Below are 115,343 nucleotides of genomic sequence, written 5' to 3'. Positions count from 1 at the left end.
GCTTGTTGGGGCGGTGTAGCGTTTAATCTCAGCGCCAAAGCTGTCGTATTGAATCGCAAGAAGTTGGCCTTGCTCGACAAAATTCATCAAACTGACATGAGGCAGTACAAAGCCGCCGTGTGTCGCTTTTACACTGACGATTTCGTTTCCTTCCAAGCATGACGTAATAGGGTCCATATCACCTTCAACAATGTTATGCTTTTTCAGCACATTAAAAATGCCTGTTACAGTTCGACTGATAAGTTCTTGCTCGGTGTATCGCCCCATACCTACTTCAACTGTAATGCTTGGGACACCATGGTTATTCCAAACCGTTTCAAGGACGCCAGCATCTCCAGGATCATTTAAAATCGCATCAGGATTAATGAGACGAGCCATTTCTAATGATTGCTCGATTCGGAAATCTGCAAACACGTAAAGTGGATAGGCCGCACCACTGGTTTGAGTGTGAAGGTCAATGGCTAAATCAGCATTTGGCTTGAGCAAATCATTCCACAATGCATATAAGTAACGTTGGGCCTCATTGCCGTTTTGGTCACCAGGAAAAAAGCGGTTTAAGTTTGCAGGAGACGCGTCAGGGTCTGCGGAATAGAAATCGCGGCTGTGGTTTAGCATACCTGGCATGTTAATGGTTGGAACAATAGTGACAGTACCAGCGACTTCAGTGCCGATGAGCTCTCGAGCAGTTTTCTGCGCTGCTAACACACCATTGTACTCATCACCATGAACCCCTGCGGTAATCATGATCTTCTTGCCAGGTTTTTCACCTTTGAACACTAGCACAGGTAGGTGTTGCCACTGAGAGAGAGCATTCGTTGCGATGCGAAACCAAAACTTATGCTCGCCCGAATTTAGGTCTGCTACATTGAGAGACTGAATCACTTGATGACCTTGAATCACGTCATCGAGAAATTGTGTTGCCATTAAAGTTACCACTCCAAAACCATAAGCTAATCTAAAACCTTAGCGTCGTCATACCATGAATATTAATAAGGCGAGAACATGTCTCGCCTTAATTACCAATTGGTTTCGTTTTACGCAAAACCCATAATATGAGCTGCGATAACGACGATACTTGATAGGGTAAAGAGTAATAGAATAAATCGCCAGCAGAATTTTGCCCAGTCACCCCAGTCGATACGGCAGACACCAAGCGTTGCCATGAGAGATGCCGAAGTAGGGACGATAACGTTAGTAAAGCCATCGCCAAGTTGGAATGACAAAACTGCCACTTGGCGCGTAACTCCTGCAATGTCTGCCAGAGGGGCCAGTAGAGGCATCGTTAGTGCCGCTTGTCCAGAGCCCGAAGTGACGAAGAAGTTGAAGATAGATTGGAATACATACATTAACCATGCCGCAGCTACGTCAGGAAGCCCGCTAATCACGCCGCCAGCACTGTTTAGAATTGAATTCAGTACACTCGCTTCATCAGATGTACCACCACCAAGTATAAGCAATACACCTTTCGCACAACCCACTAATAGGGCAGGTGCAAGCATAATAGCTGCACCTTCTTTAAATGCATCAGCTGCGCAGTTTAGCGTCATACCGTTCAGGCGGAAAATCGTACCGATGATCGCGACAACAAAGCCCATAGTGAAAAATTGAGAAGCGATTTCTGGGATGTACCATGCGTTAGCGACTACGCCCCAAACGACCCACACCGTGGTCGCAATAACCGTAAGGATAACGAGTGTGTCACCTAGGTTCCAACGAGAATCTTGATTGCCAAGCTCTTGCTGACGGAAATACTGGTCTGTGCGGTGGCTGTAAGAAAGTTTAGGATTTGACTTCACACGAGCGGCGTAGATCATTGTGAAAGCGATACCGATTAACGTAAAGCCAGCCCATAACCCCATGCGCACTGTCATGCCGGATAAAACAGGTACACCCGCAATGCCTTGCGCAATAGCGACGGAGAAAGGGTTCATCCAAGAAGTAGCAAAGCCAATTTGAGTCGCAACATAGGTAACCATTACCGTAGTGATACCATCATAACCAAGGCGAACCATAAGCGGCGCGATAATAATCGCAAATGCTACGGCTTCTTCACCCATACCAAATACCGCACCGCCTAGCGAGAACAGCAAAAATAGCACTGGAATGAATAGCGCTTCGTTACCTTTGGTCTTATCGATAAGGCGCAGGATACCGTTATCGATTGTGCCTGTGCGCATTACAACGCCGAAAGCACCGCCGATAACCAACATGAACATAATCACGCCGATTGCGCTGCCCCATTTAGAGCCAGAAACTAGCCCTTCGAAAGGGAAGTTCATCAGACCAATGCCACCACCAGAAGCAAACAGGCCAACCTTGTTGTAAACCAATTCACCGTTTTCGTCGGTTGCATAAGAGAAAGAAGAAGGATCGATAACTGTGCGAGTTTTTTCTGCACCGTCGACCATGTAGGTCACCTGTTGGCTATCAAAATGACCAGCAGGAATTAAGTAGGTAAGAATCGCAGCAAGAATACCAACAATGAAGATCAAAATGAGGGTATCTGGCATCTGCCACGACTTAGGGGTAGCAACCGAGTCTGCTGGTTGCGCATGTGTGTGAGACATAACTTACTTCACGTCAAATTCAATAAAGCATGAAATATCGATAAAATAGAATAAAAAGTCAATATTAATGCTTATGTTGAACTATAAATTCATCAAATATTTGAAGTGAAGTTAATTTGATTGTTTTGTGGTCAAATGTTGGGTTAATGTTTCAATATGCGTTGAGTTTGGATGATTCACGAGCTTTCATAGTACATCTACAGGTGATCTAATCACTTGATTTCTGTCTGTTCTGCATAAAAAGCAGCGACATCACGAAGGTCTTCATCATTTAACATTTTTAACTGTGCTGCCATCATTTCTGCAAGTGGCCCTTTACGCTCACCGGCTTGATAAGATTTCATGGCATTGTAAAGGTACTGAGCATTTTGACCAGCAAGGCTTGGATAGGTGTTGTTCGTTGCGATGCCTGTAACACCGTGACAATAGACACAGCTAGGTGATTTGATTTTACCTTTATCAGCATCACCAAACGGTTCGGCATAGATAGCGGAAGAGAAAATAAAAGAGATTAAAAGTACAAATCTGAGCATGGAAGTTATCTATTCGCTAGAAATCATGCCGATACAATAAAGCTTCCCCTTAGGGGAAGCTCAATGATCAAAATCAAATTAAAGTAGAGATTTTATACTTGATAAGAAAGTGTCGATGTCTTTCGCTGAAATATCTTTATGAGTTACAAAACGAATTGGATTTCCAGGGGTTATCGTGATGTTTTGTTCCTTTAGTTTCGCAGCGATACTTACTATGTCCACTTGAGGATCAAGCTTCGCGAACACGATGTTCGTTTGAACAAATTCAGGGTTGACTGAAAAACCAGGCAGTTCTGCTAAGCCTTCCGCTAAGGTTTTTGCGTTGATGTGATCTTGTTTTAGCTGTTCCACTTGTTCGGTAAGGGCAAGTTTGCCTGCTGCAGCAAGAATACCCGCTTGACGCATACCACCGCCGACCATCTTTCTTAAGCGACGTGCTTTTGCGATGTAGTCTTTGCTACCAAGCAGTAGCGAGCCAACAGGGGCAGCCAGACCTTTCGACAGACAGATCGTCATTGAATCAAAGTACTGACCGATCTCTTTTACCGGAACATCAAGTGCAACGGCTGCGTTAAAAACGCGAGCGCCATCTAGATGCATCTGCAAGTTATGTTTATTCACGAAGTCACGTGCTTCTGCTAAGTAAGACAGAGGCAGTACTTTACCATTAATTGTGTTTTCTAAGCTGAGAAGCTTAGTGCGAGCAAAGTGACAATCATCTGGTTTAATCGCAGCAGCCAGTTTATCAAATGGTAGCGTGCCATCTGGGTTATTTTCGACTGGTTGAGGTTGAATTGATCCCAAAACCGCCGCGCCACCAGCTTCGTATTTGTAGTTATGTGCTTGTTGCCCACATAGATATTCATCGCCCCGCTCGCAATGCGCCATTAAACCGAGCAGATTGGCTTGAGTGCCTGAAGTGGTAAACAAAGCTGCTTCGAAACCAGCAAGCTGCGCAGCAAATTTTTCAAGCTCATTGACCGTAGGGTCATCACCATAAACATCATCCCCAACGGGGGCCTTAAACATGGCTTCTCGCATGGCTTGGGTGGGCTGTGTAACGGTATCTGATCGAAAATCCATGAATGTCTCCTTGGTCAAAGTCCTAAATATATCCGCAAAGGCGCGCTTTGCTTAAGCAAGCGATCGTTTTGGCATCGGTGATCGTGCCATCGACAATCTTTTCTTCGAGTTGCTTGATTGACAAGGTGACGACCTCAATCACTTCGTCTTCATCGCACTCGTAACGGTTCGTTTTGTTAAGCTTTTCGGCAACAAATAGATACTGTATCTCATCACAAAATCCGGCAAGAGGGGTGACTTGGCCGAGAGACGTGAATTTCTCTGCACTAAACCCAGTTTCTTCCTCTAACTCTCTTTTGGCGCAGCAGAGTGGCTCTTCGTTGCCTTCTCTGGTACCAGCAGGAAGTTCCAATAGCCATTTATTAAGTGAAGGCCGAAATTGGTGGACAAGGACAATCTCACCCTCCGCTGTAATAGGGAGAATCACCGCAGCACCCGGATGATGGATTGTGGTGTGCGTAATTGCCTGTCCTGTAGGAAGCATAACGTCTTCTTCAATCAGAGAAATTTGCTTCCATTTATAAATTATCTTGCTCATGCAGTTATGAACCCTAGCTGTTACCGCATTTTTGACGTTTTTCGACATTAACCACAAATGGTGGGAAACAAAAGCAAAAAATACTGCAACACGACGAAAGCGTTTGCACTTTAAGTGAGCAATGTCTCATAAATGGAAACTTTGATTGCTTCGTCAAGAAGCGGAAAAGCATCTGCTATAAGGGGAATTCGACAAAATACATTTGTAACAAAGTTATAACAAGTGTATAAAAATGTTAACGCAATACCACTTCAGTAGCCGGAGAACGTATGACACAAACCTTATTTGCCTCAAATGCCGAAAAAGCGCTTCTCTCAGAACGCATCAATAAATTGGCGAAAGCGTTAACGGATGGCGTTTATGAGCGTGAACATACGATCAAGCTCTGCCTTCTTGCTGCACTTGCTGGTGAAAGTGTTTTTCTTTTAGGTCCCCCTGGTATTGCAAAAAGCTTAATTGCCAAACGACTCATCCAAGCGTTCGATAACAGCAGTTACTTCGAATACCTGATGACGCGCTTCTCAACCCCTGAAGAGGTGTTTGGGCCACTGAGTATCCAAGAGCTAAAAGACAACGGCCGTTATGTTCGCTTAACTAAAGGGTATTTGCCAACTGCACAAGTCGTATTTTTGGATGAAATCTGGAAGGCGGGCCCTGCAATTCTTAATACATTGCTGACAGTGGTTAATGAGAAAACATTCAAAAATGGCAGCGATATCGAGCGTGTGCCAATGCGCTTGTTGGTATCGGCTTCCAATGAATTACCCGATGAAGATAGTGGATTGGATGCGCTCTACGACCGCATGTTGGTGCGTGTGTTTGTGAATCGAATTCAGAATAAACAAAACTTTAAGTCGATGTTGACTGTGGGCACATCGCAAGAGGCACAAGTACCAGAAGGCCTAGCGATAACTGATGAAGAATATCATCAATGGCAACAACAGCTCGACAAATTGACGTTAACCGACAATGCATTCGAAAAGCTTTTCCAGCTTAAAACGATGTTAGAAGCCAAAGTTGAAGCTCAGTTTGGTGATGTGGCCAATACCGATATGTATGTCTCTGACCGCCGCTGGAAGAAAGCCGTGAAGTTGTTAAAAGCGAGCGCGTTTTTTAATGGTCGCGATGAAATCAATCCGCTTGACCTTCTACTGTTGCAAGATTGTTTATGGAACAGTCCTGAATCGCGAGATGTGGTACGTGAAGTGGTTCAAGAGTTCGCCTTAAAACATGCATTTGATCAACAAGACGCGGAGCAGGAAATTGAGTACTGCCGAGAGTCTTTGGTTGATGTTCAACATGAACTTGAAGATGCCTACCGCATGACGTTAACGTCTGAAGCGGCAACGGGTATTTTGCGTAAAGAAACCATGCGCTTTGATACCTCTAAAGCCAAGATGTACAACGTTGGCGCAGCCGTTAACTTAGTTAAATTGGTGGTCTTGCAAAGCAACATGTCGGTTTCAGAATCAGAAAAAGGTGATAGCCGCTGGGTTTATGTACCCAAAGATGAGTTAGATCGAGTCATTAAAGAGGGAAGCGGTGATGTGTATGGTTACGTCAATCAAAACACCAACATGTGCCGTTTACGATTTGACGTTGACGCGGCGAATAACCTAGTTATCCGTGATATCGCGAACCGAGGCATTCTGGTTAGCCTAGTGACTCAAGAGGGCTTGGATGTAGAGCTTTACCAAAAGTGGTTAACGCAGAGCGAAAAAGCCGTAAATCAGCTTAGTGAGGCAGAACACCATATGCGCAAGGTGAAAGCGAACTTTCATGATGCGCTTCCGCATAGCTTTGTTGATCCTGAATTACCCCGCCTAATGGAGTCGAGTCTGCAACAGGTAAGTCAGAGACTTGAATCAATCCAAGCAGAAAGTGAAAAAGTTATCCAACGCTTTAAAAACTTACATCAGTTTTTCTCATAAGGAGACGACATGCTAGGTGCAGACGGACTTAACCTCGCGCTGATGGTGGCCGACTCCGGCATCATCGATAGCGCAGTTAATGATTTGATGGCTCGTTCACAAGTCATGATGATGGCAGAAAACCGAGGTGTTAAATCTTCGGTCAAAGGTCACTTGTTAAAGTGGCGAGGCAGCGTCAAAAAACGGATCACCAAGGTATGTGAGACAGAGCGTTTCCAACAAGAGCTGTCTTTATATCAAGAGGTTATTCATTGGGATGAAGAGGCGTTTTTTGAAAACATCGAAGATGTGATTAAAAAGCTGGAATGGCACTCTGCGTTTTACATGCAAGCTCGCCGAATGATGGAAAAGAACAAAGGGATGAATAACCCTATGTTCCCACATTACTTTTGTGATCAATGGTACCAAAGCCTCACCGATGCAATAAAACAAGCGCAAGTAAGCGAGCTTGAAGCCAATAAAGAAAAGGTGCTGAATGACCTGTATCAACGTATGGAAACCATGCGTAATATGGATAAAGTTACGGAGTCGGGTGACGCTGAAAGTGTAGGGCGCCTGTGGGATATGGCATCTGCCAAGTTGAGTAAAACAGACTTAACGGTGATGAAACGCCATGCTGAGTTTCTGAAGAAGCACCAAGGCTTGCAAGAAATTGCGGAGCAACTCGGTCGTATGGCGGGGCAAGTAAATGATCCTGAACTAAATCGTGCGCCCACTGAAGAACTTCAATTGGTCGAAGAGAAAAGTGATGAGGCGACGGATGATATTGTCGGTATTCACGAAAGCGATGATCTAAATAAGCTACTTCCCAACGAAACGATGTTTTTGGCGTATCCTGAACTTGAAGTTGTGTTCTATAAACACTTAGTTGATAAACGGCTCATGAACTATCGTACACAAGGCAAATCGCGCACGTTACGTAAAGTTAAAGCTCACCGACCTGACCATAAAGCGGTAGATATCGAAAAAGGCCCCTTCATTGTTTGTGTGGACGCGTCCGGTTCCATGAGTGGCTTTCCTGAGCAATGCGCCAAAGCCATGGCTTATGCTCTGATGCAAATCGCACTAGCGGAGCAACGTGATTGCTATGTCATAATTTTTTCTACGGAACACATTACCTACGAACTAACCAAACAAGATGGTCTGCGCGAGGCGGCGGACTTTCTAACTTATAGCTTCCATGGTGGTACAGACTTAGAGCCAACTTTGATTAAATCTATCGACTTGATGAGCGGTGATAAATATAAAAACGCAGACATGGTAGTCATTTCCGACTTTATCGCGCCAAAACAACAAGACGAGTTACTGGCCAAAGTGGATGCGCTCAAAGCGAAGAAAAACCGTTTTCACGCGATTAGCTTATCGAAATACGGAAATCCTGCATTAATGTCGATGTTTGATCACACTTGGTCTTATCACCCTAATGTTGTGGGAAGATTGCTAAAAAGGGTCAGCAACTATTAAACGCCTTAATGTTTCATGGGACAAAACGAACTGAAAGCGAGATTTATATTGCTTCGTTTTAAGCCAATAAGATCGAACTTTGGTCGAATTGACTTAAAAGAAATCAAACGAACAGAAAATGAAATGTTTTTGTTTGACTATCTTCTCTCAATCCGTAAAGTAGCCACCAACGCAACGGGGTAGAGCCCTGAAGCGTAATAAAAAGGCGCCTTGGCAGAGTGGCTATGCAGCGGATTGCAAATCCGTGGACCTCGGTTCGACTCCGGGAGGCGCCTCCATTATTTTTTTGAGAGCGAATGGCTTTCGAGAATAAATGCGACACTAGCTCAGTTGGTAGAGCGCAACCTTGCCAAGGTTGAGGTCACGAGTTCGAACCTCGTGTGTCGCTCCAAATTATTCAGATATGGCCATGGCGGTATCTCGATGCCAAGTGCATCAACTTAAAACCAGCGAAAGCTGGTTTTTTTGTATCTGAAGACTGATAAATTCACACCATCTCTTTTTCATTACCTGTGAGCTTAGCAACCCCATCTCTGTCACGAGTTTTTGATATTAAGTGTGACCCGATGTTTCGCACCTCAGCCAATTTCAGTTTACAATACGGGCTTCCAAAGGATTTGACGAAGACGCATGAGAAATACCGACGATTACATCATTTTTTATCACTTGATCGAGCAAGGTTCATTCAGTGCTGCCGCTAGACATATGTCACTGACCAAATCGGTCGTCAGTAAACGGATTGCCAAGCTTGAACAAGAGCTTGGTGTACAGCTTCTCTACCGAACAACGCGAACGCTAACGTTGACTGAAGCAGGACGAGCGTTTTTTACTCATGCAAAAGCGGTTTATCAAGCGGTGGCAACGGCGGAAGAATCCATTGTGGGTTTAGGTAAAAACTTATCTGGAAACATTAAAATTTCGGTGCCTACTATCTCTGGTGAATTAATTCTTCCTCAAGTGATTAATGAATTTAATCAGAAATACCCAGACATCAATATCGATATGGATCTAGATAATCGTTTCGTCGATATCGTGAATGAACGTTTTGATTTGGCAATTAGAACGGGTGTGTTGCCAGATTCTAGTCTGATTGCAAGAAAGCTGGTGGATGCAAATTGGATCATTTGCGCGTCACCCCAATACCTAGCTAAACATGGCATACCTAAACAACCTCAAGCCTTGGCTAAACACAATTGTTTAGTCTATTCCTACCAAGAAACCGGAGCGCATGAGTGGGCGTTTAAAGATGGAGACGAGGTATATCAAATCACCGTCGACGGTAACCTCTGTACTAACAATTCTTCTGTATTGAGAAATGTGGCGCTGTTAGGGCAGGGAATCATCTATGTGCCGCGTGTATTGGTTTATGAAGACTTAAAACAAGGCAGTCTGATTCAGTTATTTAAAGACGAAACAGCCAAATGTTTGGGTATTTATGCGGTGTACCCGTACACTCGTCAGCAACCAGAAAAAATTAAGATCTTTATCGATCATCTATACACAAGCTTTCAAAGTCAAAACCATCGATTTTAAGCCAATAACTCAACACCGATCGTTATGTTGGTGTTGAGCTTATGTTTCCATCTTCATTTCTAAGAGTCCTCTTAAATTTAGGAGCTTACGCTTCTCCTCGTTTTCTTCACTAATATTGATAACAAGATACCCCGCACAACTGTTAACAAATGGTTTTGCTATTGTTTCTTTTAAGAAACGGTCTGTTTCTTACGTTAAATTTCTCAAATGTGAAAGATAAGTAACAGAAAAATAAAGAATTATTTTGTTTGTTGTTTATTGATTACGTATTGTTCGTCCGCCTGACATAGACGCAGAGAAATGGACTGCTTATAGTGGCTCAAACGCCATGCCTGCCGCTAAGCGGTGTTGTGAGCGAAGTACAATAACTAGAGATACGGATATGAAACAAAAGCAGCTGATTGAAGAATTTAAAGCCATCGTTGGGGAAGAAAATGTTCTAACCGACGAGGTTAAAACGAAATATTACCGCTCGGGGTTTCGTTCGGGTAGTGGTAATGCGCTTGCTATCGTGTTTCCTAACACTCTTCTAGAACAATGGAAGATTATTAAACAGTGTGTTGAAGCAAACTGCATCATTATCATGCAGGCGGCTAAAACAGGTTTAACAGAGGGCTCGGCTCCGAGTGGTAATGATTATGATCGCGATGTGGTTGTGATCAATATTACCAAAATCAAGAAGATTCACTTATTAGATGGCGGTAAGCAGGCGGTTTGCTTGCCTGGTGCGAGCTTACACTCTTTGGAGAAAGAGTTGAAGGCAGTGAACCGAGCACCGCATTCTATCATCGGCTCTTCATCGCTAGGTGCCACTGTGGTCGGTGGTATCGCCAATAACTCAGGCGGTGCGCTAGTTAAGCGTGGTCCTGCTTATACGGAACTGGCGATCTACGCGCAGGTCGATAAGCAAGGCCAGTTACATTTGGTGAACCACCTTGGTATTGAAGGATTAGGTGAAACGCCAGAAGAAATTCTAACAAACCTGCAAGAAGGGAACTTTGACCCAGCGAAGATCATTCATGATGAGCGAATGGCATCAGACAGAGAATACGATGAACGTGTTCGAGACGTGACTTCTGACATTCCTTCTCGCTTTAATGCCGATGAACGCCGATTATTTGAAGCCAGTGGCTGTGCTGGCAAGTTGGGTGTTTTTGCCGTTCGGGTTGACAGCTACCCAGTACCCGAAAAAGAGCAGGTTTTTTACCTTGGCACCAATGACCCTGCGAAACTAACGAAGTTGCGAAAAGACTTCTTATCTACGTTTGATAACTTGCCTGAGATGGGAGAATACTTGCATCGAGATATCTTCAACATGGCAGAGAAGTACGGCAAGGATGTGTTCTTATCCATCGACTTGTTAGGCACAGATAAGCTGCCAAAAATGTTCGCACTTAAAGCTAAGGTAGAAAACTTCTTAGAGCGCATCCCGTTTGTCAGTAAATATCTGCCAGACACCATTCTGTACTACGCGAGCAAGTTGTTCCCACAACATTTACCAGAGCGAATGCTGGATTTCCGTGACAAGTATGAGCATCACCTGGTATTGAAAATGAGTGATGGTGGTATTGCTGAAGCACAAAAATACCTCAAAGAAGTTTGGGCTGTTGAAGACGACTGTGATTTCTTCGAGTGTACGCCGGAAGAGGGTAAAAAAGCTTATTTACATCGCTTTGCAGCAGCAGGTGCAGCAATTCGTTACGAGACGATTCACCGAAAAGACGTAGAAGACATCGTTGCACTTGATATCGCTTTGCGACGTAATGATGAAGAGTGGCTAGAAACTTTGCCTGAAGAGGTAAGTAAGAACCTTGTTCAAGCGCTCTATTATGGTCACTTTATGTGTTACGTCTTCCATCAAGATTACATTTTCAAAAAAGGGACTGACACGAAGTTGATGAAAAAGCTGATGCTTGAGCACCTCAATAGCCGTGGTGCCAAATACCCAGCAGAACATAACGTGGGTCACTTGTATGAAGCCGAAAACTCGTTGCAGAAGTTTTACCACGAATTAGACCCAACCAATACCTTTAACCCTGGTATTGGTAAAATGGACAAATATAAGCGCAATTGTAACTGCTGTGCGTAATGTGCTGTCTCACCATGATTAATAATCGTTGTTCATCGTTAAAATGATGAGCATAAGATAAGCCCTGATGACACTTGTGACATCAGGGCTTTGTGTTTTGGGTCTTTTATTGATGACTGGTATCGGCTTTGAAACAACGACTAAAGAGCACGTACTGCAGCGGCGGCGATGATGCCTGCTGCGATTGCGGGTAGAGGCTTTTTCACGATGAACATGACAACGGCAGTAGAAAACAGTGCTGCTCTAGCACCGTTATCACCCTCTACTGCTAGCGGAGCTAAAAGGGCAACCAATACGGAGCCTGACATCGCAGTAATGAAACGTTGAACCCGTTCGCTAATTGGAATGAATGACATAACATACACTCCGCCCCAGCGGGTTATGAGCGTGACTAACGCCATAGCGATAATGATAAGCAGTGTGCCACCTAAGGTTGTTTCGATGTTCATGCTTTCTTCTCCTTCCAACAAGCACCCAAGACTCCGCCAGTAATGGCGCCAACCACTACGTGGCTATTCTCTGGCAAATACCAATACGCCAACATAGAAGAGGCTGCTGCTATGGCCCAAATAGCAAAGATTCTTAAGTCTTTCGGCCCGGCCACCACCATAGACAGCAGGAAGCATCCCATAACCATATCGAGCCCTAGGCCCACCGGATCTTTGATTGCGCTACCAAAATAAATGCCGATCCAGGTGCCCACAATCCAAAAAGACCACATCGCTAAGCCGCCACCAACAAGCAAGCCAAAGCCTGGTTCTTTTCTACCAAATGCATTGAGTGCCATTGCCCAGTTAGCGTCTGATGCTACCAGCATTACACCGTAACGTTTTGTTGGTGGGAGTTGTCGTAACCATGGATAAAGTGTGGCTCCCATCAAGAGGTGACGAGCATTAATAGCAAATACAGTAATAAGAACTGGAATGAGAGGGACTTCTGCTCCCCACATTTCTAACGTGGCAAATTGTGAAGCACCGGCGAAGACCAGTGTGCTCATCAACATAGTGGGAAATACATCTAGTCCAGTCTGTACCGCAGCAACACCGAAAGCGAGGCCAAATATGACCACGAACATAGAGAGGGGTAAAAGTTGGGTGAATCCGTTCCAGACGTCAAGCCGATTAAATTCGTGCAACTCAGCGGAGGAGCGTTGAAGATGTTGAGTATTTTCTGTCATAGAGATACCTAGCTAGCAGGCAAAGGGGCAGTGCCATACGAGTGTGTTTGTTATTCTTTTGTAAACTTCATGTTTAACATCAATTAGAGGGGCTTTCAAACACTAAGTGCTATATAAAATTGAGCCATCCAAGCGGCTTTAAGAAATAGAGTGTAGAGAGTCGCACTTGGTAGTGCTAAAGGAGATTAAAACAACAGAAATAGTAAGCTCTGTTTAAGTGATAGAATCACGAGCTAGTACAGATTAGTAAATAAGAAAGAAAGCGAGCACGAGGCTCGCTTTTTCGCTCTGTTACGAATAACTGAATAGGTTTATTTTACGTAGACACGAGGGTTCGCGCTTCCCCAAACCGTGTATAGTTCAGGGAAGATGACTTCTGCGTGTTTTTCCATCTCAGCAGATGAAATCGTTTTGCCTTGTTGGGAGCCAAACAAAACAACTTCAGAACCAGGCTCAACATCTTTGATACCTGTAACATCTACCATTGTAGTGTTCATTGAAGCAACGCCCGCAACTTTTGCACGTTGGCCATTGATCAGAACTTCTGCCGCATTCCCCATTTTTCGTGGGTAACCATCAGAGTAACCAACAGGAATGTTCGCCATTAAGCTTTCTTTGCTTGTTGTGTAGCTACTGTCGTAACCGACTGTGCTATTTTTTGGCAGGTGGTGAACGGATGCCACGCGTGTTTTGAAAGACACGATAGAAGGGTACTCAGGGTTAGTCGGTAGGTCTCCGTATAAAACGCCACCAGGACGAACCATATCAAGCTGCGCCTCAGGAACATTAAGCGCGGTGTAAGAGTTTGCTACGTGCAGTAAAATGTTGTCGCGTTTTAGATTCGCCTCTTTAATCAGCCATGTAGAACTGTCTTTGAATGAAGCTAACTTTTGGCGCACGTCGTCTGCATTGTAGTTAGGGAAATGAGTCATGATGCCAACAATATTAACGCCAGCTTGTTGAGCGATTTCTAGCGCTTCTTTCTTGCCCGCTTCTGTCGTCATATCAACACCATTACGTCCCATACCACCGTCGTTCAGAGCAAGGTGAACTTTGATTTCTTTACCAGCTTTCTCGGCTAGTTTAGACAGTGCTTTAGCTTGCTCTGCTGTGCCTATCAACTCTTCGACATTTAGGTCGATTGCGGCTTCAATCTCGCCAATATCCGCTGAGCGTACACGCATAATTTGGCCTTTAAAGCCACTGTCGCGAACAGTTTGTGCTTCGGCGTTACTTGCAACGGCAACGCAAGGAATTTGTTGTTCGATAATAGTCGGCATCAGGCCTGCGATACCATTGCCGTATGCGTCGGCTTTCATCACGGCGCAGATTTTCGTTTTGCCATCCATGTGCGATTTAAACTGCTCAATATTATCGCGGAACTGACCTAAGTTTATTTCTAGCCAAGCGTTAGCACCTTGAACTTGCTCTGCTTTTGCTGCTGTATTGCTAATTTGAAGAGGAGCAGCAGTGGCTTGAATTACAGGAACCGCGATTGCAGCAGCGATAGTCAGTGATAGTAAGGTTTTATTTAAGCGCATAAAGTCTCCGTACGCGTTTTTTGTATTGGTTATGTTATTGAGTACTTGGGGAAAGTACCTGACGAAGTAAAACGCTCCAAGTGGTGCTTTGGAGCGTTTATTAAGATAGTGATTTAATATATACCTAAATATACCTCAGTGATGACATTCAATTTAAGCAAATCGGGATTGATTTGATATCTACTAAGGTATCCACTGAGTTTAACTCAGTTTAAAGCGGCTCATTACATCTTTAAGAGAAATGGATAGCTGGCTTAGTTCGCGGCACGCCTGTGCGGTTTGCTCCGAACCTTGCGAGACCTCTTGAGATGCCAAATGTATGTTTTCAATGCTGCGGTTAAGCTCTTCCGCAACAGAGTCTTGCTGGTTACAAGCCGTGGCGATTTGGGTACCCATGTCTGAGATGTCCGAAATCGAATGCTCAATGTCGCTCATCAGCTGTTTTGATTGAATGCCTTGTTCTGCACATTCTGAGATACTGGTTCTAGAAAGTTCAGTGGCTGATTTTGCGTCTTTTGCAAGTGATTGTAGCTGCTCAATGATCGAAGTGATTTCACTCGTTGAATCTTGCGTACGGCCGGCAAGAGTTCGAACTTCGTCTGCAACGACGGCAAAGCCACGACCAGACTCACCAGCACGCGCCGCTTCAATGGCTGCATTAAGTGCAAGTAGGTTGGTTTGATCGGCGATGTCGCGGATAACATCCACGATCACGTTAATTTTATTCGATTGCTGTTCAAGCTCTGCTACGGTATCGCCTGCAGCGCCAATTACGTTTGAAACTTCTTGAATCGCGTCAACCATACCTTGGGTTTCACGAACACCGTGTTGTGTGCGGCGGTTTGCTTCGTTAGCTTGGTTCGCTGAGTCTTCAGTGTTACGAGCAACATCGGCTACGGCCGCTTTCATTTCTGTCATTGCTGTTGCGATGTGCGTAATTTGCAGCTGTTGATCTTTCATACCAGACGCAGAAATATCGGAGATTTGGTTCATCTCTTCGACAGCGCTGCTTAACTGAGTAACTGCAGCAATCACGTTATCGATAACTTGGCGTAAGTCATCTTGCATCTTAGTGGTCGCGTCTGCCAGTTCACCAAGCTCGTCATTGCCGATTGCTTTACGGTCAATGTCACTTGATAGATCACCTGTCGCGATGGCATTTGCTTGCTCAACAACAAGTTTAAGTGGGCCACAAATTAGGCGAGTCAGCACGTATGTCATGCCTACCATGATCAGTAGAATAATCACGTTACTTGCAATTGAAGAATTACTCAATCCATTTACAGAGGACAGGATATGAGTTTTGTTGCTGTCCATAGCTTCTTTGAGGAGACGGATTAGTTCGCCTAACTCTGAGTCAACCGCTTCGAAAGCAGACAAAGAGTTCGCCAAAATAGGGTGGGCCTTGCTTTTGTCGTTAGCTAGCATCGCTTCATTGTACTGGTCCATAGTATCCAAATACTTTTTCCACTGACGCATAAGACGCTGGTAAGTTTGCTGCTCTTCGCCAGGCCAGATAGTTTCACCGTAAGCGTTGAGCTCTCTAGTGATCTTTTCGCGTTCTCTAATATTGTTAGAAATTTTAGTTTTGACTTGGTCTGCGTCTTCATAAGTGTACGCAGCAAATTGAGCTCGGCGCCAGCGAGACAAGTGATCTCGAATCGAATCGACCCTTTCCATTGCAGGAAGCGTATCGTCGGTATAGTTTAAAAGCTCAGATTTGATGCTTTTGAGCTCTGTAGATAAAAACACGCCAAATGCAATGTTGACGATGGCAATGAGTAAAAACGATAGCGATATCTTTTTCGCTATAGAAAGATTCTTGATAGACATTAGTGATATACCTTGTTTTTCTTATGTTGTGTCGCCAAAGTAAACCACATCCTTATATGTGATATATGTCCATTAAATTACTGCAACTCGTGTAACGTACCATTATTTATTGATATTTTCGATAATGAATTGAGCTTTGTTTGAAAATAAAAAAAGTCAATGATTTTATAAAGGTACGACCACATTCGATATAAAGTTATCGGTAACAAAATATGATGTTCTGTACGCAGTCGTGCCAAGAGCAGGGAATCAAATTGTTACAGATGTTACAGCGGTGAAAAGATCAGCGTTCATAACGTGATAGTCGCGTGTTTACCTCGAAGCAGTTACGGGCACTAGTATGCGTATGACTTAATAGCCAATGAAAGGGAACGGGTGCTTATTGGTCTAATTGAATGCCAAATGTACTAGGCAGATCGCTTTTTAAGCACTTAAATCAAAAAGATAAAATTTATTGTTGACCAGATAAATTAATCCGTTAAAGTACGCCTCGTTCTCACGGCAAAGGTCGCTGAGACAGATGGTGTCTAACCCATCGCATGATTGCGTTGCCCTGGTGGTGGAATTGGTAGACACAAGGGATTTAAAATCCCTCGGCGTTCGCGCTGTGCCGGTTCAAGTCCGGCCCGGGGCACCATCAAAATCTTTGGTGACAGAGATACAAAATCAGAAAGGCGCCTTGGCAGAGTGGCTATGCAGCGGATTGCAAATCCGTGGACCTCGGTTCGACTCCGGGAGGCGCCTCCACTATTTCGAAAGCCAGTCTTAAATGACTGGCTTTTTTCGTTTTTAGTCCGCCTTTTCGTAACCCTCGCGCTTTCCTAAAGCCTCCCATGTTTTGATCACCATTCAATATTTTTAATGCGCTAATCATTGACTTTATAAATGTTAGACAACTCAATAATTGTATAGTGTGATTGGTGATAGTTTCTCTTCGATTGTAATCCGAACTTTTTGTATTACAGGCAGCAACCTAGCTAGCGTCATAGTTAGTATCGCTTGGTGCGTATATGCAGAAAGGAGGATTCTAGTCCTTAACGTGAGAGAAAAATAATGAAAACATTCAACCTTAAACCTACACTTTTACCCTTAACTTTGCTGCTCAGTTCGCCTGTAATGGCGGCACAAAATGGCACCATGATGCAGTATTTCCATTGGTATGTGCCAAATGACGGTGCGCTCTGGACACAAGTTGAAAACAACGCTTCGGCACTATCTGGCAACGGCTTTACTGCGTTATGGTTACCGCCCGCCTATAAAGGTGCTGGTGGTAGCAACGACGTCGGTTATGGCGTTTATGATATGTATGATTTGGGAGAGTTTGATCAAAAAGGTTCGGTGCGCACCAAGTATGGCACCAAAGATCAGTACCTAAGCGCCATCAATACTGCCCATAAAAACAATATCCAGATTTATGGCGATGTGGTGTTCAACCATCGCGGCGGTGCGGATGGTAAATCCTGGGTCGACACCAAGCGAGTCGATTGGAACAACCGAAATATTGAACTTGGTGATAAATGGATTGAAGCGTGGGTAGAGTTTGATTTCCCTGGGCGCAACGATAAGTACTCAAACTTTCATTGGACGTGGTACCACTTTGATGGCGTGGACTGGGACGATGCTGGCGAAGAAAAAGCTATCTTCAAATTCAAAGGTGAGGGTAAGGCATGGGATTGGGAAGTGAGCTCGGAAAAAGGCAACTACGATTACCTTATGTACGCTGATCTAGACATGGATCACCCTGAAGTTAAGAAAGAACTTAAAGACTGGGGTGAGTGGTATATCAACATGACTGGTGTTGATGGGTTTAGAATGGACGCGGTGAAGCACATCAAATATCAATACCTGCAAGAATGGATTGATCACCTACGTTGGAAAACAGGGAAAGAACTATTCACGGTCGGAGAGTACTGGAACTACGATGTGAATCAGCTGCATAACTTTATCACCAAAACCTCTGGCAGCATGTCTTTGTTTGATGCACCGTTACATATGAACTTTTATAATGCGTCTAAATCGGGTGGTAGCTACGATATGCGTCAAATCATGGATGGTACGCTGATGAAGGACAATCCAGTCAAAGCGGTTACCTTAGTAGAAAACCATGACACTCAGCCTTTGCAGGCGTTGGAATCAACCGTTGATTGGTGGTTCAAGCCGCTCGCTTACGCGTTTATCTTATTGCGTGAAGAAGGTTATCCATCCGTGTTTTATGCAGATTACTACGGCGCGCAGTACAGTGATAAAGGGCATGACATCAATATGGTCAAAGTGCCTTACATTAAAGAGCTAGTAACACTGCGTAAAGATTATGCCTATGGCAAACAACATTCTTATCTCGACCACTGGGACGTAATTGGTTGGACTCGAGAAGGTGATGCAAATCATCCACATTCAATGGCCGTGATCATGAGTGATGGACCTGGCGGCTCGAAGTGGATGTATACGGGTAAACCAAGTGCTCGCTACGTAGACAAGTTGGGTATCCGAACTGAAGAAGTTTGGACTGATGCGAATGGTTGGGCCGAGTTCCCAGTAAACGGCGGATCTGTCTCGGTTTGGGTTGGCGTTGAATAATCCATTCCTGTGATTTTGATACAGAGTAGGCAATTCTTAATAAAACTTTTCAATGAATCAATGTGTTATTTGATATTCATTCGACAAATGAGTAACTTATATTTGAGCATAATCTAGAGGAAGATAAAGAATGGAATCTATTGCTGATGTATTGGTTGTGGCTATTGTGTTCGGTGCCATATTTGGGGGCGGGATAATAAAGTTAATCTTGAACCATCGTAAAGAAGTAAGAGCGTTGGAGATATCTGAACGTAATACGATGAGCCGAGAAGAACAAGATAACCTTAACAAGCAAATTGGTGACTTGAAGCGACGTGTTGAAGTGTTAGAGCGAATTGTCACAGATAACAAATATCAACTTGAAAAAGAAATTGCCTCTCTGTAGATCACCACTTAATCGTAAAGCCGGCGAAGTCCGGCTTTTTCGTGTCTATACTTCATACCTTTCGGATGTTTAACTCAGCGTTCATCAAAAAAGTCTTTGTCGCGAATGTATTTACTCATAAAGTGATAAGAGAACGGTCGCATTAACCAACTAAATAAGGAGCGCCCAAGCCGTATGAGCGTTGGGGTGTTCTCGTATATTCTTCCGTTATATAACCATAGCATTTTGCCTACATGCCAATACAAAAAAGGTACGGGCGGCATAAAGGTCACGATGTCGATGTCGCAACAAATCCTGTATGTTTTGTGCCCCAAACGGTAGCGTTTCTTAAACGTCCAATCCCCGACAGCGGGCTGTCCGAAAGTGACCACGCGTTTAATGCTTTTTGGGTATTTTTTCTCAATATAGTCAGCAAAAACACTGCCAATCGCGCCACCTGAAGAGTGGCCAGTAATAGTGATTCTTTTCCCCCTGAGAATAAGTGGTACAACGATACCTTCGAGGCGTTCGATCACGGTCAACCCTAACCGATCTTCATTTCGGCTCGGTAAACTTTCTTGGAACAACAGATGATAGAAACCCGCGTGAATGCGATAGTTTAGTCCCAACCTTCGACAGCTTCTCGTCCACATCGCGAAGTTCAACAACCAATCACTGATACTGTGTGAGCCTTTAATCACTACGACCACTTCACTCTGTTTTTTACTCCAGAGCACGCGAATCATAATCTTACCGTGTTCATTTCTAATGACTCGTTGCCCATTAGGATCGAACCCGTATTGAGTTTGCCTGAAGACGCGAGGGTAGGCGAGATTACAAAGCACCGCATAGCGCTCGTATTGGTATCGTTTTAATGGTTTCACGTTAACTTTCTTAGTGGAGCCTAACGTTTGACTGTAATTAATGAATATTAAAAATACGTGAACCTTGATTTAGGGTCGGTAGAGATTCTGTGTATTGGTATCGCGAATGAAAGACTCAAACTGGCTTAAATGCGTCAAGATGGTTTGGCGAGAGAGTGCATGATGTTCGCTAAGCACGTTAATTAGCTTTTTCAAAGCCTTACGATCTTGTTTATCAAGATTTGCTGTTTCTTTGAGTTGTGCGAAAAATTCAATTTGACTTGAAGTGTCGTTAAAGTCACCGAGCTTGTCTTGCAATAGTTTTAGTTGTTTCACGTTGTTTTTGTGCTGTTGGGAAGGATAGAGCGTGGAAAATCCTTCTAACAGATAACGCAGCGCTTTGCACTTTATCCGCATCGAATGAATCACGCTGTCACGACTTTTGTCCGAGATCTTGCGTCGTGCTTTATCAACTTTTTTAAATTGATCGGAGATTTTTTGGCTTGCGAAGAGTAACGCAGGTACGTTGCTATCCACTCGTTCGTGTTGCGTACTTCGCAGCAGACTATTCCTGACCAAAGTGCAGTGCGTTGTGTATTCTTTTGTAGCTAGCCAACGCGTAACTCTTGCCTGTTCGTAAGCACGTTCGGCTTCGATAAAGCCAAAAAGCTGCTCAAGAGACGATTTGTGATTTGGGAGCATTTCAATGTATTGGTTTTTGTCCAAGATAAATACGTCCAAATCACGCAGCTTATTTGTTTTCTTCATCATTATTCTTAAATGAGGTTTCAAAATACGCTGTTCAAAAGGAGGGATCAGTTCGCGAAGTAGTGAGCATAGTGAGCGTATGCGCCTTAGTGTGACGCGATACTGGTGTGTATATTCAGGGTCCAAGTCATGGACGATCCCCTGTTCCAGAGAGCGTGCATAATCAAATTCAGTAAGTAAGAAGTGGGACACTACGAAGTCGAGTTCGGAATCAGTATGTAGCGGTAATTGAAATGATGACTTTCGAAACATGATGAGCGCTTATTTGTCCCCTGCAGTACGAGTTAAGTTTATACCCATACTGCCAATTTGTGTGACTTGTCGATTCCTCATTGACATGAAGTGATGAAGCAAAGTAAACGAGAGCAAAGCATGCTGATGTTCTTGTGAGCAAAATGATCGCCCTTTGTTCGTTTGAGTTGGCTTTTTAACCATTTGAATAAAAGAGACTAATTTTTTGTTGACCAGATAAATTAATCCGTTAAAGTACGCCTCGTTCTCACGGCAAAGGCCGCAGAGACAGATGGTGTCTAACCCATCGCATGATTGCGTTGCCCTGGTGGTGGAATTGGTAGACACAAGGGATTTAAAATCCCTCGGCGTTCGCGCTGTGCCGGTTCAAGTCCGGCCCGGGGCACCATCAAAATCTTTGGTGACAGAGATACAAAATCAGAAAGGCGCCTTGGCAGAGTGGCTATGCAGCGGATTGCAAATCCGTGGACCTCGGTTCGACTCCGGGAGGCGCCTCCATTCTTTTACTTGTCCATGAGTTCCGATAGTAACCTGTAGGATCTCAACTTCTCAGATTGTTCAAACACCATCGTGTTTACCATAATTTCATCTGCCCCAGTGCGTTCCAAAAGTTTCTCAATTTTCTGTCTTACATATGTTTGATCACCATGGATAGATTCACGTAATTGAGTTTCAACGTGAAGCTTTTCCTGTGCTGACCATAGTGGTGCCATACTTTTCACTGGTGCGCGAAGTTTTTCGCGATTGCCGCGAATCATTTTTAAGAATTTTTGCTTCTCTGTTGTCGCGAGAAAATCTGCATGTGACTGAGTATCCGCTACGATAACGTTGGCACAAATCATCACATAGGGTTGAGCTAAATGCTCGGATGGGACAAACTCATCTCGATAAAAGTTTAGAGCACGAGACATTGCATCTGGAGCAAAGTGTGCAGCAAATGCGAAAGGTAAGCCTCTCTTAGCTGCTAAACGTGCGCTGTATGTACTCGACCCCAGAAGCCAAATCGGCAGAGATGTGTTGTTACCTGGATAAGCCGCGACTGGTTGATTTCGAGATACGGGACCAAGAAAGAAATTAAGTTCCTCCAACAGCTCTTCAAAGTCAGGATCCATATGCTCTGGTTCCCGCCTTAATGCATGCATTGTTTGGTAGTCGGTGCCTGGTGCGCGTCCTAATCCGAGGTCAATACGACCAGGGTATAATGCCTCTAACGTTCCGAATTGCTCTGCAATAACTAGTGGTGCATGGTTAGGTAACATGATTCCACCAGATCCTAAACGGATCGAGTTCGTGTGCGCTCCAATATGACTGAGTAATACACTGGTTGCGGCACTGGCGATGTCGGGCATGTTATGGTGTTCAGCCATCCAAAACCGATGATAGCCCCAGGACTCGATTGATTGAGCTAATTCAACGGAGCGCTCGAACGTTTCGGTGAAGTTTGTTCCGTCGGACACGGGTGCCAAATCCAGAACAGATAAACGAGGAAAAGACATAGGATAGTTATAGCCTGTTAATGAATCTTAACTATCATATGGTGGTGAAAGTTGACGTTTAAAAGGGGAGGATTAACCATTCACAATGGATTATTTTTCTTCAATGCCTGGAGAGCGTTTAGCTTACGAGTTTAGCTTTTGCTATGTGATAAAAGCGGCTTTATTACTGTAAGTGGCCACAGTGGTCGATGTCGTTGAATATTCGCATGTAGAACGTTTCCACAGCTACTTTAGATTAAAACATAGGCCTCTTTAACAGCGAACTGCTGTTGTCGACAATAGTGAACGAGCTAGCTTTAGAGCGTTTTGACTGATACATAGACTTGTCTGCCGCTGTTAATAATTCATGTACATTCGACCCATGCTCAGGATAGAGTGCAATACCAATGCTAGCTCCGACGCATAACTCTTTACCTTTAAAATGAATTACTTTTTCTATTTCTTGGATATAACGTAGTGCACATGCAGACAGAGACGTACCTGTTGTGTGTGAACGATGAATAATAATAAATTCATCTCCACCAAAGCGGCCTACCATGTCTGATTCGTCGATAATACTTGATAATCTACTAGCTACAGATTTTAACACTGCATCACCTGCCTCATGGCCATGGCTATCGTTAATATCCTTAAATAAATTTAAATCTATAAAAAACAAACTAAAACTATTCTCACTGCCTCTGAAATTACGCGTAAGCTGGATCAAATGTTTTTCTATTGCTCGACGATTGTAGATATTAGTTAAGGAGTCGTGCTCAGACAAAAATACCAAACTTTCTTTTTGACGATTTAGAACTGAAGTTTGATTCTCTACTTCTTCTTTAAGTTTTGATTTTGATATTGTTGTGTGGTTTAACAATGCCGCCATTTTATTGAAGTAACAAGACAGATTTTCAAATTCCGTGAATTGATTTTCTGAAGGGATTTTATAGTCAAAATTTGACCTGCTTAATTGTTTTATTCCATTTATAAACCTTTGAAAGCTTCTCTTGAACTTTATTTTTATATAAAAGCACAATAGCATAACAACCAGAGAGATAAAAATAATACCTGCTTGAGTGTAATAATTTAAATTTTGTAGTTTTGTAGACTTATTATTAAGTATTTTTTTATAAATATATATTATTTCATTATTCATATCCTGGGATACAATGTTTATTCTGGATTGTATGACAGGATTTGATTTATTATAATTTACGACTGAATCATAATGGCGATCTTTGTCTAGTAAATGATTATTTTCGTATTGAACTAAAAAATACAGTTCGAGATTCATTTTTTTTAGGTCTTTAGTAAGGTATAAAACATCCTCATTTTGAGATAATAATTCGTTTAATTTGTTATGAGAAATCATGAATTGTGTGAAATTGTTTTTTCCCCTATTTTGAGTGTAAGCCCAAAGATAACTACTTAATGACTCTAATGATATTTGTATGTCCATTATTTGGTTTAATTGTTTCTTGGCTTTATAATCTTCTATTTTTATGAAGCTTATGTATACTATAACGCTGATACATAGTATTACGCTTAGACTGAATAGTGATGCTAAATAGTGGTTTAACGAACGATGCATTTTAATCTAGACCATCAAAATATGAATTGATATAGTTTTCTTTAAATATTTTTCTGTAATTTGGAATCTGTCCTTCTACATAGTTTTGTTTTAATGCCCAATTAGCTTCTGATTGTAATGTAAATAATAAAGAATTCGTTAAATTTAATCGAAAGTTATAATCATCCCAGCTCCAAGATATTTCTTCAACTGTTGTGTTAAGTTTTTGTGATAGTATTTTCATTGTTAAATGAGGGTTTTTATCCATCCAGTTAATTGAGTGATGAAGTGACTTTATTATTTTCATTACTTCTTGATCTGATTTTTCAATGTGTATTTCTTTTGATACAAGCAAAAAGTAAAGTTTATACACGCCAATAATTCCTATGTTCTTTACTTCTTCATTTATTCTATTCTTGGCCATAAATCCGTATGGCTCCCAAGTAGATATTGCATCGACGTTTCCTTGTATTAAATGATTTATAATAACCTGCGTTGTTGATGATATTTTTTCTACTTTTTCTAAATCAATGTCATTTACCTGTAGCAACAAGTCTAAGTAATATTCGCTAGCGCTCTTTTTTATTACACCAACCTTTTTTCCTGGTAATTTATCTATACTTTCTATACCAGACCGCTTTTTAGTTAGCAGCTTAATATCCTTCGTAGAAGATGCAAAAGAAGTGATTAATGCTAAATCTTTGTATTCAAAGCTTTTAAACATCAGTACGCTTTCAGAAAAAGTGGCGTAATTAACATGGTTTTCTAGAAGTAGGTTTGAACATTCGACCCCTCCAAAGCACATGATAAGTTCGACGTTTAAATCGTTTTCTTCAAACGCACCTATGTGCTCTGCAATGATAAAAGGGGCTGACAGAGGCGTCTTAGATATACCGATTGTTGTAGGTTTGTGGATAGCATTTGATACCGTTGTTAACTTTAAATAAGCAACTGCTAATGCAGAAAGAACTAAAATTATGATAACTGTAGAAATCTGTTTTGTATCCATCAAAAACAACTCCCTTCATAATAGTAGTAATTAATCTATCAGTTAAATGAGTGTAGTTGCTTATTGGGTTGATGCTAGGAGAGGAGGGGATTTATTTGTATCGTGCCAAATTTATGAGTACCTAGGGGTAATTTCGGTAACTGGCTTAGATATAAAGAATTTATCTTTAGTTAGTTCAAGTTGTAGCAAATGACTGATTTCATAACATGATGATTTATGGAGAGATATCAACTTTTTAAGTTGAAAAATTGTACTCCATTTTTGCCATTTTTCTTTATCTCATACATTGCGTGATCGGCTTTTTGATACACTTCATTAAACGGTTGCTTTCCTTTGTTAAAGAGACAAACACCGATACTCATTCCTATCGTTACTTTATGTAAGTCTTGATTTATCGCTGGAATGATTGAATCTAAGAGTTGATTGCAAAGTTGGGATATTTCCTCTCGACTTGAATGCCAGTTTAAGATAACAAATTCATCGCCTCCTATGCGTCCAACTTGAGACTTGCTTGACGCAAGCTCTGTTAAGCTATTGGCGATATTGATGAGGAGGGTGTCGCCAGTATGATGACCTAGCTGGTCGTTAACTGCTTTAAAATTATCTATATCAACAAACACTAAGGCAGACTGCTGAGACGGCTTGGTTTGAGGTTGATGATTAAAGTTTTCCTCAATTGCTTTTCTATTTAACAGTCCGGTCAATGGATCACTCGAAGCTAACTTAGCCAGTTGCTGCTCATATCGCTTTTCTTTTGTAATATCGATATGAGTGCCCATCATGCGCAGTGGTTCGCCATCAGAACCATACTCGACGATGCGCCCTCGATCGTAGACCCAACTATCACTGCCGTCTTTATGAATCATGCGATGCACTACCTCATAAAGGTCGGTTTTGCCAGCTAGGTGATCTTCAAATGCACCCACCGCAAGTTCATAATCTTCAGGGTGGAGATTGTTTTTCCACGTTTCAACCGTCGCGGTTAACTCATGGGGCTGATAACCTAGCATTTTTCCCCACTGCATATTGAATATCGTCAAAGTACCTGAAGGAATATGCTGCTCCCACAAACACAGTCCATTACTGTCGAGTGCAGCATTCAACTTTTCTTGTAGTCGCGCATTCTTCCGCTTCAGCTCTTCATTTTCTTTTTCTAAGCAGGCAATTCGAGTTAGATATTCTTCCATTTTGCGCATAATTTACGTCGTTTTCGGAGCGACAATATACGAAAAATACTTTGCAATTTCTATGATTGAGCTTGGAGATATAAATATTGAATATGCGGTAAATAATAAAAAATCGGTGATGTTACTTAAGAGCAGCAAAGTAAATGCTTGGAAAACAAAGAAGGAAATAGGGGGTAAGCGAGGGGCTCTCCTGGTGCAAAGTCTTAAATGGAGGCCTTTGCACCGGGACTACTGAGGATTAGCGGTTTAGTGCACCACAACGCTCAGGTTGGTATGTGATATCGACAATTTCGATTGTCTTCACTTGATTATTTGGCATTGGCCAGTCAAGTTTTTGGCCGACAGACAAACCGATCAGTGCGCTGCCTACGGGTGCAAAAATAGAGATATCATCACTGCTTTTCAGTTCAGAAGGGTAAACCAGTGTCTTTGTCATGGTTCTATCTTCACCTGAAAATTTAAACTCTACAGTCGAGTTCATCGTGACCACATTATCTGGCATTTGTTCTGGCTCAAGAACTGTTGCTCGGTCGAGCTCTGCTTCTAATTCCACAAGCTCCGCTGCGATGTTTGGCATTTTATCCAACAAAGCCGTGATTCGGTTCATATCTAAGCTTGAGATGTAGATAGAATTGTTTTCTGACATTTTATGACTCCCAAATAAAAGGCCGCCTCACAAAAATGGGACGGCACTCTATATGTCAATTACGGTATCAATCATATGGACGCTATTCCATATGAACTAAACCCGATTTTAGTCTTTATAGTGCGACTTAGCTAGTAAAAAATTTTTGTTGTGAAGCTTGATTTTTCTAAATCTTTCAATCACTTCAGATATTGTTCTCTGATCACCTTGAAACGGTGAAGTCAAGTGAGTGCGTCGTTTAGAAGCAAAACAGGATTTATCGTAGGTGTGCTCGGTTTCGATGGTCAGCCTTACTTCATAAAGCAAAACGGTATAGTCCGTTGCTAGCATGGCTTCGGTTATCTCAGTTTGTTAAAACTACCAATATCCGTTAATAAATTACTTTTTATTTCGCAATAGTCAGATAAATACGTTCATCTACCCCTTTAGGGTAGTTTGAAATTGTAATTGATTTACATCATGTATTAATTTTCTTTCACAATTAACAATGAGCTCAGTGATAAGAACCTAACCCTTAGGAATTATAATGAGCAAGTTGAAGCTAGTAGTCATCGGTAACGGTATGGTAGGGCACCGTTATATTGAAGACTTAGTCGAGAAAGCTGATATGTCTAATATAGACATTACGGTTTTCTGTGAAGAACCTCGTGTCGCATACGACCGTGTGCACCTTTCCTCTTACTTTTCTCACCATACTGCAGATGAACTTTCTTTAGTAAAAGAAGGCTTCTACGAGAAACACGGTATTAACATGCTGATCGGCGAACGCGCGATTAACATCAACCGTGAAAACCGCATTGTTTACTCAAGCACTGGCCGTGAAGTTCAATACGACAAGCTGATTCTTGCTACTGGCTCATTCCCATTTGTTCCACCTATCAAAGGTCACGAAAGCAAAGACTGTTTTGTTTACCGTACTATCGAAGATCTTAAAGCGATCGAAGCGTGTGCGAAGAAGAGCAAATCAGGCGTTGTTGTCGGTGGTGGTCTGCTAGGTCTTGAAGCAGCTGGTGCATTGAAAGCACTGGGTGTAGAAACGCACGTTGTTGAGTTCGCACCGAAGCTAATGGCTGAGCAACTTGACCTTGCTGGTGGTAACCAACTTCGTCAAAAGATCGAGCGTATGGGCGTGAACGTTCACACCAGCAAAAATACGCTTGAGATTGCGGCAGAAGGCACAAATGCACGCAATGTTATGCGTTTTGCTGACGGTTCAGAGCTAGAAACAGACTTCATCGTATTCTCTGCAGGTATTCGTCCACAAGACAAACTAGCACGCCAAATGGAGCTGGAAGTGGCACCTCGTGGCGGTGTTGCTATCAACGATCATTGTCAGACTTCTGATGAGAACATCTACGCGATTGGTGAGTGTGCGTCTTGGAACGAAATGTTCTACGGCCTTGTTGCTCCTGGCTACAAGATGGCGACAGTTGCCGTTGATCACCTACTAGGTAACACAGAAAGCAAATTCGAAGGCGCTGACATGTCTGCGAAGCTGAAACTTCTAGGTGTAAAAGTAGGTTCAATCGGTGACGCGAACGGTCGTACTGAAGGTTGTAAGAGTTACGTTTACCAGAACGAAGAACAAGAAGTCTACAAACGTCTTATCGTTTCTAAAGACAACAAGAAACTGCTTGGCGCGGTTATGGTTGGCGATACGTCTGACTACGGCGACCTGCTTCAACTTATGTTGAACGACATCGACCTACCAGAACACCCAGATGCGTTGATCCTTCCTGCACACGCAGGCGCTGAGAAACCAGCACTAGGTGCAGATGCTCTACCAGAAAGTGCAGTGATCTGCTCTTGTTTCGACGTAACCAAAGGCAAGATCGCACAAGCGGTTGCTGATGGTCACCACACATTGGGCGACATCAAAGCCGTGACGGGCGCGGGTACAGGCTGTGGTGGTTGTATTCCTCTAGTGACGTCTGTTCTAAATGCTGAGCTTGCTAAATCTGGTATCGAAGTGAAGAACGACGTGTGTGAGCACTTTGCATACTCACGCCAAGAGCTGTTCCACCTAATCCGTATTGAAGAGATCAAAACGTTTGATGAGCTTCTAGAGAAATACGGTAAAGGTTACGGCTGTGAAGTTTGTAAACCACTGGCTGGTTCTATCTTGGCTTCTTGCTGGGGTGAGCACATCCTTAAGCCACAACTGGTTAAGCTGCACGACACGAACGATAACTTCCTAGGTAACATCCAAAAAGACGGTACTTACTCTGTTATCCCACGTATGGCGGGTGGTGAAGTAACACCTCAAGCACTGAGTGCACTAGCGAACGTTGCAGCAGAATACAACCTATACACCAAAGTAACCGGTGCTCAACGTATTGGTCTGTTTGGTGCTCAAAAAGACGATCTTCTAGAGATCTGGCGCAAGCTTATCGACGCTGGTTTCGAAACAGGTCAAGCGTACGCAAAAGCACTTCGTATGGCGAAGACATGTGTGGGCTCTACTTGGTGTCGTTACGGTGTTCAAGACTCTGTTGGTCTAGGTTCTTACATCGAGAACCGTTACAAAGGCATTCGTACACCTCATAAGATGAAGTTCGGTGTTTCTGGCTGTACTCGTGAGTGTGCGGAAGCACAAGGTAAAGACCTTGGTATTATCGCGACTGACGCAGGTTGGAACATGTACGTATGTGGTAACGGTGGTATGAAACCTCGTCACGCAGACCTACTTGCAAGTGACCTAGATAAAGAAACGCTAATCAAGTACATCGACCGCTTCATGATGTTCTACATCCGTACTGCTGCGCCACTACAACGCACATCAGTTTGGATGGAAAACATGGAAGGTGGCGTTGACTACCTACGCGAAGTGATTGTTAACGACAAGCTTGGTATCAACTCTCAACTAGAGGCAGACGTAGCGAAGCTTGTAGACGAGTACGAGTGTGAGTGGACTGCGACCATCAACGACGAATCACAACTGACTCGTTTCGCGCACTTCATCAACTCTGACAAGCGCGATGACAATGTTGTGTTTGTACAAGAGCGTGAACAGCACCGCCCAGCAACCTTCACGGAAAAGCACCCTGAAGCGAAAGGCGACATCCTACACGTAGCGATCACTGAAGCATAAGGGAAGGTTGATTATGTCATTTGAAAAGATTTGCCAAATCAGCGACATCGTACCGGGCACAGGTGTTTGTGCACTGGTTGATGGTCAGCAAGTTGCGGTATTCCGCCCAACACAAGCAGAAGAAGTGCTGGCGATCAGCAACACAGACCCGTTCTTCCAATCAAACGTGCTTTCTCGCGGTTTGATCTGTGAGCACCAAGGCGAGCTTTGGGTGGCTAGCCCACTTAAGAAGCAACGCTTTAACCTGACAACAGGTGCGTGCATGGAAGACGAGCGTTTTAGCGTGAAAGCGTACAAAACCCGCGTAACCAACGGCGAAGTAGAAATCTTTGCGTAAGCTTGGTTTTCATTCCCTCCTCTTAGGGGGAGGGAATGAACTGAAACCTAGATTTAATAGACAAAGGCTTTCCAAGCATCAACTCAGGGGAACAGGGAAGCGAGGTGTTGTAGACAGCGTTCAGGTGTCAACGGGAAGCCTTTCTCTATTCAATCTTTAACTTTTTAACTTTCAATTTTGGATAAGGACACATTCATGTCTACTGATTTTAAGCCTGCAGAATTCGTGCAAACCATGATCAATGTTGGTGAAGCGAAAACCAATACAAGCACGCGAGATCTTCTGCTTCGCGGTACGATGGCTGGCGTTATTCTTTCGCTTGCGGTGGTGGTTGCTATTACCGCGATTGTACAAACGGGTATCGGCCTTGTAGGAGCACTTGTTTTCCCCGTTGGTTTCGTAATTCTAAGTGTGATGGGGTATGACCTAGTAACCGGTGTTTTTGGTCTAGCGCCTCTGGCTAAGTTTGCGAACCGTCCGGGCATCACTTGGGGTCGTATCTTCCGTTGTTGGGGTCTTGTAGGCTTGGGTAACCTTATCGGTTCTCTGATCGTTGCTTACCTAGTGGCTATCTCTCTAACAGGTAACTTTTCTCTAGAACTGAACGCAGTAGCGAAGAAATTTGTCGCTGTTTCTACCGCGCGTAGCCTTGGTTTTGAAAACATGGGTATGGATGGATGGATCACATGTTTCGTACGCGGCATCTTCTGTAACCTAATGGTGTGTCTAGGCGTTATCGGCAACATGACGGCACGTTCGGTGTCTGGTCGCGTAGCAATGATGTGGTTCCCAATCTTCATCTTCTTTGCGCTAGTATTTGAACACACCGTAGTAAACATGTTCCTATTCCCACTAGGTATGATTCTAGGTGCGGATTTTGGTATCGCGACTTGGTTGAACTTCAACCTTATTCCAACCATTCTAGGTAATATTGTCGGTGGTCTCGTAATGACTTGTATTCCACTGTACCTAACTCACGCAAAAACAGCGCCTTCTATCAACGTAGTTGAAGAAGAAGTAAAAACAGAGCCTGCAATCGCAAAATAAACCGCTTTTATCTGGCCCTACCTATGGTAGGTAGGGCTGTTCAACTCATTTAACTTTCGATAAGTATTGTATTGATTTAGCTATAAAAAGTAATAACTCCTTGGGGTGATTTTAACCTTGAGTTAATGACTTGAGTGTTACTTTTTATGTCCAAATTTTCGATAGGCGTTGATATGACAACTGTTAACTCATCTTTAAACAGCGGCTTTGTTTCTCTTGTTGGTGCAGGTCCTGGTGACCCTGATTTACTCACAGTAAAAGGCTTAAAAGCCATTCAAGCGGCTGAAGTTGTTGTGTACGACCGATTGGTATCAAAAGAGATTCTTGAGTTGGCCCATGCATCTGCAGAGATGATTTACGTAGGAAAAAAATTGGACTTTCACTGTGTGCCTCAAGATCAAATCAACCAAATCTTGGTGCAGAAAGCGCAAGAAGGTAAGCGTGTTGTGCGTCTGAAGGGCGGTGACTCATTTATCTTTGGCCGTGGTGGTGAGGAGCTAGAAGAACTAGCGGAATTTGGTATTAAATACGAAGTGGTTCCGGGGATCACAGCAGCAGCGGGTGCAACGGCTTACGCTGGTATTCCATTAACACACCGCGACCATGCGCAAAGCGTTCAATTCATCACTGGTCACGTACAAAAAGATGGTCGTGAGATTGAATGGCATTCACTGGCACAATCCAACAACACGCTTGTGTTCTACATGGGTTTAAAGCAAAGCGGCCATATTATGGATAAGCTGATCACTCACGGCTTAGACCCTGAGATGTCATGCGCCATTATTGAAAACGGTACGCGCCCAGAGCAGCGTGTGTTCCAAGGAAAGTTGAACGAGCTATCGAGCATGGCAGAGCAAGCCGTGAGCCCAGCATTGATTGTGGTTGGCAGCGTGACTCAACTTCACAACAAGTTGGATTGGTTCGCAAAGTAATACTGCCCAGAAGTGACTATATTTTACAGGGACTTTGCTGCCTCTGCATTTCTTGCTTACGCATAGGCATTTGATCAATGAGGTTGTTGATAAACGGCCAGTCTGTTTCTGCGCCCCAACGGTGCTTTTCTAGACCATCTTTACCAAGCAAAATAGCAGTATGAGAACCTTTTTCGACCGCATAAAGACGAGCTAGCATTTTTAGGTCGAACTCTTCTTTAAGCCAAGCAGGAAAAGTATAACCTTGTTCTGTAATGACCAGTGTGACGACATCTCTGTCTTCCAACTCACACTCATTCATAAGTGTTTCTAGCAAGAATTGTTTGACGTATTCATCATTTTCCGGCGCAAAGTAGAGCACACTTCTATGTGGCCAGTATTTGGAGTGCGCTGGATAACCAAATGCTGTCGATGACAAGATACAAGAAAGCAGTATCACTAGTAACTTTCCGCCCATGACAGTTCCCCTAGAAACCCAAATAACTTTTTATACGTTAAGTTTAGTGGAATTGGCTCATTGTGCTTTTTCCAAAACTGGCATAGGGTAGGCAGCAAATAAATTGAGCGTAGAAATAGATGAGTTCGGAAAGCAAACAAAAAATCGCCATTTTGGTTGATGTACAGAATGTGTATTACACCTGTCGCGAAGCGTATCGAAGCAATTTTGATTACAACCAGTTTTGGTATGTCGCCACACAAGGGAAAGAGGTGGTAAGTGCTCGTGCTTATGCCATCGCGAGTAACGATCCAAAACAACGTCAGTTTCATCACATTTTACGCGGTGTTGGATTTGAGGTGATGCTTAAACCCTACATCCAGCGTCGTGATGGCAGCTCGAAAGGCGATTGGGATGTGGGTATTACTCTCGATGCAATTGAAATTGCTCCCGAAGTTGAGGAAGTGATTCTAGTTTCGGGAGATGGAGACTTTAGTCTGCTAGTAGAGAGAATTCAGCAGCGCTTCAATAAAACGGTGACCGTTTATGGTGTACCTAAACTTACATCTCAAACTCTGATTGATTGTGCCGACAATTTTGTCGCGATTGATGACGATTTCTTGCTGTAGTTAATAGTGCAATAAAGAAAGGCGAGTCACTCAGGCTGTACGAAAACGTACAATGACTCGCCTCTAATTTATCGTTGATTTGGCTAGTTACGAAGGAATGATCATTTGCCCTAGCAAGTAACCCAAGCAACACGCACCAATCACGCCGATTAAGCCCACAGACATGAATGAGTGGTTGAAGTACCACTTACCAATCTTAGTTGTGCCCGAGGTATCGAAGTTCACAGTCGCGATATCTGAAGGGTAGTTGGGAATAAAGAAGTAGCCATATACCGCTGGCATCAAGCCGATAAGCAGCGCAGGTTCCAAACCTAAGCCGAGACCAACAGGTAGCATCATGCGAGCCGTTGCAGCTTGAGAGTTCACCACAACCGACACAATGAATAACGCAAGCGCGAATGTCCAAGGGTAGTTGGTTACCATCTCTACGATGCCGGATTTAAATTGAGGCATAGCGTACTGGAAGTAGGTATCTGACATCCATGCAATACCGAAGATAGCAATCGCCGCCACCATACCAGATTTAAATACCACCCCATTTGGTACGTCACGCGGGTCAGTTTTGGTCGCAAGCAAAATGATACCGCCGAAGCAGAGCATCATCATTTGAATCACAACCGCCATGCTGATTGGCTTCGAGCCATCTACGATGGTACGAATGTCTGGCCACATCGCGATAACGACGATAACCAAGATCGATGCAATGAACAGCAATACAGAGTTACGAGCACTTGTTGGTAGTACTTCATCAAGAGACGTTGCAGTTGTGTTGAGGATTTTTTCTCTCCACACAGGATCTTTCAAACGCTCTTGGTATTCTTCATCGTCGTCTAGCTCTTTACCACGCTTTAGGCTGTAAAGTGACATCAACAACGTACCGAATAGCGTTGCAGGTACAGTAACGAGCAGAATTGAGAGCAGAGTGATCTCGTGTTGAATGTCGGAGAGTTGCGCCAAGTAGTAAACCACTGCTGCTGAAATTGGCGAGGCTGTGATTGCGATTTGAGAGGCGACAGAAGCGGCAGCCATAGGACGCTCTGGACGAATGCCGTTTTTAAGCGCAACGTCGCCAATGATTGGCATGATAGAGTAAACCGCGTGGCCAGTACCAAGCAGGAAGGTCATAAAGTAAGTCACGAAAGGAGCAATAAGGGTGACGCGTTTTGGGTTCTTACGAAGCACACGCTCGGCAACTTGCAGCATGTATTTCAAACCGCCAGCGGCTTCAAGAATGGAAGCACATGTTACCACCGCTAAAATGATCAACATAACGGTGACAGGAGGAGAGGTTGGAGGCATCTTAAAGATGAAGACTTCAATCACCAAGCCAATTCCGGATACGACACCAAGGCCTATACCACCATAACGTGAGCCGATATACAGCATCACGAGCAAAAATAGAAACTCAAGATACAACATGTGGATTTCCTTATTCAAAACAGAGGGCTACATAGCCAAATTACCTCTTTGTATTGTCTCGATATTCAGAAAGAAAATACTTCATGTTGTTCACAATCCGCTGGATAAGAAACAGCAATATTCAATTATTGGCAATAACTCACGCTACACAGGGAAACTGTTAACACAGTTTTATCAGGGTGTTTTTATGCTGTGTATTTTTGCGGTCATGTCAGCGCTAAATGCGAAGAGGTTTAAGAGTTTGTTGCTATTCATCGCATACTTAACCAGACCTTACAGCTTCACAGAACTCGGAAATACAGTCATAACTAACCCTAAGAGTGTTTCTTTGTCATGAAAACGCAAAGGATAATAGTTTGCATTGCGATTGGTGCTTGGGTATAAAGGTGTCAGAATGACTACACCAACAATAAGCCATCATGTCTGAGCAATTTTTCCCGCAACTGTTTCAAACTTCGAGTGAGATTACACCTTACCTACACGGTGATATCGGCGAGATAGGGCAAGAAGCTATCCATATCGAGAATGATATCAACCCGATCATCCAAGGCCTTTACCAGCAAATCTCGGAGGCTCATCCGGAAGCGGGAAAAGCATATTGGTTGACAAGAACGTGGGATTTACTTTGTTGGCAGCCAGTTTATGTCGCATTCATCTCTATTTACGGTTACCACACGTTGCCAAACATTCGCGAGATAGCGCAGCACCTCAAACCTTGTTTTGTTTCTGGGTACCGATTCGCCGACGAAGCGCATATACATGGCGAGCCAGAAGCGTTGATAAAAGAGGCGGGGCGTCAAATCCGAGAACTGTTCGACTTCTATCAACAAGAGATGAGTCAATGGACACGCATTCGTCCTGGCTTCACCCATCAATTGATGTCGGACGGAATCATGGCTTGTTTAATTCGTCTCCAACAGCGCTTTCCGCAAATGACTAACTCGACACTTCAGGAGCATGCGGTCTTGTGGCTAAGCGCAATGGGTTTGGATGTTGATAATAGCCGCTCACTTCATGAGACGGAATCTGATCAGCCGCTAAAGTTAGTAAGAAAAAGTTGTTGTTTAGTCTATAAGTGTGAAGGCAGAAAGCTTTGTGCAGATTGTCCTCGTTTAGAGGAAAATCGACAGCTTATGAGCAAGAAGGTTCTTAATTAACATTTATTTAACTTGTGTAACAGTGCTCGATTTGAGAGTGAGAATAAGTATCATTGCACGCTCTTGTTGACAACAAAAAGATAAATACAATGATGAAAAGGACGTTTTCTTTCAATCTCATCGTACTTGCGATGAGCAGTGGATACGCAGTTAGCTCAATAGCAGCAGAAGATCTTCAACAAACATCGACTCCGAGCGATGAGCAATTGGTTGTTGTAGGCAGTGTGATGCCGAAATCGATCTCCGATATTCCAGGAACGGTTTGGTTTGTTGGCCAAGAAGAGATTGCTCAGCAATATCGTGCGGGCAAGACACTGGGTGATATTCTTTCTGCAACCATCCCTTCTTTAGACGTCGGCACCGGTGGTCGAACTAACTATGGTCAGAACCTTCGCGGTAGAGCAATGTTGGTAATGATTGATGGTGTCTCGTTACAGTCTTCTCGCCCGATTAGTCGTCAGTTAGATGCAATAGACCCATTCAACATCGAGCGAATTGAAGTACTATCTGGTGCAACCTCCATTTATGGTGCAGGCGCTACTGGTGGTGTTATTAACATTATCACCAAGAAAGCGTACTCGGATGACTTGTCGTTTGAATCCTACGTGAGTGGCACTACAGGCTTTAATAGCAGCGATGACTTTGATTACAAACTCGCTCAGTCTATCTCGGGTGGTAATGAGCGAATTACCGCTAGAGGTTCGGTTGTGTACACCGAGACACAAGGTGCATTTGACGCAAATGGCGACATTGTCACCCCAGACATTTCACAGGGCTCTTTGCAGTATAATTCAACGCTCGATGTTATGGGATCGACCGAGATTCAAATCTCCGATGCCAGCAAGTTAAACCTTGTCGCACAATACTATGACAGCCAGCAAGACTCGCCATACGGTTTGTACATTGTTAACAATAAATTTGTTGATGTACGAGAGGGGTTCGATTCCGACCGTGAACATGGTACAGAGCGAGTTCTCTTAAGTGCGAACTACGCTCACGACAGCGTATTCGGTCATCAACTGATAGGCGAGTTATCTTACCGTAGTGAAGACCAAACCTTTACTCCTTATTACCAAAGTGCCTCTCAACAAAAAACAGAAGTTTTTGCTGGGCGCTTAGCGTTAGCTAAAAGCTGGGAGTCATTCAAACTTGTTTATGGTGTCGATGCGTACTTAGACCGTTTTGAAAGTAACCAGGCTCTGTTCGATCCAACCATTGCGAACAGCTCTGGGAACTTAATTAATCGAACCTATGCCGAAGTGGGGCGTTACCCAGATGTTGATGTGGCGTCTTACGCAATATTTGTCCAAGGGGATTACCACATCAATCAAGATTGGTCAGTACAAGCAGGCTACCGCTACCAATACATGGACAATAAGATTGATGATTTTGTTGCCTATAGTATACAAAAGAAGATCGCATCGGGTAATGGTGTATCAGCGGATGCGGTACCAGGTGGCAGCACTGACTACTCTGTGAGCTTATTTAATTTGGGCACCATTTATCAGCTTAACGATGAATCTCAGCTTTGGGCGAACTTCTCTCAAGGTTTCGAACTCGCTGATCCTGCAAAGTACTACGGCCAAGGTAGCTACGATGCCGCGGATGCAAATGGTCACTACGCGTTGAACAATAGCATTAATGTATCTGACTCAAAAATGTCGGGCATCAAAACGGACAGCTATGAAATTGGTTACCGATTAGATACGGATACTGTCGCACTGCAAGCGGCGGGTTACTACTCGGTGTCGGATAACTCAATCAAGTATGACAAGAAGACGCTCCTAATCACCAATGTTGATGACGAGCAACGTGTATACGGTGCCGAAGCAAACATTAACTACTGGGTAAACCGTGATATTTTGTTAGGTGCATCAGGTCACTATGTGGTTTCTGAGCTGAAAACCAACGGTAAGTGGGAAGATCTAAGCGCGGGTAAAGCAAGTACATCAAAAGCGAACGCGTGGGCGGCTTACTATCAGGATGGCTATTCAGTACGTTTACAAAGCCAGACGATGTTTGATTACGAAGATGACGCAAACAATAAACTAGATGGATACACTACGTTTGATCTTCTTGGTAACGTAACACTACCTATCGGGCAGTTAGGTTTTGGTATTCAAAACCTATTTGACGAAGACTACACAACCGCTTGGGGACAACGTGCGCAGATTCTTTATGCAGCACACTACGATGCTGCAGCGTACGACTACAAAGGAAGAGGTCGCACATTCACACTGAACTACAGTGTCGAATACTAAAGCTAACTCTCTCCGAATATCAAAAAAGCCGCTTGAAGCGGCTTTTCTTTTAGGCTTGATCTGTCTGCGCTGTGTCTACAACGTTTTCCGTGTGTTCTGAAGCTTGGTTTTGTTCTTCAGCTTCCATTTTCGCGCGTTCAGCTTTGGAGATATAACGCGGCTTATTGCTCTTATGTAGCTTAGCGTTATGCTTCTTCTGCTTCGCTTTCAAGATCTGATTGATTTTCTTCTTGCGGTTCATGGTGGTGGTCCTTTAATTTAGCGAGGCAGGATAGTTACTTTTTTATCAAGTTACAACTAAATAAGCGCCGGTATCGGTCGCAAAATTCAAGTACGTTCCTATGTCCAATCATCTATCGCGTTTTAATGGAGCCCAAATGAAAACACTGTACACCGAACGTTTGATACTGCGTCTTGTGAGTGTAGATGATGCACCATTTATACTAGAACTTTATAACCACCCAGACTTCTACCGTTTTGTCGGAGACAAACAAATTCGTACCGAATATGAAGCGGCGCGTTACATAAAAGAAAACATGCTACGCATGCAACAAATTAAAGGCGTGAGTTTACTCGTTGTAGAGAAGAAAGAAGATGGGCAACCCATCGGGATTTGTGGGTTGGTTAAACGTGACACATTACAACACTATGATCTCGGATATGGATTTTTACCTTCCGCTTATGGCTTCGGCTACGGAACGGAGTCTGCAACCGCAGTGCTGGAATACGCTAGAGAGGAAATGAAACTCGATAATTTGGTTGCCATCACCAACAATGACAATATTCGTAGTATAAGTTTGCTCAAAAAACTGGGCTTTGAGTTTGAACGAGTTGAGCAGCAATATGATAATGGCCGCACGTTAGAACTTTACACAATGATGTTGTGATTTTTGGATAGCGCATGAGCGATATTTTACTTGGCAAACTCGCCACTGAATTTAAGACAGTAAAAGCCATGGTAGAGGTTTACTGTCATGACCATCATGGAACAAAACGTGACTTATGCTCAGAATGTCGTGAGCTGCTTGAATACGCAGAAGTGCGCCTCGACCGCTGTCCTTATGGAGAGAATAAACCGACGTGTAACAAATGTCCGATTCACTGCTACAAACCAGAGCCGAAAGAACAAATGCGTTTGGTCATGCGTTACTCTGGCCCCAGAATGTTACTGAAACATCCCATCTTGGCGGTTCGTCATTTGCTTCATGAAAAGCGCATGGTACCGGAAAAGCCTGCAGCGAACGCGTCAAACCGTCACAAGCGTTTATCTAAACAAAAATGCGAAGAATAAAAAAACGAGGGCGACATGCCCTCGTTTTCGTTGAGTAGAAGCGACGTGGTTAGAGGCCAGCGGCCATACGCTGCTTGGTTTTGCTCGCAGCAAGTAGCATGTATACGCCAGTCGCAACCAAAGCGGCAAACACGTAGCCTAGCAAGCCGTGTTCTTGGCCCATGAATTTATCAGCGACAACAGGACCAGCAACAGAGCCGATGCTGTAGCTAAACAGCATGACTTGTGTCGCAGAGACAATAAAGCGTTCATCAAGACCTTCGCAACCTAAGTTGATTGCAATCGGGTACAAAGCAAAAGTAGCTGCACCTAAAAAGAATAATGCAGCAGCCAATACCACGGCTGACGAGGAAATAAACGTCATACCGATCGAAAAAATACCCAAAATACAGAAAAACGCCATTAGCACTGTGCGGCTCATGTATTTGTTTAACGCGGTCACCATTGGTTGAACTAGCATGCCACCTAGAATCACTAGCGCCATCAATGTACCAATGTCTTGATGGCTAATTTTACGGTTAGTTAACTCAACTGGCATTAATCCGTAGATCGCGCCTAAGGTCAAACCTGAAACAACACAACCAATAATTGCTGCATGGTTTAGTTTGGCAATTTGCTTAAATGATAAAGCGGTTGATTCATGGCTGTTTGGCTGCTCACACTCAATGAACATTAGCACCAGCATCGCCATTAGGATCAACGTCGTGATCGCAATAAACGGAACGCCGCCACTTACGCCAAGCACGCCAATACCAAACTGGCCTAATGCTGAACCACCATAAAGCGATAGCATGTACAAGCTTAAACGTTTCGCACGCGATGCTTCGTCTCCAGACATTAGCCAAGACTCAACAATGACAAAAACACCAGCAACCGCGATACCCGCAATAAAGCGAGCGGCAAGCCACATCAATCCGTTAGCAAACACGGGTAGTGTGACGATAGTTAGCGAAAATACGGCCAAGCAACCAATAAACGCGTTACGGTGACCAACTTGACGTACGATACGTTCAATAAAAATAGCACCGGTTAATAAGCCGCCATAAAACACACTCGCCAACCAACTCGCGTAATCTGCTGAGATGTTGTATTCACCGAGCATGAGAGGGATCAAGCTCATTAAATAGCCCGAAGCCACCGCATAAAGAGACAGTGCGACGACTGGAACTGTAACTCGTGGTGATGCTGCAGGAACGACTGTGTTTTCCACTGTTTTGCGCCTATAAGTTAAATGAAATCTAAGGGTTATTCGGCGCGAATATGAGGCTAATAGTTAGGCAAGTAAAATGATAAATTTAAGTCGTTTCGACAAATAATATTTATTAACTAGATAGGTTGATAAGTTGCATAAAAACGCCAACCTACAAACAAGGTTGGCGTGGAAGGTTATTTAGTAAGTGCTTGATTTAACCATTGATCAAATTGAGTTTTAGGTAACGCACCATTGATCATATCAACACGTTGACCATTTTTGAAAACCATAATGGTAGGAATGCTGCGAATACCAAATTGCGCCGCAAGTTGTTGTTGAGCTTCGGTATCAATCTTAACAAAACGAGCCGTTCCGGCTTGCTCATGAGCAACATCAGAGAAAACAGGAGCAAAACCAACGCACGGGTTGCACCATGGGGCCCAAAAATCTACTACAACAGGCATATCACTTTGTAATAGAGCAGAAAAGTTATCTTGTGTACCTTCGATAGGCGAGCCGTCTAAAAGTGCACTTTTACATTTACCGCAAGTTGCAGATTCGGCAACGCGCTCATTAGGGACACGATTTAGACCGCCGCACGAAGGGCAGCGAGTTTTAAACGATGACATGACTTCTTCCTTTATTACGTATTGATGAAAACATGACTTACCAGTCAGCCTCATTATTTGTATACTTATTTTTTAACCTGCCGAAATAACGCAGCGCAGGTTTGTATTTGAGCCTAAGGTTCTAAGAAATTTTATTAAAATACAACAATAAATAGGTCTGCGATGACAAATTACTACGCTGAAATTACAGGTTGGGGGAAATGTGTTCCGCCAGCCGTGCTCTCTAACGATGATCTTAGCACTTTTCTCGATACTTCCGATGAGTGGATTCGTACCCGCACTGGTATCGAAAACCGCCGTATTAGTCATGTAAACACGTCAGACATGGCGACCGTTGCTGCTAAACATGCATTAGCTCGAGCAGGCGTCGATGCAACAGACGTGGATTTAATCATTGTGGCGACTTGTTCACCAGATTCATTGATTCCAAATATCGCGTCTAAGGTACAGCAGAACCTAGGTATTCGTGCAGCCGCTGCCTTTGACTTAAATGCCGCATGTACGGGATTTGTCTATGGCCTAGAAACGGGCACACGTTTGATTCAATCAGGTAACTATCGTAACGCGATCATTATTGGTGCGGAAAGATTGTCTTTCTACATCGATTGGGCAATGCGAGATACCGCTGTTCTATTTGGTGATGGTGCGGGCGCCGTTGTGTTATCAAGAACGGAAAAAGAAACGGGTTTACTACAGTCTCAAATCGGTTGTGACGCAAAAGGCCGCGATATTCTGTCCGTACCAAAGTTTGGTACTTGTATGGATCGCTTTGCGGAAGACAACGGTTACTGGGATTTCAACTTTGTAGGACAAGAAATTTTCAAACGTGCAGTAAAAGGCATGGGGCTAGCTGCGAAAACCGTACTGAAAGCATCACAGTTAACGACGGAACAAATCGATGTTGTGATTCCGCATCAAGCGAATATTCGTATTATTCAAACCTTGTGTGACTTGTCTGGAATTCCACACGACAAAGCGTTTGTTAACATTCAAAACTATGGCAATACTTCAGCTGCGACGGTGCCAATTGCATTGTGTGAAGCGGTAGAGCAAGGTCGAGTTAACCCAGGTGATAATATGCTTCTTGCTGCATTTGGTGCAGGTTTGACATGGGGTGCGGCAGTATTGAAATGGGGTGACCGCGTAACGCCAATTGGCGAAAGTGATGCGGTTCTGCCTGAATGTGAGCAATCCGCGTTAGAATTACTTGAGCGTGCCATTAAGCTGTGTAACGAACGCCGTCGCGACGAGGTGTAACGGACACTTTGCAAACATAAGATGAGTAAGGGAGCGCGAGGCTCCCTTATTTGATGATGTGTTCTACAGCTACCTGTAAAATATCTTACGACATAAAACCCAGGTTTGAATGAGTAAAATTACGGATGTTCGGGAACACGTATTCCAGTGCAGCGTTATCACTCACGCCCATCCACTGTGCTAGTGTTGAACCAACTTGATCAGCGGCAATTTTGGGTATGAGTCGGCCTTGAGAGTAATCATCGTTTCCGCCCAGTATTAGTTCCGGCCATGTACCGATAGGTTGTTTCCCATTTACCGCGCCTCCAATTAATAGTTGATGGCCACCCCAGCCATGATCGGTACCATTTCCGTTGCTCATCATCCGTCGACCGAAGTCAGACATAGTGAAAGAGGTGACTTGCTTGTTTAGCCCTAACCGTTCGACCGCACGATACATTGCTAAAAGGTTTGTCGCGAGATCCTCAAGTAACACTGGATGACGTGCCAATTGCGAATCGTGCAGGTCATACCCAGAGTGTTTAACGAAAAAGACTTGTCGTTGCTGCTTCAGGACATCTTGGCTTGCTATCAATTTGTACACGGTTTGCATTTGCTTGCCGAGCGTCGATGACGTAAACAGCGGCTCGTCAGCAATGTGGTTGAGTTGCTCGCTCAGTACACTGCTCATTACCATCGACTCATCAACCATCAAATTAAAATGACCATTAAATGGATTGTCAGTTTGATGAGAGAGAAGGCGATCGTAGATCCCCTTGTATAGCGGGTTATCAATCGCGGTAAGCTGAACTGCGCGATCTTTTTTCAGGACGGTTTGGCGGTGTTCCATTGCCCGTAACCAAAGCGAATTGCCATGCACACTGTATAGCGGTGTTATTTCTGATTCAGAGTTTAATACATCCAACATTCTGCCAGCCCAACCAAGATTTTTAGACTCGCTCATTCCACCAAGTAACCAAGCGTCTGTTTGAGAATTATGAGAAAACAGTTGCTCGGGTAGTGATGCTTCACCTTGCTCAATAGCTTGTTTGGTGATGGGATGGTTGAGAATGCCACTATTGAGCACGATGCTGGCATCGCCTTGTTCGAAAACGGAAGTTAACGCATTTAACTTGGGGTGTAAGCCGAGCTTCACTGGGTGATTTGAGCTATCGACAGCACTCAAATTGATAGGGAGTATGTCTTCTTTGGCGACAGAGAGTGGCCCTCTGACTTTGGAATATTGATGATAGTGCGTCTCCGATAATGGTAGTACGGTGTTGAACGCATCGTTTCCGCCTGCTAAATACACACATATTAATGCTCGAAAGTCATTGGATGGCGCTGCGAGAGAGTAACCTGGCAGACTAAGAGAGGCTAGTGCGCCCATCGATAGCGTGCTTTGTATAAAATGTCGTCGTGAAATATCCATAATTCACTCCTAATCCTGAATATAGAATTCGTCGCCAGAAATGGCGGTAAATATCACTAGAGCGAGTTTTGTTGTTGGCACATAGTCCCCACGATAATCATTCAGGGCGGTGAGCATGAGCTCTTTCAATTCAGCAGAAGCCGTTCCAGCAAAGAAACGCTCGTTAACCAATTCGACTAAGGCACGGTGATCGTCCAGAAGAAGATAAAACTCGTTAAGATCGAAGTGGTAGGAATCACCACCTCCTCTACGAGTGCTGGTTAACATATAGTTGACCAAATCGGTATAAACAGACCAATTGAGAAGTTCATACTCTGGAGAGTTAATACCAGACTCCGCAAACTCGTTAGACGGCTGATAGTCTGGAGAGTAAAAATTAAACACGGAAGGAGAACGAAGCGGCCCTTGATTAGCGATGTTCATCATCGTTGTTGCGTCTTCGTAACGTGATCCTTTAACCGTAAAACCTGATGCTCGATGAAAATTAGTCAGGACCAGTATCGGTTCTTTCACTTTTATAGGCGGGGTATCCGTCATCCCTAATGCTTCAGGGTCGAGCAATATGGCTCGAACAACGGCGGTTAGATCGCCTTTTTCTCCTTCCCCATTGTTGTTAAATATCGTAGCAACACGCGCGACGTACTCTGGGCTTGGATTTGAACTGACCAAACGTTGGATAAGTAACTTTGAAACAAATGGAGCAACATTTGGGTGAGACATCAACACATCAATCACTTTTGAAAGCTCTTCTTGTGCGGTTAGACCCGATGGGATCACGTTCCCTAGAAATCGCTTCTCGCCGGTGTCGTGTCTTTGACTGATAACTCGCATCGGTTTCACGAATGCGATGTCGGAATTTTTCCATCCAGTTAATGCTCGCGCGAGCTCTTGAATATCAGTTTGATTGTACGTGGGGATAGGTTTGCCTGTTGCGTGGTTTAGCTTTTTACTGCCATCTAAATTGAGTTCATACAAACCGATAGTGAATAACTGCATTAACTCTCGAGCAAAGTTCTCATCGGGAAGCGTTCCTGTCGCACTATTTTCTTTTGCACTACCGAGCATAGACAAATAGCTCCCCATGACTGGATGGATGGAAACGTCATACAACAGGTCTCGGTAGTTGCCAAACGCATGCTCAACCAACAGATCGTAGTAATTCACTAACCCTGTAGGTTTGCTGGAAAGAACGCCGCCATAACGAGAAACGACTAGGATCTGACTCAATGCATAAGCCGTTCGCTGCCTAAGCTGATCCTCAGCAGTAACAACAATTTGATACCAAGCATTTTCTCGGTTTGACTGTAGACCTTTAGAAAAAGGCGTTTGATAAAGTGGTTGATGGTAGGTTGCTGGCAGGTTGATTTGTTTCTGTATCCAGTCCTCTAACCCGTTTTCCCTAACCTCATTAATTAATGCAGGTGTTGGTCCAAAAGAGGTTTGATAGAGAAAACGCGCAACGGTTTGATCGGATGGGGATTGCTGTATTTGTGCTGATACATTAGGCACATGGCTCAGCAATAAGATAGCCAATCCTAGTACCCAAGCAGAGATTTTATTTAGCTTCTGACGTCTCATAGTTAACTCGCTTACCCGAAGTAACGATTTAAGTCCATTTAACGGGAGTTATTAAGCTCTTTTGAGCTGTTTAGTAAATTTATGAAAATCAAGCAGCTGCATAGGCGAGTATAGTAGCTATAAGTGGTGAACAAAAAACTCAAACGATGAATTTGGTACTATAGTGCTAGAAGTTTTTGATGCTATTTTTTCTAAGATACTGATATTAAATATGGCCAATGAAGAGTAACAAGCAGAGATATCGCAATGGATATAGAAGGGGGACAGCTAAAGTACTGTTAACAAGAGATTGGTATGTTTGTTAAGGCTTAAGTTAGTTTCAAGAAATTATTGAGCCAATAAATAAAGTCCATTGGTTTGCACAAGAGAAAACCACACGGATGTTCTCTTGTACAAAGCAACAAAGGTTATTTTCGGGCAAGCTTATGGTGAGCACGAGAAAAGTGATCGGCACAAAATGCGCCAACAATCGAGAGTTCGCCAGCCAGACAAAGCGCAGCTGCGACTTCGGCTAACGCTTTCGCTTTGCCGTTGCCGTGCAAACCCAAAATATCCAAACATGCTTTTTGCGTTGGAAGGCCAGTACCACCGCCAACCGTTCCCACCATGATGTTTGGCAAGGTCACGCACGCGTACAAGTTGCCTTGAGCGTCCACATCCATACGAGTGATTCCAATGGCAGACTCTGCAACGCAAGCGGCATCTTGACCACAAGCAATGTAAAGCGCGGCAAGGGCATTTGCGTAATGCGCGTTGACGCCAATTGTCCCGCTGAGTAAACCACCCACCGTGGTCATTTTGCCAAATTGAACCATAGACTCCGGCGTCGTATGCAGATATTTTTCCACCAACTCAGCAGAAATGGTCACTTCGGCGGATACTTTCTTACCGCGTACCGAGCGCAGTGTGTGTGCGTTTGGTTTTTTGTCGCCTGATAAGTTGCCATCCAAGAATGCTTGAGTTGGTTTGATTGGGCTGGTCGCCAAAATATGATGGAACACTTCGTTTGTTGCGATGGTCACCATGTTTTGTCCGGAAGCGTCACCAGTCACGTATTCAAAGACCAAATAAACATGGTTTCCTTCGATATTTACATTGATGTCTTTGAGTTTGCCATGTGAGGTGGTGGATTCCGCAATTTGACGAAATACGTCAAACTGGGTCACAACCCAACTGACGAACTGGCCGGCGTCAGCAAGGTGATTAAAGGCGAATACTGGTGTTCGGCTCACCCCTTCACTTAGTAACAATGCGCTCGCGCCACCAGCGGCGGTGATAAGATTTGCGCCACGGTTGTAGGAAGCGACTAACGCGGCTTCTGTCGTTGCGAGCGGAACCAAAAAGTCATCGTTCGCATACAAGCCGTTGACGCGCAAAGGGCCTGCAATGCCGACCGGCACATTAACAGTACCAATGAAGTGCTCGATGTTGTTGGAGTAAGCATCGCGATGTGACTGCGTGAAAGGATCAAGGAGATGATCTTTATTGGTCACGTGTTCCAATACTTGCCAACGGCGCGCCAAATGCTTATCCGATAGGCCAGGGCTTAAGCAGAGACGTTTCTCTGGCTTGTGAAACTTCGGTTCTAATGCCGATTGAATCTTACTGCTGGTTTCGATATCGGAAAGGGCGGAGCTTTGAACAGGGTTATCTTGGTTTAACTTCGGCATACAAACGTTAACTGAAAAATCGAACCAGAGATTGTAGTGATTGAGGCTTTGATTACAACGTTGATTATACGTTTTGCAACAAATACCACTGTGCAAGCGCCTTTATTATCCAAGTGATTTGATATTGGAGCGACGAATTTATCGGACATAAATGGGTTTTGACAATGAATGTTGAGTAAATGGTAGATCCGGGAGGTTATGGCTTTTAGAGAAACTGGCCTGTAGGTGTTTTGATTCGACAAGGTGTAAGCATGAGTGCCTTAAGAGCGGAATGGTTCAATCTATGAAAGGAATAAATTGTCTAACCCAGTCCCTTGGGTCAGACGTTAGTTTGAATCGGTTGTTCAAAAACTAGTTGAAGGCGCGAGCCACACGTCCCGCACTTTGAATACGGTAATGGCCAACGTAAGCAGGAACAAATACAGATTGTCCCTTCGCGGCGGTTAATGTCTCACCGTTATCACTGATGAGTGTCAGGTCGGCATCAATCGCCATCAAAATCTCTGCGCTATTGGCATCAACCACTTCATTGTTCGGTTGGTTAAGAATGCTGAAACTAAAGTCTGCCACTGGGACCGGATAAAGGCTTTGGCAACCATCGGCATTGGGTTCTAGAACAAGGCTGTTAAACGGCTTAGGCACAAAGTCTGTGCATTTAACCAGTTCTTCAACATCCATGTGTTTCGGCGTGAGTCCTGCACGCAAAACGTTATCTGAGTTCGCCATGATCTCTAATCCCGTACCTTTAATGTAAGCGTGTGGCGTTCTTGCGCTCAGGAACATCGCTTCGCCAGGTTGCAGCGTGATGACATTCAACAGTAATGGCGCAAACAAGCCGACATCGCCAGGGTATTGAGTGGATAGATCCAAGATGAGCTGGAAAACGTCGCTGTCAGTGCCTTGCTTCGATTGATGTGAAGCGTGGGCAAGAAGCTGTTTCAGTGCTCGCTCTTTTGTTTCTCCTTCCATGGTAAGAATGTGCACAAAGAAATCGCGTAAACCTTGTGAGTTGATTTCGCGTTTGAATGTGTCAAGAGGCGCGCGTAGCTCATCGATATCGCAAAGGCTAAATGCCTCAATAATCTCGGCATACGAGCGAAAACCGTTCATGGCTTGGTAACTTGTCAGCGCGTACACCAACTCAGGTTTGTGGTTTGGATCTTTGTAGTTACGATGGCTTGCGTTTAGTGGGATCCCGGCACTTTGTTCTTTTTCGAAGCCTATTTCGGCATCTTGTTTGCTTGGGTGAACTTGAATCGACAGTGCATGTTCGGCCGCTAAGATCTTAAACAGAAAGGGCAGGTCGCCAAATTTTGCTGCGGTTTCTGCTGATAAGTAAGCGCGTTGGTTTTGTTTGATCAGTTCAGACAAAGGCAGCGTGTTTTGCTCAACCTGAACTTCAGAGCAGCCGTTTGGGTGAGTACCCATCCATACTTCTGCTTGAGGCTCATTCGTTTCGTTAGAAAAGCCAAACAAATCGTGAATAGAAGAGGTGCTTCCCCAAGCGTAGTTTTGGATTTTGTTGTTCATTTGAAAGAAGCTATGCGATGAAATAGTGTTCAAATTCATGAATTTTTCCCATAGTTAACCCTCCGAACTGAATCGGAAGAAAAATTGAGCAGAGATACGTTAAATAAGGAGGGCGAGCGCGGTTAGGTCACTCGCCAATTTGCCCTAAGGGCGATAAGTCGATTTACAACCGAGGTTTTGGTTCGAGTGGTTTTCGTGATGGTTGCGCTTGCAAAAATGGCAGTAACAAAAGGCCAATGACGGCTGCACAAACTGAAATGGTGATGAAGAAACCCGTCCAATGATATTCTTCAAGAATTAACGCCAGTGGATAACCAGACAATGCTGCGCCCATGTAGGCGAACAAGCCCACGAATCCTGTTGCCGCGCCGGCAGAATCTTTGTGAGAGCACTCCGCCGCCGCCATACCGATCAGCATTTGTGGTCCAAAGACAAAGAAGCCGATGGAGAATAATCCCGCCGCTTGGAATGCAAAGTTGGTAAGAGGCATTAGCCAAAGCGCGGAGACAGATAAGAAAATCCCAATCGCGAACAGCAAGTTCATTGGCCCACGGTTACCGCCGAAGAGTTTGTCTGAGCCCCAACCCGCAACCAATGAACCAACAAAACCGCCGATTTCAAACATAGACAGAGCAGCGTTGGCGTTAATCAGGCTATAGTGATGCTGCTCGGTCAAGTATAGGTTTCCCCAGTCATTGATTGCGGTACGAACGATGTAAACCAACACATAACTGAACGCGAGCAGCCAGATGTATTTGTTGTTAAATACGTACGATTTCAGAATTTCGCGGTAGGTGAGGCCACGTCCGTAATTTTCTTGCGCAAGTTCTAGCGCGTCGTTGCGCCATTGTCCGACACTTGGTAAACCCATTGTTGTGGGTTTATCGCGCAATCGCCAACAAACGAATAGACCGAGCAATACCCCGATGATGCCGGGTAGAATAAAGCCTTCACGCCAGCTGTAGTGCAACGTTAAATAGCCCACCCAAATAGGGATCAGCGCGCCACCAACGTTGTGTGCGGTGTTCCAAATGGCCCATAAGAAGCCACGCTCGGAGCGTGAATACCAAGTGGTTAACAGCTTGGAGCATGAAGGCCAGCCCCAGCCTTGGAACCACGCGTTTAAGATCCACAGAGTAATGAAAGCCGCGAGTGAGCTAGAAAAACCGAACGCGATATTGACCAGACCTGTCGCAATCAATCCTAATCCCATGAAATAACGAGGATTAGAGCGATCCGAAATCGTGCCAGAAATAAACTTCGAACAGCCGTAAGTAATGTAGAAAAGTGTACCGATAAGACCCAAATCGCCTTTATCTAAGCCAAGATCGGTAATCATCGCTGGTGCGGCGTAGTTAAAGGTCTTACGGGTAAAGTAGAAACCTGCGTAGCCGATGTACATCCCCAACATAATGTGCAAACGCCAATGGTGGTAACGCTGGTCGATTTGCTCGTTGCTCAGGCTCGGTTGAGTAAATTTAGGTGAACGTAAAAATCCAAACATCTTGAGTTACACCTTAGGTAAAGTAATGCTGATTTGTGTGCCGATCACTTGATCGCTGGTGGAGTAGATAACCATTTTTCCACCTAACGCGTGCACACGTTCTTGCATGCCGCGAACGCCCATGCCTTTCATGCTGTCCTGAACTTTGAATCCGACACCATCATCGTGAATCATCAGTGACACCGCAGCTTCTCCAATTGTCAGTTCAATATTGATCAACTGCGCTTCTGCGTACTTGGCAGCGTTATTTAATGACTCTTGGCATAAACGGAATAGGGTTACTTTGAGTGTGTCACTCAGGCTGGTGTAATCGCCTTGCCAGTTCAGTTGAACAGTTGTTCCGTGATTGGCGAATTCCATCTCTCGCGTCAGTTGCTCGACGGATTCTTTCAAGTCCAAATCATCCAGCATTTTGGGTCTTAGCTTGCTCAACAGTCGCTTAGTGGTGTCGTACACGTTGAGCGAAAGTCCTTCAATCATGTCTGCGCAACCTACTCGTGTTTCTGTGTTATTTACCCGCTTAATGATGTTGGCTTGTGTGCGGATTGCCGTGATGTTCTGGCCGATTTCGTCATGTAGCTCGCGCGCAATATCGCGTCTTACCGATTCTTCCGCTTTGATAAGCTGGCGAGACAAATTCTGATTGCGTGCAAGTTCGCCGCGCAGTTTGTGATTGAGGTCTTTTTGTTTCTGAACCCCTAAGCCGAGCATAATGCCGGTGATGGTTTGCGCCGAGAGAGATAATAACAAATCGGTGATTTCTAGATTTGATACGCCGCTGCGAGCCGCAATCAGCGCAATGCTGTTGAGCATGGTGGCGAGCAGGGCTCCTTGCCAGCCGTAACGAAGTGCCAACACGATAATTGGGATAGCCATACAAAATGGCGCAAATCGTTTTAGCTCTTCAGGTAAACTGGTTTGCACCAAAATACTGCCGATCAAAAGCAGCGCATAAAGCACGATATGACGCACCTGAAATACGACGGCATTACTAAGTAGGAGAGAGCTAAGCGGAGACCAACGACTTTGGAACAAATAGCTCCACAACAGGTAGCACATAGGCACCACGAGCAAGCCTCCAGAAATGCTAGCCAGCCATACCATGTAAACAGAAGGCACGTGAAATCCAACGGCCATCACATTAATAAACGCGCTAATGATAATGACTGCGCTCATCACGGCTAAATGGCGGTTTTGGTCTCCGTAGTAGTATTTTTTCGCAATCAGTGTGACCGGGATACTGGCAATGCTCGCAATCAGCACGGTAAGCCACTGCGGTTGACCCAGTGACATCGCAAGTGCGATGGAAAGTCCCCACTCCGAAAGGTAAATCGTCGGCCAATAAGCGGTGCGAGTGTGAAGGGCGACACCTAATCGTAAAGCGAAAGGAAACAATAAGATCGCCAACTCGGGATCATTGACAAAGTAGTAGGCGATCACCCACAAACAGAACCAGGCGCAGGCCATAACAAAAAGTCCGCAAATGGTGGTAACAGCATAAGCTCGCATTAAAAGGACTCTTGAGAAAATAGTTTGGCGAGCTCAACGTTGTTTTTCACGCCGAGTTTGTCGATGGCATTAGCACGATGAACATGAACAGTCTTGTGGCTCAAGCCAAGCTCTGCCGCGACAGACTTTACATCCAACCCAGTGGCAAGTAGCTGACATACCTCGTTTTCACGTTTTGTTAGTTGGCATAGAGAGGTGGTGTTGTCGCTAGGCGTTGCAAGTTTAAGTGCAATATCTGATGTGAGGTAACAGCCGCCAGAAGCACTGGTTCTTACGGCTTGAATAAGTTCGTCTGGGCTACAGCGTTTACTAAGATAGCCTTTTGCACCTAGCTTTAGTGATTTTTCCACCATCGCAGGGGAGTCATGCACGCTAAGCATCACGCAGGCAATGCCAGTTGGTATTTCGCTGAGAAAGTTTAAGCCGCTTTCATCTGGCATGGAGATATCTAGGATGACGACATGTGGGTGTACCGCAGGCAACCCTTTTCGCGCTTCGGCGACAGAGCCGAATTCACCAACAACGGTAATATCACTTTCTAAATTTAATAATTGTGCGAAACCCGAACGCACGATGACGTGATCATCAACTAGAGCAACATGAATCATTATTACAACCAAATAGAGCAGACGACTAACAACAATAAGCTCCAACAGGAGCCAATAGAAAAATCTTTAATGATACTGAATTGAGCCATGCTTTTTAATGATCTTGCGCGCTTTACCGAAGTAAAGCGCGCAGAGAAGTTAGGCTTGGTTTTGTGCAAGTTGAAGCTTCTTCGCGTGTCGAATCTTCTTCTCTTCCGCGATAGCGACGAAAGCAAGCAAAACAATACAAATCATGGCGGAGGTATCTAGAGCTGCGAAGGTACCTTTCCAACCTGTTAAGCCGAAGATAGGTGTACCGTCTGCAATCATACCCAAGCCTAGTTTTGCAAAGCTATCGCCGATTAGGTAAGCGAAAGTACCTTTTACGCCGTCAGCCACACTGATTGCTTTTTTAGGGACAAAACCAACCGCGGCAACACCGATAAGAAGTTGCGGACCAAACACCAAGAAGCCCAATACAAATAGAGAGGCCAAGTACATGAACTCGCTAGTGGCGTGCTGGTAGAACTCAAGCGATACGATGATCAAACCAAGAGACACACAAGCAACCAATGCGCGGCGACCGTTTGCTAGGTCAGATAAGTAACCCCACATCAAAGTACCCACAAGCGCACCGACTTCGAACAGAGTAAAGCCAGAGATTGCCGTTTCTTTTGACAGACCAAGCTCTTGGTACGCGTATACCGTTGACCATTGGTCGATACCGATACGAACGATGTAAAGGAAGATGTTGGCAAAGCAAAGTAGCCAGATAACTTTGTTTTTAAGAACGTATTCAACAAAGATTTCTTTTTTGGTCATCTGGTTTTCTTCAGCGGCGGTGTCTTCTTCACTCACTGCTTCATCGAAAAGTTCTTCTACTTTACCTAGACCGTAAGCTTCTGGAGAGTCGCTACCAAAGCGCATACCGATAAAACCAACGATGATCGCGATGATAGAAGGGAACACGAACATGCCGATTACGTGGCCGTCGAATAGGTAGTTGGCACCGAAAAGAGCAACACCCGCTGCGCCCGCACCACCAACGTTGTGTGACATGTTCCACAAGCCTAGGTAAGAGCCGCGTTTGTTACGAGGTGTCCATTTTGTAATGGTTGAGTAACTAGAAGGGCCACCAGTACTTTGGAAGAAACCACTCAGAGCGTAGAAAGCCACCATCAAGAACAGGCTTGCACTACCGCCGCCCATGCTGAAGCTGAAACCAAGCATTGCAAGACCAGAAAGGATCAGCATAAAAGGGAGGAATTGCTTGGTGTTCTTACCGTCAGCGTAGTAAGACACAACGGTTTTACCGATGCCGTATGTGATGGAGAAGCCAAGGCCAATAAGACCTAGGTCTGTCATGCTCAAACCGTAAGTTGAGATCATGTCGTTTTGCGCAACATTGAAGTTCTTACGAATCAAGTACATGGTTAGGTAGCCGATAAATACGACCAAGTAAGATTGGATGAACGGTTTAAACCACATCTTTCTTCTAACTTCGACAGGAAGATCGAGGGTCGGCTTCCGCACCTGTTCGAGGAATTTTAACATGATGAACTCTCTTGTAATTGTTTTAGAAACACAACGGAGACCGTTATGCGCTCTTGTTACCTTTGACTGAGCGGAATTCTAGAGAGTGGTTTTGTGAGGCACATGAGATGGTTGCCTAGATCGGCTAGGAAAAATTCCTAGAAATGCCTAGGAAGGAGGAAAAGCGTGAAAAGAGTCACACAAAATCCTTACTAATCTATGGGTTTTTGACTGGGTTCTTATCGGATTGGAAAGCGTTCAAATGCAAGCGGGTTAATATGCGTAAGCTTAGTGCAGACAAGGGGTGAGCACGTTTGGTTGGAGAGAATAGTGGCTTGTCGCTAAGTATCAATTGGGAACGAGAAGCAAACAACAGAAACCCGGAGGTCTCTGTTAGAAATATTAGGAATTCGGCGAGGTTGACGTGTTAAGGCGCAGGGCTGTATAGACGCGGCGAGCCGTGTTTTGGTAAGTGAATTAGGTTCAAATGGTTTCTTCTTGCCCATTCGACGGTTAACGCTGTCGGTGCAGATAAGCAAACCAGAGTGGGGATACGCGCGCGAACGGCTTTGTGGATCAACTCCAAGCTGCAACGGCTTGTCATGATAGCGAAGCCACTTTGAGGCTCGATGTGATTGTTGGCTAATGCGCCAATCAACTTATCTAGCGCGTTGTGGCGGCCGATATCCTCTCGGCACAACTTGATGTTGCCTTGTAAATCTGCAAATAAGGCGGCGTGTAACGCGCCAGATTCACGTGCGGCTTCTTGATGCAGTGCGACTTTGTCTCGCAGCCCTTCGAATACATCGGAGCGCGGAGGAAGAGACGGTGTTAGCGGTGCTAAATCAGGCAAAGCTTGTTCCAGAGCCTCGACACCACAAATGCCGCATCCGGTTGTGCCGGCAAGATTTCGGCGCTGTGTTTTTAACGCCCAGAAAGCGCGGTTGCTGATTTCCACTTCCGCATAGTGAGATTCGTGATCGCCACCAATTTCAATGTCTTTGATCTCTTTGAAGTCGTGGACGATGCCTGTGCTTAGGCTAAATCCTTTCACGAAGTCTTCCAGATGGCCTGGCGTCACCATCATGACCGCTTGGCTAATGCCGTTGTAGCTGATAGCTAAGGCGGATTCACTCGCCAGCGACATTTGTTGCACTGGGCGGCCATCAATCAATTCTCGGTAATTGAACGCACTTGGTTGAGGTGGTGCTTGATTGAAATCGGACAGTTCAAAATAAGATTGAGTAGTACATCTCATGAAATCACCTCATAAGCCGTTGTGTATGCCAAAAGTTGACGTGTGGATTCTTGTTATCGATTGAATATGTTTTTTGCTTCTGCGAAGCACTGATCGGTTAGCGCGGAGAAGGGTTCTTGTTTTCGCTTTAACAAACCTAGCGGTGCGTGAACGGCGGCTTCTTCGATAGGGATAATGCGAAGCGTATCGTTCAACTCTTCCAATCCACAGTTCAGCGGCATAATGGCGCAACAAAGGCCACTGGTTACTGCTTGGATCAAGTGAAAGGTGGAGTTACTTTCAATGACGGTTTGCGGAACCAGCCCTTTACTCACAAAGCTAAGATCAATTGAGTGGCGATAGTGCATACCCTTCGAAAGCAGCCCTAGCGGAATGTTATTGAGTGACTCCCACAACACTTCAGATTCGCCAAAATCAAAATGACGCTCATCGAATAAAACGCCAAGTTTGGTCGAGTCGAGCTCGATAACATCGAAGTAAGCGGTGTTGACTTGATCGACATAACACATTCCCAAATCTAGTTGATTGCGATTGAGTTGGTCTATGATCTGTTCGGTCGTCATGGAGAGTATTTGAAAGCGTAACTCAGGGAACTGGTGAGCTAATGGTTTGAGCAATTGCATCGGGTTTTGGCTGGCGAGTGGCACCATTCCAAGCCGAAGAGAGCCGACCAACTGACCACGGCAGTTAGCAGCCTCGGCTTGCAATCCATCATGAGCGGCTAAGACGGTTTTTGCCCAAGCTAAAATGCGTTCTCCGGCTTCAGTAAACCCTTCAAATCTTTGACTTCTTTGGATTAATTCGAGATCGAGTTCTTCCTCTAAGCTTCGGATTCTCATGGACAAGGTAGGCTGCGTAATGTGGCATAATGCGGCGGCTTGACCAAAGTGTTTGGTCTGTTCAAGTGCGATGAGATATTTAAGTTGTTTGATATCCATAATGGCTTGTTAACCTTGCGTTGTGAGTCACATGTACGGGGGAACTCCCTAAAAAGGGCACAGCACTACCGTACTTTTTAAGCGCTGGAGCGTTTTAACTGGGGAATGGAAAACCAAAACCAAGTCAAGAATAAAACCACACTCAAAATTGATCTGAATCAAGGCTATTCCTGATATTAATTAGGGTCAAATTTAAAGTATCTATAGTGTGATAGATATTATCTATTATCAAGAGTGCCGATTTTATTGAGTTTGTTAAGCGAACTAGGTGGAATCGGATGGGAAAACGATTAACCTCATAAATTGTATTGATTAAGAATGTGATGACCGTCAGTGGAAAAATTCGTCATAGATTTTGTTTATCACTCGGTCAGGATTATCAATTGGACGCATATTGAATAACGACTTAATCTTTGATTTAGATCAAGACGCAACAATGCGAATTGAATCTGCCAGTCTTAGAAACAGTAGGCGGGTATCCGATATCAAGAATCTAGATAAGTAAACGCTCGGACAAGCGAGAGCATGTTGAGTGGTTACTTATTTGGATTAAAAAATACATGGATTAGAAACTAAGCCCTTCAATACTTCCGCATTATCTCAATAAATAACGCGCTTGTTTTCACGGGCACCCTGCTTGCTGGTATATCTGCGAGGAGTAAAGTCGTGAGCCAAAAAGAACAAATAAAAGCATACAAAGGTCCAGCTGGTGGTTGGGGTGCACTGAAAGCCGTAACCAGAAGTTGGTGGGGCAGTGAAAATGCAGTTAAAAACATTCGCACTATGCTCAAAACCAACCAAAATGGCGGTTTCGACTGTCCGGGATGTGCATGGGGTGAGTCGCCAGATAGTGGTAAAGTCAATTTCTGTGAGAATGGCGCGAAAGCGGTAAACTGGGAGGCGACCAATCGTCTGGTTGACCCTGAGTTTTTTGCCAATCACAGCGTTTCATCTCTCTCAACGCAAACCGATTACTGGTTGGAATACCAAGGCCGTATCACGCACCCAATGCGATACGATGCTGAATCCGATCACTATGTGCCAGTCTCTTGGGATGAGGCTTTTGCACTTGTCGCGAAACATCTCAATCAATTGGATTCACCACACCAAGCGGAGTTTTATACCTCTGGTCGTGCAAGCAACGAAGCGGCGTTTTTGTATCAGCTATTTGTGCGCGCATTCGGTACCAATAACTTTCCAGATTGTTCCAACATGTGTCACGAAGCCAGTGCAATAGGGATGAAAGACACCATTGGCGTTGGTAAAGGCACAGTGATCTTTGATGATTTTGAAGAAGCTGATGCGATTTTCGTGATTGGTCAAAACCCGGGCACGAACCACCCACGAATGCTTGAACCTCTGCGCGAAGCGGTAAAACGTGGTGCACAGGTTATCTGTCTAAACCCGCTCAAAGAGCGCGGATTAGAGCGTTTCCAAAACCCACAAATGCCGATTGAGATGTTGAGTAACGGCTCAGAGCCTACAAACACGGCGTACCTGCGTCCTGCTTTAGGTGGAGACATGGCAGTGTTTCGTGGCATCGCGAAATTCTTGTTGCAATGGGAGCGCGAGGCATTGCAAAACGGTGGCAAAGCGGTATTTGACCGCGAATTCATCAAACAACACACGATAGGTATTGATAAGTATTTGGCTGAAGTGGATGCAACCGCTTGGGAACACATCGCTGAACAATCGGGTCTTGATTTAAGTGAAATCGAGATGGTGGCGAGCATGTATCGACGTGCAGAACGTGTGATCATGTGTTGGGCGATGGGGTTGACTCAGCATCGTCACTCTGTGCCAACCATTAAAGAAGTCGCAAACGTGCAAATGTTACGAGGTAACGTTGGTAAGCCGGGCGCGGGTCTTTCACCAGTGCGTGGTCACAGTAACGTTCAGGGCGACCGTACGATGGGCATTGATGAAAAACCTTCAGAGCTGTTGTTGGATCGCATTGAAAGTCGATTTAACTTTGCCGTCCCGCGTGGTGAAGGCCACAACACTGTGCAAGCCATTAAAGCGATGGAAGAAGGACAAGCGAAAGTATTTATCGGTTTGGGCGGTAACTTTGCACAAGCAACGCCAGACACAGAACGTACGCACAACGCGATGCGAAACTGTAATTTAACCGTACACATTTCGACGAAGTTAAATCGTTCTCACCTTGTCACAGGTAAAGATGCGCTTATTCTTCCGTGCTTAGGCCGTACCGAGATTGATCAGCAAGCGACGGGCCCACAAGGTGTGACGGTTGAAGATACTTTCAGCATGGTGCATATCTCATTTGGTCAGCTAAAACCGCGTTCGGAGCATTTGCGTTCAGAACCAGCGATTATTGCTGGTATTGCCAATGCGACACTCGGGGCAAAACCAATTGATTGGTTGTGGGCAATTGAAGATTACGACCGTATTCGCGATTTGATTGCCGACACGATTCCGGGTTTTACCGACTTTAACCATAAGCTTAAACACCCAGGTGGATTCCACTTGGTAAACCCAGCTGCCGAGCGTCGATGGAATACACCAAGCGGCAAAGCACAGTTCAGCTCTAGCGAGTTGCCGAAGCAGTTGATCAGCGAAGCGATACTCGAAAAAGGCCAAAAGCCAGATTTGATTTTGCAAACCATGCGCTCACACGACCAATACAATACGACACTTTACGGCTTAAATGATCGTTATCGTGGTGTATTTGGCATGCGCGAAGTGCTGTTCATCAATGAAGCGGATATTCGTAAACTCGGTTTTGAACCGGGCGACAAAGTGGACATGGTGTCATTATGGGAAGATGGCGTAGAGCGTCGCGTAAGCGGATTTACGCTTGTTGCCTATGATGTGCCAGCAGGTCAGGCGGCGGCTTACTATCCAGAAACGAACCCATTGGTTCCTTTGGACAGTTATGGGGATAGAACGTTTACGCCAACCTCTAAGTTTATTGCGATCAAATTGGAAAAATCGACATCCGATAAGATCGCTTTGGTGGAAGCGGAATAGTGACCAAACCGGCACAACGACATTTCCGATAAGCAAACGGCTGATATTAATTATCAGCCGTTTTTAATTGCGCTCAGTCTGCATTTAGTGCGCATAGCTTGTGTATAATGTTAATGACATTATGCTGCTCGATAATAGACAGATAAGGCCGATTTGAATCTAATTTCAAGTAGTAAAACTAATAAGAAGATGCTTATGACCTTGAAAAATATAATTAAATTAACAATCAGTCACTTAGTGGCAGTTTCTATTGGCATTGCGATAGGTATCTATACTTTACCGATCCTTATTGCACCACCTGCGCCGACCGATGAACAAGTTGCTAAGAGCAAGCAAGGTGCAGAATACAGCGCAGTGTTTAAGAGGGAACTCAAAGGTAGCGATGCTTTTCATTGGGGAGAGGGAGAAATTCATTTGAGTTCTGAAGTCATTACGTTGGTAGGAAAACTCGCTCCCGGACCAGACTATAAACTCTATCTATCTCCTAAGTTTGTCGAAACGGAACAAGAGTTTAATGACCTTAAATCTGAGATGAGCTTAATTGGTGATGTCAAAACGTTCGATAACTTCGTTGTTGAGGTTCCTCAAAGCACTTCAATTTCTGAATACAATACGGTTGTTGTATGGTGCGAGACATTCGGTGAGTTCATTACTTCGGCAAAGTATCAATAAACCTTAGCAGTAGAGTGAAAGGCTTTTCTTTTCACTTTACGCTAGGATGTTGTTTCGCATAATTAAGAGGCAAAGACTCTTAAACATTCTAAATTTAAGAGCCTTTGTTTAGAGTTATTGACAGAACCATTCGACTTGTAAGTCGTTTGCACCTTTCAGGCTACGTTCTGGAAAAACAAGATTTCGAACTATTTAGAGTTATTCTCTGTTTGGCTTGTTTCGTTCGATGACGCTAATCGCAATGGCTAAAAATAGAATATCTTTTACTAAAAAGAAGTTTGTCACCAAAACCCCATCAGACACTTTCCATGTATTCGGTGTCGTAATTAGAAAGCTGAGTGTCGCAAGAAAAATAATTGCGGCGGCTATGCCAGAAAAATAAGCGACTCGTGTGTTTTTAAGGCCAACGATTAATCCAATAGCGACAATGATTTCTGTTGCGCCAATGATGTTTGATACGGCTTGAACTGACATCACATCATACAACCAACTCATCAGAAAATGATTTTCAACGAGCGGTTGTATAAGCTTGGCCTCTGTAGGTGTGAATTTATAAATACCAATCCATATTAGGACTAAAGAAACGCCGAAAACTCCGATAAGATATCCAATTGAGTCACATTGATGATGGCTTTTTACGTTTTGCATAATTAACTACATTCTCCTGTTTGTTAGCGCTTCCAACAAGACCTATAAGGTTGGTAGAAAATTTCATAGGTTTTTTTCGCTCAAACAACAGATATTAAAAATCACGTGATACAGAATTACGTGTTTGATAGAACTTAAGGATATTTCGTGGAAGTTAAAATTTTTCAGGTTGACTCGTTTACATCAGAGGTTTTCAAAGGTAATCCCGCGGGTGTTTGTATCACAGAGTCAAGCCTTGATGAGGAAACGATGTTGGCCATCGCGGCCGAGATGTCGTTATCTGAAACGGCATTTCTGTCACTCAATACAATGCAACTTCGTTGGTTTACACCGAGGACGGAAGTTGCTTTGTGTGGACACGGCACACTTGCAACGGCGCACGTTCTGAAAGAGCAGGGGTTATATAATACTGGAGATACGATTGAGTTCGTTACGCTATCTGGGGTTTTAACTGCACAACTCGATCATGAAGAAATTCATTTGGTGTTTCCTGCGCCAACTTTAGATATGAGAGCGAGTATTAACAAAGACTTACTTCATGGCTTGGGGCTAGATGCCGCCAATGTAGTCGCCTACGGTCAGTTTGATAATAAGCAGTTGATCGTCATTAATGATGAATTTGTGCTTGAACAGCTCGACCCTGATTTTGGTGCGCTGCTTAAACAAAAAGGCCGTGGCGTCGTCACCACTGCTCAATCAAGCACTGACGCCGATTTTGTCTCTCGATACTTCGCGCCTTGGGTAGGTGTTAATGAGGACCCAGTTACAGGCTCTGCACATTGCGCTTTATGTGTTTACTGGGCTAAAGAGCTCAACAAAAAGCAACTGAAAGGCTTCCAAGCCTCCAAGAGAAGTGGGGTCGTTCATACAGAGTTGTTAAGCACTGAGCACGTTAAACTTTCTGGAAGTGCGGTAACGATATTGCGAGGATATATGAGAATCGCGTAGCGGTCCTTGTGGGAATGATTTTATTTTCGTGTTACCCAATGCTCAATAGTGAAGACGCTTGAATGCTGCTTATTTAAGTGGCTGATTTTTTTTGTAAACCCCCCCCCTGGCACGGTGGTGTATAACGATTGGAGAGTTATATGAAAACTATCGGTCTTCTAGGTGGTATGAGCTGGGAGTCGACGCTTAGTTATTACAAATTGATCAACGAAGGAGTCAAAGAGGCGTTAGGCGGCCTAAATTCCGCAAAAATTTGTATGTATAGCGTGAATTTTTCGGAGATAGAGAAACTTCAACATCAAGGTAAATGGGAAGAAACGGCAAGCATTCTATCAGATGCTGCATCTTCAATAGAAAAAGGGGGCGCTGACTTCATTCTTATTTGTACTAACACAATGCACAAAGTTGCGCCTCAAATTGAAGCCAGTATTAATATCCCCATACTACATATCGCAGACGCGACTGCTGAGTTACTTCGTGAGAAAGGGGTTCAAAAGGTCGGACTCCTTGGTACTCAATTCACAATGGAGCAAGACTTTTATAAAGGAAGGCTTTCCGACCGTTATGGGCTTGATGTCGTCATTCCCGATCAAGACGACCGCTCTAAAGTACATAACATTATTTATAAAGAGTTATGCCAAGGTGAAATCAAAGAGGAGTCAAGGACGATATACTTGCAAATTATTGAAAAACTAAAAGAGCAGGGAGCTGAAGCTGTGATTCTCGGGTGCACTGAAATTGCCTTACTTGTAAACCAAAGTCACACCGATGTTACACTACTCGATACCACTTCTATCCATGCTCAAGCAGCAGTCCGTTTGGCAATTGAAGGTGAATGATCTACGCTTTCTTTCCTGCAAAAAAAGAGAAAACCAAGCACAAGGTTTTCTCTTTTTTATTATCAAGTTATAAGCGAGAAAATTTGAGTGTTCTGTATCCACCAATCAAGTTGCGGGCTTTGTAACCATTGTTGACCAGCTGACGGTATGCTACGTTACCGCGTAACCCAACTTGACAGTAAATCACGATCTCTTTGTCTTTAGGAAGTTCGTGCATGCGACGACGTAGTTGATCGACAGGAATATTAATTGCACCTTCAAGATAACCAACGGACTCCAATTCACCAGGATTACGAACATCAAGTAACAGTTGGTCTTCTGTCAGTGAATCCATTTCATCATAATGAATCGCGGTCGCATCGCCTTTGATGATGTTATTTGCCACAAACGCCGCTTGGTTAATTACATCTTTAGCAGAGCCGTAAGGTGGCGCGTAAGTTAGCTCGAGGTGTTGCAGTTGCTCTACCGTCATACCAGCACGCTGGGCTACTGCCATTACGTCGATACGTTTATCAACGCCATCTTTACCTACTGCTTGCGCACCTAATATTTTACCTGTTACTGGATCAAACAACATTTTGAACGACACAGTTTCTGCGCCAGGGTAGTAGCTAGCATGACTTGCTGTGTGGACATACACTTTTTCATAAGGGATGTTTTCACGTTTCAGCTGTTTCTCGTTTTTACCAGTAGAAGCAACGGCTAAATCAAAGATCTTACAGATCGCCGTGCCTTGCGTACCTTGGTAAGTTTCTTGGCGGCCAAGCATGTTGTCTGCTGCCATTCGGCCTTGACGGTTTGCTGGGCCCGCAAGTGGCACTAGAGTTTGCTCGCCAGTCACGAAGTCTTTCTCTTCTACCGCGTCGCCGACAGCGTAGATCGAAGGATCGCTGGTTTGCATGTATTCATTGGTATAAATACCACCAAGAGCGCCGATTTCTAAGCCAGCTTCTTTTGCTAATTTGGTCTCGGGGCGAACACCAATTGCCATAATCAGAATATCGGTGGTGAGTCTTTCACCGTTGTTTAGTGTTAATTCCAATTCACCTTCTAGATGTTGGTGTTTTTCGCTCTCACCAGAGTCGAAACTTGCCACGTGCTCGTTAGGTACGAATTTCACCGACTCAAGTGCGACGCCAAGTTTAAGGTCGATGCCTTTCTCACGAATTTCAGCATGTGCGAAGCCAGCCATTTCACGGTCAACGGGCGTCATCACTTGATCCGCCATTTCAACTAATGTGGTTTTTATGCCTAGCTGGTGGAAGGCTTCCATCATTTCCAAACCGATAAAACCACCACCAACGACCGTAGCGTGTTCAACTTTGTTGGTTTCGATCGTTTTAATGATGCGATCCATATCTGGCATATTGCGCAGCGAGTGCGTTAACGGGTTATCAATACCCGGAATAGGCGGCACAACTGGACCTGCGCCAGGGCTGAGTAGAAGAAAGTCGTAGCTCTCTTGGTATTCCGAGCCATCAAGCAAATTCTTAACCGTAACCGTTTTGTCTTGACGGTTAATAGAAACCACTTCGTTCATCACACGGACATCAACATTGAAACGCGCTAAAAAGCTCTCAGGCGTTTGAAGAAGCAGTTTGCTGCGCTCTTGGATATCGCCACCAATGTGATAGGGTAAGCCACAGTTTGCAAATGACACAAATGGACCGCGTTCAAACATAATGATTTCTGCATCTTCACTTAAACGACGAGCGCGAGCTGCTGCAGATGCACCTCCAGCAACCCCACCAATAATCACGATTTTGCTCATGGATTTCTCCTGCTGAATGATCGAAAACGCCTACACCTTACTTAAATAAATTAGCTGAGTCTAATGTTATTTAATCTACATTAGCATTGACTTAATAATATTAATTAGTAATATCTAATAAAGTGTAATGTAGTAATGAAGAGGCATAAGAATGGGCGACAGTATGCTACAAAGTGCGACCGAAGCGAGTGAGCTGCTTAAAATTATGGCTCATCCAGAGCGCCTAATCGTGATGTGTAAGCTGATTGAAGGCGAGAAAGGGGTCGGTGAACTGTTTGAAGGTTCATCATTAAGCCAATCTGCTTTTTCACAACATCTCACCGTATTGAGAAAGCACGACATTATTAAAGCTAGAAAAGTTTCTCAGCAGGTATTTTATTCAATTTCTGATGAAAGAGTTGGTCCGCTGGTTGAGGCCTTTAAGCTAGTTTTCTGTAAGTAATTAGTTTGGCGGTTGCTATGTTTGAAGTTCCTTGGATGTCGCTGTTGGGCGGCATAATAGTTGGCGTATCAGCGATAACACTGATGCTATTTACTGGCAAGACTGCTGGGATCAGTGGGATCTTAAACGGTGCCGTTGAGAACGCAGATCGCGTTTGGCGCATTGTTTTTTTAATTGCGATGGTATTAGGTGGCGTGTTTGCTGTTTATGTTCTTGGCGGGCATGTACCAGAACAGTACAGCGGTTCTGTTGTTTTAGTTATCGTTGCTGGCTTGTTAGTCGGTGTCGGTACGCGTATCGGCAATGGTTGTACTAGTGGTCATGGCATTTGTGGGATAGGGCGTTTCTCAATCCGTTCTGTGGTCGCGACGTGTACTTTTATGGCCACAGCCATGTTAACCGTCTTGCTAGTATCGTGAGGAATAGTGTCGTTATGAAAACTCACGTAATGAAAAGTATTAAGCAAATGTCCGTTGTTGCATTTTCTGGTGTGCTCTTTGGTATTGGTATGGTGGTCTCTGGTATGGCTGAACCGGCAAAAGTGATTGGCTTTCTCGATATTACTGGGGCATGGGATCCAAGCTTAGCCTTCGTAATGGGCGGAGCACTTGCGGTGTTCGTTCCAGCTTATCTTTTATTAATAAAGCCAAGAAGCGAATCTGTGTTTGGTGATGAGATTGTATGCCCAACTTCTAAAGCGATAGACAAAAAGTTAGTCGGTGGTGCTGTACTGTTTGGTATTGGTTGGGGCTTACTGGGTGTGTGTCCTGGTCCTGCGGTTGCCAGCCTTATTACTGGCAACACACAAGTTCTGCTCTTTATAGCGGCAATGTTGGTTGGGTCATTCACCGCTAAAAGAATGGTTCGTGGCTAAAGAGTTCTTCAACGCAAAAAAGAGTATCTCAACGTTAACAGAGAACTTAAACGCTAAAAAGTGAGTGTCGTAGAAACCGGGCAATGGTCACTCAGTTTATAGTCGAGTACATCTTGTGTTTTGAAAACGGTTTGAACACCAGACGACGCCTTTAAATCACCACTCGCAATGATGTGGTCTATCACCGAGCGGAATTGGTGGGTTTTATTCGGATTACGATTAGAGCGCACTTTACATTCCGCTTTAGTGTCTTTAGTCACTAGCTTTGCACTAGTATTGTCCGATATCACGTCCCACAACCAATCTCCTTGATAACCCAAGTTGTGGTTAAAGTCGCCAAGCACGACATAATGTTGTTTGTTGTCCTCGCGCGCCTTTATCCACTTAGCTAGTGCCTGTCCTTGTTGTTTCACTATCTTACAATCGCGGTTATTACGATACGCGCCACTGCAACCCGCTTTCAGATGTACAGAGAGTAGGTGAGTCTCGTTTTCTTGGTTTGGATTTAAAACAAGGTAGCTCGCGAAGCGCAGCTTGCTGTTGCCTCGTGTGATAGAGAAGTCTGGCTTGTCTAATACGCTTACGCCATTGCGCACGGCAAAGCCTGTGTATTGGTTGGTGTCGTTAAACTGAAGGTGTCGGTTGGAGGCGTTTGAACGATCGGAAAGATAAATAGTGAAGTCATTGCCAACGGCTTTTTGGATGGCAGCAGCACGTTCGACTTCTTGAAAAGCAAGAATGTCGGCTTGTGTTTTATCCACATAGTGGGTCAGTTTTTCAAAATCTTGTGGTGTTCTCGACACTTTTCCACCATCTATAGATAACCATTCTATGTTCCAACTGGTTAGATTGATGGAGTTTTGAGCAAATGAAAGAGAACTAAAAAGTAATATTAACGTAACAAAAAGTGATCGCATTTTGGCCTGTTGCACTCCTATCTTTTAGCGTATTCCTTTCCATCCTTTATCCTACAAGACCTCCAAAAATAGCAAGTAGATTTAGTACCAATTTTGCAATTTTCATGGTTTTCTTCGCAACTGAGATCAACGCCAATAAGATCGATTTCTTCTTGTTCGCTAGCCAATCTTTATTGATCAAAATCAATGTTTTCGAGTGGTGCTTCTCGTTAAATACGCCACAATATATTGTGTTGCTAGAATAAAAAATAACCCCATATAGTGTGTTTGTGGATAACTCTGTGAGTATGCTCGGGTAAGGAGAACAAAGTGAAACCAATCGTAATCAAACGCGACGGATCAAGAGCTCCGTTCAACAGGGATCGTATCCAAGCAGCAGTTGAAGCAGCAGCGGAAAACAAAGATAAAGATGTCGCTATTTATGCTCTTAATGTGGCTCTTGCTGTCGAGTTACAGTTAAGAGCACACGATGAAGTTCACATCCATGAGATTCAAGACTTAGTCGAAAATGAACTCATGCAAGGTCCTTACAAAGCCCTAGCGCGTTCTTACATTGAATATCGCCACGATCGCGACATCGCTCGTGAGAAGCAAAGTGCACTAACTCGCGAAATCGAAGGTTTGATTGAAGAAAGTAATCTGGATCTAATCAACGAGAACGCGAACAAAGACGGCAAAGTAATTCCGACTCAACGTGACTTGTTGGCTGGTATCGTAGCGAAACACTACGCGAAGACGCACATTCTTCCTCGCGATGTGGTTCAAGCGCACGAAGTGGGTGACATTCACTACCACGATTTAGACTACGCACCGTTCTTCCCAATGTTTAACTGTATGCTTATCGATCTTAAAGGCATGCTGACGCATGGTTTTAAAATGGGTAACGCTGAGATTGATACGCCAAAATCAATTTCGACTGCAACAGCCGTAACAGCACAAATCATTGCTCAAGTCGCGAGCCACATTTACGGCGGTACAACCATCAACCGTATTGATGAGGTTCTAGAACCGTACGTAATCACAAGCTACGAGAAACACCTAGAGATTGCAAAAGAGTGGAACATTGCTGAGCCAGAAGAGTTCGCAAAAGCGCGCACTGAGAAAGAGTGTTACGACGCATTTCAATCTCTAGAATACGAAGTAAACACGCTGCATACAGCGAACGGTCAAACCCCATTCGTTACGTTCGGTTTTGGTCTTGGTACAAGCTGGGCATCCCGCCTGATCCAGAAATCGATTCTGAAGAATCGTATTGCAGGTCTAGGCAAGAACCGTAAAACAGCGGTATTCCCTAAACTTGTATTCGGCATCAAAGATGGTTTGAACCACAAATCAGAAGATCCAAACTACGACATCAAGCAACTTGCGCTTGAGTGTGCGTCTAAGCGTATGTACCCAGACATTCTTAACTACGACAAAGTAGTGGAAGTAACCGGTTCATTCAAAACGCCAATGGGTTGCCGTAGCTTCCTTGGTACTTACGAAGAAAACGGTGAGCTGATTCACGAAGGTCGTAACAACCTTGGCGTCGTGAGCTTGAACCTTCCTCGTATCGCTATCCGTGCAAACGGAAGCGAAGAGAAATTCTACGAGCTTCTAAATGACCACCTACGTCTTGCTCGTAAAGCACTAGAGACACGTATCTCTCGCCTTGAAAACGTGAAAGCACGTGTGGCCCCAATCCTATACATGGAAGGCGCATGTGGTGTTCGCTTGAAAGCAGACGACTCAATCGCAGATATCTTCAAGAACGGTCGTGCGTCTATTTCTCTTGGTTACATCGGTGTACACGAGACAATTAACGCGCTATTCGGTACAGAAGCGCACGTTTATGATGACGCTGTTTTGCGTGAAAAAGCGGTCGCGATCATCAAGCATCTAAAAGATGCTGTGAATCAATGGGCTGACGAAACAGGTTATGGCTTCAGCTTATATGCAACGCCAAGTGAAAACCTATGTAGCCGTTTCTGCCGCATCGATGCGAAAGAGTTCGGCGTAATTGAAGGCGTAACAGACAAAGGTTACTACACCAACAGCTTCCACCTAGATGTTGAGAAGAAGGTGAACCCATACGACAAGATCGACTTTGAGATGCCTTACCCAGAAATCTCAAGCGGCGGCTTTATCTGTTACGGCGAGTTCCCGAACATGCAACGTAACGTTGAAGCACTAGAAAACGTATGGGACTACAGTTACACCCGAGTGCCTTACTACGGTACAAACACGCCAATTGATGAGTGCTACGAGTGTGGCTACAACGGCGAGTTTGACTGTACAAGTAAAGGCTTCACTTGCCCAAGCTGTGGTAACCATGACTCAACTAAAGTATCAGTAACACGTCGAGTTTGTGGCTACCTAGGCAGCCCAGATGCACGCCCGTTTAACTTCGGTAAGCAAGAAGAAGTGAAGCGCCGAGTTAAACACCTGTAAGGTTTACTACCACTCGTTTTAACACTTTGAAAATCAACTTTAAACAGGTTGATTTTCTCTTTCGCGATAACACAGAGACGCATTATGAATTACCACCAATACTATCCAATTGACGTTGTTAACGGACCGGGTACGCGCTGCACGCTGTTTGTGTCGGGTTGTGTGCATCAGTGCCGTGGGTGTTATAACCAGTCGACGCAACGTTTGGATTCTGGTGTACTTTTCACGCAAGAAGCGGAAGACAAAATCATCGCTGACTTAAACGACACGCGTATCAAACGCCGTGGCTTGTCGTTGTCGGGTGGAGATCCGCTTCACCCTGCTAATGTGCCTCATATTTTGAAGATAGTGAAAAGGGTGAGAGAGGAGTGCCCAGGTAAAGACATTTGGGTTTGGACTGGCTACACGCTGACGGAACTGAATAACGCGCAAAGGGAAGTGGTGCAATACATCGATGTTTTGATTGATGGTAAGTTTGAACAAGACAAGAAAGACCTCAATCTCGAATGGCGTGGCAGTTCAAACCAAATCATTCATCGCTTTACGGACATCTAATCAAGCATTCTCCGCACATAAAAAGGGCTCACGCGTGCATAACGGGTGAGCCCTTTTGGTGTGAGTTCGTTAATGTCTTTTTGGTTACGCTGTCACCGATTGGTCATCTTCAACCATATTATTTATCCAACGTTTAGATTGAATACGGTAAGTCGTCAGTACGCCTTTCACTAACTCTTCCGCGAGCAGAGACATCAAGACAAAATGCAAAGGCAGCCCTAACACCATGCCTGTGTAATAAGTAAGGGGGATGCCAATAGCCCACTGACCGAACGTGTCGATGAAAATGCTATAGCGAATATCAGCGCCACTCTTTAGTACGCCGCCAATCCCAACCATGTTAAACACCCTCAAAATCATACCTAGCGCCATGACTAAACATACGTTAAGTGCCATGTCTGCATCGGTTAACGGGCTCAGTACCAATAGGTGATGAATCATGGGCGAGCTCAACCACACTAGGAAAAACAGCAAGGTGGCTAAGATTGCGCTGGTTAACACATACCACCACGCCGTTTTCTCGACTCGGTCATAATGTTTTGCACCAATATCATTCCCAAGAAGAACGGATGCAGCGACCGCAAATCCCATAAAGGTTGAAATCAGTACCCCTTCAATCGGTGATAAGAATGAGATGATCGCCAGTTCTGAAACGCCCAATTGACCATAGATGATGCTGTAAACGATCAATCCACCAGTCCAAAGTGCATCGTGGACCAACATGGGTAAAGAAACCTTAAAGTACTTTTTTCGATACTGTTTTAAGCGGCCTTGTACCCAATCGAACTTAGTCGGAATTAGGTAAGCATATCGTTTGTAGAAAAAATAAATCAAGACGGCGGTTTGGAAAAATCGAGAAACAAAACTACCTACGGCTGCACCAAATACGCCCCATTGAGGGAAACCAAATAAACCAAAAATCAAAACATAATTAAGCGCGACGTTAACGACAATGGCGGAGATACTAACGTTGGTTGCCAGTTTGGTTTGGCCCACGGAGCGCAATACCGCTTCAATCGGTACTACTATCGCCGTAGCAATGAGGCTAAAGCCCGTAACCACAAGATAATCACGTGCATAAGTGACGTATTCAGGATCGTCTGACATAAAAGAGACGATCTCTTCATCAAAAATCGCATAAAGAACGATAAACGGCAGCGTCACCAAAATGGAAATAAACCAAGATTGCGCCAACGTTCTGCGAATTCCGGCTAGGTTTCCTGAGCCGTAGTATTGAGAAGCAAGTACGGTAACTGCACCGCACAGGCCAAAGACAACCGCTAGGTTGAAGAAAAAGATACGATTTCCAACTCCAACTGCTGCCGTTGCAGATTCTCCGAGTAGGCTTACCATGAAAATATCCACGACGCCGAGCAAAGCAAAAAGCATGGACTGAAGTGAAACAGGTAGGCCAATCGTAATCAGCTTTTGCCAAAATGCTTTATCGATGTATTCGCGTGTTAAGAGCATCGCATTTCTCCTTAAAGATTAATGCGAGTAGTTTATCCTCATGATTTGGCGGTGTATTTTTCAAAGGAATCCAAAACCTTTGTAAAACTCTCTACTAACGCACATGTGAGCCAATAAATCATGGAAGATAAACAAGAACGCTACGCGATTTCAGAAAAAACTTATCAAGAGTTTATTGATCACAGTCGAGTATTAGCACTTGAGGAGAGAGGCATTGTGCAGTGCGGCATTGCCACTTGTCGTGACTTCTTCTCTGTTTATCGTAAAAACCAAAAGAAACACATGCTGCTCTATACGGTGCGTGGTAAAGGGTGGCTAGAGAGTGGGACTTATCGATACGATTTGGAACCGGGCTCGTTGATTACAGTACCCGCAGGTGTTGAAAACGGTTTTGGTATAGAAGAAGAACCTTGGCAGATCGCGTGGCTTTTTCTTGCTCCTGATAGAGAGTGGCCGATATTAGAATGCGATGTTCGCTACCAGCTTTCATCTACACCTGAAGTGATGTATGCATGTATCCAAACACTACTACGCAGCATTCACCTTCCAATCGATTATGGTGGTGCGGTAGGTGAGCATAGTGTGGCTCAGTTAGAGCTGATGTTAAACATGCAGCCCTCAGAGTCGATATCACGCAGCCAATTGAGGCTTCGGCGTGTATTTGACCTTGTCCAACGTCAGCTCCATAAGGATTGGAGCGTTGAGCAGGTAGCGGCTCTATATCCATGTTCGGAGCCTCATTTGCATCGACTGACTCAAAAGCAGTTTGGTCGAAGCCCAATGGCACATTTAACGCGTATGCGCATGGAATATGCTGCTAGGTTACTTCGTTCAACAGAATGGCCAATTCAGCATATTGGAGAAATAGTCGGATATCCGACCAGCGCTAACTTTAGTACACGTTTTAAAGCGTGGTCGACCATGACACCAAGAGAGTTTAGAAAAAACGGTAGAGTGGATTGGTACGACGAGGAGTGAATCGTTCTTTTTCTGAACGATAGAGCGCACAAAACTCACCGCAATCCAGAATTTTGTTCTCTAATTGATGAAATAAGTGAAAAATCATTTCGTCATTTTTTGCGATGGTGTTAACGTGAGGTTCGGTACTTGAATTTCAAAGGGTTATGACTTTCATGTTTTCTAATCTCCCAACTCCCGTATTAGATCCTATTTTATCTCTATCCGTTGCATACCGTAACGATGAACGTCCAAACAAGGTTGACCTTGGCATTGGCGTATACAAAAACAGCGCAGGCGAAACGCCGATTATGAAAGCCATTCAAATGGCGCAGGATGTCGTTGTTGAAACTCAAAAAACCAAGTCTTATGTTGGTCTTGCGGGTTGCGAAGAATTTAATAAAAGCATGATCGATTTGCTGCTGACGGGAACGTCTGCAATGGATCGTGTTGCAGCAATTCAAACGCCAGGTGCAAGTGGTGCGCTGCGTATGCTCGGTGATCTGATGAAGATCGCACAGCCAGATACGACGGTTTGGATTTCCAACCCAAGCTACGTAAACCACAAGCCAGTAATGGAAGCAGCAGGCCTTAAAGTTAAGTTCTACCACTATTTCTCTTCGGAAACGAAACAAGTAGACACCGCAAAAATGATGGATGATCTTGCGAAAGCTGGGCCTTCAGATGTGGTACTTCTTCATGGTTGTTGCCACAATCCAACTGGTGCGGATATTGACTTATCTGCTTGGCAAGCCATTACAGAATTGTCGCAGAAGAACGGTTTCATCCCATTTGTGGACATTGCCTACCAAGGCTTCGGTGATGGCCTAGAAGAAGACGCAAAAGGTCTTCGTTTTATGGCAGATAACGTTGAAGAGATGTTGATTACTACTTCATGTTCGAAGAACTTTGGTTTGTACCGTGAACGAACTGGTGCAGCGATTGTGGTTGGTAAGAACATGCATGATGTAACCAATGCAAAAGGTAAACTCCTCACTCTAGCTCGCTCGACTTACACGATGCCACCCGACCATGGTGCAGCTTTAGTCAAGACCATTCTGCAAGATGACAAGCTCACTTCCGTTTGGAAGCAAGAATTGAGTGAAATGCAACATCGTTTGGTTAGCCTTCGTCAAAGTTTGTGTAACGAGTTGAGAAACAACCATAATACAGATCAATTTGATTTCATTGAGGGTCACAAAGGCATGTTTACTGTGCTAGGCTTTAGTGGAAACCAAATGGCGCAACTGCGTGAAGATTATGGCATTTATGGTGTTGGCGATGGTCGAATTAACATTGCCGGACTTACCGAAACTCATATTCCATACGTAGCGGACGCAATTAAGAAAGTATCTCAAGCTTAATTGGAGTGTGGATGAAAAACTGGAAACTGATTCTGCCGCTTATGATGAGCGGCAGTTTAATTGCTTGTACGTCAACTCAAACGACGCAGGAACCTGTTGAGCCAGAGTCGCCAAAGGTCGAAGAGCCCGTTAAAGTCGAGCCAGAAGTGAAACCTGATGTAGATCCAAAGCCAGAGGTGGAGCCCAAACCAGAAGCGAAACCTGAGAAAAAGCCGGAACCAAAACCTAAGAAGCCAGTCAAGGTCACAAAAACACCCGATGGCATGTTAATTCTTGGTTCTGAAGAATGGGTTTATGTTCCTGAAATTGACCAGACTTTCAAGGCTAGAGTCGATACAGGTGCGACAACATCATCAATTAGTGCGACTGACATTGTTCCGTTTGAGCGTGATGGTAAAGACTGGGTTAAATTTAAGATAGATTTAGGTGACAAAGACACCAAAGAGTTTAAAGTACCCGTTGAGCGCTGGGCTAAAGTTAAGCAGTCTTCGTCAGAAGAGGTGGATAAACGAGCGGTGGTAAAAGCCTACATTACCGTTGGGGATCACAAAGAAAAGACAGAGTTTACGTTAGCGGATCGCGGACATATGACGTTTCCAATTTTGCTTGGTCGAAGCTTTTTTAGAGATATCGCCGTTGTAGATGTATCGAAAAAATATGTGCAAGATAAACCTAAAAAAACCGCTAAAAACTGATGTATTAAAGCTGGTTTCTGCTACAAGCTAATAATTCGTGATTAACAAAAAATGGCCTCCAAAATCGGAGGCTATTTTTATTGAATCATATGCTTGCTTGTGATGCCCTAGTAGTCATGTCCACTAAAATGCAAAACGAGCAGACATTACAATTTGCTGGCCATAGACACCATTATTTTTGAAATCTGCACCAAGCGATAGTTGCTGAGTTGAGTGGAATCGTGCGCCCAGATTGTAAATGGTGTTCGAATCGTCATTATCTATGATTTGGCCGATACGGCCATGTAGCTCAACATTTTGCATAAACCAAATACGAGTGCCAATATTCACTTCCGTGCGCCACTCGTCGCCCACTTTATCACTGCCGTTCTCCTTAATGTTGTGTACCAACATTTGGCCATAAATATCTGCAAATTGGCCTGCTGGCCCATTAAAGCCTATACCACCAGCAATGTCCCAGTCTCCGCTAAACTCACTGTCTGCGCGAGCAATGAAATGGGTATTCTCTGTAAAGTAGGTATTGAACTCGCCACCAAATGTACCAGGGCTAGTACCCATGCGAAATTCCATCGTGTTGTAGTTGAAATTATTTGCATGTGCGGAAAGTGGCAAAATAGCACACAAACCAAAGGCTGCAACCTTTAGAGCTTTACCTAGCATGGTGTCTCCGGGCAAGATGATTAAAATGAACAAAAAAATGGTCTGCAAAAAGCAGACCAAGATTGATAAAGCTATCATTTTAAGTGCTTGCCGTCACTATTTAGCTGTAATCGTCACTACATCATGTTGATATGCACAGCAATCGGGGTTTTGTTTTACATGACCACGAGTTGTTCGACTTCAATCTCTGGCTTATTTCCGCCTTCAAATTCGCCAAACAGACGGACTTTAGTCGTGTGATCAATCGGAGTATTTAGCTGAATATCGTCATCGAGTTCGACCATCACTTCACCGGAACCATCGCTAAAGACAAACTTATCCGCGCGAACTTGACGCAATAAGTTACCTTCAACGACCACATCTTTTTCAGTAAACATATTGGAGTCGTTTAGCAAGGCATCCAATTTTTCCACAGTGACAGGACCGTTAAACTGCAAGTTTGATTGGTTTTGAGCGTTATCTTTCGCGAACGCGATAGAAGGAGCAATAGCTAAGGCGGCGATTGTTGCGATAATTGTATTCTTTTTCATGTTACATCCTCATCGGTTTGTTTTGATGGGGTCATTAAAGCAGGGCTTGTTTGAACCCATGATGATTTCAACATTCATATTCTATTCATTTGCTTGAGTAAGTGGGGACGATGACGTTATGATTGTTCATCTTCCTCTATTCCTTACAAATGTTCATGAAATCAGCGATCCCATCTTTAATGGTTCAAGGCACCACTTCGGATGCCGGAAAAAGTGTCCTTGTGGCAGGTTTATGCCGTGTATTAGCACGAAAAGGGATAAATGTTGCCCCATTTAAGCCACAAAACATGGCACTAAATAGTGCGGTAACCAAAGATGGCGGTGAAATAGGTCGAGCACAGGCCGTTCAGGCACAGGCGTGTAATATTGAGCCAACCGTACATATGAATCCGGTTTTAATTAAACCTAACAGTGATACAGGTGCTCAGATCATTTTGCAGGGTAAGGCGATTTCCAATATGGATGCGGCTGGCTTTCATGATTACAAGAAAGTGGCGATGGACACGGTGTTAGATTCCTTCTCTCGTCTGACTCAAGAATTTGATTCGATCATTATCGAGGGCGCGGGGAGTCCTGCTGAAATCAATTTACGAGAAGGCGATATTGCAAACATGGGTTTTGCTGAGGCCGCTGATGTACCAGTGATCATTGTTGCTGATATTGATCGTGGTGGAGTGTTTGCACATTTGTACGGAACACTTGCGTTACTTTCTGAATCTGAACAAGCGCGAGTAAAAGGATTTGTTATCAACCGTTTTCGAGGTGATATTCGTTTATTGCAATCGGGCCTCGATTGGCTAGAAGAAAAAACAGGTAAACCTGTACTTGGTGTACTTCCTTTTCTTCATGGTTTGAATTTAGAAGCAGAAGACGCGATCACTGCGCAGCAAGAGTTGCACTCTGAGGTAAAACTGAATGTTGTTGTGCCTGTTTTAACCCGGATTAGTAATCATACTGATTTTGATGTGCTGCGATTGAATCCAGATATCAATCTACGTTATGTAGGTAAAGGCGAAAAAATAGATAAAGCCGACCTTGTTATTTTGCCTGGGACCAAATCAGTGAGAGACGACTTAGAGTATCTAAGAAGCCAAGGGTGGGATAAAGATATCTTGCGTCATATTCGTCTTGGTGGAAAAGTGATTGGTATCTGTGGCGGCTACCAGATGCTTGGAAACTTGATTGATGATCCAAACGGCGTCGAAGGCCAACCAGGTCAAAGCGAAGGACTTGGCTTGCTTGATATCACTACGACGCTAACTAACAGCAAACAGCTTACAAACACACAAGCACAGCTTTCTCTTAACGGCAAAACAGCCAATGTAAAGGGTTATGAAATCCACGTAGGGCGAAGTGAAGTACGGGGCCTGCAACCTCTTACATTCAGTTCCGGTGAAGCGGAGGGGGCGATCAGCGAGTGTGGCCAAATCATGGGAACCTACCTTCACGGGTTCTTTGACGAGGCAGCTGTCTTAAGCCTGGTATCAGAATGGGTAAACGGCACCCAAATCAAACAACAAGACTTTGAAGAGTTAAAGGAGCAAGGCATTAATCGCATCGCAGATGCGATAGAACAACATGTGCGCCTTGATTTTTTGTTTAAATAGCCCATTAACTGATTGAACTTTATATTTAAATAACCTGTTCTTTCGCTTGCCTTGTATTGGAGTATCTCTATGAAAGCATGGAAACAGTATGCTTGCCTTACGGTAGTATTAAGCATTTCATTTTCAGCAAACGCATCAACGAACCTAAAAGTGTATGCAGCCTCTTCTATGACGAATGCGATTAACGAGATCGCGCAAAACTTTGAAGAAAAGTATGACGTTTCTATTACTCCCGTTTATGGTGGTTCTTCTTCTATCGCTCGACAAATTATCAATGGCGCACCAGCGGATGTATTCATTTCTGCGAACACGAAATGGATGGATTATTTGGTCGATAAAGACGTCATTTATCGTGACAATGTCACAAATCTAGTGCGCAATAGCTTAGTGTTGATTGCTCCTCAGTCTTCAGAATTAACCTCATTTAACTTTTCTGATGCAAAGGCATGGGAGAAGGCATTGCATGGAAATCGTCTTGCTTTAGGCAATCCGACGTCAGTACCTGCTGGTATGTACGCGAAAGAGTCATTGACTACACTGGGTGTATGGAAAGCGGTTCAAACTCACGTCGCACCAGCAAAGAATGTGCGCTTAGCTTTGGCGTTGGTTGAACGTGGAGAAGCGCCTTTAGGTGTGGTCTACAAAACCGATGCTCAGTTAACTGATAAAGTCAAAATTGTCGGCGAATTTGCGAGTGATACGCATGCGGCTATTGTTTACCCGGCTGCAATTGTGAATGATTCTACTGAGTCGGAGCAGTTCTTCCAGTACCTAAAATCGGACGAAGCCGCACGCGTTTTTGCTCAATATGGCTTTCAGCAATAAACCGGCCTTCAATTATAGGAACGAAGCGTGACAGAACTGGAATACCAAGCCTTAATGTTAAGCCTCAAAGTAGGCGCGTACGCAGTACTTTGGCTGATTCCTCTCGGCGTTTTTCTTGCTTGGCTACTTTCTCGAAAAACGTTCTTTGGTAAATCGATTCTCGATAGCTTAGTTCATTTACCACTGGTATTGCCGCCAGTGGTAATCGGCTATTTGTTGTTGATTTCTTTAGGACGACAAGGGTTCCTTGGAAAGTGGCTCTATGAAAACTTAGGGGTAGTCTTTAGCTTTAATTGGAAAGGGGCAGTAGTCGCTTGTCTTGTCGTGGCTTTGCCTTTGATGGTTCGTTCAGTACGCTTAAGCTTAGATAGCGTCGACCCTAAATTGGAGCACGCAGCCTCTACGTTAGGCGCTTCTCCTTTAAAAGTGTTTCTCACCATCACGTTACCACTGACCATTCCCGGAATTATTACGGGCACGATGCTGTCATTTGCTCGTAGTCTTGGCGAATTCGGGGCGACGATCAGTTTCGTCTCTAACATTCCGGGTGAGACCCAAACGATTCCGCTGGCAATGTACAACTTTATTGAAACGCCAGGTGCAGAAATGCAGGCGGCTCGTCTGTGTATCATTTCTATCGCGTTAGCCTTGTCTACATTAATGATCTCTGAATGGCTAAATCGTAAAGCGGCAAGCAGATTGGGTGCGAAGCAATGACGATTAAAGTCCAATTTAAACAAATGCTTGGTGAGACTGACTTCGACATCAAACTTAAGTTACCCTGTAACGGAATTAGTGCCTTGTTTGGACGATCTGGTGCTGGTAAAACGACGTTGATTAACATCATCAGCGGATTGGTAACTCCAAGGCAAGGGTATGTTGCGGTTGGTGAGCATGTTTTGTTTGACAGTGAACAGGGAATCAACCTACCAACGCACAAGCGTGGTATTGGTTATGTGTTTCAGGATTCACGTTTGTTTCCTCACTATTCGGTTCAAGGCAATTTGTTATATGGCGTTAAAGAAAAAGATGACGAGTATTTTGATGCAGTCACCGAACTCTTGTCTATCAAACCGTTACTAAAGCGCTTTCCGGTATCACTTTCTGGTGGTGAAAAGCAACGTGTTGCGATTGCGCGCGCATTGCTATCTAAACCCAATTTGCTTTTGATGGATGAGCCACTTGCCTCACTCGATATGCCAAGAAAGCGTGAGGTAATGCCTTTTCTTGAGGAGTTGTCGGAGAAGGTAAATATCCCTATTATCTATGTCACACACAGTCTCCAGGAAATTTTAAGGCTTGCTCAGCACCTTGCAATTATTGACCAAGGTAAAATTTCGAGTTCAGGTAAGCTTGAAGAAGTGTGGGCTTCTCATGCTATGCGTCCATGGCAATCTTTCTCAGATCAAAGCAGCTTATTTGAAGGCCGGATTGCTGAACATCATGAACGTTATGCACTGACTTGTATCAGCCTTGCACCTAATGTATTCCTGTGGGTGCAAAAGATTGACGGAACACCAGACACGCCAATACGCTTGCAAGTGCGTGCCAACGACGTTTCTATCACGCTCGAGCAGCCCAAGGCGACGTCGATTCGAAATATTCTGCCTGCTATTGTCGATTCCATCGAAGTGTTTAACGCAGCCGATGACAAACAGAGTATTAATGTATCACTCAAGCTAGACGAGAAATGTTATTTGTGGGCAACGATCACACCGTGGGCCCTTGACGATCTCAACCTAAAAATTGGTAGCCGTGTTTTTGCACAAATTAAAGGTGTCAGTGTGACACAAAAAGATATGGCACTAGCGCCTCATTAACCGTTTAGACTGATTTACGCTTCATGATCAAAAAAGGCCGCAAAGTGCGGCCTTTGTTACTAGAAGAATGTCGGAATTACTTCGCGAATACTTCTTTGAATTCACGCTTAAGAAGTGGGTCACGACGTGCTTTCTTAAGTTGCTTAACCATGTCTTTCACACAGTTGTGAAGCACATTATCAAGTAGTTGAGCACGGTATTCTTCTTTATCTTCATCTGTCATGTTTTCTGGCAGATTAAGAGTCGGAAACTCTTCCATCACATTAATACCAGCGAATGCTTGGCCTACAGAAACTAGAGCATGAAACTGTTCAAAGTTGTCTAGAATGTTCTGTGCACTTGCTGGCATTTCGTCCCATGATTCACGTACCGCTTCTTCAGACACTTCATGGATAGAGGTAACCATTTCGAACATTTGCTCTGGAACTTCGTCAAATTCGATAACTTTACGTAGCTCTGGAGAAATGCTGGCTAGATCGATTTTTTTGCTTTCGCTGTTAGTTGCTTCTGACATGGTGTGTCTCTCATTACAAAAAGGCGGGAATATTAATACCAAATGCATCAAATAGCTATACCCATTAGTCCGCAAGATGACCAAAGTGAATGAGTTTGTTGAACTTCTGCTCACAGGCTATGATTAGATAGGGTAACGTCCAGTCTAACTGCTTTATGCAATGGATTCCGTGATATTCAAACAAAAATATAGCACTTAATTATGAGTCGAATGCAACAACTCTATGAGTATGGTATATGTTTAATAAAGACATAATTAAAAATGGAACGCGTTATGCAACCGACAGGGACATCGATGCGAATCCTTCTGGTTGACGATGTTCAGCTAGACAGGATGCAGTTGGCTATTCGTCTAAAGCAACTTGGACATATTGTAAAAGCCGTAGGTAGTGGACTAGAGGCGTTAAATACCTACGAGAGTTTTGATCCGGAACTGGTGTTACTCGATATATCAATGCCAGATATGAACGGTTTTGAAGTCTCTCTTCATATAAGAGAAACGTTTCCGGATTGGATCCCAATTATTTTCTTGAGTAGTCACGAAGAGCCAGAAATGATTGCTAAAGCCATAGACGCGGGCGGTGATGACTATTTAATTAAGCCGGTAGATAAACTGGTACTGAACTCTAAACTTATCGCAATGCAGCGTATTGCTCATATGAGACGAGAGCTTAAGCAAGCGACAGCTCAATTAGAGCAAGTTAATCAACTTTTGACTCAACAAGCGAATGAAGATGGCCTAACCAAACTCTATAACCGCCGTTATATCGACCATAAGTTGGAATCGATGGTTGCATGGCATGGCCGTCACAACATGCCAATGGCTTTGATTCTATTGGACGTCGATTTTTTTAAACCGTTTAATGATAATTACGGTCATATTGAAGGCGATCGTTGCTTGCAAGCGATTGCGAATCAACTCAAGGCTACTTTTTGTCGCTCTGGGGAATATGTAGGTCGATATGGTGGAGAAGAGTTTGTCGTGTTGCTAGGGTGTACCGACACTCAAACAGCAGAAAGAGAAGCCGAGCGTATACAAGAGGCTATGTATTTTCTCGATTACCCACATGAGTATTCTAGTGTGTCAAATAGAGTGACAGTGTCACAGGGTGTTTTTGTTTTTCAACCGACAGGGAAAGAAGTGCAATCAGACTTGTATGCAACCGTTGATAAAGCGCTATATACCTCGAAGTCTTTGGGAAGAAACACACATACTTTAGTTAATTCTCTTTAAAAACAAAATCTTATGAACGCCACTCTTTTTGTTGCGTTGTCACTTTTTGGTGGTTATTTTAAAGCTCACTCAAAGTAAGATAGGCAAACAGTGCGAACGGAATGTCGCAATCGGGCGTATACCTTATACCTTTGATTAGATAGATAACATCGGGATAGTGGCAACGATGAGTGCAGTTATTATGCTGATGGGGAAGTTCGGTTTTGTTGTAAACCCAGACAAGCTTGTTAACTTTCACGATTGGTGAGAGTCTAACGAAGCTTTATGCAGTTACGTCCGGCCTTTTTCGCTTTGTAAAGTGCTTCGTCCGCTGATTTAATGACGTCCAGAGGAGCTTGCCCATTCCGGCTATCAGCAACTCCGAAACTTGCGGTAACAAAAACCGACTTTCTTTTCGAACTGTTGCTACCACGACGTTTTTGTCCTTGTTTATGGTTCTCAGGGCGAGATTCTTCATCGCGTAATATCATCTCGTATTCTGCAATCGATTTGCGAGCTTCTTCCAAAAAGTTCTTACATTCGTCAGTGTATTTGCCTTTAAAAACGATGGTAAATTCTTCTCCGCCAAATCGATAAACTTTTGCGCCGCCTGGGGTTTTAGTGAGGCGCGAAGCGACCATTTTTAGAACGTCATCACCAGTATCGTGACCGTAGGTGTCGTTAAACTTTTTAAAATGGTCAACATCAAGCATTGCGATCGTGAACTTCTTACCCATGTGTTTTAGATCGAGATCAAGTGCACGTCTGCTCGGAATCAGCGTTAGGCTATCGGTGAAAGCCAGTTGATGGCTAGCGGAAGCGGCATAAATAATGATAAGCAGCCCTGTTAGCGTAAACATGGTGCTTGATATGTACTGCACATCAAAGAAAATGAACGTCGCAGACGCCAATACCATGGCAGAGTAGGTCATCGCATGGATAATTTCATTCTTCTTTAAAACAAGAATTCCAAGAAAACAGACAATACCCACGCAATATAAAACAAGAATTAAAGGCAGTTTAGAGACCGTCGGTACAATAAATAGAATACCGCTTGTCCATTGTTCAAACCCTCCTTCAACGTAATATGCTAGCGTTAGATAAGACCAAAGAACGAACATTGCTAACATCAAGATGTAAGTCAACATAGCTCTGGAGTCAAAACCTTCTTTACTAAACAAAAATACCGTAAGAAACGAGACAGGAAGTAACGTGGCTAAAATGGTTAGCTCAAGTAAAGCGGTACCACTTTGAAGCGGGACTTGTAGGCGGTGCTGTATCACGAAGTAGGCTAGCAACATTGCCAAGCACACCATGGACTCTCTGCCTTGTTTAAATGAATAGCAAAGGAGTAGCGCACAACCTAATAGTATGTACGGCAAGTTTGCGGCAATGCCCCAGTTTGCCTGAGTCATCTGAATAATGCTGTCCATGCCCGAACTCACTATGCCCAGTAGCAAAAAAGGGAATAAGAATCTGAAGCCTGATGAAGTCATTGACGATGAGGACATCTATTACAAACTGCCTGAAAATAGTTGACTATATAATTGGTTAGGTAAATCGTTTTATCAATATGGATATTTATCCGTTATTGAATTTCGAACTTTGAGAACTAGCAAGAATACGTCTATTTGTTCCTTTTCCCAAGTATTTTGGAAGACATTACGGCAAAAAGAGAGAGATTGATTAAATTAAGAGCAATCAATAAGTTGTTATAAACAAGTCGTTGCTATACTCATTTCATAGGAAAAAGGAGATTTACAGATGCAGATAAGCTCAGATGTGCACAATTACATGGAAACATTAGTAGGCCAGGTTCTCAGTTTGCCCGAATTTTTAGAACAGTATGACAACGAACAGTTAGCCGATATTGCTTGCCTTGCGCTTATCCAGCTCAAGCCTGTCTATATCCGTCATGATATTGATTTTTTGTCTTCACTTCCTGAACAAAAATTAAGCCAGTTTAAGCAAAGCGCGGATATAGCGGTGAAAAACGCCGCAGAAATGGTGAAAGAAGACAGGCGTAAAAACCGAGAGTATGATGTGCCTGTAATTTTTTCCCATACTAGTTATGATGATGACAAAGAGTTGGATTGGTATGAAAAACCGATCCTTAACGTTAATATTAAGTAAGAGTCGCTCAGTTGACTAGTGAGCTGACCCAAGGAGGAATCGTGGGATTTTTTTCGCGTTTGTTTGGTGGTAGTGAGAAAACCGCTGAAGCTAAAACTATCGAGCCAGTTGAGTATAAAGGTTTCTTTATTTACCCAGAGAGCCTTTCAGAGGGCGGACAATATCGCATCGCTGGTCGAATAGAAAAGCATGACGATGATGAAGTGAAAACACATCGGTTTATTCGCTCCGATTTGCTTGGCTCAGAGCAAGATGCCAATGACCTTATGTTGAAGAAATCTCAAATGTTTATTGATCAAATGGGCGATAAAATCTTCGACTAGCAATTTACTGCAATTTGATTCCAGTCATCTTAAAAAGAGCCATTAGTGTATATGCTAGTGGCTCTTTCTTTTTAACGCTTAAATCTCTGTTAAGTCGGTATTTAATCGTTACCTGGTTAGACCTCAGTCTAGTACGGTGTTGCGTTGTTATTTTTCGAGCACAGAGCGACAATCATTCATTACTTAGCGTTATATGTAATGAAATTTAGTATTTAAATTACAAAACACATGAAGTAATTAGACGCGTTCGATACAAACAGAATAATAACAGGGCTGTTAGTCAAGGTGTTATTGTGCAAATGGGTGTCCCCAAACATCATCTTTCGTTTGCAATTGTCTTGCGTGGTAAACAGATAGAAATAAAAAAGAATTAGAGTAGAGCGACGCTCTGTTTTGGGACTAATTTATTGATATGTATACAAGGAGTATGCGTTTTGCAAATCGGTGTACCTAAAGAGATACTCGCGGGTGAATCGCGAGTGGCTGCATCGCCGAAGTCGGTTGAGCAGTTAATAAAATTGGGATTCGATGTCGCGATTGAATCCCAAGCGGGGGGGCTAGCGAGTTTCGATGATGCCGCTTATGAAGCAGCTGGTGCGAAAATCGTTTCTAGTGAAGAAGTTTGGGCATCTGGCCTTATTTTAAAAGTTAATGCGCCAATTGTGGATGATGAGCAAGGCATTGACGAAATTGCGTTACTGCAAGATGGAGCAACACTGGTTAGCTTTATTTGGCCGGCTCAAAATGCTGAGTTGATGGAACAACTTTCCAGTAAGAACATTAACGTTCTTGCCATGGATTCCGTTCCTCGTATCTCACGTGCACAAGCCTTAGACGCGCTATCTTCGATGGCTAATATCGCTGGTTATCGTGCAGTGGTTGAGGCAGCTCATGAGTTTGGTCGTTTCTTTACAGGTCAAATTACGGCTGCCGGTAAAGTACCTCCAGCGAAAGTATTGGTTGCGGGTGCTGGCGTCGCTGGCTTGGCGGCTATCGGTGCTGCAGGTAGCTTAGGTGCCATTGTCCGTGCGTTTGACGTCCGCCCAGAAGTAAAAGAGCAAGTTGAATCGATGGGCGCTGAGTTCCTGACCGTTGACTTTCAAGAAGAGTCAGGCTCTGGGGATGGCTACGCAAAAGAAATGTCTGATGACTTCAACAAAAAAGCGGCAGAGTTATACGCAGAGCAAGCTAAAGATGTTGATATCATTATTACGACCGCGCTCATCCCTGGTAAACCTGCGCCGAAGTTGATCACCAAAGAAATGGTCGACAGCATGAAAGCGGGCAGTGTAATTGTCGACTTGGCAGCTGCTAATGGCGGTAACTGTGAATATACAGTGAAAGACCAAGTTATCATGACGGATAACGGCGTAAAAATTGTTGGTTACACTGACATGGTTGGTCGTTTGCCAACACAATCTTCTCAGCTTTACGCGACAAACCTTGTCAATCTTCTAAAACTGCTGTGTAAAGAGAAAGATGGCAACATCAATATTGATTTTGAAGATGTTGTTATCCGTGGCGTTACCGTGGTGAAAGAAGGTGAAGTTACTTGGCCAGCGCCACCAATTCAGGTTTCAGCTCAGCCGCAAGTGAAACAAGAACAGCCTGTGAAGCCAGAGCCTAAAGTAGAAGAACCTACGTCTCCAACGAAGAAAATTATTGGTGTGGCAGCGGCTGTTGGAGCCTTTGCATGGGTAGCATCGGTTGCTCCAGCAGCGTTTCTTTCTCACTTTACTGTATTTGTTCTAGCGTGTGTTGTCGGATACTACGTAGTATGGAATGTTACCCATGCACTTCATACTCCACTAATGTCAGTAACGAATGCTATCTCTGGCATTATTGTCGTTGGTGCATTACTGCAAATTGGACAAGGTAATGGCGTCGTTTCATTCCTATCTTTTATTGCCGTATTGATCGCGAGTATCAATATCTTCGGTGGTTTCACCGTCACCAAGCGTATGCTTGAAATGTTCCGCAAAGATAAATAGGAGTCACAATGTCTGCAGGATTAGTACAAGCAGCTTACATTGTTGCTGCATTATTTTTCATCATGAGTTTGGCGGGGCTTTCAAAGCAAGAGTCTGCTCGTAATGGTAACTACTACGGTATCGCTGGTATGACGATCGCGCTGATAGCGACGATCTTTAGCCCAGATGCGCAAGGTTTTGGTTGGATCATTATCGCGATGGCGATAGGTGGTGCGATCGGTATTTTCTATGCGAAGAAAGTAGAAATGACCGAGATGCCAGAACTGGTTGCGATTCTACACAGCTTTGTAGGTTTAGCTGCGGTTTTAGTTGGCTACAACAGCTACCTAGATGCGCCAGAAGCAGCAACACATGCTGAGCATGTTATCCACCTTGTAGAAGTATTCTTGGGTGTGTTCATCGGTGCCGTAACTTTCACCGGTTCAATTGTCGCATTTGGTAAGCTGCGTGGTGTGATTTCTTCGTCGCCACTTAACCTGCCTCATAAGCACAAAATGAACCTCGCAGCGGTTGTTATTTCTACGCTTCTTATGATCTACTTCGTAAAAGCAGATGGCAGCATGTTCGCTCTTATTGTGATGACTTTGATCGCGTTCGCATTCGGCTACCATTTAGTCGCTTCAATCGGTGGTGCAGATATGCCAGTTGTTGTCTCTATGTTGAACTCATACTCAGGTTGGGCAGCAGCGGCAGCAGGTTTCATGCTAGCAAATGATCTATTGATTGTAACAGGTGCTTTGGTAGGTTCATCAGGTGCGATTCTTTCTTACATCATGTGTAAAGCAATGAACCGTTCGTTTATCAGTGTTATTGCCGGTGGTTTTGGTCAAGAGATAGTGATTTCAGGTGACGAAGAGCAGGGCGAATATCGTGAAACAACGGCTGAAGAAGTTGCAGAGATGTTGAAGAACTCAAAATCAGTAATCATCACTCCAGGATATGGCATGGCAGTAGCTCAGGCACAATACCCTGTTCATGAAATTACTGATGTACTTCGTTCACAAGGTATTGAAGTTCGCTTTGGGATTCACCCAGTAGCGGGTCGTCTACCGGGGCATATGAATGTGTTACTCGCTGAAGCAAAAGTACCGTATGATATCGTTCTTGAAATGGATGAAATCAATGATGACTTTGCAGAAACCGATACCGTATTGGTTATCGGTGCTAACGATACGGTCAACCCAGCCGCACTGGAAGATCCGAACAGCCCAATCGCTGGTATGCCCGTATTGGAGGTATGGAACGCGAAAAACGTAGTGGTATTCAAGCGCTCAATGAATACTGGTTACGCAGGAGTACAGAACCCACTGTTCTTCAAAGAAAATACATCAATGCTATTTGGTGATGCGAAAGAAAGTGTTGAGTCTATTTTTAAAGCACTTTAACCATTCTTGATTTAAAACTATACAGGGTCAGCAATCGCTGGCCCTTTTTTGTTCCGTTTCAATGTTATAGTAATGCAAATCCTTCTGTTAGCAGATGTCAATTGCTTGTAGATTGATGTATAGTTTTGGCTAATGTAACAAGTGACGGTAACAGTTTGATTAAAAAGTTTTTGCTCGGTTTTGCAACTGTATTGCCGCTTTTTTCGGCACCTGCATTTTCCGATTCACTACCAGAAAGAATAGATACGTTTACAGAGCTATTTAACTATGAAGTAGCTCTTAAGTCGTACGATATTCGTATTCTGCAATCAAATTATCCTACCAAGTTACTTGCGCCAGATTCGCTTCTGCCGCAAACGTCTGACTATCCGTTAAAAGATATCCAACAGCTTTACAGCTTGGCGAATACTTGTCGTGGCAAATTACCATTAAGTCCTTTAATTACTGAGCCTTTGGTATTTACAAGAGCGATTTGTAAAGGGACGCAGCTGACACCTCGTTGGTTCTCGCGTAGTGGTCTCATTCACCCTGGTGGTGGGACGTACGCGGCACGTTATGTGGATAAGTATCCAGAACTCAAACCCAAACTATCTCAGTACATGCATATAAAAGAGCGTGATAACGAGGAAAGGGATGAGTTGCTAGAAAGCTTGAAAAACATGGATGACGACGCCATTAATGCTTTGATTGCGGGCGCGAGCATGTTTATTGAAGGTAACGAACTTTGGCTAAGACGTGGTGACCGTTACTTTGTTTTCGAGAAAGATATCTGGCAAGAGAACGTAGCGAATGCGGGTCTGTCATACGCTCTAGCCTCTCAAAGCAAAAGTTGCTTTGTTAAACGAGGCAATATTTGTTGGGATGTAGAAGATCACTCGCAAGTTTTGCGGATCAGTATGATCATACTGGTAATCGCCAATATTCTTTTGGTGATTGGTTGGGCGGTGTACCGTTGGAATAGCAAGCGAGAAGAACTACGTAGTAGAATGCTCGTGTTGCAAATTTTAACGCATGAGCTCAGAACACCGATTGCATCTCTGTCACTAACGGTTGAGGGCTTTCGTCGAGAGTTCGAGCATTTACCTGAAAGTGTGTATGACGAATTCCGCAGATTGTGTGAAGATACGCGCCGCCTGCGTCAATTGGCAGAAGCGAGTAAAGATTATTTGCAATCTGATAACCAAATGCTTGCAACAGACTGGGTACCATCCGTTGCAGATTGGTTAGAATTTAAGATCGAAGAAGAATTTGATAGTGCCGTGCTTTTTAACATCAATGAAGATGTGGCTGCTAAAGTTAATGTGTACTGGTTAGGAACTTGTATCGATAACTTGCTTCGTAATGCGCTTAAGTACGGTGTCGCACCGGTTGAATTGGATATCTCAACTAGTGAAGAAAAAATAGTATTCCAAGTCCGAGATGCAGGAGGCCTAACGGCTAAAGATTGGGCAAATTTGAAGAAACCGTTCGTAAGTAAGAGCGGGTTAGGACTTGGATTAACAATCGTTGAATCTATGGTAGGCCGCATGGGCGGAAAAATGTCCTTAATGGGACCACCTACAACTTTTATATTGGAGATACCTTGTGAAACAGACACTGCTTCTCGTTGAGGACGATAAAAACTTGGCTGACGGCCTGTTAGTAAGCCTGGAACAAGCAGGATATGAGTGTTTACATGTGGAGCGTATTGCAGACGTAGAGCCACAATGGAAAAAAGCTGACTTGGTAATTCTCGATCGCCAACTCCCAGATGGTGACTCTGTACAATGTCTCCCAGAATGGAAACAGATTAAAGACGTACCAGTTATCTTGTTAACGGCACTTGTTACCGTAAAAGATAAAGTTGCAGGCCTTGATTCCGGCGCGAACGACTACTTAACAAAGCCTTTTGCTGAAGCGGAGCTTTTTGCGAGAATCCGTGCACAGCTACGAGCACCGGATTCAGCAGAACAAAGCAACGCTGATAAAGTGATTACGAAAGACTTAGAGATTGACCGCTCGACTCGTGAAGTGACTTATAAAGACGAGCTAATTACGCTTACTCGAACAGAGTTTGATTTGCTGCTATTTTTGGCGTCAAACTTAGGTCGCGTGTTTACTCGTGATGAGCTACTTGACCACGTTTGGGGTTACAATCACTTCCCGACAACACGTACGGTTGATACACATGTACTGCAGCTTCGTCAAAAACTGCCAGGACTGGAAATTGAAACACTTCGTGGTGTTGGCTACAAGATGAAAGCATAAGTCGTAATGAAAATACTACTCCCTGTAGTTCTCTCATTAGCGTTAGTGAAACCAGTCCATGCGATGGACTGGTTTCAAACTAACACGCCTTTAACACAGGCACATCAACACTTACTTGAAGATGATCTTGCGGGTATGTTCAACTCTCTTGTTGAACTCTGGCAAACTGAACCAAGTAAAGATTTGACTCCTCACCTTAATGATCTTCTTGGTCAGTCACTATCTAAAAACTGTGGCAAGGCTCTCACTGGTGTAACGCTGCCTGATTGGATAAGTGGTGTGAACGTTATTCGTCAGACTATTCAAAGCCCTGGGCGAGATACATTTAGATTGGTGATCAAGCTAAGAGCTACAACTGACATCGAAAATATTTCATTTAATCGATGGGTGGATGATTCTATATCCGCGGACAGTTCATTCAGCTATGAACAACAGCCGAACGGGACAGAACTTGCCAACGAGCGTAGTTACTCGAAACGCTATAACTTAACAGGCAAGCTTGAAGCTGGTTTATATCACTTAACCGTTGTTTCTACTGATAAACAAGAGTATCGAACTTGGGTAATACTTGGAGATTCAAACTCTTCTCAATATGTTCGTTGGACATCTAAAGAGAATTGGAAAGTAGAAAAGAGCGCACTTCGTAATCCCCATTGTCCATTACCGCAACTTGAAGTTGGTTTGTATGACTACATTGATGGCCAGTACGAGCAAATGTGGAAAAAGACTTATGAGTCTAACTATCCAAATTCATTGGAGCTAGCGGGTGTCCCAAACGATAGATACGTATTGGCGGTAAGTATCAATAGTCGCCGTTGGCAGGGCGATATAATTGTTGAGCAGGCTCAAACTATTAGCCGAACCTATGATCTTTCCCAGGAAGAATAGTTAAAGAAATACTACTTGTGCCGATAAAGGTTCAGGACGAACTAAAATCACAAGTGTAGTATGAAAAACAAATATAAAATTCTTGCCACTTCTGTTGCTACTATTCTTTTCGCTAATGCTGCTTCTGCTGCTACTTATGCGATAGAGGCTCGTAGTGATGCAATGGGTGGCGTTGGTACCGTATCAGCAACTTATCTAACTGCGCCTTTTTTCAACCCTGCTCTTACTGCGATTTATCGCCGAAATGACGATGCAGGCATGATCGTGCCAAGTTTTGGTGGCAGCTACGATGATCAATATGATCTAGTTGATGAGATCGAACGCATCAGCAAATTGACAGACGTCGATGAAATCAAAAAATCGATGGATGCTATCGATGGGAAAAAGACAGACTTTGATCTTGGTGGTGTCGTTGCCATTGGTATCCCCAACAAATTCTTATCTGCAACTGCATACGGTAAGCTATACACTGAATCATTCGTACAACCAAATGTTGATACCTCAGGTACTAATCCATTAGATGATAGCTATGTACAAGGTGTTTCTATTGGCGTGGCTGAAGCTGGTATTTCACTTGCTAAATACACTAATTTCATGAACCAACACCTTTCTTTTGGTGTTACTCCTAAACTTCAGCGTATATACACGTACTCATACGCCACGAGTTTTCAGAATTTTGATACTAAAGACTTACGTGAAAATGAGACCGCGGAAACGATGTTTAACTTAGACGCCGGCGCACTTTGGTTCTTTGGCCCATATCGTCTCGGTATTTCAGCGAAAAATTTGATCGGAAGAGACGTTAAAACAAAATCATTCCAATATGGCAGCGATACGATAAAATCATACGAATATAGCATGCGTCCTGTATACACCGTTGGGGCAGGGATTGTTGCCGATTACTTTACGATGAGTGTTGACTACGATCTTAACGAAGAAAAACGTTTTTCATCCTTTGATGATAATACGCAAATGATTCGAGCTGGTATTGAATTTGATATTTTGCGTCAAATGGCATTACGGGCAGGGTATATGAAGAACTTAGCTCGAAGTAATGACGAAGGAACCATTACTGCTGGTATCGGGTTGTCTCCACTTAAGTTGTTCGAATTGGATATCGCAGCTCAGTACACAAACGAGAACGCTATGGGTGCATCCATTAATTTCCTTGCTACCTATTGATTGAATCGTTATAGTCAGCTCCTCAAAATGAGGAGCTTTTTATGTTTGACGATTTACCCCCTCTATCTCACCAAGAGCAACAACAAGCTGTAGAGAGAATTCAAGAATTGATGGCGAAGGGCACAAGTACTGCAGAAGCTATCAAAATTGTTGCAGAACGGATTCGATCTGAGTACGCAGAAAAACAACAGCAACAAAACTAATCAATTCATGGACAGGGCATACGCCCTGTTTTTTTGCCTTTCTATTTTCTATTCCTTTACATTCCCAAACACCACCCTGGTTACGCTGTAACTACAATTTACTATACCTATATGATTTTAATCTTGTTCAATTACCTTTAAGACTAAATAGCGAGTTAGTAAAATTTTACCCAGTCGTGTTAACCTTAGTTTTCGTAGCACAGGTAATTAGGCATTTTTTAAAGAACTTATAAATTAAACTCAATTATATCAATTGCTTACCTCGGTCTTTTAATCTGCCAACCATATTGGTCGCGATTGATTTTGTAATTTAATTACAAAGCCCAAGAGAGCCTCTCTCTCAGGCAGAAGATTATGCTAAAAAAAGAAAAAAGAGACACCGTAACTTATAACGGTAATTAAACTAGACTTATTAAATACGCGATATAAGAACAGTAAGCACTCGCAGACATATGTAATAGATGAATCGGAAGTTCATCTTATTTAGCTGCTTTTTTAGCCGAAATACGTCTCCTGGATTTGAGCGGAGCGTTACATATTGAACACGCTTAACCTAAAGTAGTTTTACTAAACTAGGCGACGTTGAAGTGGGTAATATGAAACCTCAAGAGTAGTAGAAATCAAGAGCAGTAACGCCTATTACAACGTAACGTTTCCTGACGTCCTTCCTGTTAAATAGTCCGATAATTAGAGAAGAAATTGGAAAAACATCGTTGACCTTTGGATGAGAGGAAGCAACAAGGTTGCAATGAAAACTATTTGCCTGTTTTACACTAAACTCCTTTAACTATCATGTAGCAGTAGTTTTGATGTTGTGTTCGCTCTATGTGGACTAGACTTAATATGAGAACAAAAACTAACCAAGGGAGGAATGATGGGTTACAAGCACGTTTTGGTTGCTGTCGACTTATCTAAATCTAGCCAAGCCGTTATCGAAAAAGCAATAATGCAAGCAGATAACTCAAGCAGCAAACTCTCATTTGTTTACGTAGATGTCGATCGCATAGTCATGGAAACTAAGGAAGAGCAAGAATTGGAAAGGAGGCTGCAAGAGCTCGCTGATAAATGCTTATACCCAGTAAGCGAGACCATGGTAGTAATCGGCGATCTTCATATAAAACTATCGGGAATCGTCAAAAAAGAGGGGATAGATTTAGTTGTCTGTGGTCATCATCACAACTTATTGAGTCGCTTTTTTTCATCGATACCAAAGGTTGTGAACGAAGTTGAAGCTGATTTATTAATCGTCTATTTAGACGAGTGATCGACAACTCTTGTTCGCACTCATCATTTTTTGTCACTAAAAAGCCGAACTTTTATGTTCGGCTTGGTGTATCGGTGATAATAAAAGTTTTTAGCCAGGAATGATTGATGCCTCATGAGATAAAACAGATGCAGACTCCGCGTTTGACTGCAGATCAAAATGTACGTTAACTTGCACGCCTTCTCGCTCAAAAGTGACATCATCAAAATCGGTCATAGCGATTTTGAATCCATTTCTAGCAAAAAAGCCAGTCACCATAGTTCGCTGCTTAATTTCTAATGCAGACGCGAGTAGCTTATCCATGGCATTCTCCTTGGTTATTGTGGGGATATGGGTAGAAGATACACATAGATTGGTATGAAATCAATTTTATATAAAGTTGCTTTTGATGAAAATTTTAATGTAAGTCAATCTATCGTTTACCCCACGTGATTTATTCCACGCAAAACCTTGATAACAAGACGGCAGAGCATCTCACATTGTGATAGCAAGCATAAAGATGGGGTGTTAATAAATACCGCTGAAACAATATGTTACAAAGATTAGCGTTAGGCCTAGTTGAGTAGACAACGCAAAATTCTAAATCTGAACAACCGCCCTAAAATGACTCACTCTTCAATACTTGTGATAACTCAGACCTAATAAAAGTAGATATCTCAGCTAGCTTTCTTGGCAAAGGGTTTTGATAAGGGTAGGCAATATACATGGAACGTTCTATATCAAAAGTTTGCGATATTCGGATGTTTTTGTCTATATAGTTACTTTTAATAAGATAGTTTGGAATGACACCAACCCCAACTCCCTCAGAAACAAAGTTTATTAAAATAGAGGTGTTATCAACTTCGATAACATCAGTATATTGACTTTTAATTGATTCCTTATTCGAATGATATTTGTAGATTAATAGTGTTTTGTGGTTGGCATTACTTACCCTAGATATCAAAATATCACTATAATCACCAATTTTATGTGCAATAAGAGTGTCATCAATAACATTATTAAGCCTAATCGCTAAATCTACATTGCTTTCTAATAAATTTTCTACATTGTTACTTGATGATATTTCAAAATCAACTTTTGGATATCGTTCTTTTAAGTCTTTAAGAACAGAACCAAAAATAGAAGAGGCTATAGAGTTGGGCATTGTGATTTTAAACTTTCCATCAATGCATTCACTCAACGAGCTAGCTCTGTAATTTAACTCGTGCAAACTCTCTAACGTCTTGATAGCAAGCTCTCTAATGCTTTCGCCATGGTCAGTTAAAACGAGTTTCCTTGTTGTCCTGTGGACGAGTGTTACACCAAGTTGTTTTTCTAATGCTGCTAGCTGCCTGCTGACTTGAGCTTTCGACTTTCCAAGTTCTTTTGATGCCTCTGTAAGAGAGAGGTGTTTACAAATGGCTGCAAAGCAGATCAGCTCATTGTTCATCAATTCCATGATTGTTACCTTTTTGCAACTCTGAGTCACGTTGTCTTTTAACTGGTGGGAAAGTATAACTTGCTTCATCGGAGGGGGACAATGATATCTAAAAGCCGCCATGAAATAAAGGCAGACTACTATCTTAATAAAAGTATATTGGATATTAGGTTAAACCGATATCCTGAAGAAATTAACTCAATCGGATTAAATATAGAAAATAAAGATTTAAAAATAAAAAATTATCTCGTGAACTTACTAAGTTGGATTCGGGTGATTTAATTGTTGATTGTGCATCATTGATAATGACTCATTCCATATTGGAAAAAGTAATAATAAACGTTGAAATTGATTCTTAAATTATAAAGTTAAACGTGTGAGGGTATTTAAATATGAAGACTGCAATACAAAATTCGAAAAGATCTGTTTATCAGAAAGATACATTGTATAGAATAATAAATAATCTTAGTACTTTGTATACCAAATCACTAGTAAAATTATTTGGTGAAGAGTTGAGAACCCATCATTGCAAACATAAGATTAATGTAAGAACCATTAACGAGTTGAGTGAACATATGAAGAAAGATCTAGGTATAGATTGAAAAGTAGAGAGTTTACATCTGTTAGATTCCTTGTTCCTATAAAGGTAATCTAGTACTTACACGTTTGGGGTAAGCAAATGCGTGTCCATGTTGACTCATATTGAATGAGCAAGATGCAAAACCAACGTGCATGGTGTCGGACGTAACCCAAGATACAGTTCAAGTGGTCGCTGTGGTGGAATCGAAGTTCATGGCCCATACAGGACAGCTGATGAAGCCTGTAAGGCCGCAAAGGCCAAATACGGCGTAACTAAGCTGACTTCACCAATGCTAATCTTCTAACCCTTAAGTTCGTATTATGGGCGCTTATGTTGAATGCGATTGCATATGTGTGTCCTATCAAATGTCTCTCTTTTGAGGGACAATTCAATGAAGTATCACGAAATGACTAAAAACTATATTTTTCGTGAACTTGAATGTGGTTTAACCGTCGAAGAAGCTGCCAAACTTTGTTTAAAAAGTGTGAGGACGGTCAAACAGTGGGATAAGGGAAAAGCCATTCCGCCGGAGTGTAAAAGGCTGATGCGCATGAACAAGGGTAGAGAACTGAGCATCTGCGATGGGTGGGAAAACTTCGTAATGAGGCATGACCGCTTAGAGTTGCCGACTGGTCAACGGGTGACGCCTCAGCAAGTACTGATTGGCGTAGCGTTATTAGAATTGGGGGCTTCAAATGATAGAGAAGTTGCTCACCGAATCCTGAAGTATGCCAGAGTGTTGAAGAATATGGTGTAATAAAAAAGGCTCCGAGTGGAGCCTGTATGATTTAGCAAAATATTTAATGCCAACAACCTTGTCCATTAAAATAAGACGGGTCACGAGGCAGTTTGCGCAGCGTGCTTTCATCTTGTAAGTAACGCTTCTCGAAATTTGCTCGTTTGGCTCCCCAGGCGGGTAATTCTCTAAGTACACTAATTATTCCTTGAACCTCTGGAGTGTCAAAACCATATCCACGAGACAAAAGATCTTCTAAAACTGGGTACAAATCCTTATAAATTCGGTTTGCATCAGCTTTTGAATCTAGTTGACCTTTCATCTTCATTAAAAGAGAACCTAGAGGGGATGCTTTTCCTAACTGTTCAAGAATTGCGTTCATGAGCTATTACCTTCGCTATGTATACATTAAGTATTAACTGAATAAAGAATACAAAATAGTAATCATCAGGGAGAGTCTGGTTACTATAAAGTATCATCGGACAAACATTTTCAACGATGGTCATGACCACAAAACTGATGCCAATGTAGGTTCGAATTTTAGAGTCGATTACATCAGCTCCCATGAAAACTGAAAATAAAGTCACAATGACGGCATATGTAATCAATGTTGAAAAGAAAGAAATTACTTGTTCTAAGACACTAGCTACCATGCCATAAGCATTTAGAAACGCAGAACCGACAGTTAAAAATGCGAATAGTACGATCGCTTTCTTTTGATTATTAATATTAAGCACGACTTATACCTAATGTTGAAATGACGAACAATTATATTAAAAAGCTCGAGCATTTTTAATCTCAATGACCACAAATAGTTATTTTTCCTACAAAAAACATCACCCTAACTACACAGCTGCACTCGTTCATCTCATTTGATACTCACCAAGGTGCACATGGGTGGGTGGAATTTTTACTGATACTAATATGTAGAAAGATACCAAATGTATTGGAACAATATTGGACAATGAAATTTGGTGATGAATAACCAACTCTACAGCGCATTATGGGCGCTTGTTTTGAATACGATTGCATATGTGTATCCTATAAAATGTCTCTCTTTTGAGGGACAATTCAATGAAGTATCACGAAATGACTAAAAACTATATTTTTCGTGAATTTGAATGTGGTTTAACCGTCGAAGAAGCTGCAAAACTTTGTTTAAAAACTGTTAGAACGGTCAAAGAATGGGATAAAGGAAAATCTATTCCGCCTGAGTGTAAACGCTTAATGAGGATGAATAAGGGTAGGGAACTAAGCAGTTGTGAAGACTGGGAAAACTTCGTAATGAGGCATGATCGGTTAGAACTTCCAACAGGACAGTTGGTTACTGCGCAGCAAGTATTAATTGGGGTTGCTTTACTTGAGTTAGGGGCATCAAATGATATAAAGGTTGCTCATCAAATATTGAAGTATGCAAGAGTACTAAAGAGAATCGTGTAATTAAAGGCTCCAGTTGGAGCCTTCATTGTGATGTTATACCATCGTTATTCCAAGAACTCTCAATATCTCCTATCAACCTCTTAAGTTTCTTTTCTTCACAAGCAATTGCTGAATTTTCGAGTTCTTTCCAAATATCACTTGATACTTTGCCAGCAAATCTTGAAATAATATTTAATAAATCAGCTTGCTTACTATTTAACTTGGCAACGCCATAATCTGTGAGATTGAGCTGATAAACTTTCATTCTAGTTGTTAGCTCTTCGTTTCGTAATGTTAGCTCTTCAAGTCTATTTGTTTGACTTCTGACCAATTCATCCAGAGTTTTTATGCGTTCATTAAGGTTCTCTATTTCGTTATTCAAACCTTGATTCAGCATTTTAATTTGATCAATCTCTTCCTCTGACTCTTTCTGGATTCTAGCTGGTACATGCATCAATCTAGCTTCGTTTTCTGCAACTTCAAGATCGAACGATGAGCGCTTTAGTTTCCGAGACAGTCTTTGAGCTTCTACACGACCCTCCAAAAGCTCAAATAATTGCTGTCGGTAAGCATTGATGGTTATAGGGATGTACACTACGAGCAAAGCGACGAAGAATGGATAAGTTAAATCGGTGACAGACAAGTATTGCTGTTTAATGGCAGTTATTTTAGCTTCAACATCACCTTGAGCCCAAAACAAGTAATAAATCAAATCCCAGTTGTACATTATCAGAGATAAACTATACGCTCCGAGAAAAGGCTGTCTAATTCTATCTTTTGTATGCTCTAAAATAGAGCTTAAAACTTCTTTCATGTAATGGTTTCACTATCGTTATAGGTCACTATACAAAAATTATTCATCATAGTTGAACTTCTTCTCACTTTATAAGTGCACCAAGGTGTAGTAATCAAAAGGCTCCAGTTGGAGCCTTATTTTTCTATTCAACATCTAATGACTCTGGCCAGATAAAGTAAGGACCAAAACGTTTACTGTATTTGAACTCACCACCCAACGATTTCCCTTCTTCGGTTAAAGAATGTTTTCCATCATCGAAAGATAAGTAGCCTTTGCTTACACACATCTGAAGAAAGTCATCTGTTTTAATTTTGTGCTTCTTGGCTAGCTTGGATGAAGTTAGCTTGGCTTTTTCTGGTTCTGAGTCTTCACGTTTAGAAGAGTCATTGGTAGATGATGTAACCTTCTCTAATGAAATACGAACCTCATCACTAATACGAATAATACGTTGTGCTTCCTCATAGGAGTCTTTGTAGACATTGGGGTCTTCGTCACGATCAATAAAGATGCCCATTTCGTTATTGTTTACTTGGCTAAACTCGTAGAGGTTTAAACTTGTAATGATACAAGCACTTTCATTCATGTAACACTTTGCATGGAGGTTTTTGCAAAAACTGGTACGCACAAAGGAGAGACCTTTAAGCCAGTTAATCTCATCAGGTTGTAGCTCACTTTTGCCATAGACAATTCGAATGTCGATTTTTAATCGGTCTTTGTCTTCTAAAAGTTCTCGAATGCGATCATTAAGCTTGAGAAATGGGCTGATAAGAATCAGTCTTTCCGATGCGTTCTTGATAAGTTCTTCGAGATAGTAATTTGTAGCGCTTGTATTTAAAAACTTAGCCATTTCATATCCTTGACATATAAAACCTAGCGCACACAGGCTACGACTAAGTACCGGTTTGATCAAGAGTCACAAATGCAAAACACGAAGCACAAGCAGAGAATCACAATCTTTTGTGGAACTATTCATTTTTTCGCTTGCTCTCTTTCAAGTTAATCCATAGTACGCAGTTTGTTTTTTTGCTGTTTTTTGAGCTGTGTGAGATTAGTGAAAGCACAAAGCGGCTATTATGCAACTTTATACACACCAAGGAGATTGAAATGCCATTATATTACGTAAATAAGAGAGCACAGGCTAATGGAGATCATGAAGTGCATAGCGATAGCTGTTTTTACATATCTAAAATTAAGGAAAAGGAATTTTTAGGTCTTTTCGATAACTGTGTAGAAGCTGTTGCAAAGGCAAAATTAATCTATAGTAAAGCAAATGGCTGTGCGTTTTGCAGTCCAGCGTGCCATACAGGTTAAACAAAAACTGTATAACTCAAAGGCTTCGAAGAGAGCCTTTGAGTTACTATGTCTATTTTATTCTATTCTATTGCTTTCGATAAACTCTTCGAATACTTCTATGTTTTCTTTTGGCAATAGTGAAGTTTCTAAGTATTTGAGTATTTTATATTTCTTTACCAATGGTGCCATTTTTTCAGAACCATAACCGCTAATACAATTGTAAAATAGCAGAAGCAATTCGTATCGAGATAGCTGAGCACGCAATAGGTTGGTATAGACAGATTTGTCCGAGATGAAATCAGCACGATCAACTAATTTTAATAGGTTATAAAACGTCCTATAATATTGACCCAAGTCGTCTCCATTTTTTTCGTAAAATTTATTATACTCTTTAACTATACCTTCTAGGTTTCTGCACTCATCATTAAACTCGCTCTTGCGGTCAAAGCCCTGCTGACTCCAAGTAGAAAAGTAACTCGTAATTAATATTTGATATAACTTTTGTATAGCATCTCTACCCTCGTAGCCTCTCCCTTGTAAAGAGCTATAAACAATATCTCTCCTACAATTGTCAAGAAACTCTAACATCTTAAAAAAAGTGCTTTCAAAGCGCTGAATCTGCAGCGTTTCATTTTGAGCTTTCATCTCTTCCTTTTGACCACTTAACTCCTCACGAGTTAAGTTTAACTCTTGCCTTTGGAGAGACAGTTCATCACGTTGCATAACAATTGTGATAATCAAACCAGCAAAAGCCAATCCGGAAAAAAGGGATGTCAAAACGCCAAAGCTATCACCAAAAACCCCCGAATTACTTATCGAGAGATTATTGATTGGCCACGTTAAGGCAATCAAAGTCCCTCCATACAATAAAACTGCACAAACCACACCACCAATTAACAACACGCTCAAACTCTTTATCTTCATAAAATCTCCATATGGGGCAGGATCAACTTTCAACAAAACATATATTTGTCATTAATAAAATTCGATATTTCAATAGTATACTGATTGTTTATTATATGGGATAGCGTATCAATCATTGAAAACCGGTGGAATTTACCCCCGTAATACAGATTCGGGGGTTTGACCTCCCGCCGCACGTCGCGCAATCGTCCTAGCCCGTCCTCACTTGCTCCGCGCGTCCGTCGGAGAGAACCCAGAAAAGAAGAATAAACATTGCTCGACACTCGCAAAGCTTTGACGTTGTGAGTATGCAGCGTTCCGGTAGGTTAACGCGCCTTTGGTGTGGATAGTCTCTGCAAGGCTGGTCTAGCAGGAAGGAGGGCGGCAGCATCCAAATAGCCTTGGGCTGCTAACCGCGCCGATTAAGTGATGAGGCTAGGTTTTGCTATGGTGGGCGGCTTGGTGCCTCGTCGTCGCTCCGCAACTCCTTATCCCTGCGGGGCTGGCACCTTGCCTTTAATTGAAGTAGTCGACCAGTTTGCCTAGGAGGTATCTGGAAAGGTCATACACGAGCACCACTATGACTGCATTCACTATCGAGAGATGATCAAACAGCTCGATGATTTCAACCAGCTGTCCATGCGTTACGTATTCATTCATTAGGTTTCGTCTCCACTAAACAAACCGCCAACAGGTTTGAGTTCAATATCTTGCTCTTGCCGTTGTGCATATTGCTCATACGGCGAACACGTGACATAGAAGTTGGATGCGCCGTGGGACAGCTGGACGAGACAATCGTCCAGATATTCCATCTTGACGCCCAACTTGTTTAGGAATCCGTCATCGAGGTAAGTCACACCGCGCGGTGTGACAACCTCAAAATGCACGTTGACGTGTATCGAGGTGGCTTTGTGCCAACGTTCCACCGCAGAGACATAGATACTTTCTGAGTTCGCCAGTGGGAACCAAGCAGGAACGGTGCCTACGTCATGATAAGACTCATTCCCGCAACCAGAACCCGTACAGCCAGAACCACTAGAACCCATGACAGAACCAGGCGAACCACTTTGACCAGGACGAGCTTGAACTTGCGAAGTCGAAACGCCACCTTGCTGCGAAGTTTGATGAAGCTGCGTTCCTTCCGCAGTTGTCGTCTCAGAATCAGAAACCATACCAATAAGCGCATAAACTAAGTACCCAAATGAAAGCACGACCAGTGCCATAGCTGCTAAGAATTTAGGGTTAAGGAAGATGTTCTTTCCAAGTCCCGATTTGGTGATTTGCCCCGTGACGGTCGAGGCGTAGAGTAGGTGGACATCAAGCGGCACCTTGAGGTTATAAACCACATCGTCTTTGCTTGGTTTGGTGACCGTTCGAGTTGGGTCATGTTCCAAGATGCGCGGTTTACGGTTGGAAAAGAAGATCCCATCTTTACCCTTATGTTGCTTGGCCAACTCCGCGACACCTTTTAACTCTTTCGGGATTTGAGCAAAGTCAGGCGTGAGCAACACAATGTCCCAGTTGTAGTGCCGGTGCTCCATAAAGGCGTTGTTAAAGTTCTCGGGATAGATGATGCGTCCTTGCTCATCAAAACGTGTGCGTTGGCAATCATCTATCTCGCCATTGTCCAAGCTGGATGTATCAATCGTTAGCCAACGAGAGTGAAACAGCTCGGAGAATCCTTCCGGTAAGTGAGGCTCAAAATCAGTAAAAGGGCGCTTGTGTATGTTCGCCATTTTGAAACCTGCATTGACCGAGAAGATTTGCTGACACTCATCAATGAGGATGAACGCCCCAATGGGCGCCCAACAGAAAAAGTATTTCCAAAGCTCGAAGCCTTCAGGATTGCGAGAGCTAATGCGAATGAGCCGAGCTGTATCAGGAAACTTCTCACCAAGGCGTTGTTCAATCACTTCAAGTGGCTGCATGCCATGAATGTTGGTAATGCAAATTCGACCTTCACGCAGTGCAGGCAGTAAGTCAAACCACACGGCGCAAGCCGATTTGTAAGAGCCACCGTGACCGTATCGAAATGAAGTAGCCATTCAATCACCAGTTAAAGAAACGCATAACTAAAGACGTAGCGAACGCATCAAAGATGACACGTAGCCCAGAGGTGACGCCGTATTCGGTCAAGATATAACGGACGTCAGAGGGAAGCGCATTAAAGCGGTCTTCGACAAGCGTATAGACGCCATATTCTTCGAGCAGCAGCTGGGCAATCTTGAGTGCGATTTGTATCGAGGCAATCTTGATATCGAACCATACTGAGATAAGCCACATCGCGACGTATTCAAACACGTTCTTTATCCATTCAATCGCCACATCAAAGAAGTCGAGAAAGGTTTGCCCAATGTTGGCAATAAACTCTAATGCTGAGTAGATGTATTCCATGTTATTTACTCCGATTACCAAACAGAACCCAAAGGGCGATTAAGGCACAAATGAACAGCACGACAGGGCGCACATACCCCGATACCGCATCAAAACGCTGTAGTCCTGATTCAACGGTTGCGCCTTTGATGTTAAAAGACTTGTCGCTTAATGTGCCGTTATTGAAGTTGGTGCCGATAGTGATTAAGCCTTTGATGTCGTCCACATAGCCTTGGATGTATTCGGCTTTTTTATCTATCGTGGTTTGCAGGATGGCAAAGTCTTCTGCCGTGAAGATTTCGCCAGTGATAGCGGTGCCCGTAGGTGTGCCAAACTCTGAGCCAGTCAATAGACCCTCAATCGCATTTAAGCTGTTATCGAGTTCGCCCATTGAATCACCAAGCCCTTTTAAATCGTTACGAATACCAATGGTCGCGTTGGTATTGTTGTTTACCGCCGTAGTGATATCGCCGTTGGCCTGTTGGATGAGTGCCTTGGTGTTGTTATAAATCTTGTTGTCATTGATTTGCTGTTCTTGAATGGCTTGGGTGTTATCAACCAAAGAGCCTTTCACATCAATGACCGCATTGGTGATGTCAGCGTGTGATTGGTTGATATCGACGTTAAGATCATGAATGCCTTTGTTCACATCCACGTTAAGCCCTTTAATGGCAGAAAGGACTGCCGTGTCTGTCGATTCATCCGTGTCAGGATCTTCTACATCCGGTTCATCATCAACGTCACCGGGATTGACCGTGTTGGTTGAATCATCGGGTAGGACACTTGGGTCTTCAATCTCGCCTGTTGGGTCGTCAGGGTCATGGGTTGGGTCTTCCGGTTCATCGGGTGGAATGATGGGTTCATCCGGTCCCTTATCGCCCCAAAACAAAGTGCCACCTTCACACTGACGACCAGTGAACGCGAACTTGAGAGAACATTGAGAGTCGGGCGTGTACTGTCCATCAGGAACGCCAGTACAAATAATGGTGGATTCGTTCTTAGTGACTTCACATCGAGTGGCACCGTAATCACCGTAACAAGCGCCCGTCACCAATTCGCCGTAAATGGCAGGGTGCCAGTACAATTTCACGGTATCGCCAATAGACTGTTTGAACTGGCAAGCGTCCATACATGAGCCGTCAGGATTCTCCCCATACTCACACGGAGGAACGATGGGTTCACAGGTGACACCGTCACCATCATTTATCAATTCATAGTCAGCTGGACACTTAGCCGTATCATGACGGAACCATACAGTTTGAATTTTTGGGAAAGAAGAACTGTCGGTATTACACATTATACGTAAGCCGAACTCATCACTATCCATGTAACATGACGTAGTAGAGAAGTCCTTGTATCGAACAAATTTATTTTCATAACAAGAGACATAAGAATAAGGGTTAACTCTCATCCCCCTAGACAGTTTGCAGTCGGGATAAGCGATAACATCCCTCACAGCGTAAGTAGGTTGAGCTGCGCTTGCGTGCCACGACAGGAACAAGCAAGAAAACAAAATTAAAAAGAGTGACTTATTCACATTTGCACCATTAAAAAAGGGAGCCGAAGCTCCCTTATCCGTTGATTAGTGAGTATTGATGCCACTCACAAAGCCGTGGAGGAATGCCCCCGCAAAGGCAACACCTAGAACGATAGCGAGAACATCTCCAAGTAAATTACCCGATAAAGGAGGCATAGAGGTGAACCGTTAGCGACGCAAGAAGCCAACAACCATTGTCACACCAAAGCCCAGTGCAGCCATACCAATCAGACCCGCCACAACCAGTGATACGTTAGCTTGACCACCGGATACCGCAGAGTTGATTGCGCCCGTAATATCGACTTCAGCGAACGCCGGAGAGACAGACGCAGCCATAAGAGCAGCGCCAGCTGCGGTCTTTTTGTTTACTACTGCGTGTTTTACGTTAGTTACAACAAGTTCTAGTTTTTTCATAAGATTTACCTTTTACTCATAAGGCGAACAACACGACCCACCCAGTGACCAACGACCATGTTGATCAAGAGCACGCCACTGACATACAGGAACAAGTCACCGTTGAATAGGACTGGTTCCTTATATTCTTGGTAGTCCACCGCCGAAATCAGCACGTATTCTTGGCAATCCGCAACAGGCGTTTTCGTTGCTTTCAAATTGCCATACTGGTTAACGACGGTGACGCATACAGACATTTTTTAGCCTTGAACTGTTTTCATTGAAGCTTCAAAGTGCTTCTTAATTTCAGGGTCAACAGGAATGAGCTCAACGACGATAGAGCCGGATAACGGGTCTAACGGGTTCATATCAAGACGAACCTCATACTCACGACGAGGCACCAACGCACCAGTTCTCTCTAATTTGATGGCATAGTCATAATCAATCATGATGGGTTGATCCCATTGCTGGTTAACATCACCAGACTCACCGATAGTACGGCGCTTGAACTTCTCGGAATTGATTTGCTTCATCGGGCGAGAAATGTTCAGTTGAGCCATATCACCGCGAGATGGGTTCCACATGATGTCCATGCCAAGTACAAAAAGTTTTGCTGCCATTTGTTAAGTCTCCAATATGTGAGTCACCAACTTGCCGTAGGTATCGGGGAAGGTGAATTTAGTTCCATCACGGACAAGGGAACCGACCACGGTTTCAATGTCGCCCTCATGGAATTCGATTAAAGAGTTCAGAATTTTCCCGTACTGGCGACGCATCCAGTGCGCAGAGGCCAACAGGTCTAACGCCGCGCGTTTCGTCGGGACGGGTTTGGTATTGAATTTCTTTGCAGTAGAAATCGAGGCTGCGAAATCATTGAGCGCGGCATACGCGCCAGCCGGATTCAGCAACACATCAACATTCCATTTTTTAAGCTCGACCTCAGAGCGATACCAGACAAGGCCAGTGTTCGCGAGTTTCTGCTCAAGAGCCTTGTTGTAGATACGCCAGTAAATGCGCGAGGTACGCGAACCAATCGAGTATTGCTCTTTGGTGTAAATCGGTTTGCCGTCTTTTCCGATACTGGCAATGGTCATATCTTCATGAAGCACAGGGCCACGACCACGTTCTGCGGTGCGGAAACAGTCGTCACGCCACGCCTTGTAAGCGTATTCGCAATCAAAAATGCCGTCGTAATCGTCATAGGCCAAGTCAACACGAGCTAGAGTTTGCACACCAAGCACATTGGTCAGCCAGTCATGCAGCGACCACGCAGGACGACGGGCAAATACATGCTTGCATCCCGTTCCGTTGATTTGGAAATGCACTGTGTCATTGTTACCGCCGATTCCAACGAAGCCGCAGAAGTCCTCACCATCTGGCGAAGTCAGTTTCATGGATTCGGTGTAGAACTGAAAACCCAAACCGCGAGGCGCAGACAACGACAAACCAAGCACTTGATTGGTGAAGATGCGCAAGCAATCTTCTAAGTAGTTTCGGTAACAGATATCAAAGGCTTTGTTGTACGCTTCAATTTCTTCAGACGTCCTAGCGACCGTCGGATTAAACACAGGTGGAGCAGGGAACTTAGGTGCTCGACAGTGACGCTGTAATAGTCCTGATTTGGCAAAGCCTTTGTATTCCTCATGCTTGTGCAATCGACGAACCGCATCATGACAATGACGTAAGTCTTTCACAGCAAACGTAAAACACAGGTAATCAATATGAACGCTTTGCTCATCGAACTTTTTGAGGATGTTAGTTGCAGTAGTCATCAAACACCCCCAAATTGATACGTTGTTCAACGGTCGTGTTGGTGATGGACACCAACTCATAAGAAGCGAACTGAGAGGAAGCCCAAGACTCAAGATGAGACATGGATTTAAGCAAATCCCATTCGTCGCAACCTTTGACCAACACAGACACCGTGTAGTCAGGCAGCAAGTCGTAATAGATGATTTGAGCTTCGTTCATGATTACTGAGCCTCTAAAGCCGTCGCTTTTGAAGGTGTCATGCCTAAGAAACGACATAGAACTTCATGCTCGTCAGATTCAAAGCGAAACTCGTAATCGCCAACCGAGAGATAACCAAAGGACTCTTGGTTGTTTTCGAATGTGCTAATGCAGTAGCCAAAGTGATTGAAAGGAACAACGACTTCTTCAAAGATGTCTGTTGTAGTGATGTAGCACAGCTTGAAAGCAGGAACGTGAGACACAGCGAAATGACGAAGCGTTAACGTTTTAACGTTGACGTTTTGAACTTCAGTTTCCAATACGACCATAACAACCACCTTGACTAGTTGAGAGCGACCGCCGAAGCCAAGACGTAAGCGTCAAGGGCAAACGCCCCAAGCCAAGGCGGTCTTAATTACGATTTGTCGTAAGTGTAATTACGGATTTTCGTAATTGCTAGATGCGAATTTCCGTAACTACTAAGCTAAAATCAAGAAAACGGAGGTAGTCCCATGTATCAAAGTGAGCTGTTAGATGCCTACAAAAAGGCGAAAAACTACGTACAAGACAAGCAAATCGCACATGATTTGAATGTAAACGCGTCCAGAATCAGCGAAATGCGAAAAGGAAGACGCTATATATCTGATTCAGAAGCAGTTTTTCTAGCGGAGAATTCAGGAATTGACCCAGAGATAGCTTTGTTGGGATGTCACGCTGATCGCAACGAAAATCCACACATAAAAGGAATGTGGGAAAACATTGCAAAAAAGTTTAACGGGCTAGGATTATCAAGTATTTCAATGATTTGTGGCATGTTTGCGTTGTGGCTTGGCGACCTTAAAGTAGCTATAGCTAAGTGCGCATTATGTATATTATGTTAAATTGTATATCGCCGTACGCTAAATGTTGTCTGAGTATGCTCCTATTCCCCTGCAGATTTTAAATTTAAGGGCCTTACTGTGAGCATTAAACATAATGGTTATTTACCATAAAATAGCTAATATCGATCTATCAATCTACGATTGCTTGCTCTTCAATTAGCAACTTATAAAAAAATGGCGTCTATTTCTTTAGACGCCATTTTTGTTTACTGGAAATATTAAATTAGCCACCGGCTAATTTGACTGTCATGCCTTTCTTTTCAAAATGTGCCTTGATCTTGTCTCTAGCATCACCTTGAATCTCGATATTGCCATCTTTTACAGAGCCACCACAGCCACAGACTTTTTTGAGTTCTGCCGCTAATAACTTTAAAGGTGCATCATCCAAGTCTAAACCTGTAACAATGCATACGCCTTTACCTTTACGGCCTTTCGTTTGGCGCTGAATCCGAACAACACCATCGCCTTTAGGGCGAGATACTTTTTCTTCTTCCGGTTTAATTCGACCGGTTTCTGTTGAATATACCAGAGTCATTCTATTGTTTCTTTTGTTGTTGAGCTTGCATCGCTTTTTGCTTTGCAACCAAATAAGCTTCGATATGGCGTTGAATAGCGGCTTTACTGCCCTTAATCAGTTTACCATTAAACATACAGTACCAAGAGTTAGGTTGGCCTGTATCGTTTTGAATAGTATAGCCGTTAAAGACCTCTGATTTTGCAACACCAGTTTGCTGCACTCTTTGTCCGAGTGAAGCAAACTCTTTGGGATCAATAATCGATGCGGTGTCACACCACCAATCAATGCTTTTCTTTACCGCCGTCAAACTGCCCTGTAAAACGTGGTTCTTGATTTTAACCTTCCAAACACTGCCATCTGATCCGACTGACTGCAGGTTAAAACCTCTATAATTTGAAATCGCCATACCACTGAGTCATCTGTTTAATGCGTTGATATAATCATAATTGCTACTGAGCAATATTCAAATACGGCTTGAATAATCCTTGCTCTAGAAAACAACTTGTATCATAAAACGCGTCTCGATAACGTTAATCACTTTGCACTGTTTATACAATCTTCCAAGAACTCATGAAATTTGTGCCCGTTGTTTTGAAGCATTTTAGGGAACATTGAGATCGGAGTCATTCCTGGAAATGTGTTTACTTCGTTTAAGTAAATCTCATCATCTTCCGTTAGGAAAAAGTCGATACGAGATAAATGACGGAGATTCATTTGTCTAAATACCGTTTCTGACGCGTGTTGGATGGAATCTAATTGTACTTGAGTTAGATTCTTCGCCTCAACTTCTGTGAGCGAGTGACTTGAACTGCTGTATTTTTCATCGTACGAGTAAAAAGCATCATCAGGCGCGATGACCTCGCCTGGCTTAGTGATATGTAGTTGGCCATTCATCTCATATGCAGCAACTTCAAGTTCTCGAGGTTTTACTGCTTTCTCAACCAACACTTGGTCAGAAAACCCAAAAGCATCATTTACTGCATTAGAAAGCTTGTCTTTTTCTGTGACACTGTAACAGCCAACGGAAGAGCCTTGGCGAGCGGCTTTAACAAAAACTTTTCCCCACTTTTCAAAGGCTTTATGAGCTTGAACGTGAGCTTCTTCATCGTTTCGCGTTAAGAATAAGTATGGCGTATTGGGTATGCCGATAGCGTCGTACCAAAGCTTAGATGTGATTTTATTGAAACTATTGCTACTCGCTTCTGGCCCGCAGCCAAGATAAGGAATACCTGCGATTTCAAACAGAGATTGAATGTCGCCTGTTTCGCCAGGAAAACCATGTATACAAGGCACGATGAAATCAATGGTTTGATTAGATTCACTTGAGCACAACTGCTTGGTATTGAGATCCAAGTAAACCAACTCACCTTGGTTGGTCATCCAACCTTCGTTGTTTATTTCTACGCGTGTAACGTGAACGTCTTCAATAAGATTTAGTTGTTGTTCGACAAAGTTTGCAGACAATAATGAAATCTCGTGCTCAGAAGAGCCACCGCCGCATAGTAAAAGAATATTTTTAATCATGAATCCATCTTTCCGTGACCTACAAAAGATACTATTTATTATGATAAACCTTTGAAGTGTGACGTACAGTAATTTTAATGTGAGGAATGTTGTTCGAATAGGATTTGAGCAAATAAATAAGGGAGCTATTCGCTCCCTTATTTGATGTGTTAATTTAATTTGTTAAGCGTTGGGTAAGCTGAGTTTTTGATTGCATCAATGCTTTTAACAAATGGTCTTAACTGCTGAAATTGAGCTGGCAAAGTCGAAATCGCTTGCTTGGCTTCTGCGCTTGTTGCGTAGTCTCCGTATAAAACTGAGAACCACTTAGTACCGTTTACAACTTTGTAGTTTTCCCAAATTGGCTGACCGTTCTGTGGCAGCTTATTTGCAAACTGATCGACTTTAGCTTGGCTACCCACAGCTGCGACTTGAATGGTATAGCCGAATCGTTGAATGCCAGCTTGCTTTTTACTTGGTGGTACGATCTTAACTGGCTTCGCCTGCTCTTTTGGCGTTAGCTTGACTACTTTCTTCTCTTCAGGCTTTGCCGTCTTTTTCACAACAGTTGGTTGTACGTCTTTTTCTACTACAGCGTTTTCAGACGCCATAATTGGTTTAGAGATACGATCTGATTTGTAGTCCTCTCGGTAACTTTCTGAGGTCACATCCGTGATGTAAGTTTCAGATGCACAAGCAGAAAGCAGAACTGACAAGCCGATGATTGCGATTTTTTTCATGAAGTAACAAATGCTCTGGATAAATATTACGATAAATCATGCCGATAGCAGGGCCGTTTATCAAGCATCAAATACAATAATCTGTGATTTTGATGTGATGAATAACACAAACTCCATAAGCATCGTACACATTTTCTGCAATGTCTGGTCTGAAGATGTTTTATCAGTAAATTATTCGTTTATGATTGATATGAAACCGAGAAGCCAACGTGACTTACAAACGGCCAGGAGTCAGCATGAATAAACTACATAAACTCTTTAAACCCAACTCTGTGGCCGTTATTGGGGCATCTCAAAAAGCATTGCGAGCAGGACATGTTGTGATGCGCAACCTTCTACAAAGTGGATTTGGTGGCGCGATTATGCCAGTAACGCCGCGATATAAAGCCGTATCTGGCGTGATCGCTTACCCTGATGTAGCTTCCCTGCCCTATACGCCAGATATTGCAATTTTGTGTACGAACGTTTCACGTAACGAGCAATTGCTTAAAGAGCTAGATGAGAGAGGCACACCGTTTGCGATTGTTATCTCTGATGACCCTAATCCTTTAGATATCTCATCATTGAACATTCGAGTCTTAGGCCCAAACAGCTTAGGTATCATCCTTCCTTGGCACAATTTTAACTGCACGTTTTCCCCTGTTGCAGCTAAACCCGGAAAAATTGCTTTCATCTCACAATCCGCGGCGGTTTGTACCACGGTTTTAGACTGGGCAAATGATAAGAACATCGGTTTTTCTTCGTTCCTTTCGATTGGGCGCGGACAAGATATCGATTTTGCAGATTTGCTCGACTATTTGAGTATGGATGGAAACACTGAAGCTATTCTGCTTTATGTTGATAATATCCAAGACGCTCGCCGATTTATGTCTGCTGCGCGCGCCGCTTCACGTAACCGACGTATATTGGTGCTAAAAGCGGGCCGCTCTAAAGAGATGAATACTTTCGAGCAGCAAGACGGAGATACACTTGACGTAATTTACGATTCTGCTATTCGCAGAACTGGTATGTTACGAGTCAGCAATACGCATGAGCTTTTTGCCGCGGTAGAAACACTCACGCATTCTGTGCCACTTCGTGGAGAGCGTTTAGCGATCATCACTAATGGCGGCGGCCCTGCTGTTATGTCCGTTGATACTTTGATTGAACGTGGTGGCCAACTCGCAACGCTTGATGACGCTTCCATTGAGCAATTACAAGCAGTACTTCCATCCAACTGGCGTGCTCGAAATCCAATTGATCTGTCTGGTGACGCAACCCAAAAACGCTATATTGATACCATTAACGCACTGATGAATAACGACTGTGCAGATGCGATATTGATTATGCATAGTCCTTCTGCTGTTTCTGATCCTCTTGAAACTGCTCAAGTCGTTATTAATGCCATCAAATCTCACCCTCGGCATAAGCATTTTAATATCTTGACCAACTGGTCAGGAGAACAAACGTCGAGAGAAGCGCGACTGGCCTTTACTCAAGCAGGCATTCCAACCTATAGAACACCTGAAAGTGCGGTTGTAGCATACATGCACTTGGTCGAATACAGACGAAACCAGAAACAACTAATGGAAACGCCAACGACGGCAGAGCCATTACATTCTGGAAGTGTGAGTTCAGCAAAAGAATGGGTAAACGAACGACTACTGGATAAAAACACAGTTACCTTGGATACGCATCAAACCAGCCCATTATTTAAGCTGTTCGGGTTTAACGTTTTGCCTACGTGGATTGCATCTGACGACATTGAAGCCGTTCATATGGCAGAAAATATTGGATATCCTGTTGCGGTTAAATTGCGTTCTCCAGACATTCCTCATAAATCGGATGTTCACGGTGTCGCTCTAAATTTAAGAAACAGTCGAGAAGTTTCCAACGCAGCGCTATCCATTTTAGATACCGTAAAGCTCAGCTACCCTTCCGCCAATGTACATGGGCTGTTGGTACAAGGGATGGCAAAGCTCGGCAGCGCTGAAGAGCTGCGGATTAGTATTGCAGTAGATAAAGTCTTTGGACCAGTGATCTTGCTTGGTCAAGGTGGCTCTGAGTGGAATATCGCCCAAGATGCCGTCGCTGCACTTCCTCCTTTGAACATGACGCTTGCGCGCTACCTTGTCGTTGTTGCCCTAAAGTCTGGAAAGATTCGCCTGCAGAAACACAAAGATGCGCTCGATATTACTGAGTTGTCGAAGTTCTTGGTTCGTATCTCCCAAATGGCAGTTGAGTTACCAGAAATACAAAAGCTGGATATCCATCCAGTACTGGTGTCCGGAAGCGATTTAACTATCCTTGATGCAGATGTCACACTGTGTAAGTACGAAGGAGACGCCCAAAAACGGCTAGCGATTCGCCCTTTCCCGGCAGAGTTTGTCGAAACGGTGACGCTTCGAGATGGCCAACCTATCTTGCTTCGCCCTATCTTGCCTGAGGATGAGCCGCTGCATGCTCAATTCATTAATAGCGTATCGAAAGAAGATCTCTATAAGCGTTTCTTTTCTGAAGTTGGAGAGTTCAACCATGAGGCTTTGGCAAACTTTACTCAAATCGACTACGACCGCGAAATGGCGTTTGTTGCGGTAGCGTTTAATACTGACGGACCGTCTATCATAGGGGTAGCCCGCGCATTGATTACACCAGACAATAGTGACGCTGAGTTTGCTATTTTGGTTCGTTCAGATTTGAAAGGAAAAGGTTTAGGCAAAGTGCTGATGCAGAAAATAATCAGCTATTGCAAAATTAAAGGCACAAAGCAAATGTCTGGAATGACCATGCCAACAAACAGAGGAATGTTGATGTTGGCTCAGAACTTGGGGTTTGAGATCGATGTCCAGTTTGCAGACGGTACGGCAGATATGGTGCTCCCTTTAAATTGAAAAGCGCAGCATTAGCGATGACTTTTACTTCTTACATTCGATAATCAATGGGAATCTAAGAAGTAAAAGTTACGTTGTTACTTTAGTTTCCAATTCTTTTTTAAGTACTGAATACACCAGGATTTTGCCTCACCCATAGTGTTCCGGCGCCATGCCAAAATAATATCCATCGGCTGTTCTTCAGTGCCTTCGATTCGTTTCAATACACCACTATCAATAAGAGGTTGTGCAATTTGGCTTGGTAATGTACCAATGCCTAAACCTGCAGTTAGCGCTTCTACTTTTGCCGTAAAGTTGGTGACGGTCAAGCGAGGCTGTTTTTGAATGATATTAATTGAGAGCGCTGGTTGCTCACGTGCGGTATCTGCAATAGCAATAATCCGATACTTTTCTCGCGCTGCTTCATCAAACTTACCACTACGCTTGTGAACATAGTGATCAGCGGAAGCTACCCAATACATACTCATTTTACCAATTTTTTCTGACTTAACTTCTTGAGGAAGCGTATCCAGTGATGGGCAAATCAGTAAATCAGCTCTCCCCGTATTCAACGACTCCCAGCTACCAGCCAGAATCTCCTCTTGCAGCCTGACTCGAGTTGAGCTGACCTCGGCCAGCGCATCAACCATCGGGAAAAAGTTGGATATAGGAATAATGCCATCGAAGGCAATGGTAATATCCAGTTCCCAGCCATTCGCCAATAACGTTGCATCGTTCACTAACTTTTCACTGGCTTGTAAAATGGCTCTTCCTCTTTCAAGAATAAGCTTACCTGCTTCAGTAAAATGGGCTTTGTGACCAGAGCGATCGAAGATAATAATGTCTAAGTCTTGCTCGAGTTTCTGGATTTGATAGCTCAGCGATGACGGGGCTCTGTCTAACTCATTCGCAGCAGCAGCAAAACTCCCTCTTCGATCAATAGCATCTAGAATATGGAGTGCTTCTAACGTAATTGGACTCTGCACATGGCCTCTCTTAATGTGATATTCATCACATTCGTTGTATTTGGATGAACTTATCAAGAACTAACGACAAATAATATAACATATTGATAACTAAAGACTAGGAATGCTCATAGCCTAAGAAGAAGATTCAATACAAATCAATAAATGACAATGGTAATGATAGTAATTACCATTTAGATCCATTAATATCCGCGTGTTGTTACCTATTATGGATCTAAGGTATTGAAGCCAATGTATAAAAAATCAATTTTGTCAGCCTCCATTTTAGTTGCCCTTTCCCATACTGCTTATGCGGAAGAAGCTTCTAAATTTGAAGAAGTCGTTGTGTCGGCCACCCGTACCAACCAAACCATAAACACTGTTGCTGCTTCTGTTGCTGTTGTATCAGAGAAAGACATCGAAGAAAACATGGTAAAGGACTTGAATGATCTATTCGAGTATACGCCAGGTGTTACTGTTAATGGCACTCAACGCCAAGGCGTCCAAAGTATTAACATTCGCGGGATGGAAGGTAAACGAGTTAAAATCTTAGTAGACGGTGCATCTCAACCAGGTGTATTCAGCGGTGGACCATATTCGTTTATCAATTCTAGTGCCGTTACTGTCGACCCCGATATGCTAAAGAGTGTCGAAATTGTTAAAGGAGCAGCTTCTAGCCTACATGGTAGTGATGCAATTGGCGGTGTTGTCGCATTCGAAACAAAAGATCCGAAGGATTTCCTCAAAGATGGTAAAGACTTTGGTGGTCAAGCTAAACTCTCTTATTCATCGGAAGATAACTCTTTTAGTGAGCATGTAGCTTTAGCAAAGCGTTTCGGTAATACAGAAGCACTTATAGCCTTTACACGCCGTGATGGTGCAGAGCTACAAAATTTCTCTAAGGCGCCTTACGATAACTATTCTGTGGACAACCAAGATTATTACAAAAACGATCTATTGGTAAAACTTCAATCTCAATTGAATGACGCTCATCGCTTGGAGTTCTTGGGAGAAGTTATTTACAACGAGACTGACTCAGAGATCGCACATAAAAGTTACAAAAACTTCAACGCTGAAGACACAACCAAGCAAAATCGCATTGGGCTCAAGCACATTTGGTTTGCAGATGCAGCTATCTCGGATACGATCACGTCCAAGCTTACATGGATTGGTAAAGAAGAAAACGGCGTGTCTAATCGCTTTATCGAAGCCAGCCCAGGTTACCCACCTTACGTACCGCCTAGTGGTGACAACCAACAGAAAAAAGATTACGAATATACTGAAGACAAATTTGAATTCGAAACTCAGTTAGATAAAGAGATTCAAAATCACTATATTGTTTACGGAATATCGTACAAACATAGTGACATCAGTAATACCAATCGCGAGTTTAATTCCGATCCTGGCACGCCAGATACTGTTTACGTATACACACCGGATGCAAAAGAAGAAAGCTTTGGTTTATTCTTGCAAGATGAAATTTCACTTCTTAATGACAAGCTAATTCTGACTCCAGGTGTGCGTTACGATTACTTTTCTACTAATCCTTCAAATACTTCTGAAGAGTCATTCGAGAAGTTTAGCGACTCTGCATTAACTGGTCGTTTAGGAGCAACTTACTCTATATCGCAACCAGGCACGATCTTCGCGCAAGTGAGCCAAGGGTTCCGAGCGCCATCGTTCGACGAGCTTTACTACACCTACGATAATCCGGCTCATGGCTATACCAACCGCCCTAACCCAAATTTGGGATCTGAAAAGAGTTTGTCTTATGAGCTTGGTTACCGTCATAACACTGCAGCGTCGGCAACTGAAGTAGCGTTCTACTACAGTGATTACAGTGACTTTATTGAGCAAACGTCATCAAACAATGGTGGTTTAACTGAATTCACAAATATCAATATTAGTGAAGCAAACATTAAAGGGGTTGAGCTC

Annotated in this window: 110 protein-coding genes and 6 tRNA genes (2 of these 116 running past the window's edge); 55 read left to right on the top strand and 61 right to left on the bottom strand. The window is 43.5% G+C overall.

Annotated features, from left to right (window positions below; genetic code table 11):
* From R8269_RS03970 to R8269_RS03950, 5 genes are all read right to left on the bottom strand, one after another.
* A protein-coding gene (locus R8269_RS03970; protein ID WP_054574303.1) for a succinylglutamate desuccinylase/aspartoacylase family protein crosses the window boundary here: on the bottom strand, nt 1-924 show its 5' portion. 72 nt of this gene lie to the left of the window's left edge; the window shows 924 of its 996 coding nt (coding positions 1-924); it begins with the start codon at nt 922-924; the stop codon falls past the left edge of the window.
* 110 nt (nt 925-1,034) lie between these two features.
* The gene (gene yfcC / locus R8269_RS03965; RefSeq protein WP_081008283.1) at nt 1,035-2,567 is read right to left on the bottom strand and encodes a putative basic amino acid antiporter YfcC; all 1,533 of its coding nucleotides are present in this window, start codon (nt 2,565-2,567) and stop codon (nt 1,035-1,037) included.
* Nucleotides 2,568-2,779: 212 nt separating this feature from the next.
* Nucleotides 2,780-3,100: a c-type cytochrome gene (locus R8269_RS03960; protein WP_149192240.1), complete on the bottom strand. Its 321-nt coding sequence runs from the start codon at nt 3,098-3,100 to the stop codon at nt 2,780-2,782.
* A gap of 78 nt (nt 3,101-3,178) precedes the next feature.
* A complete protein-coding gene (ltaE, locus tag R8269_RS03955) occupies nt 3,179-4,183 on the bottom strand; it encodes a low-specificity L-threonine aldolase (RefSeq protein ID WP_005375978.1) in 1,005 nt (334 codons plus the stop codon).
* A gap of 22 nt (nt 4,184-4,205) precedes the next feature.
* Nucleotides 4,206-4,721: an NUDIX hydrolase gene (locus R8269_RS03950; RefSeq protein WP_213969379.1), complete on the bottom strand. Its 516-nt coding sequence runs from the start codon at nt 4,719-4,721 to the stop codon at nt 4,206-4,208.
* A 269-nt stretch (nt 4,722-4,990) separates the two neighbouring features.
* On the opposite strand from R8269_RS03950, the gene R8269_RS03945 reads away from it, so the two are divergent.
* From R8269_RS03945 to dld, 6 genes are all read left to right on the top strand, one after another.
* Entirely contained in the window at nt 4,991-6,652 is a 1,662-nt protein-coding gene (locus R8269_RS03945; protein ID WP_318222457.1) for an ATPase RavA domain-containing protein, read from the top strand.
* 9 nt (nt 6,653-6,661) lie between these two features.
* A complete protein-coding gene (viaA, locus tag R8269_RS03940; protein ID WP_033907023.1) occupies nt 6,662-8,116 on the top strand; it encodes an ATPase RavA stimulator ViaA in 1,455 nt (484 codons plus the stop codon).
* A gap of 204 nt (nt 8,117-8,320) precedes the next feature.
* Nucleotides 8,321-8,394 (top strand) — tRNA-Cys (locus tag R8269_RS03935).
* 37 nt (nt 8,395-8,431) lie between these two features.
* A tRNA-Gly gene (locus R8269_RS03930) sits at nt 8,432-8,507 on the top strand.
* Between the two features lie 239 nt (nt 8,508-8,746).
* Nucleotides 8,747-9,649, top strand: a complete 903-nt coding sequence (locus R8269_RS03925; protein ID WP_017633645.1) for a LysR family transcriptional regulator — start codon at nt 8,747-8,749, stop codon at nt 9,647-9,649.
* 382 nt (nt 9,650-10,031) lie between these two features.
* Nucleotides 10,032-11,738: a D-lactate dehydrogenase gene (dld, locus tag R8269_RS03920; protein WP_318107897.1), complete on the top strand. Its 1,707-nt coding sequence runs from the start codon at nt 10,032-10,034 to the stop codon at nt 11,736-11,738.
* A 140-nt stretch (nt 11,739-11,878) separates the two neighbouring features.
* Here the strand turns inward: dld and R8269_RS03915 are convergent, their stop codons facing one another.
* From R8269_RS03915 to R8269_RS03900, 4 genes are all read right to left on the bottom strand, one after another.
* A complete protein-coding gene (locus R8269_RS03915) occupies nt 11,879-12,187 on the bottom strand; it encodes an AzlD family protein (RefSeq protein ID WP_017820198.1) in 309 nt (102 codons plus the stop codon).
* Nucleotides 12,184-12,915, bottom strand: a complete 732-nt coding sequence (locus R8269_RS03910; RefSeq protein ID WP_054865294.1) for an AzlC family ABC transporter permease — start codon at nt 12,913-12,915, stop codon at nt 12,184-12,186. Before R8269_RS03910 ends, R8269_RS03915 begins: the two co-directional genes overlap by 4 nt.
* A gap of 311 nt (nt 12,916-13,226) precedes the next feature.
* Nucleotides 13,227-14,456, bottom strand: coding sequence for an alanine racemase (gene alr / locus R8269_RS03905; RefSeq protein WP_258457122.1), 1,230 nt, complete (start codon nt 14,454-14,456; stop codon nt 13,227-13,229).
* Nucleotides 14,457-14,657: 201 nt separating this feature from the next.
* Nucleotides 14,658-16,289 carry a methyl-accepting chemotaxis protein gene (locus R8269_RS03900; RefSeq protein ID WP_053303666.1) on the bottom strand — a complete coding sequence of 544 codons (1,632 nt, stop codon included), beginning with the start codon at nt 16,287-16,289 and terminating at the stop codon, nt 14,658-14,660.
* A 550-nt stretch (nt 16,290-16,839) separates the two neighbouring features.
* Between R8269_RS03900 and R8269_RS03895 the strand changes: the two genes are divergently transcribed.
* The 4 genes from R8269_RS03895 to R8269_RS03880 all read left to right on the top strand — a co-directional run bounded on the left by R8269_RS03895 (nt 16,840) and on the right by R8269_RS03880 (nt 19,251).
* A tRNA-Leu gene (locus R8269_RS03895) sits at nt 16,840-16,926 on the top strand.
* Nucleotides 16,927-16,962: 36 nt separating this feature from the next.
* Nucleotides 16,963-17,036: transfer RNA gene (locus tag R8269_RS03890), tRNA-Cys, on the top strand.
* Nucleotides 17,037-17,342: 306 nt separating this feature from the next.
* Nucleotides 17,343-18,866: an alpha-amylase gene (gene amyS / locus R8269_RS03885; RefSeq protein ID WP_115386660.1), complete on the top strand. Its 1,524-nt coding sequence runs from the start codon at nt 17,343-17,345 to the stop codon at nt 18,864-18,866.
* A gap of 130 nt (nt 18,867-18,996) precedes the next feature.
* On the top strand, nt 18,997-19,251 hold the full coding sequence (locus R8269_RS03880) for a hypothetical protein (RefSeq protein WP_005375990.1): 255 nt from the start codon (nt 18,997-18,999) through the stop codon (nt 19,249-19,251).
* Between the two features lie 74 nt (nt 19,252-19,325).
* On the opposite strand, the gene R8269_RS03875 is transcribed toward R8269_RS03880, so the two are convergent.
* Nucleotides 19,326-20,114: a lipase family protein gene (locus tag R8269_RS03875; RefSeq protein ID WP_005375991.1), complete on the bottom strand. Its 789-nt coding sequence runs from the start codon at nt 20,112-20,114 to the stop codon at nt 19,326-19,328.
* 69 nt (nt 20,115-20,183) lie between these two features.
* Nucleotides 20,184-21,113, bottom strand: coding sequence for a CHAD domain-containing protein (locus R8269_RS03870; protein ID WP_064376958.1), 930 nt, complete (start codon nt 21,111-21,113; stop codon nt 20,184-20,186).
* Between the two features lie 301 nt (nt 21,114-21,414).
* Between R8269_RS03870 and R8269_RS03865 the strand changes: the two genes are divergently transcribed.
* Nucleotides 21,415-21,501 (top strand) — tRNA-Leu (locus R8269_RS03865).
* Nucleotides 21,502-21,537: 36 nt separating this feature from the next.
* Nucleotides 21,538-21,611: transfer RNA gene (locus R8269_RS03860), tRNA-Cys, on the top strand.
* A gap of 5 nt (nt 21,612-21,616) precedes the next feature.
* On the opposite strand, the gene R8269_RS03855 is transcribed toward R8269_RS03860, so the two are convergent.
* The 5 genes from R8269_RS03855 to rnk all read right to left on the bottom strand — a co-directional run bounded on the left by R8269_RS03855 (nt 21,617) and on the right by rnk (nt 27,003).
* A complete protein-coding gene (locus R8269_RS03855; RefSeq protein WP_005376038.1) occupies nt 21,617-22,609 on the bottom strand; it encodes an LLM class flavin-dependent oxidoreductase in 993 nt (330 codons plus the stop codon).
* A 235-nt stretch (nt 22,610-22,844) separates the two neighbouring features.
* Entirely contained in the window at nt 22,845-23,885 is a 1,041-nt protein-coding gene (locus R8269_RS03850) for a GGDEF domain-containing protein (RefSeq protein ID WP_225455651.1), read from the bottom strand.
* A 298-nt stretch (nt 23,886-24,183) separates the two neighbouring features.
* Nucleotides 24,184-25,170 (bottom strand): ABC transporter substrate-binding protein, encoded by a 987-nt coding sequence (locus R8269_RS03845; protein ID WP_215810394.1) that lies wholly within the window; start codon nt 25,168-25,170, stop codon nt 24,184-24,186.
* A gap of 227 nt (nt 25,171-25,397) precedes the next feature.
* Entirely contained in the window at nt 25,398-26,357 is a 960-nt protein-coding gene (locus R8269_RS03840; RefSeq protein WP_158173495.1) for a GGDEF domain-containing protein, read from the bottom strand.
* Between the two features lie 238 nt (nt 26,358-26,595).
* Nucleotides 26,596-27,003 carry a nucleoside diphosphate kinase regulator gene (gene rnk / locus R8269_RS03835; RefSeq protein WP_005390213.1) on the bottom strand — a complete coding sequence of 136 codons (408 nt, stop codon included), beginning with the start codon at nt 27,001-27,003 and terminating at the stop codon, nt 26,596-26,598.
* A gap of 526 nt (nt 27,004-27,529) precedes the next feature.
* On the opposite strand from rnk, the gene nirB reads away from it, so the two are divergent.
* The 4 genes from nirB to cobA all read left to right on the top strand — a co-directional run bounded on the left by nirB (nt 27,530) and on the right by cobA (nt 32,410).
* Nucleotides 27,530-30,094: a nitrite reductase large subunit NirB gene (gene nirB, locus R8269_RS03830; protein WP_318222456.1), complete on the top strand. Its 2,565-nt coding sequence runs from the start codon at nt 27,530-27,532 to the stop codon at nt 30,092-30,094.
* A 13-nt stretch (nt 30,095-30,107) separates the two neighbouring features.
* Nucleotides 30,108-30,431, top strand: a complete 324-nt coding sequence (nirD, locus tag R8269_RS03825) for a nitrite reductase small subunit NirD (RefSeq protein ID WP_054865300.1) — start codon at nt 30,108-30,110, stop codon at nt 30,429-30,431.
* Nucleotides 30,432-30,626: 195 nt separating this feature from the next.
* The gene (locus tag R8269_RS03820; RefSeq protein ID WP_033907034.1) at nt 30,627-31,478 is read left to right on the top strand and encodes a formate/nitrite transporter family protein; all 852 of its coding nucleotides are present in this window, start codon (nt 30,627-30,629) and stop codon (nt 31,476-31,478) included.
* Between the two features lie 173 nt (nt 31,479-31,651).
* Nucleotides 31,652-32,410: a uroporphyrinogen-III C-methyltransferase gene (cobA, locus tag R8269_RS03815; protein ID WP_054865301.1), complete on the top strand. Its 759-nt coding sequence runs from the start codon at nt 31,652-31,654 to the stop codon at nt 32,408-32,410.
* Between the two features lie 16 nt (nt 32,411-32,426).
* Here the strand turns inward: cobA and R8269_RS03810 are convergent, their stop codons facing one another.
* Nucleotides 32,427-32,867 carry a DUF4174 domain-containing protein gene (locus tag R8269_RS03810; RefSeq protein WP_017820187.1) on the bottom strand — a complete coding sequence of 147 codons (441 nt, stop codon included), beginning with the start codon at nt 32,865-32,867 and terminating at the stop codon, nt 32,427-32,429.
* Between the two features lie 119 nt (nt 32,868-32,986).
* Between R8269_RS03810 and R8269_RS03805 the strand changes: the two genes are divergently transcribed.
* Nucleotides 32,987-33,475, top strand: a complete 489-nt coding sequence (locus R8269_RS03805) for an NYN domain-containing protein (protein WP_005387978.1) — start codon at nt 32,987-32,989, stop codon at nt 33,473-33,475.
* Nucleotides 33,476-33,562: 87 nt separating this feature from the next.
* Here the strand turns inward: R8269_RS03805 and R8269_RS03800 are convergent, their stop codons facing one another.
* The gene (locus R8269_RS03800; protein ID WP_005376060.1) at nt 33,563-34,894 is read right to left on the bottom strand and encodes an anaerobic C4-dicarboxylate transporter; all 1,332 of its coding nucleotides are present in this window, start codon (nt 34,892-34,894) and stop codon (nt 33,563-33,565) included.
* 419 nt (nt 34,895-35,313) lie between these two features.
* Here R8269_RS03800 and R8269_RS03795 point away from each other — a divergent pair, with 419 nt between their 5' ends.
* Both R8269_RS03795 and R8269_RS03790 read left to right on the top strand, forming a co-directional pair.
* Nucleotides 35,314-36,051, top strand: a complete 738-nt coding sequence (locus R8269_RS03795; protein ID WP_042520969.1) for a siderophore ferric iron reductase — start codon at nt 35,314-35,316, stop codon at nt 36,049-36,051.
* Between the two features lie 89 nt (nt 36,052-36,140).
* Nucleotides 36,141-38,312, top strand: a complete 2,172-nt coding sequence (locus tag R8269_RS03790; RefSeq protein ID WP_158173098.1) for a TonB-dependent receptor — start codon at nt 36,141-36,143, stop codon at nt 38,310-38,312.
* Between the two features lie 49 nt (nt 38,313-38,361).
* Here R8269_RS03790 and R8269_RS03785 read toward each other — a convergent pair whose 3' ends face one another.
* Complete coding sequence (locus R8269_RS03785; protein WP_005376066.1) at nt 38,362-38,553, bottom strand: DUF2986 domain-containing protein; 192 nt, start codon at nt 38,551-38,553, stop codon at nt 38,362-38,364.
* Nucleotides 38,554-38,689: 136 nt separating this feature from the next.
* Between R8269_RS03785 and R8269_RS03780 the strand changes: the two genes are divergently transcribed.
* Nucleotides 38,690-39,199 carry a GNAT family N-acetyltransferase gene (locus R8269_RS03780; protein ID WP_054865303.1) on the top strand — a complete coding sequence of 170 codons (510 nt, stop codon included), beginning with the start codon at nt 38,690-38,692 and terminating at the stop codon, nt 39,197-39,199.
* A 14-nt stretch (nt 39,200-39,213) separates the two neighbouring features.
* Nucleotides 39,214-39,603 carry a nitrous oxide-stimulated promoter family protein gene (locus R8269_RS03775; protein ID WP_005387988.1) on the top strand — a complete coding sequence of 130 codons (390 nt, stop codon included), beginning with the start codon at nt 39,214-39,216 and terminating at the stop codon, nt 39,601-39,603.
* A 49-nt stretch (nt 39,604-39,652) separates the two neighbouring features.
* Here R8269_RS03775 and R8269_RS03770 read toward each other — a convergent pair whose 3' ends face one another.
* Both R8269_RS03770 and trxC read right to left on the bottom strand, forming a co-directional pair.
* Nucleotides 39,653-40,813, bottom strand: coding sequence for an MFS transporter (locus tag R8269_RS03770; protein ID WP_213965186.1), 1,161 nt, complete (start codon nt 40,811-40,813; stop codon nt 39,653-39,655).
* A gap of 176 nt (nt 40,814-40,989) precedes the next feature.
* Nucleotides 40,990-41,424: a thioredoxin TrxC gene (gene trxC, locus R8269_RS03765; RefSeq protein WP_005376074.1), complete on the bottom strand. Its 435-nt coding sequence runs from the start codon at nt 41,422-41,424 to the stop codon at nt 40,990-40,992.
* Between the two features lie 162 nt (nt 41,425-41,586).
* Here trxC and R8269_RS03760 point away from each other — a divergent pair, with 162 nt between their 5' ends.
* Nucleotides 41,587-42,681: a ketoacyl-ACP synthase III gene (locus R8269_RS03760; protein WP_005387993.1), complete on the top strand. Its 1,095-nt coding sequence runs from the start codon at nt 41,587-41,589 to the stop codon at nt 42,679-42,681.
* A gap of 85 nt (nt 42,682-42,766) precedes the next feature.
* Here R8269_RS03760 and R8269_RS03755 read toward each other — a convergent pair whose 3' ends face one another.
* From R8269_RS03755 to R8269_RS03710, 10 genes are all read right to left on the bottom strand, one after another.
* On the bottom strand, nt 42,767-44,092 hold the full coding sequence (locus R8269_RS03755; RefSeq protein ID WP_213987044.1) for a DUF1501 domain-containing protein: 1,326 nt from the start codon (nt 44,090-44,092) through the stop codon (nt 42,767-42,769).
* A gap of 9 nt (nt 44,093-44,101) precedes the next feature.
* Nucleotides 44,102-45,670 (bottom strand): DUF1800 domain-containing protein, encoded by a 1,569-nt coding sequence (locus R8269_RS03750; RefSeq protein ID WP_054700883.1) that lies wholly within the window; start codon nt 45,668-45,670, stop codon nt 44,102-44,104.
* A gap of 407 nt (nt 45,671-46,077) precedes the next feature.
* Nucleotides 46,078-47,340: a hydroxymethylglutaryl-CoA reductase gene (locus tag R8269_RS03745; RefSeq protein WP_170896987.1), complete on the bottom strand. Its 1,263-nt coding sequence runs from the start codon at nt 47,338-47,340 to the stop codon at nt 46,078-46,080.
* A 351-nt stretch (nt 47,341-47,691) separates the two neighbouring features.
* Nucleotides 47,692-48,909, bottom strand: a complete 1,218-nt coding sequence (gene manA / locus R8269_RS03740; protein WP_258476946.1) for a mannose-6-phosphate isomerase, class I — start codon at nt 48,907-48,909, stop codon at nt 47,692-47,694.
* 124 nt (nt 48,910-49,033) lie between these two features.
* On the bottom strand, nt 49,034-50,374 hold the full coding sequence (locus R8269_RS03735; protein ID WP_053307712.1) for an MFS transporter: 1,341 nt from the start codon (nt 50,372-50,374) through the stop codon (nt 49,034-49,036).
* A 6-nt stretch (nt 50,375-50,380) separates the two neighbouring features.
* A complete protein-coding gene (gene uhpB, locus R8269_RS03730) occupies nt 50,381-51,883 on the bottom strand; it encodes a signal transduction histidine-protein kinase/phosphatase UhpB (RefSeq protein WP_054700887.1) in 1,503 nt (500 codons plus the stop codon).
* Nucleotides 51,883-52,491, bottom strand: coding sequence for a transcriptional regulator UhpA (uhpA, locus tag R8269_RS03725; protein WP_005376090.1), 609 nt, complete (start codon nt 52,489-52,491; stop codon nt 51,883-51,885). Before uhpA ends, uhpB begins: the two co-directional genes overlap by 1 nt.
* A gap of 138 nt (nt 52,492-52,629) precedes the next feature.
* Nucleotides 52,630-54,024 carry a hexose-6-phosphate:phosphate antiporter gene (gene uhpT, locus R8269_RS03720; RefSeq protein WP_021707729.1) on the bottom strand — a complete coding sequence of 465 codons (1,395 nt, stop codon included), beginning with the start codon at nt 54,022-54,024 and terminating at the stop codon, nt 52,630-52,632.
* 406 nt (nt 54,025-54,430) lie between these two features.
* Nucleotides 54,431-55,261 carry a formate dehydrogenase accessory sulfurtransferase FdhD gene (gene fdhD, locus R8269_RS03715; protein WP_017447522.1) on the bottom strand — a complete coding sequence of 277 codons (831 nt, stop codon included), beginning with the start codon at nt 55,259-55,261 and terminating at the stop codon, nt 54,431-54,433.
* A gap of 53 nt (nt 55,262-55,314) precedes the next feature.
* Entirely contained in the window at nt 55,315-56,199 is an 885-nt protein-coding gene (locus R8269_RS03710) for a LysR family transcriptional regulator (protein ID WP_054700890.1), read from the bottom strand.
* 666 nt (nt 56,200-56,865) lie between these two features.
* Between R8269_RS03710 and R8269_RS03705 the strand changes: the two genes are divergently transcribed.
* Complete coding sequence (locus R8269_RS03705; RefSeq protein WP_258476947.1) at nt 56,866-59,190, top strand: FdhF/YdeP family oxidoreductase; 2,325 nt, start codon at nt 56,866-56,868, stop codon at nt 59,188-59,190.
* Between the two features lie 195 nt (nt 59,191-59,385).
* Nucleotides 59,386-59,862, top strand: a complete 477-nt coding sequence (locus R8269_RS03700) for a DM13 domain-containing protein (protein ID WP_005376099.1) — start codon at nt 59,386-59,388, stop codon at nt 59,860-59,862.
* Nucleotides 59,863-60,060: 198 nt separating this feature from the next.
* On the opposite strand, the gene R8269_RS03695 is transcribed toward R8269_RS03700, so the two are convergent.
* On the bottom strand, nt 60,061-60,510 hold the full coding sequence (locus R8269_RS03695) for a YkgB family protein (protein WP_005376100.1): 450 nt from the start codon (nt 60,508-60,510) through the stop codon (nt 60,061-60,063).
* Between the two features lie 147 nt (nt 60,511-60,657).
* Here R8269_RS03695 and R8269_RS03690 point away from each other — a divergent pair, with 147 nt between their 5' ends.
* Together R8269_RS03690 and R8269_RS03685 are read left to right on the top strand one after the other, a co-directional pair.
* A complete protein-coding gene (locus R8269_RS03690; protein ID WP_213906870.1) occupies nt 60,658-61,458 on the top strand; it encodes a PhzF family phenazine biosynthesis protein in 801 nt (266 codons plus the stop codon).
* Nucleotides 61,459-61,598: 140 nt separating this feature from the next.
* Nucleotides 61,599-62,297 carry an aspartate/glutamate racemase family protein gene (locus R8269_RS03685; protein WP_042520941.1) on the top strand — a complete coding sequence of 233 codons (699 nt, stop codon included), beginning with the start codon at nt 61,599-61,601 and terminating at the stop codon, nt 62,295-62,297.
* 67 nt (nt 62,298-62,364) lie between these two features.
* Here R8269_RS03685 and R8269_RS03680 read toward each other — a convergent pair whose 3' ends face one another.
* Nucleotides 62,365-64,068, bottom strand: a complete 1,704-nt coding sequence (locus R8269_RS03680; RefSeq protein ID WP_042520939.1) for an FAD-dependent oxidoreductase — start codon at nt 64,066-64,068, stop codon at nt 62,365-62,367.
* Nucleotides 64,069-64,219: 151 nt separating this feature from the next.
* Between R8269_RS03680 and R8269_RS03675 the strand changes: the two genes are divergently transcribed.
* The 3 genes from R8269_RS03675 to R8269_RS03665 are packed head-to-tail and all read left to right on the top strand — an operon-like array spanning nt 64,220 to nt 65,384.
* The gene (locus tag R8269_RS03675) at nt 64,220-64,510 is read left to right on the top strand and encodes an ArsR/SmtB family transcription factor (protein ID WP_258476948.1); all 291 of its coding nucleotides are present in this window, start codon (nt 64,220-64,222) and stop codon (nt 64,508-64,510) included.
* A gap of 5 nt (nt 64,511-64,515) precedes the next feature.
* On the top strand, nt 64,516-64,929 hold the full coding sequence (locus R8269_RS03670) for a YeeE/YedE family protein (protein WP_372058356.1): 414 nt from the start codon (nt 64,516-64,518) through the stop codon (nt 64,927-64,929).
* A gap of 14 nt (nt 64,930-64,943) precedes the next feature.
* On the top strand, nt 64,944-65,384 hold the full coding sequence (locus tag R8269_RS03665; RefSeq protein ID WP_054700899.1) for a YeeE/YedE family protein: 441 nt from the start codon (nt 64,944-64,946) through the stop codon (nt 65,382-65,384).
* A 53-nt stretch (nt 65,385-65,437) separates the two neighbouring features.
* Here the strand turns inward: R8269_RS03665 and R8269_RS03660 are convergent, their stop codons facing one another.
* The gene (locus tag R8269_RS03660) at nt 65,438-66,301 is read right to left on the bottom strand and encodes an endonuclease/exonuclease/phosphatase family protein (protein WP_005376211.1); all 864 of its coding nucleotides are present in this window, start codon (nt 66,299-66,301) and stop codon (nt 65,438-65,440) included.
* Between the two features lie 309 nt (nt 66,302-66,610).
* On the opposite strand from R8269_RS03660, the gene nrdD reads away from it, so the two are divergent.
* The gene (nrdD, locus tag R8269_RS03655) at nt 66,611-68,731 is read left to right on the top strand and encodes an anaerobic ribonucleoside-triphosphate reductase (protein ID WP_318222455.1); all 2,121 of its coding nucleotides are present in this window, start codon (nt 66,611-66,613) and stop codon (nt 68,729-68,731) included.
* An 84-nt stretch (nt 68,732-68,815) separates the two neighbouring features.
* Nucleotides 68,816-69,286 carry an anaerobic ribonucleoside-triphosphate reductase-activating protein gene (gene nrdG / locus R8269_RS03650; protein ID WP_017634628.1) on the top strand — a complete coding sequence of 157 codons (471 nt, stop codon included), beginning with the start codon at nt 68,816-68,818 and terminating at the stop codon, nt 69,284-69,286.
* An 84-nt stretch (nt 69,287-69,370) separates the two neighbouring features.
* On the opposite strand, the gene R8269_RS03645 is transcribed toward nrdG, so the two are convergent.
* The gene (locus tag R8269_RS03645) at nt 69,371-70,756 is read right to left on the bottom strand and encodes an MATE family efflux transporter (RefSeq protein ID WP_005388027.1); all 1,386 of its coding nucleotides are present in this window, start codon (nt 70,754-70,756) and stop codon (nt 69,371-69,373) included.
* 120 nt (nt 70,757-70,876) lie between these two features.
* Here R8269_RS03645 and R8269_RS03640 point away from each other — a divergent pair, with 120 nt between their 5' ends.
* From R8269_RS03640 to R8269_RS03630, 3 genes are all read left to right on the top strand, one after another.
* On the top strand, nt 70,877-71,734 hold the full coding sequence (locus tag R8269_RS03640) for an AraC family transcriptional regulator (RefSeq protein ID WP_005376215.1): 858 nt from the start codon (nt 70,877-70,879) through the stop codon (nt 71,732-71,734).
* 155 nt (nt 71,735-71,889) lie between these two features.
* The gene (locus R8269_RS03635; RefSeq protein ID WP_005376216.1) at nt 71,890-73,077 is read left to right on the top strand and encodes an aromatic amino acid transaminase; all 1,188 of its coding nucleotides are present in this window, start codon (nt 71,890-71,892) and stop codon (nt 73,075-73,077) included.
* Between the two features lie 11 nt (nt 73,078-73,088).
* The gene (locus tag R8269_RS03630; protein ID WP_005388032.1) at nt 73,089-73,772 is read left to right on the top strand and encodes an ATP-dependent zinc protease; all 684 of its coding nucleotides are present in this window, start codon (nt 73,089-73,091) and stop codon (nt 73,770-73,772) included.
* Nucleotides 73,773-73,895: 123 nt separating this feature from the next.
* On the opposite strand, the gene R8269_RS03625 is transcribed toward R8269_RS03630, so the two are convergent.
* Together R8269_RS03625 and R8269_RS03620 are read right to left on the bottom strand one after the other, a co-directional pair.
* The gene (locus R8269_RS03625; protein ID WP_017634623.1) at nt 73,896-74,432 is read right to left on the bottom strand and encodes a hypothetical protein; all 537 of its coding nucleotides are present in this window, start codon (nt 74,430-74,432) and stop codon (nt 73,896-73,898) included.
* 155 nt (nt 74,433-74,587) lie between these two features.
* Nucleotides 74,588-74,962, bottom strand: coding sequence for a YgiW/YdeI family stress tolerance OB fold protein (locus R8269_RS03620; protein ID WP_005376220.1), 375 nt, complete (start codon nt 74,960-74,962; stop codon nt 74,588-74,590).
* Between the two features lie 155 nt (nt 74,963-75,117).
* On the opposite strand from R8269_RS03620, the gene R8269_RS03615 reads away from it, so the two are divergent.
* From R8269_RS03615 to modC, 4 genes are all read left to right on the top strand, one after another.
* The gene (locus tag R8269_RS03615; protein ID WP_053308076.1) at nt 75,118-76,569 is read left to right on the top strand and encodes a cobyric acid synthase; all 1,452 of its coding nucleotides are present in this window, start codon (nt 75,118-75,120) and stop codon (nt 76,567-76,569) included.
* A 69-nt stretch (nt 76,570-76,638) separates the two neighbouring features.
* Nucleotides 76,639-77,394 (top strand): molybdate ABC transporter substrate-binding protein, encoded by a 756-nt coding sequence (gene modA, locus R8269_RS03610; RefSeq protein WP_005376225.1) that lies wholly within the window; start codon nt 76,639-76,641, stop codon nt 77,392-77,394.
* A gap of 27 nt (nt 77,395-77,421) precedes the next feature.
* The gene (modB, locus tag R8269_RS03605; RefSeq protein WP_005376227.1) at nt 77,422-78,111 is read left to right on the top strand and encodes a molybdate ABC transporter permease subunit; all 690 of its coding nucleotides are present in this window, start codon (nt 77,422-77,424) and stop codon (nt 78,109-78,111) included.
* Nucleotides 78,108-79,214: a molybdenum ABC transporter ATP-binding protein ModC gene (gene modC / locus R8269_RS03600; protein ID WP_005376229.1), complete on the top strand. Its 1,107-nt coding sequence runs from the start codon at nt 78,108-78,110 to the stop codon at nt 79,212-79,214. Before modB ends, modC begins: the two co-directional genes overlap by 4 nt.
* A gap of 76 nt (nt 79,215-79,290) precedes the next feature.
* On the opposite strand, the gene R8269_RS03595 is transcribed toward modC, so the two are convergent.
* The gene (locus R8269_RS03595; protein WP_005376232.1) at nt 79,291-79,728 is read right to left on the bottom strand and encodes a DUF3069 domain-containing protein; all 438 of its coding nucleotides are present in this window, start codon (nt 79,726-79,728) and stop codon (nt 79,291-79,293) included.
* A gap of 273 nt (nt 79,729-80,001) precedes the next feature.
* On the opposite strand from R8269_RS03595, the gene R8269_RS03590 reads away from it, so the two are divergent.
* Nucleotides 80,002-80,961 (top strand): diguanylate cyclase, encoded by a 960-nt coding sequence (locus R8269_RS03590; protein WP_005376234.1) that lies wholly within the window; start codon nt 80,002-80,004, stop codon nt 80,959-80,961.
* 251 nt (nt 80,962-81,212) lie between these two features.
* Here the strand turns inward: R8269_RS03590 and R8269_RS03585 are convergent, their stop codons facing one another.
* Nucleotides 81,213-82,451 carry a sensor domain-containing diguanylate cyclase gene (locus R8269_RS03585; protein WP_258476955.1) on the bottom strand — a complete coding sequence of 413 codons (1,239 nt, stop codon included), beginning with the start codon at nt 82,449-82,451 and terminating at the stop codon, nt 81,213-81,215.
* Between the two features lie 253 nt (nt 82,452-82,704).
* On the opposite strand from R8269_RS03585, the gene R8269_RS03580 reads away from it, so the two are divergent.
* The 10 genes from R8269_RS03580 (at nt 82,705) to R8269_RS03535 (ending at nt 92,556) form a co-directional block, all read left to right on the top strand.
* The gene (locus R8269_RS03580) at nt 82,705-83,073 is read left to right on the top strand and encodes a late competence development ComFB family protein (protein ID WP_005376241.1); all 369 of its coding nucleotides are present in this window, start codon (nt 82,705-82,707) and stop codon (nt 83,071-83,073) included.
* A 41-nt stretch (nt 83,074-83,114) separates the two neighbouring features.
* Nucleotides 83,115-83,396 (top strand): HlyU family transcriptional regulator, encoded by a 282-nt coding sequence (locus R8269_RS03575; protein WP_213871117.1) that lies wholly within the window; start codon nt 83,115-83,117, stop codon nt 83,394-83,396.
* 434 nt (nt 83,397-83,830) lie between these two features.
* Nucleotides 83,831-85,387 (top strand): Re/Si-specific NAD(P)(+) transhydrogenase subunit alpha, encoded by a 1,557-nt coding sequence (locus R8269_RS03570; protein ID WP_025767765.1) that lies wholly within the window; start codon nt 83,831-83,833, stop codon nt 85,385-85,387.
* Between the two features lie 8 nt (nt 85,388-85,395).
* Nucleotides 85,396-86,772: a Re/Si-specific NAD(P)(+) transhydrogenase subunit beta gene (gene pntB / locus R8269_RS03565; RefSeq protein WP_005376248.1), complete on the top strand. Its 1,377-nt coding sequence runs from the start codon at nt 85,396-85,398 to the stop codon at nt 86,770-86,772.
* 155 nt (nt 86,773-86,927) lie between these two features.
* The gene (gene vxrA / locus R8269_RS03560; protein ID WP_258477215.1) at nt 86,928-88,382 is read left to right on the top strand and encodes a sensor histidine kinase VxrA; all 1,455 of its coding nucleotides are present in this window, start codon (nt 86,928-86,930) and stop codon (nt 88,380-88,382) included.
* On the top strand, nt 88,357-89,019 hold the full coding sequence (gene vxrB, locus R8269_RS03555) for a response regulator transcription factor VxrB (protein WP_005376251.1): 663 nt from the start codon (nt 88,357-88,359) through the stop codon (nt 89,017-89,019). Before vxrA ends, vxrB begins: the two co-directional genes overlap by 26 nt.
* 6 nt (nt 89,020-89,025) lie before the next feature.
* Nucleotides 89,026-89,907 carry a DUF2861 family protein gene (locus R8269_RS03550; protein WP_053303637.1) on the top strand — a complete coding sequence of 294 codons (882 nt, stop codon included), beginning with the start codon at nt 89,026-89,028 and terminating at the stop codon, nt 89,905-89,907.
* 60 nt (nt 89,908-89,967) lie between these two features.
* Nucleotides 89,968-91,089: a conjugal transfer protein TraF gene (locus tag R8269_RS03545; protein ID WP_005388052.1), complete on the top strand. Its 1,122-nt coding sequence runs from the start codon at nt 89,968-89,970 to the stop codon at nt 91,087-91,089.
* Nucleotides 91,090-91,130: 41 nt separating this feature from the next.
* Complete coding sequence (locus R8269_RS03540; protein WP_005376257.1) at nt 91,131-91,292, top strand: YoaH family protein; 162 nt, start codon at nt 91,131-91,133, stop codon at nt 91,290-91,292.
* A gap of 874 nt (nt 91,293-92,166) precedes the next feature.
* Nucleotides 92,167-92,556: a universal stress protein gene (locus tag R8269_RS03535; RefSeq protein WP_258477218.1), complete on the top strand. Its 390-nt coding sequence runs from the start codon at nt 92,167-92,169 to the stop codon at nt 92,554-92,556.
* A 90-nt stretch (nt 92,557-92,646) separates the two neighbouring features.
* On the opposite strand, the gene R8269_RS03530 is transcribed toward R8269_RS03535, so the two are convergent.
* The gene (locus R8269_RS03530; RefSeq protein ID WP_005376260.1) at nt 92,647-92,859 is read right to left on the bottom strand and encodes a hypothetical protein; all 213 of its coding nucleotides are present in this window, start codon (nt 92,857-92,859) and stop codon (nt 92,647-92,649) included.
* A gap of 295 nt (nt 92,860-93,154) precedes the next feature.
* Nucleotides 93,155-93,994 carry a LysR family transcriptional regulator gene (locus tag R8269_RS03525; RefSeq protein ID WP_258476958.1) on the bottom strand — a complete coding sequence of 280 codons (840 nt, stop codon included), beginning with the start codon at nt 93,992-93,994 and terminating at the stop codon, nt 93,155-93,157.
* Nucleotides 93,995-94,944: 950 nt separating this feature from the next.
* Here R8269_RS03525 and R8269_RS03520 point away from each other — a divergent pair.
* Nucleotides 94,945-95,310: a phage protein gene (locus tag R8269_RS03520; RefSeq protein WP_053303053.1), complete on the top strand. Its 366-nt coding sequence runs from the start codon at nt 94,945-94,947 to the stop codon at nt 95,308-95,310.
* Between the two features lie 43 nt (nt 95,311-95,353).
* Here the strand turns inward: R8269_RS03520 and R8269_RS03515 are convergent, their stop codons facing one another.
* A complete protein-coding gene (locus R8269_RS03515; protein WP_230850607.1) occupies nt 95,354-95,671 on the bottom strand; it encodes a hypothetical protein in 318 nt (105 codons plus the stop codon).
* The gene (locus R8269_RS03510) at nt 95,655-96,026 is read right to left on the bottom strand and encodes a hypothetical protein (RefSeq protein WP_230850608.1); all 372 of its coding nucleotides are present in this window, start codon (nt 96,024-96,026) and stop codon (nt 95,655-95,657) included. The genes R8269_RS03515 and R8269_RS03510 overlap by 17 nt, the downstream gene beginning before the upstream one ends.
* Nucleotides 96,027-96,363: 337 nt before the next feature.
* On the opposite strand from R8269_RS03510, the gene R8269_RS03505 reads away from it, so the two are divergent.
* Nucleotides 96,364-96,729 carry a phage protein gene (locus R8269_RS03505; protein ID WP_042770978.1) on the top strand — a complete coding sequence of 122 codons (366 nt, stop codon included), beginning with the start codon at nt 96,364-96,366 and terminating at the stop codon, nt 96,727-96,729.
* A 22-nt stretch (nt 96,730-96,751) separates the two neighbouring features.
* Here the strand turns inward: R8269_RS03505 and R8269_RS03500 are convergent, their stop codons facing one another.
* Together R8269_RS03500 and R8269_RS03495 are read right to left on the bottom strand one after the other, a co-directional pair.
* Nucleotides 96,752-97,522, bottom strand: coding sequence for a hypothetical protein (locus R8269_RS03500; protein WP_080534616.1), 771 nt, complete (start codon nt 97,520-97,522; stop codon nt 96,752-96,754).
* Between the two features lie 124 nt (nt 97,523-97,646).
* Complete coding sequence (locus tag R8269_RS03495; protein WP_318222454.1) at nt 97,647-98,351, bottom strand: phospholipase D family protein; 705 nt, start codon at nt 98,349-98,351, stop codon at nt 97,647-97,649.
* Between the two features lie 257 nt (nt 98,352-98,608).
* On the opposite strand from R8269_RS03495, the gene R8269_RS03490 reads away from it, so the two are divergent.
* A complete protein-coding gene (locus tag R8269_RS03490; protein WP_143696964.1) occupies nt 98,609-98,815 on the top strand; it encodes a hypothetical protein in 207 nt (68 codons plus the stop codon).
* A gap of 57 nt (nt 98,816-98,872) precedes the next feature.
* Here the strand turns inward: R8269_RS03490 and R8269_RS03485 are convergent, their stop codons facing one another.
* The 11 genes from R8269_RS03485 to R8269_RS03435 all read right to left on the bottom strand — a co-directional run bounded on the left by R8269_RS03485 (nt 98,873) and on the right by R8269_RS03435 (nt 106,282).
* Nucleotides 98,873-99,721: a putative phage abortive infection protein gene (locus R8269_RS03485; protein WP_318222453.1), complete on the bottom strand. Its 849-nt coding sequence runs from the start codon at nt 99,719-99,721 to the stop codon at nt 98,873-98,875.
* Nucleotides 99,722-100,216: 495 nt separating this feature from the next.
* Complete coding sequence (locus R8269_RS03480; RefSeq protein WP_080369130.1) at nt 100,217-100,360, bottom strand: hypothetical protein; 144 nt, start codon at nt 100,358-100,360, stop codon at nt 100,217-100,219.
* Nucleotides 100,360-101,745, bottom strand: coding sequence for a zonular occludens toxin domain-containing protein (locus tag R8269_RS03475; RefSeq protein WP_053314086.1), 1,386 nt, complete (start codon nt 101,743-101,745; stop codon nt 100,360-100,362). The genes R8269_RS03480 and R8269_RS03475 overlap by 1 nt, the downstream gene beginning before the upstream one ends.
* A 4-nt stretch (nt 101,746-101,749) precedes the next feature.
* The gene (locus tag R8269_RS03470; RefSeq protein WP_318222452.1) at nt 101,750-102,094 is read right to left on the bottom strand and encodes a DUF2523 family protein; all 345 of its coding nucleotides are present in this window, start codon (nt 102,092-102,094) and stop codon (nt 101,750-101,752) included.
* A 1-nt stretch (nt 102,095) separates the two neighbouring features.
* Entirely contained in the window at nt 102,096-103,610 is a 1,515-nt protein-coding gene (locus tag R8269_RS03465; RefSeq protein ID WP_258510379.1) for a hypothetical protein, read from the bottom strand.
* A 168-nt stretch (nt 103,611-103,778) separates the two neighbouring features.
* Complete coding sequence (locus R8269_RS03460) at nt 103,779-104,024, bottom strand: hypothetical protein (protein WP_005477614.1); 246 nt, start codon at nt 104,022-104,024, stop codon at nt 103,779-103,781.
* Nucleotides 104,025-104,029: 5 nt separating this feature from the next.
* The gene (locus tag R8269_RS03455) at nt 104,030-104,260 is read right to left on the bottom strand and encodes a hypothetical protein (protein WP_005477619.1); all 231 of its coding nucleotides are present in this window, start codon (nt 104,258-104,260) and stop codon (nt 104,030-104,032) included.
* Between the two features lie 3 nt (nt 104,261-104,263).
* Nucleotides 104,264-104,623 (bottom strand): DUF1293 family protein, encoded by a 360-nt coding sequence (locus tag R8269_RS03450; protein WP_025638316.1) that lies wholly within the window; start codon nt 104,621-104,623, stop codon nt 104,264-104,266.
* A gap of 3 nt (nt 104,624-104,626) precedes the next feature.
* Nucleotides 104,627-105,775, bottom strand: a complete 1,149-nt coding sequence (locus R8269_RS03445; protein ID WP_257970893.1) for a replication initiation factor domain-containing protein — start codon at nt 105,773-105,775, stop codon at nt 104,627-104,629.
* Complete coding sequence (locus tag R8269_RS03440; RefSeq protein ID WP_029826510.1) at nt 105,759-105,974, bottom strand: hypothetical protein; 216 nt, start codon at nt 105,972-105,974, stop codon at nt 105,759-105,761. Before R8269_RS03440 ends, R8269_RS03445 begins: the two co-directional genes overlap by 17 nt.
* Before the next feature lie 2 nt (nt 105,975-105,976).
* The gene (locus tag R8269_RS03435) at nt 105,977-106,282 is read right to left on the bottom strand and encodes a hypothetical protein (RefSeq protein ID WP_258509114.1); all 306 of its coding nucleotides are present in this window, start codon (nt 106,280-106,282) and stop codon (nt 105,977-105,979) included.
* Nucleotides 106,283-106,465: 183 nt separating this feature from the next.
* Between R8269_RS03435 and R8269_RS03430 the strand changes: the two genes are divergently transcribed.
* Nucleotides 106,466-106,834 (top strand): DUF3693 domain-containing protein, encoded by a 369-nt coding sequence (locus tag R8269_RS03430; protein WP_029856192.1) that lies wholly within the window; start codon nt 106,466-106,468, stop codon nt 106,832-106,834.
* A 223-nt stretch (nt 106,835-107,057) separates the two neighbouring features.
* On the opposite strand, the gene yciH is transcribed toward R8269_RS03430, so the two are convergent.
* From yciH to R8269_RS03410, 4 genes are all read right to left on the bottom strand, one after another.
* Nucleotides 107,058-107,369, bottom strand: a complete 312-nt coding sequence (gene yciH, locus R8269_RS03425; RefSeq protein WP_318222451.1) for a stress response translation initiation inhibitor YciH — start codon at nt 107,367-107,369, stop codon at nt 107,058-107,060.
* Nucleotide 107,370: 1 nt separating this feature from the next.
* Nucleotides 107,371-107,757 (bottom strand): DUF3319 domain-containing protein, encoded by a 387-nt coding sequence (locus R8269_RS03420; protein WP_005376294.1) that lies wholly within the window; start codon nt 107,755-107,757, stop codon nt 107,371-107,373.
* 128 nt (nt 107,758-107,885) lie between these two features.
* Entirely contained in the window at nt 107,886-108,875 is a 990-nt protein-coding gene (locus R8269_RS03415; protein WP_213901213.1) for a D-alanine--D-alanine ligase, read from the bottom strand.
* 149 nt (nt 108,876-109,024) lie between these two features.
* On the bottom strand, nt 109,025-109,594 hold the full coding sequence (locus tag R8269_RS03410) for an SPOR domain-containing protein (RefSeq protein WP_005376298.1): 570 nt from the start codon (nt 109,592-109,594) through the stop codon (nt 109,025-109,027).
* A gap of 236 nt (nt 109,595-109,830) precedes the next feature.
* Between R8269_RS03410 and R8269_RS03405 the strand changes: the two genes are divergently transcribed.
* Nucleotides 109,831-112,464: a bifunctional acetate--CoA ligase family protein/GNAT family N-acetyltransferase gene (locus R8269_RS03405; RefSeq protein ID WP_005376300.1), complete on the top strand. Its 2,634-nt coding sequence runs from the start codon at nt 109,831-109,833 to the stop codon at nt 112,462-112,464.
* A 77-nt stretch (nt 112,465-112,541) separates the two neighbouring features.
* On the opposite strand, the gene R8269_RS03400 is transcribed toward R8269_RS03405, so the two are convergent.
* On the bottom strand, nt 112,542-113,429 hold the full coding sequence (locus R8269_RS03400) for a LysR family transcriptional regulator (protein WP_017634152.1): 888 nt from the start codon (nt 113,427-113,429) through the stop codon (nt 112,542-112,544).
* A gap of 231 nt (nt 113,430-113,660) precedes the next feature.
* On the opposite strand from R8269_RS03400, the gene R8269_RS03395 reads away from it, so the two are divergent.
* A protein-coding gene (locus R8269_RS03395; protein WP_005376305.1) for a TonB-dependent hemoglobin/transferrin/lactoferrin family receptor crosses the window boundary here: on the top strand, nt 113,661-115,343 show its 5' portion. Its footprint extends 456 nt past the window's final position; the window shows 1,683 of its 2,139 coding nt (coding positions 1-1,683); its start codon is at nt 113,661-113,663; its stop codon lies beyond the right edge, outside the window.

The sequence above is a fragment of the Vibrio sp. Vb0667 genome, assembly GCF_033391095.1.
Note: the sequence above shows the minus strand (reverse complement) of the source record. Positions and strands in the feature narration are given on the sequence as shown.

Excerpts from the sequence above, each read along its gene's own strand:
- yfcC (WP_081008283.1), bottom strand. The coding sequence starts at position 2,567 with ATGTCTCACACACATGCGCAACCAGCAGACTCGGTTGCTACCCCTAAG.
- R8269_RS03960 (WP_149192240.1), bottom strand. The coding sequence starts at position 3,100 with ATGCTCAGATTTGTACTTTTAATCTCTTTTATTTTCTCTTCCGCTATC.
- ltaE (WP_005375978.1), bottom strand. The coding sequence starts at position 4,183 with ATGGATTTTCGATCAGATACCGTTACACAGCCCACCCAAGCCATGCGA.
- R8269_RS03950 (WP_213969379.1), bottom strand. The coding sequence starts at position 4,721 with ATGAGCAAGATAATTTATAAATGGAAGCAAATTTCTCTGATTGAAGAA.
- R8269_RS03945 (WP_318222457.1), top strand. The coding sequence starts at position 4,991 with ATGACACAAACCTTATTTGCCTCAAATGCCGAAAAAGCGCTTCTCTCA.
- viaA (WP_033907023.1), top strand. The coding sequence starts at position 6,662 with ATGCTAGGTGCAGACGGACTTAACCTCGCGCTGATGGTGGCCGACTCC.
- R8269_RS03925 (WP_017633645.1), top strand. The coding sequence starts at position 8,747 with ATGAGAAATACCGACGATTACATCATTTTTTATCACTTGATCGAGCAA.
- dld (WP_318107897.1), top strand. The coding sequence starts at position 10,032 with ATGAAACAAAAGCAGCTGATTGAAGAATTTAAAGCCATCGTTGGGGAA.
- R8269_RS03915 (WP_017820198.1), bottom strand. The coding sequence starts at position 12,187 with ATGAACATCGAAACAACCTTAGGTGGCACACTGCTTATCATTATCGCT.
- R8269_RS03910 (WP_054865294.1), bottom strand. The coding sequence starts at position 12,915 with ATGACAGAAAATACTCAACATCTTCAACGCTCCTCCGCTGAGTTGCAC.
- alr (WP_258457122.1), bottom strand. The coding sequence starts at position 14,456 with ATGCGCTTAAATAAAACCTTACTATCACTGACTATCGCTGCTGCAATC.
- R8269_RS03900 (WP_053303666.1), bottom strand. The coding sequence starts at position 16,289 with ATGTCTATCAAGAATCTTTCTATAGCGAAAAAGATATCGCTATCGTTT.
- amyS (WP_115386660.1), top strand. The coding sequence starts at position 17,343 with ATGAAAACATTCAACCTTAAACCTACACTTTTACCCTTAACTTTGCTG.
- R8269_RS03880 (WP_005375990.1), top strand. The coding sequence starts at position 18,997 with ATGGAATCTATTGCTGATGTATTGGTTGTGGCTATTGTGTTCGGTGCC.
- R8269_RS03870 (WP_064376958.1), bottom strand. The coding sequence starts at position 21,113 with ATGTTTCGAAAGTCATCATTTCAATTACCGCTACATACTGATTCCGAA.
- R8269_RS03855 (WP_005376038.1), bottom strand. The coding sequence starts at position 22,609 with ATGTCTTTTCCTCGTTTATCTGTTCTGGATTTGGCACCCGTGTCCGAC.
- R8269_RS03850 (WP_225455651.1), bottom strand. The coding sequence starts at position 23,885 with ATGAATCTCGAACTGTATTTTTTAGTTCAATACGAAAATAATCATTTA.
- R8269_RS03845 (WP_215810394.1), bottom strand. The coding sequence starts at position 25,170 with ATGGATACAAAACAGATTTCTACAGTTATCATAATTTTAGTTCTTTCT.
- R8269_RS03840 (WP_158173495.1), bottom strand. The coding sequence starts at position 26,357 with ATGGAAGAATATCTAACTCGAATTGCCTGCTTAGAAAAAGAAAATGAA.
- rnk (WP_005390213.1), bottom strand. The coding sequence starts at position 27,003 with ATGTCAGAAAACAATTCTATCTACATCTCAAGCTTAGATATGAACCGA.
- nirB (WP_318222456.1), top strand. The coding sequence starts at position 27,530 with ATGAGCAAGTTGAAGCTAGTAGTCATCGGTAACGGTATGGTAGGGCAC.
- nirD (WP_054865300.1), top strand. The coding sequence starts at position 30,108 with ATGTCATTTGAAAAGATTTGCCAAATCAGCGACATCGTACCGGGCACA.
- R8269_RS03820 (WP_033907034.1), top strand. The coding sequence starts at position 30,627 with ATGTCTACTGATTTTAAGCCTGCAGAATTCGTGCAAACCATGATCAAT.
- cobA (WP_054865301.1), top strand. The coding sequence starts at position 31,652 with ATGACAACTGTTAACTCATCTTTAAACAGCGGCTTTGTTTCTCTTGTT.
- R8269_RS03810 (WP_017820187.1), bottom strand. The coding sequence starts at position 32,867 with ATGGGCGGAAAGTTACTAGTGATACTGCTTTCTTGTATCTTGTCATCG.
- R8269_RS03805 (WP_005387978.1), top strand. The coding sequence starts at position 32,987 with ATGAGTTCGGAAAGCAAACAAAAAATCGCCATTTTGGTTGATGTACAG.
- R8269_RS03800 (WP_005376060.1), bottom strand. The coding sequence starts at position 34,894 with ATGTTGTATCTTGAGTTTCTATTTTTGCTCGTGATGCTGTATATCGGC.
- R8269_RS03795 (WP_042520969.1), top strand. The coding sequence starts at position 35,314 with ATGTCTGAGCAATTTTTCCCGCAACTGTTTCAAACTTCGAGTGAGATT.
- R8269_RS03790 (WP_158173098.1), top strand. The coding sequence starts at position 36,141 with ATGATGAAAAGGACGTTTTCTTTCAATCTCATCGTACTTGCGATGAGC.
- R8269_RS03785 (WP_005376066.1), bottom strand. The coding sequence starts at position 38,553 with ATGAACCGCAAGAAGAAAATCAATCAGATCTTGAAAGCGAAGCAGAAG.
- R8269_RS03780 (WP_054865303.1), top strand. The coding sequence starts at position 38,690 with ATGAAAACACTGTACACCGAACGTTTGATACTGCGTCTTGTGAGTGTA.
- R8269_RS03775 (WP_005387988.1), top strand. The coding sequence starts at position 39,214 with ATGAGCGATATTTTACTTGGCAAACTCGCCACTGAATTTAAGACAGTA.
- trxC (WP_005376074.1), bottom strand. The coding sequence starts at position 41,424 with ATGTCATCGTTTAAAACTCGCTGCCCTTCGTGCGGCGGTCTAAATCGT.
- R8269_RS03760 (WP_005387993.1), top strand. The coding sequence starts at position 41,587 with ATGACAAATTACTACGCTGAAATTACAGGTTGGGGGAAATGTGTTCCG.
- R8269_RS03755 (WP_213987044.1), bottom strand. The coding sequence starts at position 44,092 with ATGGATATTTCACGACGACATTTTATACAAAGCACGCTATCGATGGGC.
- R8269_RS03750 (WP_054700883.1), bottom strand. The coding sequence starts at position 45,670 with ATGAGACGTCAGAAGCTAAATAAAATCTCTGCTTGGGTACTAGGATTG.
- R8269_RS03745 (WP_170896987.1), bottom strand. The coding sequence starts at position 47,340 with ATGCCGAAGTTAAACCAAGATAACCCTGTTCAAAGCTCCGCCCTTTCC.
- manA (WP_258476946.1), bottom strand. The coding sequence starts at position 48,909 with ATGAATTTGAACACTATTTCATCGCATAGCTTCTTTCAAATGAACAAC.
- R8269_RS03735 (WP_053307712.1), bottom strand. The coding sequence starts at position 50,374 with ATGTTTGGATTTTTACGTTCACCTAAATTTACTCAACCGAGCCTGAGC.
- uhpB (WP_054700887.1), bottom strand. The coding sequence starts at position 51,883 with ATGCGAGCTTATGCTGTTACCACCATTTGCGGACTTTTTGTTATGGCC.
- uhpA (WP_005376090.1), bottom strand. The coding sequence starts at position 52,491 with ATGATTCATGTTGCTCTAGTTGATGATCACGTCATCGTGCGTTCGGGT.
- uhpT (WP_021707729.1), bottom strand. The coding sequence starts at position 54,024 with ATGTTAAAATTCCTCGAACAGGTGCGGAAGCCGACCCTCGATCTTCCT.
- fdhD (WP_017447522.1), bottom strand. The coding sequence starts at position 55,261 with ATGAGATGTACTACTCAATCTTATTTTGAACTGTCCGATTTCAATCAA.
- R8269_RS03710 (WP_054700890.1), bottom strand. The coding sequence starts at position 56,199 with ATGGATATCAAACAACTTAAATATCTCATCGCACTTGAACAGACCAAA.
- R8269_RS03700 (WP_005376099.1), top strand. The coding sequence starts at position 59,386 with ATGACCTTGAAAAATATAATTAAATTAACAATCAGTCACTTAGTGGCA.
- R8269_RS03695 (WP_005376100.1), bottom strand. The coding sequence starts at position 60,510 with ATGCAAAACGTAAAAAGCCATCATCAATGTGACTCAATTGGATATCTT.
- R8269_RS03685 (WP_042520941.1), top strand. The coding sequence starts at position 61,599 with ATGAAAACTATCGGTCTTCTAGGTGGTATGAGCTGGGAGTCGACGCTT.
- R8269_RS03680 (WP_042520939.1), bottom strand. The coding sequence starts at position 64,068 with ATGAGCAAAATCGTGATTATTGGTGGGGTTGCTGGAGGTGCATCTGCA.
- R8269_RS03675 (WP_258476948.1), top strand. The coding sequence starts at position 64,220 with ATGGGCGACAGTATGCTACAAAGTGCGACCGAAGCGAGTGAGCTGCTT.
- R8269_RS03665 (WP_054700899.1), top strand. The coding sequence starts at position 64,944 with ATGAAAACTCACGTAATGAAAAGTATTAAGCAAATGTCCGTTGTTGCA.
- R8269_RS03660 (WP_005376211.1), bottom strand. The coding sequence starts at position 66,301 with ATGCGATCACTTTTTGTTACGTTAATATTACTTTTTAGTTCTCTTTCA.
- nrdG (WP_017634628.1), top strand. The coding sequence starts at position 68,816 with ATGAATTACCACCAATACTATCCAATTGACGTTGTTAACGGACCGGGT.
- R8269_RS03645 (WP_005388027.1), bottom strand. The coding sequence starts at position 70,756 with ATGCTCTTAACACGCGAATACATCGATAAAGCATTTTGGCAAAAGCTG.
- R8269_RS03640 (WP_005376215.1), top strand. The coding sequence starts at position 70,877 with ATGGAAGATAAACAAGAACGCTACGCGATTTCAGAAAAAACTTATCAA.
- R8269_RS03635 (WP_005376216.1), top strand. The coding sequence starts at position 71,890 with ATGTTTTCTAATCTCCCAACTCCCGTATTAGATCCTATTTTATCTCTA.
- R8269_RS03630 (WP_005388032.1), top strand. The coding sequence starts at position 73,089 with ATGAAAAACTGGAAACTGATTCTGCCGCTTATGATGAGCGGCAGTTTA.
- R8269_RS03625 (WP_017634623.1), bottom strand. The coding sequence starts at position 74,432 with ATGCTAGGTAAAGCTCTAAAGGTTGCAGCCTTTGGTTTGTGTGCTATT.
- R8269_RS03620 (WP_005376220.1), bottom strand. The coding sequence starts at position 74,962 with ATGAAAAAGAATACAATTATCGCAACAATCGCCGCCTTAGCTATTGCT.
- R8269_RS03615 (WP_053308076.1), top strand. The coding sequence starts at position 75,118 with ATGAAATCAGCGATCCCATCTTTAATGGTTCAAGGCACCACTTCGGAT.
- modA (WP_005376225.1), top strand. The coding sequence starts at position 76,639 with ATGAAAGCATGGAAACAGTATGCTTGCCTTACGGTAGTATTAAGCATT.
- modC (WP_005376229.1), top strand. The coding sequence starts at position 78,108 with ATGACGATTAAAGTCCAATTTAAACAAATGCTTGGTGAGACTGACTTC.
- R8269_RS03595 (WP_005376232.1), bottom strand. The coding sequence starts at position 79,728 with ATGTCAGAAGCAACTAACAGCGAAAGCAAAAAAATCGATCTAGCCAGC.
- R8269_RS03590 (WP_005376234.1), top strand. The coding sequence starts at position 80,002 with ATGCAACCGACAGGGACATCGATGCGAATCCTTCTGGTTGACGATGTT.
- R8269_RS03585 (WP_258476955.1), bottom strand. The coding sequence starts at position 82,451 with ATGTCCTCATCGTCAATGACTTCATCAGGCTTCAGATTCTTATTCCCT.
- R8269_RS03580 (WP_005376241.1), top strand. The coding sequence starts at position 82,705 with ATGCAGATAAGCTCAGATGTGCACAATTACATGGAAACATTAGTAGGC.
- pntB (WP_005376248.1), top strand. The coding sequence starts at position 85,396 with ATGTCTGCAGGATTAGTACAAGCAGCTTACATTGTTGCTGCATTATTT.
- R8269_RS03550 (WP_053303637.1), top strand. The coding sequence starts at position 89,026 with ATGAAAATACTACTCCCTGTAGTTCTCTCATTAGCGTTAGTGAAACCA.
- R8269_RS03545 (WP_005388052.1), top strand. The coding sequence starts at position 89,968 with ATGAAAAACAAATATAAAATTCTTGCCACTTCTGTTGCTACTATTCTT.
- R8269_RS03540 (WP_005376257.1), top strand. The coding sequence starts at position 91,131 with ATGTTTGACGATTTACCCCCTCTATCTCACCAAGAGCAACAACAAGCT.
- R8269_RS03535 (WP_258477218.1), top strand. The coding sequence starts at position 92,167 with ATGGGTTACAAGCACGTTTTGGTTGCTGTCGACTTATCTAAATCTAGC.
- R8269_RS03530 (WP_005376260.1), bottom strand. The coding sequence starts at position 92,859 with ATGGATAAGCTACTCGCGTCTGCATTAGAAATTAAGCAGCGAACTATG.
- R8269_RS03525 (WP_258476958.1), bottom strand. The coding sequence starts at position 93,994 with ATGGAATTGATGAACAATGAGCTGATCTGCTTTGCAGCCATTTGTAAA.
- R8269_RS03520 (WP_053303053.1), top strand. The coding sequence starts at position 94,945 with ATGAAGTATCACGAAATGACTAAAAACTATATTTTTCGTGAACTTGAA.
- R8269_RS03515 (WP_230850607.1), bottom strand. The coding sequence starts at position 95,671 with ATGAACGCAATTCTTGAACAGTTAGGAAAAGCATCCCCTCTAGGTTCT.
- R8269_RS03505 (WP_042770978.1), top strand. The coding sequence starts at position 96,364 with ATGAAGTATCACGAAATGACTAAAAACTATATTTTTCGTGAATTTGAA.
- R8269_RS03500 (WP_080534616.1), bottom strand. The coding sequence starts at position 97,522 with ATGAAAGAAGTTTTAAGCTCTATTTTAGAGCATACAAAAGATAGAATT.
- R8269_RS03495 (WP_318222454.1), bottom strand. The coding sequence starts at position 98,351 with ATGGCTAAGTTTTTAAATACAAGCGCTACAAATTACTATCTCGAAGAA.
- R8269_RS03490 (WP_143696964.1), top strand. The coding sequence starts at position 98,609 with ATGCCATTATATTACGTAAATAAGAGAGCACAGGCTAATGGAGATCAT.
- R8269_RS03485 (WP_318222453.1), bottom strand. The coding sequence starts at position 99,721 with ATGAAGATAAAGAGTTTGAGCGTGTTGTTAATTGGTGGTGTGGTTTGT.
- R8269_RS03480 (WP_080369130.1), bottom strand. The coding sequence starts at position 100,360 with ATGAATGAATACGTAACGCATGGACAGCTGGTTGAAATCATCGAGCTG.
- R8269_RS03475 (WP_053314086.1), bottom strand. The coding sequence starts at position 101,745 with ATGGCTACTTCATTTCGATACGGTCACGGTGGCTCTTACAAATCGGCT.
- R8269_RS03470 (WP_318222452.1), bottom strand. The coding sequence starts at position 102,094 with ATGGAATACATCTACTCAGCATTAGAGTTTATTGCCAACATTGGGCAA.
- R8269_RS03460 (WP_005477614.1), bottom strand. The coding sequence starts at position 104,024 with ATGAAAAAACTAGAACTTGTTGTAACTAACGTAAAACACGCAGTAGTA.
- R8269_RS03455 (WP_005477619.1), bottom strand. The coding sequence starts at position 104,260 with ATGTCTGTATGCGTCACCGTCGTTAACCAGTATGGCAATTTGAAAGCA.
- R8269_RS03450 (WP_025638316.1), bottom strand. The coding sequence starts at position 104,623 with ATGGCAGCAAAACTTTTTGTACTTGGCATGGACATCATGTGGAACCCA.
- R8269_RS03445 (WP_257970893.1), bottom strand. The coding sequence starts at position 105,775 with ATGACTACTGCAACTAACATCCTCAAAAAGTTCGATGAGCAAAGCGTT.
- R8269_RS03440 (WP_029826510.1), bottom strand. The coding sequence starts at position 105,974 with ATGAACGAAGCTCAAATCATCTATTACGACTTGCTGCCTGACTACACG.
- R8269_RS03435 (WP_258509114.1), bottom strand. The coding sequence starts at position 106,282 with ATGGTCGTATTGGAAACTGAAGTTCAAAACGTCAACGTTAAAACGTTA.
- R8269_RS03430 (WP_029856192.1), top strand. The coding sequence starts at position 106,466 with ATGTATCAAAGTGAGCTGTTAGATGCCTACAAAAAGGCGAAAAACTAC.
- yciH (WP_318222451.1), bottom strand. The coding sequence starts at position 107,369 with ATGACTCTGGTATATTCAACAGAAACCGGTCGAATTAAACCGGAAGAA.
- R8269_RS03420 (WP_005376294.1), bottom strand. The coding sequence starts at position 107,757 with ATGGCGATTTCAAATTATAGAGGTTTTAACCTGCAGTCAGTCGGATCA.
- R8269_RS03415 (WP_213901213.1), bottom strand. The coding sequence starts at position 108,875 with ATGATTAAAAATATTCTTTTACTATGCGGCGGTGGCTCTTCTGAGCAC.
- R8269_RS03410 (WP_005376298.1), bottom strand. The coding sequence starts at position 109,594 with ATGAAAAAAATCGCAATCATCGGCTTGTCAGTTCTGCTTTCTGCTTGT.
- R8269_RS03405 (WP_005376300.1), top strand. The coding sequence starts at position 109,831 with ATGAATAAACTACATAAACTCTTTAAACCCAACTCTGTGGCCGTTATT.